Below are 115343 nucleotides of genomic sequence, written 5' to 3' on the forward strand. Positions count from 1 at the left end.
GCGAGCGCAGCTCGCGATGCGCCGCGCGGGCGGCGCTCGGTCTTACAGGCGAAACCATCATCAAGGCGTGCACCTGTATGCCCTCACTCCCTCTCTCGTAAACCCGTCGGCGACTCGATGCCATCGAGGATCGCCTCGATTACTCCCTCTGCCATTTCAATCGCATGCAGGTTCGCCCAGAACAGGCCTCGGCCCTCTTCGCGCAGGTAATCCAAGGCTTTGTAGCCGGTTTCATAGGCGCCGCGCAGGTACAGGGCTACATGAACCAGGGCGTCTTCGGCAGAGATATTGGGGTTTACGGTGAAGAGGTGGTCATGGCCGGCGTCGCAGCGGCCAAATGCGTGGGTGGAGGTGCAGGGGAGGGGTGGATCGGGGACAATCTTCTTACTCATGGGAATTCACCTGATCAAGGCGGCCGCTCAATCCGTTACCACACGAAAAGGGTGGCAGCTGCACGCGGGGTGGTAAACCGGACGAACCCCAAATCCGGCAGGCCCGAAAGCCTCCCGCGCACAGCCGCCATGGCTGCCATTCAGAATTCGCACATCCGGGTTACCACACCCGATCGCCAAGTTATTCGGCGACAGCTGAAGCCTATGGGTGACGGTTCCCACTGAAAAGGTGATGGCAGGGGACGCGGGTCGTAGGGTATTTCCTAAATGGCTAGCCGGACAGCCATTCTGGTAAGAATCAGAAAACCCTGGCGATCGATCTCACAGGCGAAAACACCATCAAACCGGGCACCTCCGGCATCACCCCGGCCGAACAACTTCCCCGGTCGCCAGATTACGAATCACACTCGGGTTCTTCCGCCCCCCCAACGCACCACCCAGCACCAGGTCCAGCTGGCCGTGGAAATATTGCTCCACCCGCAACCGGGTTTTCGCGGCCGGGCGCCCGCCAGGGTTGCAGGAAGTGGAGATAAAAGGCCCGACCAACGCGCACAATTCACGTACTACCGGGTGGTCGCTGACCCGCAGGGCAACGGTGTCGTGCTGGCCCGTCACCCACTCGGGTAGCAGGTCCTGATGGGGCACCAGCCAGGTGTTGGGCCCAGGCCAGGTACTGGCCATTCGGTCAATCCAGTCTTCAGGAAAGTCTTCGAACAGAAAATCGAACTGGCGGATGTTGTCGGCGATCAGGATCAGCCCTTTATCCACAGGCCGTGACTTGAGCGCCAGCAGGCGATACACCGCGTGCTCGTTCCACGGGTCGCAGCCCAGGCCCCAGACCGCCTCCGTCGGGTAGGCGATCACTGCGCCCGCCCGGATCTCACGTGCGGCTTGTTGCACACGAAAACTGCTCACCATTGATGTTTCTCCACCTAGGAACCTTGCTTGCGAGCAGTGTACTTAGCCCACGCGGGCAAACCAACGCCCGGCTTGATTGCTGACCCGTCCCTGCAGCTCCAGTTCGGTAAGCTGCGCCAGCACATCGGCCAGGGCCTGCTCGCTGCAATGGGCCAAGCTTTCGGTGGTTTGCGGGGCGGCGTGCAGCAATGCCAGCAGCGGGTGGTCGAATGCGTCCGTCACTGCCGGTGGCAGGTTCTGCCAGCCTTTGAGGCTGTCCATGATCTGCTCCACGTTCTCCACCAACAGCGCGCCGTCGCGAATCAGCTGATGGCAGCCCTTGGCACCGGGGTGGTGAATCGACCCCGGTATGGCGTACACCTCCCGCCCCTGTTCCGCGGCAAGGCGGGCGGTGATCAGCGAGCCGCTGGCCAGGCTGGCCTCCACCACCAGTACCCCCAACGACAAACCGCTGATGATGCGGTTGTGGCGGGGAAAGTTGCCGGGCTGTGGCCCGGCGTCCAGGGGGTACTCAGAAACCAGTGCACTGCCGCCCTCAATCATCGCCTGTGCCAACTGTACGTGCCGCTGTGGATAAAGTTTTTGCAAGCCCGTGCCCAGTACCCCGATAGTGGCGCCCCCGGCCTGCAACGCAGCCCGATGAGCGGCACCGTCGATGCCAACGGCCAACCCGCTGGTAATCACAAAACCTGCCTGCGCCAGGTACCTGGAAAAGGCCCCCGCCGTATCCACAGCAGGGGGCGTGGCACGGCGGCTGCCCACAATCGCCAGCTGTGGGCGGCTGAGCAAACATGGGTTTCCAGCGACAAAAAGCAGCGGCGGGGCATCGTCGATTTCGGCTAGCAGCGGCGGATAACCATCGCCATCCCACATCAGCAAATGCTGCCCAGGCCGCTCCAGCCACGCCATTGCGGCATGTGCGCCCTCGCGCACTTCGGCACTGCGCCTGGCGTCGATGCTGGCTTGGGGGATGCCCAGTGAACGCCAGGCAGAGCCCGGCGCACTCAAGGCGCAGGAGGCACTGCCGAATGCGTCGAGCAGGGTTTTGAAGCGGCGCAGCCCTGTATCGGGCAAGCGATGCAGGCGCAACCGCGCCTCGAGCTCGGCGGGTGGGCAGAGCGGAGAATGGCAAACTGGCATAGGGATCGTCCTTGATCTGAATCAGGTTATCTACCCACCACAACCTGTGGATAACTCTGTGGGTAATACTTTGAAAAGCTGTCCATTGGCTGGGGGCTATCGAGCCAATAGTCACCCTAGTCGAGCTTGCCAGGTGCCGAAATCCGCGTTTCCCTTTATTATGTGTGCTCAGTTTTCAACCAAACGCACAGTGACTGCCTGACCTTATGGCCATTCTGAACATTCTCGAATTTCCGGACCCGCGCCTGCGCACCATCGCCAAACCGGTGACGGCGTTCGACGACGCCCTGCGCCAGCTGATCGATGACATGTTTGAAACCATGTACGAAGCCCCTGGCATCGGCCTGGCTGCCACCCAAGTCAACGTGCACCAGCAGGTGGTGGTGATGGACCTCAGCGAAGACCGCAGCGAACCGCGCGTCTTCATCAACCCGTCGGTCGAGGAACTGACCCACGACATGGGCCAGTACCAGGAAGGCTGCCTGTCGGTCCCGGGCTTCTACGAGAACGTCGACCGCCCGCTGCGGGTGCGCATCAAGGCGCAGGACCGGGACGGCAAACCGTTCGAGCTGGAGTGCGAAGGCCTGCTGGCGGTCTGCGTACAGCATGAATTCGATCACCTCAACGGCAAGCTGTTCGTTGACTACCTGTCGCAGCTCAAGCGCGACCGGATCAAGAAAAAGCTCGAAAAACAGCACCGCCAGCAGGCCTGACCCCCACCTTGCAGAAGGCTTGCTCCGGCAAGCCTTTTTCTTTTTGAAGCGAGAACTCCATGCGCATCGTCTTTGCAGGCACTCCCGAGTTTGCTGCCGAACACCTCAAGGCCCTGCTCGACAGCCCGTACGAGATCGTGGCCGTCTACACCCAACCTGACCGCCCTGCAGGCCGTGGGCAGAAACTGATGCCCAGCGCGGTGAAGGCGCTGGCCGTGGCCCATGACATCCCGGTGTTCCAGCCGCCGACGCTGCGCAATGCCGAGGCCCAGGCCGAGCTGGCAGCACTGAAGCCCGACCTGATGGTAGTGGTTGCCTATGGCCTGATCCTGCCGCAGGCCGTGCTCGATATTCCGCGCCTGGGCTGCATCAACAGCCACGCCTCGCTGCTGCCACGTTGGCGCGGTGCAGCGCCAATCCAGCGCGCCGTGGAAGCCGGCGATGCCGAAAGCGGCGTGACCGTGATGCGCATGGAGGCCGGCCTGGACACCGGGCCAATGCTGCTTAAGGTCGCCACCCCGATCAGCCCTGAAGACACCGGCGGCAGCTTGCATGACCGCCTGGCCGAGATGGGCCCGCCTGCCGTGATTCAGGCCATTGCCGGGCTGGCCGACGGTTCGCTGCAGGGTGAAGTGCAGAACGATGCACAGGCCACCTACGCGCACAAGCTGAACAAGGACGAAGCGCGTATCGACTGGCACCGCCCAGCCGTCGAGCTGGAGCGCCTGGTGCGCGCTTTCAACCCTTGGCCGGTGTGCCACAGCACCCTGGATGGTGAAAGCCTCAAGGTGCTGGCCGCCAATTTATCCACAGGCCAGGGCAACCCGGGCGAGATCCTGTCCGCCAGCAAGGATGGCCTCGTCGTTGCGTGCGGTGACCAGGCCCTGAGCCTGACCCGCGTACAGCTGCCGGGTGGCAAGGCCTTGAAATTCAGCGACCTGTTCAACAGCCGCCGCGAGAAGTTCGCCGCCGGCAAGGTGCTGGGCCAATGAACCCTCGCCTCGCCGCCGCCCGTGCGCTGGCCGCTGTACTCAGCGGCAAGGCTTCGCTCAACAGCTCACTGCCGGCCCAGCTGGACAAGGTGGATGAGCGCGACCGCGGGTTGACTCAGGACCTGGCATTCGGCACCGCACGCTGGCAGCCCAGGCTGGAACTGCTGGCCGCCCAGTTGCTGCAAAAGCCCTTCAAGGCCGCCGATGCCGATGTGCAGGCCCTGTTGCTGGTGGGCCTGTATCAGCTGTTCCATACCCGTATTCCCGCCCACGCAGCCATTGGCGAAACCGTTGGCTGCGCCGACAAGCTGAAAAAGCCTTGGGCCAAGGCACTGCTCAATGCCGTGCTGCGCCGGGCACAGCGCGAAGGTGAAGCACTGCTGGCTGACATGCAGCGCGACCCGGTGGTACGTACCGCGCACCCGCGCTGGTTGCAAAAGGCCCTGAAGGCCTTCTGGCCTGAGCAATGGGAAGCCATCTGCGCCGCCAACAACGCCCACCCGCCGATGATCCTGCGGGTCAACCGCCGCCACCACAGCCGCGACGCGTACCTGGCATTGCTGGGTGAAGCTGGCATCAGCGCCAGCCCTTGCGTGTACAGCCGTGACGGTATCGTGCTGGCCGAAGCGTGCGACGTGCTCAGCCTGCCAGGCTTCGCCGAGGGCTGGGTGAGCGTACAGGACGAAGCCGCACAGCTGGCCGCCGACCTGCTGGAACTGGCCCCTGGCCAGCGCGTGCTCGATGCCTGCTGCGCTCCGGGCGGCAAGACGTGCCACCTGCTGGAAGCCGAGGCCGGGCTGGGCCACGTGGTAGCCGTCGATCTGGAAGCCAAGCGCCTGACGCGCGTGCGCGAAAACCTCGAGCGCCTGCAACTGCAGGCCGAGCTGATCGCCTGCGATGCCCGCGACACGGCTAGTTGGTGGGACGGCAAGCCGTTCCAGCGCATCTTGCTGGATGCACCGTGCTCGGCCACCGGCGTGATCCGCCGCCACCCGGACATCAAGCTCACCCGCCAGGCCGATGACATTTCGGCGCTGGCCGCCTTGCAAGGCGAGCTGCTCGACGCCTTGTGGCCCACCCTGGAAGTGGGGGGCATGCTGTTGTACGCCACCTGCTCCAGCTTGCCGACCGAGAACACCGAGGTAATCGACGCCTTCCTGGCGCGTACCCCGGGTGCCCGCGAGCTGGACCTGGCCACCGAAGCCGGCCTGCGCCAGCCACACGGCCGCCAGTTGCTGGCCCAGGAAGGCGGCCACGATGGCTTCTACTATGCCAAGCTGATCAAGATCGCCGCCGCGCGCGGTTAAGCCCAACGGGTAGGGAGTAGCGGATGAAGATCATCATCCTCGGCGCTGGCCAGGTAGGCGGTACCCTGGCCGAGCACCTGGCCAGCGAGGCCAACGACATCACCGTGGTGGACACCGACGGTGACCGCCTGCGCGACCTGGGCGACCGCCTGGACATCCGCACCGTACAGGGCCGCGGCTCGCTGCCCACGGTGCTGCGCCAGGCTGGCGCCGACGATGCCGACATGCTGGTGGCGGTCACCAACAGCGACGAAACCAACATGGTGGCGTGCCAGGTGGCCTACTCGCTGTTCCACACCCCCACCAAGATCGCCCGGGTGCGTGAAACGGCTTACCTCACCCGCGAAGAGTTGTTCGACAACGACCACATCCCGGTGGATGTGCTGATCAGCCCCGAACAGGTGGTTACCAACTACATCAAGCGCCTGATCGAGCACCCAGGCTCCCTGCAGGTGATCGACTTCGCCGAAGGCAAAGCGCAGTTAGTCGCAGTGAAGGCCTACTACGGCGGGCCGCTGGTAGGCCAGCAACTGCGCCAGATTCGCGCCCACATGCCCAGCGTCGACACCCGGGTGGCGGCCATCTTCCGCCGCGACCGGCCGATCACACCGCGAGGCGATACGGTGATCGAGGCCGACGACGAGGTGTTCTTCATTGCCGCGAAAAAAGACATTCGCGCCGTGATGGGCGAGCTGCGTCGTATCGATGAAACCAACAAGCGCGTGGTCATTGCGGGCGGCGGGCAGATTGGCGAGCGCCTGGCCGAGGCCATCGAAAGCCGTTACCAGGTGAAGATCATCGAGATGAACCCGGCCCGCTGCCGGTACCTGTCCGACAACCTGGAAAGCACCGTGGTACTGCAGGGCAGCGCCTCTGACAAAGACCTGATGCTGGAAGAAAACATCGCCGATGCGGATATTTTCCTGGCCCTGACCAACGACGACGAAGCCAACATCATGTCGTCGCTGCTGGCCAAGCGCCTGGGCGCGCGCAAGGTGATGACCATCATCAACAACCCGGCCTACGTCGACCTGGTGCAGGGCGGTGAAATCGACATCGCCATCAGCCCGCAGCTGGCCACCATCGGCACCTTGCTGGCCCATGTGCGCCGGGGCGACATCGTCAGCGTACACTCCCTGCGCCGTGGCGCTGCCGAGGCCATCGAGGCGGTGGCCCATGGTGATTCCAAATCGAGCAAGGTGGTTGGCAAGGCCATCGAAGCCATCGATCTGCCGCCCGGTACCACCATTGGCGCCATCATCCGTGACGAAGGCGTGCTCATTGCCCATGACGCGACGGTGATCGAGTCCGGGGACCATGTGATCCTGTTCGTTGTGGATAAAAAGCATATTCGCGATGTGGAGAAGCTGTTCCACGTCGGCTTGAGTTTCTTCTAGGAGCAGGGCGCATGCGTGAGTCACTGGAAAAGATGCTGGCCAAGGGTGTGGATAACCCGCTGCTGAGGTTTGGCCTGGGCAAAGCCTGGCTGGATGAAGGCAACGGCGCAGAGGCGGCCGTGCACCTGGCGCGGTGTGTGCAGCAGGACCCGAAGTACTCCGCAGCCTGGAAGCTGCTGGGCAAGGCGTACCAGTTGCAGGGCGACCTGCCGGCGGCGCGCAAGGCCTGGGAGGACGGGATGGTGGCGGCACAGGCCCATGGGGACAAGCAGGCCGAGAAAGAGATGACGGTGTTCCTGAAGAAACTCGATAAAGCAGCGGGTTAACGCGGCCCCAGTGGGAGCGGGTTCACCCGCGAATGCGTCGGTGAAGCCAACATTGCATTCGCGGGTAAACCCGCTCCCACTGGGTATCGGCTACAGCAGGCTGGCTCAATACCAGCGCGGTTCGCCTTCCGGGCGCTTCTTGAAGCGCTTCATGCTCCACATGTACTGGCTGGGGTACTCGCGCACATAACGCTCCACCACCTTGCTCATCGCCGCCGCCGACACGTTCACATCGGTGCTGTACATGTCCTGCGGGGCTGCCTCCAGGAACACCTTGAAGCCCGAGCCGTCAGGCAGGCGCAGCGCATGCAGGAACACCCCCACCGCCTTGCCGCCGGCCAGCATGTTCGGCACAAACTTGCTGGTCAGCGCCTGGGTGCCGAGAAACGGCACGAACACACCTGCCGATTCCGCAGGCTCCGGGTCGGCCGGGATGCCTACCTGGCCGCCACGGCGCACTTCCTTGATCACGCTCAGGATGCCTTCCTTGGTTGACGGCGCCACGCGGTTGCCCATCTGCACCCGTTGCTCGCGCAGCAGGTCGTCCACCGCCTTGAGCTTGGGCGGCCGATAGAAAATGATCGGTTTGCACTGGTTGCAATAGAAGTGGTTGAGCACCTCCCAGTTGCCCAGGTGGCTGGTGATGCCAACCACCCCTTTGCCCGAAGCCAGGGCCTGCTGCAGTACTTCCAGGCCATGCACCTCTTTCACCAGGTCCAGGGAGCGCTGCGGTGGCCAGATCCATGCACAGGCGCTTTCGACGAAGGACTTGCCGATGTCACGCAGTGCCTGGCCAACCAGTTGCTCACGGGCAACCGGGTCCATTTCCGGGAAGCATTTGGCCAGGTTGATGCGCACCACGTTGCGCGAACCGTTGGGCACTTTCCACATCAGCCAGCCGATACCAGCGCCCACGCGCTGCACGGCGCCCCAGGGCAGCTTGGCGAACAGGCGCAGCACCCCGACCATCAGGGCGCCCTTGAACTTTTCCACAGGCTAATTCCTTATTTCAGCAAGGCGCGCATTGTAACCCTTCAGCGGCACAAGGCGGGGTAGCGATCACAGTCGGTGGTGTGGTCCATGACCATGCCAGTGGCCTGCATGAAGGCGTAACAGATGGTGGGCCCGACAAACGTGAAGCCGGCTTTCTGCAGCGCCTTGCTCATCGCTTTTGCCTCCTCGGTCACGGCAGGTATGTCGCTGCGCCCGGTGAAATGGTTGATTCTCGGTTCACCGCCCACGAACGACCATAGCCATTGGCCGGGGTTATCCACAGCCAGCCAGGCCTGAGCGTTGCGCCGGGCGGCCTTGAGCTTGAGGCGGTTACGAATGATGCCGGCGTCCTGCATCAGTACTTCGATGCGGTCGTCGTCCATGGCCGCCAGTTTCACCGGGTCGAAGCCATACAGCACCTCGCGGTAACGCTCGCGCTTGCGCAGCACGGTGATCCACGAAAGGCCAGCCTGGAACCCTTCGAGCAAAAGCATCTCGAAGAGCAACGCCGGGTCACGCTGGGGTGTCCCCCATTCCTGGTCGTGGTAGGCCTGGTACAACGGGTCGTCGGTACACCAAAAGCAGCGTGGCATAAGGCTCCAATGAGTAGAGGGCGAGGCGAATCAGGTTATACTCCCGCTCTTTACATCCGCATCCCCAGATACAGGTGAATTTCGTGAGCCAGCCTACGCCAGCCGTGCGTACCTTCCAAGACCTGATCCTCGCCCTGCAGAACTACTGGGCCGAGCAAGGTTGTGTGGTGCTTCAGCCCTACGATATGGAAGTAGGCGCCGGCACTTTCCACACCGCCACGTTCCTGCGCGCCATCGGCCCAGAAACCTGGAACGCCGCCTACGTGCAGCCTAGCCGTCGCCCTGCCGACGGGCGGTATGGCGAGAACCCCAACCGCCTGCAGCACTACTACCAGTTCCAGGTAGTGCTCAAGCCAAACCCGGCCAACTTCCAGGAGCTGTACCTCGGCTCGCTGAAAGCCATCGGCCTGGACCCGCTGGTGCACGACATCCGCTTCGTCGAGGACAACTGGGAATCGCCAACCCTCGGCGCCTGGGGCCTGGGCTGGGAAATCTGGCTCAACGGCATGGAAGTCACCCAGTTCACCTACTTCCAGCAGGTAGGCGGCATAGAGTGCTACCCGGTTACCGGTGAAATCACCTACGGCCTCGAGCGCCTGGCCATGTACATCCAGGGTGTGGATTCGGTGTACGACCTGGTCTGGGCCGACGGCCCGTTCGGCAAGGTCAGCTACGGCGACGTGTTCCACCAGAACGAAGTGGAGCAGTCCACCTACAACTTCGAACACGCCAATGTGGAAAAACTGTTCGAGCTGTTCGACTTCTACGAAAGCGAAGCCAACCGCCTGATCAAGCTGGAGCTGCCGCTGCCGACCTACGAAATGGTGCTGAAGGCTTCTCACACCTTCAACCTGCTGGACGCCCGCCGCGCCATCTCGGTGACCGAGCGCCAGCGCTACATCCTGCGTGTGCGTACCCTGGCCCGGGACGTGGCGCAAAGCTATCTGCAAGCCCGCGCACGCCTGGGCTTCCCGATGGCCACCCCTGAACTGCGTGACGAAGTGTTGGCTAAGCTGGAGGCTGCACAATGAGTGCTCAAGATTTCCTGGTAGAACTGGGCACCGAAGAGCTGCCACCCAAGGCCCTCGCCAGCCTGGGCGAGGCGTTTCTGGCAGGCATCGAAAAGGGCCTGCAGGCCGCCGGCCTGAACTACACCGGCAAGTCCATGTACGCCGCGCCGCGCCGCCTGGCCGTGCTGATTCGCCAGCTGGACGTGCAGCAGCCCGACCGCAGCATCAACATCGACGGCCCGCCCCTGCAGGCAGCGTTCAACGCCGAAGGCGAACCTACCCAGGCCGCCCTGGGCTTTGCCAAGAAGTGCGGCGTGGAGCTGGCCGATATCGACCAGAGCGGCCCGAAACTGCGCTTCTCCCAGCACATCCCGGGCAAGGCGACCGCAGGCCTGCTGCCGACCATCGTCGAAGATTCGCTCAACGACCTGCCCATTCCCAAGCGCATGCGCTGGGCGGCAAGCCGTGAAGAGTTCGTGCGCCCAACCCAGTGGCTGGTGATGCTGCTGGGCGATCAGGTGGTCGACTGCACCATCCTGTCGCAAAAAGCTGGCCGTGATTCCCGTGGCCACCGCTTCCATCACCCGGAAAACGTCGCCATCACTGCCCCGGCCAACTACGTCGAAGACCTGCGCAAGGCCCATGTGCTGGCAGACTTCGCCGAGCGTCGCGACCTGATCGCCAAGCGCACCGCCGAATTGGCCATGCAGCAGGAAGGCACTGCCATCGTGCCGCCGGCACTGCTGGACGAAGTGACCGCGCTGGTCGAGTGGCCTGTGCCACTGGTGTGCTCGTTCGAGGAACGCTTCCTCGAAGTGCCCCAGGAAGCACTGATTACCACCATGCAGGACAACCAGAAGTATTTCTGCCTGCTGGACAGCGAAGGCAAGTTGCTGCCGCGCTTCATCACCGTGGCCAACGTCGAGAGCCGTGACCCCAAGCAGATCGTGCAGGGTAACGAAAAAGTGGTCCGCCCACGCCTGACCGACGCTGAGTTCTTCTTCAAGCAGGACAAGAAGCAGCCGCTGGAAACCTTCAACGAACGCCTCAAGAACGTGGTATTCCAGGCCCAGCTGGGTACGGTCTACGACAAGGCCGAGCGCGTTTCCAAACTGGCAGCCTTCATTGCCCCGCTGATCGGTGGCGATGCCCAGCGCGCTGGCCGTGCCGGGCTGCTGTCCAAGTGCGACCTGGCCACCGAAATGGTCGGCGAGTTCCCCGAGATGCAGGGCGTTGCCGGCTACTACTACGCACTCAACGACGGTGAGCCACAAGACGTCGCCTTGGCACTGAACGAGCAGTACATGCCCCGCGGCGCGGGTGCCGAGCTGCCGCAGACTCTCACCGGTGCTGCCGTGGCCATCGCCGACAAGCTCGACACGCTGGTGGGTATCTTCGGTATCGGCATGCTGCCCACCGGCAGCAAAGACCCGTACGCCCTGCGCCGTGCAGCGCTGGGTGTGCTGCGTATTCTGATCGAAAAACAGCTGGACCTGGACCTGACCGGTGCAGTGCAGTTCGCGGTCAAGCAGTACGGCGCCAAGGTCAAAACTGCCGGGCTGGCCGAACAGGTACTGGAATTCATCTTCGACCGCCTGCGTGCGCGCTACGAAGATGAAGGCATCGATGTTGCCACTTACCTCTCGGTACGCGCCCTGCAGCCAGGTTCGGCCTTGGACTTCGACCAGCGCGTCCAAGCCGTGCAGGCGTTCCGCAAGTTGCCCGAAGCCGAAGCACTGGCTGCCGTCAACAAGCGTGTGTCGAACCTGCTGAGCAAGGCCGAAGGCGCCATCGCCGAACAGGTCGAGCCCAAGTACTTCGACAACGCCAACGAGTTCTCCCTGTACTCGGCCATCCAGCAGGCCGACCAGGCCGTGCAACCGATGGCTGCAGCGCGCCAGTACAGCGAGTCGCTGGCCCGCCTGGCGGCCCTGCGTGATCCGGTCGACGCCTTCTTCGAGGCGGTCATGGTGAATGCCGAAGATGCCAAGGTGCGTGCCAACCGATATGCCCTGCTCAGCCGCCTGCGCGGTCTGTTCCTGGGCGTGGCTGATATTTCGCTGCTGGGGTAAGCCGTGAAGCTGCTGATACTCGATCGTGACGGGGTGATCAACCATGACTCCGACGCCTACATCAAGACGCTGGACGAGTGGGTACCCATCCCAGGCTCGATCGAGGCGATCGCGCAGCTGAGCAAGGCGGGCTGGACGGTGGCCGTGGCCACCAACCAGTCCGGTATCGCCCGTGGCTATTACACCGTCGCCACCCTCGAGGCCATGCACGCGCGCCTGCGCGCGCTGGTGGCCGAGCAGGGTGGCGGGGTGGGCCACATTGTTTATTGCCCGCACGGGCCCGACGAGGGTTGCGACTGCCGCAAACCCAGGCCGGGCATGCTGCGGGCCATCGCCAGCCACTACAAGGCCGACCTTCAGGGCGTGTGGTTCGTTGGCGACAGCACCGGTGACCTTCAGGCCGCGCTGGCCGTGGGTGCCCAACCTGTGCTGGTGAAAACCGGCAAAGGTGAACGAACCCTGGCGAAGGGCGTTCCAGAATCCACCTTGATTTTCGACGACCTGGCGGCTATCGCCAGAGAACTAATCTAAACAGTGCGCCGCCAGGCGCATTTTCATGCAGCGGGCAGGCCCCGCAATGGTACAAACCACTATGTCGATCCTGCAGGCGATCAGAGTCTTTCTTTTTTACCTGCTGCTGGGCACCAGTTCGTTGCTGTGGTGCTCGCTGAGCTTCTTCATCGCGCCGTTTCTGTCGTTCCCCAAGCGCTACCGGTTCATCAACGTGTATTGGTGCCGCTGCGCGGTGTTCCTCGCCCGCGTGATGGTTGGTATCGATTACAAGATCACAGGCGCCGAGAACGTGCCGGCTGTGCCCTGCGTGATCCTGTCGAACCACCAGAGCACCTGGGAGACGTTTTTCCTGTCCCAGTATTTTTCGCCCCTGAGCCAGGTGCTCAAGCGCGAGCTGTTGTACGTGCCGTTCTTTGGCTGGGCCATGGCCATGCTTAGGCCCATCGCAATCAACCGCGACAACCCCAAGGAAGCGTTGCGGCAGGTCGCCAGCAAAGGCGATGAATTGCTCAAGCAGAAAACCTGGGTGCTGATTTTCCCGGAGGGTACGCGTGTGCCGTTTGGCACCGTCGGCAAATTCTCCCGGGGAGGTACAGCCTTGGCAGTCAATGCTGGGTTGCCGGTACTGCCGATTGCCCACAACGCAGGTAAATACTGGCCCAAGACAGGCTGGGGCAAACGTGCTGGCACCATCGAGGTGGTGATTGGCGAGCCCATGTATGCCAACGGCACGGGCCCGCGAGCCATTGCGGAGCTGAACGACCGCGCCGCTGCCTGGAACGAAGCGACGCAACGTGCGCTGGGATCGCTGCCGCCTGTTGAGGAAAACGCTCAGGTAAACAGTGCCTCCTGATCTGTGGATAACGTGTGTGCAATTTATGGATCAATTGCAAGAAATCAAACCTAACTAACTGAATTAATTACATATTTCCTTGTATGGTTTTTTCGCGAAAATCGTGCATAAGTTTTTTTAGGGCATAAAAAAACTGGCCGTTAGGTCCTGGGCCAGTTTGAGGTGACAGGGGCTGCGCTGCAGCCCCCACTTAGTGTGGTCGGCTTCACACCTTGTCGATATCTACATCCTTGGTCTCTTTCAGGCAGAAGATCCCCACCACCAGGCTGATGCCAGTAATCAGCACTGGGTACCACAGCCCATAGAAGATATCGCCGGTATACACCACCAACGCAAACGAAACCGTCGGCAGAAACCCGCCGAACCAGCCGTTGCCAATGTGGTAGGGCAGCGACATCGAGGTGTAGCGGATGCGGGTGGGGAACAGTTCCACCATCACGGCGGCCAGCGGGCCATAGGTCATGGTAGCGATCAGGATCATGGCTACGATCAACACCACCACCATCACCTGGTTCACCTGAGCAGGGTCAGCCTTGGCAGGGTAACCCGCTTGTTCAACGGCGGCGCGCATGGCCGTTTCATCATAGCCATTGATGGTCTTGTCACCGATGTTCACCACCACGTCACTACCGGCCACTGCCACAGAGCTGTAGGGCAGGCCCTGTTTCACCAGAAATGTCTTGACCTTGTCGCAGGGGCTGTCGAAGCGTGCCTTGCCCACAGGGTCGAACTGGAAGGTACAGCCTTTAGGGTCTGCGGTCACAACGATCGGCGCCTGTCGGCTGGCGTTGTCGATCTGGGGGTTGGCGTAAAAGCTCAAGGCTTTGAACAGCGGGAAGTACAGCACCGTGGCCAGCAGCAACCCAAGCATCAGGATGGGTTTACGGCCGATTCTGTCCGACAGCCAGCCGAAGAACACGAAGAAGGGCGCGCCAATCACCACGCTGATGATCAGCAGGGTATTGGCCTGGGCAGCGTCCATCTTCAGCATCTGGGTCATGAAGAACAGCACGTAGAACTGCGCTGTATAGAACGTAACCGCCTGCCCGGCGTTGATGCTGAACAGCGCCGTGAGTACCACTTTAAGGTTGGGCCAGGACGTGAACGATTCACGAATAGGCGACTTGCTGACCTTGCCCTGGGCCTTCATTTTCACGAACGCAGGCGACTCGTGCATGCTCATGCGGATCCAGGTAGAAATGCCCAGCAGCACGATCGACAGCAGGAACGGCAAGCGCCAGCCCCAGGTTTCGAACTGGTCGCCACTGATGTACCGGCTACCCAGCACCACCAGCAATGACAGCAACAGGCCGAGGGTGGCCGTGGACTGAATGAACCCGGTATGGAAACCGCGCTTGCCGGGCGGTGCATGCTCGGCTACATAAGTGGCCGCGCCCCCGTACTCACCACCCAGGGCCAGCCCCTGAAGCATGCGCAACACCACCAAAATGATGGGCGCGGCGATACCGATACTGGCGTAGGTGGGCAACAGCCCCACGGCGAAGGTGGACAGCCCCATCAGCACGATGGTGATCAGGAAGGTGTACTTGCGGCCGATCATGTCACCTAGCCGGCCAAACACCAGTGCCCCGAAGGGCCGCACAAGGAAGCCTGCAGCAAATGCCATGAGGGCAAAGATGAAGGCGGTGGTGTCGTTGACGCCGGCGAAAAACTGCTTGCTGATGACGGCTGCCAGCGCGCCATAGAGAAAAAAGTCATACCACTCGAAAACCGTCCCGAGGGATGACGCGAAAATGATCTTGCGTTCTTCACGACGGCTGGGGCTGCTGGCCGGCGCGTCCTGCTCTTGAATGTAGTCCGACATCGTTGCTGTCCTCGGCCCGCAGGGCCACAGTGATTATTCTTGTTGTTCCACTGTCGGCAGCTTTCGACCGCAAGCTACCGGTGTTGCACGCACCCTGGTCAGGGCGTCGGTAGTGCGTTTTCGCTCACGTAGGTTGGGGTATTGGCTCCTTTGAGAATCATCTGCGCCGCTTTCTCGGCGATCATCAAGGTGGGTGAGCAGGTATTGCCGGAGGTGATCTGCGGCATGATCGAGGCATCCGCCACACGCAGCCCGGGGATGCCATGCACACGCAGCTGGTTATCCACAACGTCCAGCGTGCCACTGCCCATGCGGCAGGTGCCGCTGGGGTGGAAGATGGTGGTGCCGATCTTGCCAGCCGCCTCGAACAAGTCTGCTTCGCTGTGCAGTGCCGCACCTGGCAGGTATTCCTTCGGCGCGAAGGCGGCGAGGGCAGGGGCCTGAACGATACGGCGGGTAAGGCGAATGGCTTCGGCAGCCACGCGCAGGTCCTGCGGGTCGCTGAGGTAATTGGGGTCGATCAGCGGTGCACTGTTCATGTCCGTGTCACGGATATCGATACGGCCACGGCTGGCCGGGCGCAGGTTGCACACCGAAGCGGTAAAAGCGGGGAATGTGTGCAGAGGCTCGCCGAAGCGTTCCAGTGATAAAGGCTGTACATGGTATTGCAGGTTGGCACTGGCCTGCTGCGCGTTCGACCTCACAAACGCCCCCAGCTGGCTGGGGGCCATGGCCAGCGGGCCGCTGCGATCGTAAAGGTAACGCAGGCCCATGCCCATCTTGCCCCACAGGCTGTTGGCCATCTGGTTGAGGGTATGGGTGTTGCCGATCTGATAGATCAGGCGCAGTTGCAGGTGGTCCTGCAGGTTGCCGCCAACGCCAGGCATGGCATGGCGCACACCGATGCCCAGGCGGGTCAGCAACTGGCTCGGGCCCACCCCGGAGCGCTGCAGGATACCGGGTGAACCCACCGCCCCCGCACACAGAATGATTTCACGGCGCGCCGCAAACTCGTGCCAACCACCTTGCCAGAACGCCTTCACCGCCCGCGCGCGGGTATTGTTCAGCAGTACCTGGTCCACCTGCACACCGGTCAGCACCGTCAAGTTCGGCCGGTGCCGGATCGGGCGCAAGAATGCCTTGGCAGCATTCCAGCGCACACCACTGCGCTGGTTCACCTGAAAATATCCACAGCCTTCGTTGTCGCCTGTATTGAAGTCATCCACCTTGCCGATGCCAACCTGCTCAGCGGCATCGCGGAAGGCGTCGAGGATCGGCCAGCTGTAGCGCTGGCGCTCTACCCGCCACTCGCCGCTGGCGCCGTGGAACTCACTGGCGCCAGCGAAGTGGCTTTCACTGGCCTTGAACAGCGGCAGTACATCTTTCCAGGCCCAGCCTGCATTGCCTTGCTCGGCCCAACCGTCATAGTCGGCGGCCTGGCCGCGCATGTAGATCATGCCATTGATGGAGGAACAGCCACCCAGCACCTTGCCCCGAGGGTAACCCAATGCTCGGCCAGCCAGCCCTGGCTGGGCTTCGGTCTTGAAGCACCAGTCGGTGCGCGGGTTGCCGATGCAGTAAAGGTAGCCGACGGGAATATGAATCCAGGGGTAGTTGTCACGGCCCCCGGCCTCCAACAGCAGAACACGGCTGGAAGGGTCGGCAGACAGCCGGTTGGCAAGCAGGCAACCCGCAGGGCCAGCGCCCACGACCACGTAGTCAAAGGCAGAATCGGTTGATGGCATTGGCGACCTCTAAACCGTTTTTATTCTTGTCGTGATCCAGCTTAGTGAGTAATTTCGTGGAATAAAGACGAGATTTCGCGCAGCCGCTGTGCGTTTTAGCACAACGGTAACCATGGCAACGCCCAGGCTGAGTGGGCGTTCGAACGTACAGGGATCGGCATGTTCGACTGGAACGATTTGCGGTTTTTCCTGGAGTTGCAGCGCAGTGGCCGCCTGCTGACGGCAGCCAAGCGGCTTAACACCACCCACAGCACCGTCGCCAGGCACATCGAGAGCATCGAGCAGAGCCTGGGCACCGCGTTGTTTGTCCAGCATGCCCAAGGCTATGAACTGACCCCGTCGGGGCATGCGCTGCTCAAGCATGCCGAGGCCATGGAAAACGTCGCACTGCTGGCGCAGGAAGAAATCACCCAGGCCATTGCCCCCCTTGGCAAGATTCGTCTGGGGGTAACCGAGGGCATCGGCATCATGTTCTTCACGCCACGCATGAACGCCCTGTTCGAACGCTACCCAGGCCTTGAGGTTGAGTTGGTGGCGGTACCGCGCTTTGTGAGCATCTTGAACCGCGAGGCCGAAATCAGTATTCACCTGGAGCGGCCCAGCGCCGATCTGCTGATTACCCGCAAACTCACCGACTACCGCCTGGCACTGTACGCAAGCCAGGCCTACCTGGACCGCTCGGCGCCGTTGAGCACCCGCGAAGACCTGGCCCGGCATAGCTGGATCGGGTATGTGGACGATCTGTTGTTCAGCCAGGAACTGCTGTTTCTCAACAGCTTTTGCCGTTCACCTAACGTGGTGTTTCGCAGCACCAGCGTGATCGCCCAGCAGGTGGCGGCGCGGGCCGGGCTGGGCATCGCCGTACTGCCCAACTACATGGCCCGCCATGATCCAACCCTGGTGCGCGTACTGCCGGGCGAAACCATCCAGCGCAGCTACTGGATTTGTACACGCCGCGAACTGCACAAGTCGGTGCGCTTGCGGGTGGTCTGGGACTACCTGCTGGCATTGTGCGCTGCAGAGCAGGACGAACTGCTAGCCCAGTAACGCCTTGCCCATCAGCATCAACGCTGCGGCCCAACCGGCTAGCGCAAACAGTTGCTGCAAGCGCGGCCCCGCCAGCCTTGCTGCCAGGGGCCGCGCCATTAACAACCCGATCACTGCCCCCAAGGCAAACGGTGCGCCCACCTGCCAGTGCATCACACCTGCCAGGGTGGCGCTGATAACGCTGCCAGCCGATACCAGCGCGATCACCGCCAGCGATGTTGAAACGATGCTGGCCATGCGCAGGTTGGTATAGCGGTTCAGGGCAGGGATGATGACAAAACCACCGCCCACACCCAGCAGCCCTGAAAGCAGACCAGACAACGCCCCCGTGCCGGCGAGCGCCCGTGCGCAGGGCAGCGTCCAGCGCAGCCGGCCCTGCAGCGGGTTGAGCACACAGGGCTCGATCAGCCGGTGTGCACCCGCGGTTTCACCCTTCAGCTCGCGGGCAGCCTTGCGCCAGATCCGCAGGCAGGCGTAGACCAGCACGCCGCCGAACAGCAACTGCAGTGGGGTGTTGGGTAAGTGATGGGCCAGCATGAGCCCCAATGGTGCGAACAGCACGCCCACCGCTGCGATGAGCAATGCCGCACGGTAGCGCACTACCCCTTGGCGCAAGCCAATAATGGCCCCCACAGCTGCTGCCAACCCAACCGCCAGCAGGCCGATGGGGGCAGCTTCAACCATTGTCAGCCCCAGGCCGAACACCAGCAGAGGCACAGCAAGAATACCGCCCCCGGCACCGGTCAGTGCCAGCACCGCACCAATGATCGCGCCCAGGCCTGCGCCCAGCAGCTGATGCTCGATCACTGCGCGCCCTCGGTGGCCAGTGGTGCCGGCCGGGCTAACCATTCGCGCCCTTTGAGCATGCCTTGCCAATACAACGGTGGCAGTACACGGGCCTTGAGCAACCAGGCCAGGCGGGTCGGCTGCCGGCCGTCGAGTAGCCAGGTGGGGAAGCTGGGCGCCAGCTTGCCGCCGTAGGTGAATTCAGCCAGCACAATCTTCCCGCGCTCGACGGTGAGCGGGCATGAGCCATAACCATCATACCTGGCCAGGCCCGTGCGCCTGCCCAACGCTACCAGCACATTGTTGGCGACCACCGGTGCCTGCTTGCGGGCGGCGGCAGCAGTCTTGGCATTGGTGGTGTTGGCGACGTCGCCCAGGGCATGCACATTGGCGTAAGCGCGATGGCGCAGGCTATGGGGGTCTACATCCACCCAACCGTTGCTGTCAGCCAGGGGGCTGTTGCGAATGAAGTCCGGGGCCACTTGTGGCGGCACCACATGCAGCATGTCGAAAGGTTCGGTGTGGCGCTCGCTGCTGCCATCAGGCAGTGTTCGCACGAATGTGGCGCGTTTGTTCGGGCCATCCACAGCTACCAGACGCTGGGAGAAATGCAGGTCGACGTCGTATTTCTCAATGTACTTCATGAGCGCAGGCACATAGTCAGGCACACCGAACAGTACGCCGCCGGCGTTGTAGAAACTCGCCTTGATCGCGCCCAACCGGCCGTGACGCAGCCAGTGGTCGCACGACAGGTACAACGCCTTTTGCGGCGCGCCGGCACACTTGATCGGCATGGGCGGTTGGCAGAACAGCGCGCGGCCCTGCTTGAGGTTTTGTACCAGCTCCCACGTGTAAGGTGCCAGGTCGTAGCGGTAGTTGGAGGTGACGCCATTGCGGCCAAGGGTGTCTTCAAGGCCATCGATGGCGGCCCAGTCCAGCTTGAGCCCGGGGCACACCACCAGTTGCTCGTAGCTGATGGTCCGCTCGCCCTCCAGCACCACGTGCCGGCTAACCGGGTCGAAGCCCGTGACCCGGGCTTGCAGCCAGCGCACGCCGCGAGGGATGGTGGACGCCATGGTGTGGGCAGTACTGGGTGCATCGAATACACCGGCACCGACCATGGTCCAGCCTGGCTGGTAGTAATGCACCTCGGCAGGGTCGATCAACGCCACATCCAGCGACGGGTCGCGGCTGATAAGGCTCGAGGCAGTGGCGATGCCGGCGGCACCGGCGCCGACAATCAGCACCTGATGGTGTGTGCAGGTGGCAGGGGACAACAAGGCAGGCATGGCAATCAATCCTGAATTCTGGTTATGGGGCAAAGCGGTTACAGGGCGTTGATCGGGATTTTCAGGTACCGCACGCCGTTGTCTTCCGGCGCGGGTAACTGGCCGCTGCGCATGTTCACCTGCACCGACGGCAAGATCAGCACAGGCATATCCAGGGTTTTGTCTCGCGCTTCGCGCATGGCAACGAAGCTGTCTTCGTCGATACCCTGGTGAATATGGATGTTGTGGGCCCGCTGTTCGGCTACGGTGGTGACATACCGCAGAGCCCGGCCCTCAGGCAGGTAGTCGTGGCACATGAACAAACGGGTGGTGTCGGGGAAGGCCAGCAGGCGGCGAATCGAGCGATACAGCGTGCGTGCATCGGCGCCAGGGAAATCGCAACGGGCGGTGCCGTAGTCCGGCATGAACAGGGTGTCCCCCACAAACAGTACTGTCTCGCCGGCATCCTCGATCATGAAGCTCATGCAGGCGGGTGTATGACCCGGTGTGTGCAGGGCCCGGGCATGCAGGTTGCCAATGCGAAACCCTTCTTCATCCTCCAGCAGGGCATCGAACTGGCTACCGTCCCGGGCAAAGCCGGGCTCCGCGTTGAACAGGGCACCAAACACTTTCTGCACCTGGGTGATGTGCGCGCCGATGGCCGTACAACCACCCAACTTGCTTTTCAGGTAGGCCGCTGCCGAAAGGTGGTCTGCATGCACATGGGTTTCAAGCACCCACTGCACCTTGGCATCGAGTGCTTCGACCCGCGCGATCAACTGGTCCGCAGAAGCAGTGCTGGTGCGGCCAGCCTTGGGGTCGTAGTCCAGCACGCTGTCGATCAGTGCGCACTGGCGCGTCTCGCGGTCCATCACCAGATAACTGATGGTCGAGGTTGCCTTGTCAAAGAAGGCTTCCACTTGAAGGTTGTTACCGATGATCATCACGTTCTCCAATTGTCCACCGGGCTCGTACGGACACGGGTGGTAGGGGAAGGGTTATCAAGATGCATGCCAGGCGCCTTTAAGCGAATACTGGCTGCTTCAGGGCAGGTGTCATTGGCCTCGTCACCCTTTGGCAGCCGAAATGGCAGGCTGGCTGTCAGCCGATGGCAGTGTTTGGCAGTCCTTGTTACCCTCGACCGGGTTATCAGACCGGTGCCGTCATGCCTGAACCACATCCGCTTATTCTGGCCTTGGTGTCTTACCTGGAACACGATGCGCTGCCCACCATCGTCCTGGACACCGACTACAACATCCTGGCCGCCAATGCTGCCTACCGCCGTCAGTTTGGCCGCGACGACCAGGCGCCGCTGGGCGAGAAATGTCACAAGGTATCTCACCACTATGCAGTGCCCTGCGATCAAGCCGGTGAGCACTGCCCCCTGCGCAAAGCCTGGGGGAGCAAGCAGCCTGAGCGCGTCCTGCACATTCACCACACGCCACGGGGCCCGGAGCATGTGGATGTAGAGCTGCGGCCGATTCTCGACGAGCAGGGCAGGGTGGTAGCGTTTGTCGAGCGTCTCACCAGCATAGCCCTCGCCTCGGCGCAGCCCCAGGAGCAGGGGCTTGTCGGCCGGGCGCCGGCCTTCAAGGCTGCCCTTGCCAGCCTGCAACGTGCAGCGCCAGCGCAGATCCCGGTCTTGCTGCAGGGCGAGTCGGGCACCGGCAAGGAGCTTTTTGCCCGCGCCGTGCATATGGGCAGCCCGAGAGCTAACGGCCCGTTGGTAGTAGTCGACTGCACGGGCCTGACCGATTCACTGTTCGAGAGTGAGTTGTTCGGCTACGAGAAGGGCGCATTCACCGGGGCAAATCAGCGCAAGATTGGCCTGGCCGAAGCGGCCCATGGCGGCACGCTATTCCTGGACGAAATCGGGGAAGTACCGTTGCCGATGCAGGTGAAGCTGTTGCGGCTGATCGAGACAGGCAGCTTTCGCCCGGTGGGCAGCCTGCGTACGGTGCACTCTGATTTCCGCCTGGTGTCGGCCACGCACAAACCGCTCAAGCAGATGGTGGCTGACGGCACATTCAGGGAAGACCTGTACTACCGCATCAGCGGCTTCCCCATTCGCCTGCCGGCACTGAGGGAGCGGGTAGAGGATCTGCCCCTGCTGACCGAGAGCTTGTTAAAACGCATGGCAGGTACATCCACTGCCAGCGTGGATGAGGCGGCATTGCAGCAACTGGCGCTGCATCCATTCCCCGGCAATATCCGTGAGCTGCGCAATATTCTGGAGCGGGCGAGGTTGTTTGCTGATGACGGCGTGATCAAGCCTGAGCATTTACCGGAAGACGTTGGCGCGAACATCGGCACCGGAACTCGGGATGGGAGTGGGGCTGGCCAGTTGGGAAATTTGGCACAGGCGCTGGCGCACTTCAACGGCTCGCGCAGCGAACTGGCACGGCACCTTGGCGTGAGCGAACGCACGCTGTATCGACGGTTGAAGGCGCAGGGGGTTAACCCCGCGACGTGACCTGTTATCTGTCTTTTATTCAAATAGCAAAAAGCCCGCCGAAGCGGGCTTTTTGCTGCGGGGCAATTTACAACCCGATCAGAAATCCAGGTTGGAAACCGACAGCGCGTTGCTCTCGATGAAGTCACGGCGTGGCTCGACCGCATCACCCATCAGGGTGTTGAAGATCTGGTCAGCCGCAATGGCATCTTCGATGGTGACCTTCAGCATCCGGCGCACCGTTGGGTCCATTGTGGTTTCCCACAGTTGGTCCGGGTTCATCTCGCCCAGGCCTTTGTATCGCTGAATGGTATGGCGCTTGGTGGTCTCGTTCATCAGCCAGTCCAGGCCTTCCTTGAACTCGACGATGGCTTTGCGGCGTTCGCCACGCTGCACGTAGGCGCCTTCACCCAGCAAGCTGGACAACTTGCTACCCACGTTGACCACCGTGCGGTAGTCATTGCTACCGAAGAAGTCACGGTTGAAGGTGATATAGCTGGCCAGGCCGTGGGAGATGATTTCCACTTCCGGCAGCCACACGTTACGTTCCTTGTCTTCGCGCAGGCTGGCTTTGTAGGCAAGGCCAGACTTCTGCGTGTTATCCAGACGCGCCTGGAACTGGGCCAGCCAGGCTTGCATGACGGCGTGATCACCCAGCTGTTCCAGGGTGACTTCCGGCAGGTAGATGAAGTGCTCGGTCAGCTCTTCCGGGTACAGGCGCGACAGGCGCTTGAGCGTCTTCATGACACTGCGGAACTCATTGACCAGTGCCTCAAGCTGCACACCCGATACCGCAGGCGCGGACTCGTCCAGGTGCAGGCTGGCGTCTTCAAGGGCAGACTGGGTCATGTATTCTTCCATGGCCTCGTCGTCCTTGATGTACTGCTCTTGCTTGCCACGCTTAACTTTATACAGCGGTGGTTGAGCGATGTAGATGTAGCCACGCTCTACCAACTCTGGCAATTGGCGGAAGAAGAAAGTCAGCAGCAGCGTACGGATGTGCGAACCGTCGACGTCAGCATCGGTCATGATGATGATGTTGTGGTAACGCAGCTTCTCGATGTTGTACTCATCGCGGCCGATACCGCAGCCCAGCGCGGTGATCAGCGTACCCACTTCCTGGGACGAGATCATCTTGTCGAACCGCGCCTTCTCGACGTTCAGGATCTTGCCCTTCAGCGGCAGAATGGCTTGAGTACGACGGTTACGGCCTTGCTTGGCCGAGCCACCTGCGGAGTCACCCTCCACCAGGTACAGTTCGGAGAGGGCAGGGTCCTTCTCCTGGCAGTCAGCCAGTTTGCCCGGCAAGCCGGCAATGTCCAGCGCACCTTTGCGGCGGGTCATCTCGCGCGCTTTGCGGGCAGCTTCACGGGCACGGGCGGCATCGATCATCTTGCCGACGACGGCCTTGGCCTCGTTGGGGTTTTCCAGCAGGAAGTCGGAGAAGTACTTGTTCATCTCCTGCTCCACGGCGGTTTTCACCTCCGAGGACACCAACTTGTCTTTGGTCTGCGAGCTGAACTTGGGGTCCGGAACCTTGACCGAAATGATTGCGGTCAGGCCTTCACGGGCGTCGTCGCCAGTAGTAGAGACCTTGTTCTTCTTGGCCAGGCCTTCCTGCTCGATGTAGCTGTTCAGGCTACGGGTGAGGGAAGAACGGAAGCCAACCAGGTGTGTGCCACCGTCGCGCTGCGGAATGTTGTTGGTGAAGCACAGCAGGTTTTCGTTGAAGCTGTCGTTCCACTGCAGGGCGACTTCAACACCCACACCGTCCTCGCGCTGCACGCTGAAGTGGAATACCTGGCTGTTCACCGGGGTTTTGTTGGTGTTCAGGTACTCAACAAATGCACGAAGGCCGCCTTCGTATTTGAAGAATTCTTCCTTACCGCTGCGCTCATCTTTCAGCAGGATACCAACGCCCGAGTTGAGGAACGACAACTCACGGATACGTTTGGCCAGGATGTCCCAGCTGAAGTGGATATTCTTGAACGTGTCGGCAGACGGCTTGAAGTGGATATGCGTACCGGTGGTTTCGCTGTCACCGACGATTTCCATTGGCGCTTGGGGTACGCCATGCACGTAGGTCTGTTCCCAGATTTTCCCGCTACGGCGAACGGTCAGCACCAGCTTCTCGGAAAGCGCATTCACTACCGATACCCCTACACCGTGCAGACCGCCGGATACCTTGTAGGAGTTGTCATCGAACTTACCGCCAGCGTGCAGCACGGTCATGATGACCTCAGCAGCGGACACGCCTTCCTCTTTGTGTACATCTACCGGAATACCGCGACCGTTGTCGCGGACACTGATGGACTCGTCCGGGTGGATGATGACGGTGATGTCGTCGCAGTGACCTGCGAGGGCTTCGTCGATGGAGTTGTCGACCACCTCGAAGACCATGTGGTGCAGGCCGCTACCATCATCGGTGTCGCCAATGTACATGCCGGGGCGCTTGCGCACGGCATCCAAACCTTTCAGCACCTTGATGCTGGAGGAGTCGTACGTTTGATTTTCGCTCATGCCTTCACTCCCGATGGTCGTGGGTCTGGGTGATACGGCCTTGTTCCACGTGGAACAAAGCAACTGGCGTTTCCGTCTGCCAGCCTTCCCTCAGTAATTCTTGATCTACACAGGTGATGAATACCTGGCAGCGTAATTCTTCAAGCAAGCGGCACAACGCGCGGCGATGCTGGTCGTCCAGTTCGGATGGCAAGTCATCCACGAGATAGATGCAGGTACCCCGCCGCGCCTGGCTGACCAAGTGGCCTTGGGCAATGCGCAATGCGCATACCACCAGCTTTTGCTGACCACGCGACAGGATATCGGCTGCGTTATTGGCAGCCAGGCGAAGACGCAGATCAGCACGTTGTGGGCCGGCCTGGGTATGGCCCATCTGCTGATCGCGAAGGAGAGAGGAGGCGAGTACTTCTTGGAGTTCCCGGTCCTTGTCCCAGCCTCGATAGTAGCTAAGGGTCAACCCGTCCAACTCAACCAGCTCGCTCAGGGTGTGCTCGAAGACGGGCTTCAAGGCCTTGATATAGTTGCGACGGTATTCATCTATCTCCGCGCTGGCCAGGCATAATTCCCGGTCCCAGGCGGCTTGCGAAGCAGCGTCAAGTGTACCATGCCGCAACCATGAGTTCCGCTGCCGTAGCGCCTTCTGCAGACGCTGCCACGCAGGCATGAACCTAGGTTCCACGTGGAACACTCCCCAATCCAGAAACTGTCTACGGATTTTCGGAGCGCCTTCCAGTAAACGGAAACTGTCGGGGTTGATCAGCTGAAGGGGCAACAACTCCGCGAGTTGAGCAGCACTCCGCGCGTTTTGCCCATCAATTCGTATGGTGAAGTCCCCTTGCCGCTCACGGGATACCCCAAGGTTGCAAGCCCCACCTTCGGCTAGCTCCACCTCACCGAACACGGTACAGGCGGCCTGCTCATACTGGATAACCGGGTTCAAGCGGGTGCTGCGGAACGACCGAGCGAGCCCAAGCAGATGCACGGCTTCCAGCACGCTGGTCTTGCCGCTGCCATTGTCGCCATACAGGATATTGATGCGGGGGGAGGGGGAGAGTGTCACCGGGTGCAAATTGCGCACCGCGGTGACCATGATACGTCGAAGGGACATGTCGCCTGCTACAGGTTACAAACGCATCGGCATGACAACATACGAAGAGTCGTCGTTGCCTGCCTCCTGCAGCAGCGCGCTGCTGTTGGAGTCCGACAAGATCAGGCGAACCTGTTCAGTGGTCATAACCCCCAGCACATCCAGCAGGTAGCTGACGTTGAAGCCAATCTCCAAGGAGCTGCCTTCGTAGTCCACGCTGATCTCTTCCTCGGCTTCTTCCTGCTCAGGGTTGTTGGCCTGAATTTTCAGCTGCCCGGCAGCCAACTGCAGACGGATGCCACGGTACTTTTCGTTGGACAAAATCGCGGTACGGCTAAAGGCCTCGCGCAGGGCTTGACGGTCGCCCACTACCAACTTGTCACCGCCCTTGGGCAGCACGCGCTCGTAGTCTGGGAATTTACCGTCCACCAATTTGGAGGTGAATGTGAATTCACCGGTAGTGGCGCGGATGTGATGCTGACCCAAAACGATGCTGACCATGCCCTCAGGGTCGGTCAGCAGGCGGGCCAGTTCCAGAATACCTTTGCGTGGCACGATCACCTGGTGGCGGTCGTCCTGCTCGATAGGTGCACTCATGGCGCAAAGGGCCAGGCGGTGACCATCGGTGGAAACAGCCCGCAGCGTGTTGCGCGAGACTTCGAGCAACATACCGTTCAGGTAGTAGCGCACATCCTGCTGAGCCATGGCAAAGCTGGTGCGCTCGATCAAGCGGCGCAGCTTGCTCTGTTCCAGGTTGCAGGTCAGCGAACCCGGGCCTTCTTCCACAGTGGGGAAATCATTGGCTGGCAGCGTTGACAGGGTAAAGCGGCTACGGCCAGCTTTGACCAGCAGTTTCTGCTCGTCCACCTTGATGTCGATAAGCACATCGCTGGGCAGGCTCTTGCAGATGTCCATCAGCTTACGCGCCGGGACGGTGATTTCGCCAGGTTCGGCTGGCTCTTCGAGTTGCACGCGCCCTACCAGTTCAACCTCCAGGTCGGTACCGGTCAACGACAATTGCTGGCCCTGTACGACCAGCAATACGTTGGACAGCACCGGCAAGGTCTGGCGGCGCTCGACGACACCGGCGACCAGTTGCAGGGGTTTCAACAGGGCTTCGCGTTGAATGGTGAAATGCATGGTCTAGTCCCTTGCCTTCAATTAGCTAGCTGCGCCAACGGCCATCAGGTCGTCAGCGTACGCAGCAGGTTCTTGTAGTCCTCGCGGATGTCCGCGTCGGATTCCTTAAGTTCGTTGATCTTGCGGCAGGCATGCAGCACGGTCGTATGGTCTCGGCCACCGAACATGTCGCCGATCTCTGGCAAGCTGTGGTTGGTCAGCTCCTTGGACAGGGCCATGGCCACCTGCCGCGGGCGCGCCACCGAGCGCGAACGCCGCTTGGACAACAGATCGGAGATCTTGATCTTGTAGTACTCAGCCACCGTGCGCTGGATGTTATCCACACTCACCAGCTTGTCCTGGAGGGCCAGCAGGTCTTTGAGCGACTCACGGATCAGCTCGATGGTGATATCGCGCCCCATGAAGTGGGAGTGGGCGATCACCCGTTTCAGCGCACCTTCCAGCTCACGAACGTTGGAGCGTATGCGTTGGGCGATGAAGAACGCGGCATCATGCGGCAGCTCGACCTTGGCCTGGTCGGCCTTCTTCATCAGGATCGCGACACGGGTTTCCAGTTCTGGCGGCTCGACTGCCACGGTCAGGCCCCAACCGAAGCGCGACTTCAGTCGCTCTTCAAGGCCTTCGATTTCCTTGGGATATCGGTCGGACGTCAGGATGACTTGCTGGCCACCTTCGAGCAGGGCGTTGAAGGTGTGGAAGAATTCTTCCTGGGAGCGCTCCTTGCGGGCGAAGAACTGAATATCGTCGATCAGCAATGCATCCACAGACCGGTAGAAACGCTTGAACTCGTTGATGGCGTTCAGCTGAAGCGCCTTGACCATGTCCGCGACAAAGCGCTCCGAATGCAGGTAGACCACCTTGGCATTCGGGTTCTTCTTCAGCAGGTGGTTACCCACAGCATGCATCAGGTGAGTCTTGCCCAGGCCCACGCCACCATAAAGGAACAGCGGGTTGTACCCGTGCTTGGGGTTGTCGGCCACCTGCCATGCCGCTGCCCTGGCCAGCTGGTTGGACTTGCCCTCTACAAAGGTATCGAACGTGAACGTGCGGTTCAGGTAGCTGGTGTGCTTGAGCGCGCCCTCTACCTGCACGGTGCGTTGCTCGGCCCGGCCATTGACGACGGGGGCCGAGGGAGGTTCGGCCATGGCGTCGAAGCTGTCCCTTGAAGACTGCTGAGCGGATTGTTCAACAGTGGAAGCTTCGGCCGGGGCCGCAGCAGCAAGCTCGGCGGCCACAGCAGCAGGCACGGCTTTTTGCGCCTGGGTCTGGGCCTGCGAGGCAGCGATGGCTGCACTCACCGGGGCGTTGGGTGCAGCACGGGGTGCTGAGCTGCGACGGCTGCCAATCAGCAACGAAAGAGCAGGCGCAATGCCACTGCCATTTTCCCCCAACAGTTCCAGCAAACGCCCCAGGTACTTTTCATTGACCCAATCAAGGACGAAACGGTTGGGCGCGTAGACGCGCAACTCGTCGCCTTCGGCTTCGACCTGTAACGGACGGATCCAGGTGTTGAATTGTTGGGCAGGCAGTTCGTCGCGCAGAAGCTCTACGCACTGCTGCCAAAGTTCCACTGACACGGATATCCCCTGAGTTTGAAAGCCGGACAAGGCCGAAACAAACCGCCATTGTACCGGTCGAGCGTTAACTTATCCACATGTGGACACCACGGCAGCCATGGCAAAACAGCCATTTACCGACTAAAACGACCTGACGAAGCTGTGAATAAACCCTGTGGATAACGCAACCTGAGGGCTATGCACAACCCTGGGTCGAAGTCTGTTGATAACTCTACTGTGGATAACAGCCTATTTTATCCACACGTTCTCTCCAGGCCCGAAACAGGCGCAGCACCGGTTTGAAACAGACTTTTGAATCGCTGAAAAGCCCGTTTTACAAGGCCTTCGGTGGGTTATCCACAGAAGGTTATCCACCTAAGAGTTATAAGTTCTTCAGAAAAGCTTTTTATATGTCTCTTCTTTTTTTTCATGTTGAACGTAATCTGACTGCTCAATCAAGCCGACGCTGGCCCACCGCGGGCTGCCACTCATCCCGCCGTACATAAGGAAAGGCTGGTTGGAAATTGACCTACGGGCTTGCTTTCTCTAGAATCGCCGGTCTCTTAAAAGGGGGCCATCCCGGCCCGTCGTCGACAAACCCAGGTAACACGCCATGAAACGTACTTTCCAACCAAGCACCATCAAGCGCGCGCGCACTCACGGTTTCCGTGCTCGTATGGCTACCAAGAACGGCCGCGCCGTACTGTCGCGTCGTCGTGCCAAAGGCCGTAAGCGTCTGGCCATTTGATTTTTCGGCACAGGTGGTGAGTCAGGACTTCAGTCGGGAAAAGCGACTGCTTACACCCCGGCATTTCAAAGCGGTCTTCGACTCCCCAACCGGCAAGGTTCCAGGGAAAAACCTGCTGATCCTTGCTCGCGAGAACGGGCTGGATCACCCGCGCCTTGGCCTGGTGATCGGCAAGAAGAGCGTCAAGCTCGCCGTTCAACGCAACCGCCTCAAGCGCTTGATGCGCGATTCCTTTCGTCTGAACCAGCAAATGCTTGCCGGCCTGGACATCGTGATCGTCGCGCGCAAGGGATTGGGTGAAGTGGAAAACCCGGAATTGCACCAACACTTTGGCAAGCTCTGGAAACGCCTGGCGCGCAGCCGACCGGCACCAGCAGCCACCGCCAATTCCGTAGGGGTAGACAGCCAAGATGCGTAAACTGGCACTCGTTCCGATCCAGTTTTACCGTTATGCCATTAGTCCTCTGATGGCCAGCCACTGTCGTTTCTTCCCCAGCTGCTCCTGTTATGCCTATGAAGCCATCGAAAACCACGGCCTCTGGCGTGGTGGGTGGCTAGCCGTTCGTCGCCTGGGGCGTTGTCATCCGTGGAACGACGGCGGTTTCGATCCCGTTCCTCCCGCTCCTTCCTCCCGAACTTCTTCGATAGCCGAGTAATCATGGATATTAAACGCACGATCCTGATCGTCGCCCTGGCAATCGTGTCCTACGTCATGGTCCTCAAGTGGAACCAGGACTACGGCCAGGCTGCCCTGCCGACTCAGAATACTGCTGCCAGCACTGCCAACCCGGGCTTGCCTGACGGTGTACCGGCGGGTAATGCCGGCGCCAGCGCCGATGTGCCTAGCGCCAACGCCGAGACCAGCCAGGCCGAGCTCGCACCGGTCGCTGTCAGCAAGGACCTGATCCGGGTCAAGACCGACGTCCTGAACCTGGCTATCGATCCGGTCGGTGGTGACATTGTCCAGCTGAACCTGCCTCAGTACCCGCGGCGTCAGGATCACCCGGACATTCCGTTCCAGCTGTTCGACAACGGTGGCGAACGCGTCTACCTGGCACAAAGCGGCCTGACAGGCGCCAACGGCCCTGATGCACGTTCGGCCGGTCGCCCACTCTATGCGGCCGAGCAGAAGAGCTATCAGCTGGCCGACGGCCAGGAGCAACTGGTTGTCGACCTGAAGTTCAGCGATAACGGCGTCAACTACATCAAGCGCTTCAGCTTCAAGCGCGGTGAATACGACCTCACTGTCAGCTACCTGATCGACAACCAGAGCAGCCAGGCCTGGAGCGGCAACATGTTTGCCCAGCTCAAGCGGGATGCTAGCTCCGATCCTTCGTCGAGCACCGCTACCGGTACCGCCACCTACCTGGGCGCAGCCCTGTGGACACCTTCCGAGCCCTACAAAAAGGTCTCGATGAAGGACATCGACAAAGGTAGTTTGAAAGAAAATGTGTCTGGAGGCTGGGTCGCCTGGCTGCAGCACTACTTCGTAACCGCGTGGATCCCTGCCAAGTCGGACAACAACGTCGTCCAGACCCGCAAGGACAGCCAGGGCAACTACATCATCGGCTACACTGGCCCGGCACTCAGCGTGCCTGCGGGCGGTAAGGCCGAAACCAGTGCCATGCTGTATGCCGGTCCGAAGATCCAGTCCAAGCTCAAGGAGTTGTCCCCAGGCCTGGAACTGACGGTGGACTACGGCTTCCTGTGGTTCATTGCCCAGCCGATTTTCTGGTTGCTGCAACATATCCACAGCCTGCTGGGCAACTGGGGCTGGTCGATCATCGTGCTGACCATGCTGATCAAAGGCCTGTTCTTCCCGTTGTCGGCTGCCAGCTACCGTTCCATGGCGCGCATGCGTGCCGTTTCGCCCAAGCTGGCCGCGCTGAAAGAACGCTTCGGTGACGATCGCCAGAAGATGTCCCAGGCGATGATGGAGCTGTACAAGAAAGAGAAGATCAACCCGCTGGGCGGCTGCTTGCCGATCCTGGTACAGATGCCGGTATTCCTGGCTCTGTACTGGGTGCTGCTGGAAAGCGTCGAGATGCGCCAGGCCCCCTGGATGCTGTGGATTACCGACCTGTCGATCAAGGATCCGTTCTTCATCCTGCCGATCATCATGGGCGCCACCATGTTCATCCAGCAGCGTCTGAACCCGACCCCGCCGGACCCGATGCAGGCCAAGGTGATGAAGATGATGCCGATCATCTTCACCTTCTTCTTCCTGTGGTTCCCGGCTGGCCTGGTGCTGTACTGGGTTGTGAACAACTGCCTGTCCATCACTCAGCAGTGGTACATCACCCGCAGCATCGAAGCAGCCAGCAAAAAAGCTGCTGCCTGACGGGCTATTGCGCTAGCCTGTGAATAAAAACGCCCCCCAGTGGGGCGTTTTTGCTATCTGTCGTTTTTGTCGTAGAGGCTTTCGAGCATGAATACTGTGCGTGAAACCATCGTCGCCATTGCCACCGCCCAAGGGCGCGGTGGGGTGGGCATCGTCAGGCTGTCAGGGCCTCTGGCAGGCAGGGCCGGCGAATGGATCACCGGCCGTCACCTGACCCCGCGCCACGCCCATTACGGCGCGTTTCGAGGTGAGGATGGGCTGGTGCTGGACGAGGGCATTGCCTTGTTCTTTCCGGGCCCTAACTCGTTCACCGGCGAGGACGTGCTGGAGCTGCAGGGCCACGGTGGCCCGGTGGTGCTGGATATGTTGCTGCAGCGTTGCGTACAACTGGGTTGCCGTCTGGCCCGGCCAGGGGAATTCAGCGAACGCGCATTTCTCAATGACAAACTGGACCTGGCGCAGGCAGAGGCGATCGCCGACCTGATCGAGGCCAGTTCCAGCCAGGCCGCGCGCAACGCCCTGCGGTCGCTTCAAGGGGAATTCTCGAAACGTGTCCACAGCCTGACCGAAGCCCTGATTGCATTGCGCATCTACGTGGAGGCTGCAATCGACTTCCCTGAGGAAGAGATTGATTTCCTTGCCGATGGCCACGTGCTGTCGATGCTGGATGCTGTGCGAGCAACGTTATCCACAGTCCAGCGCGAGGCCGGGCAGGGCGCCTTGCTACGCGATGGCATGACGGTGGTTATTGCGGGTCGGCCCAACGCCGGCAAATCGAGCTTGCTAAACCAGCTGGCGGGGCGTGAAGCGGCAATCGTCACTGATATCGCCGGCACCACCCGGGACATCCTGCGTGAACATATCCACATCGACGGGATGCCCCTGCACGTTGTGGATACCGCAGGGTTGCGCGCAACCGAAGACCAGGTAGAAAAAATTGGCGTTGAACGTGCGCTCAAGGCCATTGGCGAAGCGGACCGTGTGCTGTTGGTGGTGGACTCCACCGCACCTGAAGCCAGTGACCCCTTCGCCCTATGGCCGGAGTTTCTCGACCAGCGGCCTGACCCGTCCAAGGTCACACTCATCCGCAACAAGGCAGACCTGAGTGGTGAGCGTATTGCGCTTGAGCAGAGTACGGATGGCCACGTCACCCTCACCCTCAGTGCCAAAGGCAACGATGGCGGCCTGCAGTTGCTGCGTGATCACCTCAAGGCCTGCATGGGGTACGAACAAACCGCCGAAAGCGGCTTTAGCGCCCGCCGTCGACACCTTGATGCATTGCGCCAGGCCAGTGAGCACCTGGAGCATGGGCGGGCACAACTGACACTGGCGGGTGCCGGTGAGTTGTTGGCCGAAGACCTGCGCCAGGCGCAGCAAGCGTTGGGCGAGATCACAGGCGCCTTCAGTTCTGACGACCTGTTGGGCCGAATTTTCTCGAGCTTTTGCATCGGCAAGTAGTTCACCGCAGCCTCGGGCACAGCCGCTCCACATGGAGCGGCTTTTTTTTGCGCTTTTTTTGGCCGGCTCGGGCTTTCTTGGGTATCAGGAGCCCTGTGGAAAACCCTCAATGAGCTCAGTTGATAAGCAGGCGTTTTTGTTGAGGGTAAACTGCCCTGTGGGTAAACAGACCGTTTATGCACAGGCTAAAACCGCTTATCCATAGCCCTCATGGGTACTAGGCCACAGGGTTTAATTTCTCTGTACATGGCTATTTGAAAGGCGTGCAGAACCTTATCCACAGATAAGGCTGTGCATAAGAATAAACATAAAAACAAAGCTTTTATAAATTTCTCTTCTTTGATTTCTGTTGTCTGCCATTCATCCACAGACTGGTCAAAATTTGCTCAGGCGGTTCCTTTAAGGGGGGTGAAGTCCCTATACTTGTCGGCTTACCTTCTCTATTCGCAAAAACAGGCACGAGGTGCGTGGTGGATTTCCCTTCCCGTTTTGAAGTGATCGTCATCGGCGGCGGCCATGCCGGTACCGAGGCTGCGCTTGCGTCTGCACGCATGGGTGTAAAAACCCTGCTGCTGACCCACAACGTGGAAACCCTCGGTCACATGAGCTGCAACCCCGCTATTGGCGGTATTGGCAAGAGCCATCTGGTCAAAGAGATCGATGCCCTGGGCGGCGCCATGGCCCTGGCTACCGACAAGAGCGGTATCCAGTTCCGAGTGCTGAACAACCGCAAAGGCCCAGCCGTTCGGGCAACCCGGGCACAGGCAGACCGCGCCATCTACAAGGCAGTGGTCCGCGAGATCCTGGAAAACCAGCCGAACCTGTGGATATTCCAGCAGTCCTGCGATGACCTGATCGTCGAGCAGGACGAGGTCAAGGGTGTCGTCACCCAAATGGGCCTGCGTTTCTTCGCCGATGCCGTGGTACTGACCACTGGCACATTCCTCGGCGGGCTGATCCATATCGGCATGCAAAACCATTCCGGCGGTCGCGCCGGTGACCCACCCTCGATCGCCCTGGCACACCGCATGCGTGAACTCCCGCTGCGGGTCGGTCGCCTGAAAACCGGTACCCCGCCGCGTATCGATGGCCGCTCCGTGGACTTCTCGGTGATGACCGAGCAGCCCGGCGATACCCCGATTCCGGTGATGTCGTTCATGGGCAATGCGGGCATGCACCCGCGCCAGGTCAGTTGCTGGATCACCCACACCAATGCGCGGACCCACGACATCATCGCTTCCAACCTCGACCGCTCGCCCATGTATTCAGGGGTTATCGAGGGGGTTGGGCCGCGCTACTGCCCGTCGATCGAAGACAAGATCCACCGCTTCGCCGACAAGGAAAGCCATCAGGTATTCATCGAGCCGGAAGGCCTGAACACCCATGAGCTTTACCCAAACGGCATCTCCACTTCGCTGCCGTTTGACGTGCAGCTGGAGCTGGTACGGTCGATTCGGGGTATGGAAAATGCCCACATCGTTCGCCCCGGTTACGCCATCGAGTACGACTACTTCGACCCACGCGATCTGAAGTACAGCCTTGAAACCAAGGTTATCGGCGGTTTGTTCTTCGCCGGCCAGATCAACGGCACCACGGGTTACGAGGAAGCCGGCGCCCAGGGCCTGCTGGCCGGGACCAACGCCGCACTGCGTGCCCAGGGCCGCGACAGCTGGTGCCCGCGGCGCGACGAGGCGTACATCGGTGTGCTGGTCGACGACCTGATTACCCTGGGTACCCAGGAGCCGTACCGCATGTTCACCTCCCGTGCCGAGTACCGCCTGATTCTGCGCGAAGACAACGCCGACCTGCGGCTTACCGAAAAAGGCCGCGAACTGGGCCTGATCGATGACCAGCGCTGGGCAGCGTTCTGCACCAAGCGCGACGGTATCGAGCGTGAAGAGCAGCGCCTGAAAACCACCTGGGTGCGGCCGAATACTGAACAAGGCCAGGCCATTGTGGATAAGTTCGGCACGCCGCTCAGCCATGAATACAGCCTGCTCAACCTGCTGGCGCGCCCTGAAATCGACTACGCCGGGCTGATTGAGGCCACCAACGGTGAGCCGATTGACCCGCAGGTTGCCGAACAGGTGGAAATCCGCACCAAGTACGCCGGGTACATCGACCGCCAGCAGGACGAGATCGCTCGCCTGCGGGCCAGCGAGGACACGCGCCTGCCTGTGGATATCGACTATTCGAGCATTTCTGGCTTGTCCAAGGAGATTCAGGGCAAGCTGGGCCAGACGCGCCCCGAAACCCTGGGCCAGGCTTCGCGCATCCCCGGTGTTACACCGGCCGCGATCTCCCTGTTGCTCATTCACCTGAAAAAACGCGGCGCCGGCCGCGAGTTGGAGCAAAGCGCTTGAGTGCCCTGGTCACCCCGCAACATGCCGAAGAGTTGTCCACAGGTGCCCGCGAACTGGGGGTGCCACTGAGCCCGGAGCAACACGACAAGCTGCTTGGCTACCTTGCTCTGTTGATCAAATGGAACAAAGCCTACAACCTCACCGCTGTGCGCGACCCCGACGAGATGGTTTCGCGCCACTTGCTCGACAGCCTCAGCGTGATGCCGTTTATCCACAGCGAACGCCATGAATGGCTGGACGTGGGCAGCGGCGGTGGCATGCCTGGGGTGCCATTGGCTATTCTGCATCCGCACAAGCGTGTGACGGTGCTGGATGCCAATGGCAAGAAAACGCGCTTTCTGACCCAGGTGAAAATGGAGCTCAAGCTGGACAACCTCACGGTTATCCACAGCCGCGTGGAGGCGTTCGAGCCTGCACGTCCGTTCGATGGCATCGTCTCCCGTGCGTTCAGCAGCATGGAGAACTTCACCAACTGGACCCGCCACCTGGGCGACACCGGGACGCAATGGCTTGCAATGAAGGGGCTGCATCCTGCCGATGAACTGGTAGCATTGCCCGCAGACTTCACAGTGGAAAGCGAGCAGGCCCTGACCGTTCCGGGTTGCCAGGGCCAGCGCCATCTGCTGATACTGCGCCGCAAGGCTTGACTGGGAACACACGCAACAATGGCTAAGGTATTCGCAATCGCGAACCAGAAAGGTGGTGTAGGCAAGACCACCACCTGTATCAATCTCGCGGCCTCGCTGGCTGCGACCAAGCGCCGTGTGCTGCTGATCGACCTCGATCCGCAGGGCAACGCCACCATGGGCAGCGGGGTGGACAAGCACGAGCTCGAGCACTCGGTGTACGACCTGCTGATCGGCGAATGTGACCTGGCCCAGGCCATGCACTATTCCGAGCATGGTGGTTTCCAGTTGCTGCCGGCCAACCGTGACCTGACCGCAGCCGAAGTGGTGCTGCTGGAGATGCAGGTCAAGGAGAGCCGCCTGCGCAATGCACTGGCGCCCATCCGCGACAATTACGATTTCATTCTGATCGACTGCCCGCCGTCGCTGTCGATGCTCACGCTCAACGCCCTGGTTGCGTCCGATGGCGTGATCATCCCCATGCAGTGCGAGTACTACGCGCTGGAAGGCCTGAGCGACCTTGTGGATAACATCAAGCGCATCGCTGCACGGCTGAACCCCGAGCTCAAGATCGAGGGCCTGTTGCGGACCATGTACGACCCGCGCCTCAGCCTGAACAACGATGTTTCTGCGCAGCTGAAGGAGCACTTTGGCCAGCAGCTGTACGACACCGTGATCCCACGCAATATCCGCCTGGCCGAAGCGCCCAGTTTCGGCATGCCGGCGCTGGCCTACGACAAGCAATCGCGTGGCGCGCTGGCCTACCTGGCCCTGGCTGGCGAACTGGTTCGCCGTCAGCGTCGTCAAACCCGCACTGCACAAACAACTTAAGGAATCCGCATGGCCGTCAAGAAACGAGGTCTCGGACGTGGGTTGGATGCGCTGCTCAGCGGTCCTTCCGTCAGCGCGCTCGAAGAGCAGGCTGTAAAGATCGACCAGAAGGAACTGCAACACCTGCCCGTGGAGTTGATTCAGCGCGGCAAGTACCAGCCGCGACGCGACATGGATCCACAGGCGCTCGAAGAACTCGCCCATTCGATCCGCAGCCACGGGGTGATGCAGCCCATTGTGGTGCGTCCGATCGGCGACAACCGCTACGAGATCATTGCCGGTGAGCGCCGCTGGCGCGCCACCCAGCAGGCCGGCCTGGACACCATCCCTGCCATGGTCCGCGAGGTGCCCGACGAAACCGCCATCGCCATGGCGCTGATCGAAAACATCCAGCGCGAGGACCTTAACCCGCTGGAGGAGGCGCTCGCCTTGCAGCGCCTGCAGCAGGAGTTCGAGCTGACCCAGCAACAGGTGGCCGACGCCGTGGGCAAGTCGCGGGTGACGGTGGCCAACCTGCTGCGCCTGATTACCTTGCCCGATGCGATCAAGACCATGCTCGCGCACGGTGACCTGGAAATGGGCCACGCCCGTGCCCTGCTCGGCCTGGAAGAGCATCGCCAGGAGGAGGGGGCGCGTCATGTTGTCGCACGTGGACTTACCGTGCGCCAAACCGAGGCGCTGGTGCGTCAGTGGTTGAGTGACAAACCTGATCCGGTAGAACCGGGCAAACCTGATCCGGACATCGCACGCCTTGAACAACGGCTGGCAGAGCGGCTGGGCTCTGCGGTGCAGATTCGCCATGGCAACAAGGGCAAGGGGCAGCTGGTCATTCGTTATAACTCGCTGGACGAGTTGCAGGGCGTGCTTGCTCACATCCGCTGAAACAATTCCCGTTGTAGCGTGCGGCCGTAAATCACTACGAAGAGTTGAATAGGGGTTAATCCACCCCTATACTCTGCGCGCATTTTGTCGGCACAAATTATGCCAAGTCATAGCTGACGGGTTGGTCGACTTTCGGGGAGCAGTTGTGATGGAAATACGCACGCCAAACCGCTTGCCTTTCCATCGCTGGGCGGTTTTTCCAGTACTGCTGGCTCAATTTGTTGTACTGCTGCTGGCAGCGTTGGTGTTGTGGCAGTGGGGAGGGGCGGTCAGCGGTTATTCGGGCCTTTGTGGAGGCCTGATCGCGTGGCTACCCAATGTGTATTTCGCCTGGAAGGCTTTTCGCTTCAGCGGGGCACGGGCGGCACAAGCCATCGTCAAGTCGTTTTACGCGGGCGAGGCAGGCAAGATGATTTTAACGGCAGTGCTGTTTGCACTGACCTTTGCAGGAGTGAAGCCATTGGCGCCGTTAGCAGTATTCGGCGTCTTCGTGCTGACCCTTTTGGTCAGCTGGTTCGCGCCCCTGCTGATGAATAAAAGACTTTCGAGACCTTAGGGCGTTTGAGGCAACCATGGCAGCAGAAACCGCTTCGGGCTATATCCAGCACCACTTGCAGAACCTGACCTACGGTCAACTACCAGACGGCAGCTGGGGCTTCGCCCATTCGGCTGCAGAAGCCAAGGCAATGGGCTTCTGGGCGTTCCACCTGGACACCCTGGGTTGGTCCGTCGCGCTGGGTCTGATCTTCCTGTTCATCTTCCGCATGGCGGCCAAGAAGGCGACTTCCGGCCAACCCGGCGGCCTGCAGAACTTCGTGGAAGTGATGGTGGACTTCGTCAACGGCAGCGTGAAGGACTCCTTCCATGGCCGTAGCCCGGTGATCGCCCCGCTGGCGCTGACCATCTTCGTCTGGGTGTTCCTGATGAACGCTGTCGACCTGGTACCGGTCGACTGGATTCCTCAGCTGGCCATCCTGATTTCCGGTGACCCGCACATTCCGTTCCGTGCCGTGTCCACCACCGACCCGAACGCGACCCTGGCCATGGCCTTCTGCGTGTTCGCCCTGATCATCTTCTACAGCATCAAGGTCAAGGGCCTGGGCGGCTTCATTGGTGAGCTGACCCTGCACCCGTTCGGCAGCAAGAACATCTTCGTGCAGATCTTGCTGATCCCGGTGAACTTCCTGCTGGAATTCGTCACCCTGATCGCCAAGCCAATTTCCCTGGCCCTGCGACTGTTCGGCAACATGTACGCCGGCGAACTGGTGTTCATCCTGATCGCGGTCATGTTCGGCTCGGGCCTGCTGTGGCTCAGCGGCCTCGGCATCGTGCTGCAATGGGCGTGGGCTGTGTTCCACATCCTGATCATCACCCTGCAAGCCTTCATCTTCATGATGCTCACCATCGTCTACCTGTCGATGGCGCACGAAGATAACCATTAAGACCGCCTGGCGTGTCTGATAGCCTTCCCCGCTCGTTTGGGGGGAGGGCTTAAAAAGTCCGCAAGGGCATGCTGTACCAAACGATTTGTTTTACCGCTTCAAACTAAAAACCTAACCAATACGACGTAAAAGTCGGGAGGAAAGATGGAAACTGTAGTTGGTCTGACCGCTATCGCTGTTGCTCTGCTGATCGGCCTGGGTGCTCTGGGTACCGCCATTGGTTTCGGCCTGCTGGGCGGCAAGTTCCTGGAAGGCGCTGCTCGTCAGCCTGAAATGGTTCCGATGCTGCAGGTCAAAATGTTCATCGTTGCCGGTCTGCTCGACGCCGTCACCATGATCGGTGTGGGTATCGCTCTGTTCTTCACCTTCGCGAATCCGTTCGTTGGTCAGATCGCCGGCTAATCACTCGTCTTCACGAGTTGATGGCTGTATGAATTAAGACCGAGCGAGGTGTTGGCGTGAACATTAATGCAACCCTGATTGGCCAATCCGTTGCTTTTCTGATTTTTGTACTCTTCTGCATGAAGTACGTATGGCCTCCGGTCATCACTGCCCTGCAAGAGCGCCAAAAGAAGATTGCCGACGGCTTGGACGCTGCCAACCGCGCAGCTCGTGACCTGGAGCTGGCCCAAGAAAAAGCGGGTCAGCAACTGCGCGAAGCTAAAGCACAGGCAGCCGAAATCATTGAGCAAAGCAAGAAACGCGCTGCTCAGCTTGTCGAGGAAGCCCGTGATCAGGCCCGCGTCGAAGCTGACCGTGTGAAGGCTCAGGCTCTGGCCGAGATCGAACAGGAACTGAACAGCGCTAAAGACGCCCTGCGTGCCCAAGTGGGTGCCCTGGCCGTTGGCGGTGCTGAAAAGATCCTTGGCGCCACAATCGATCAAAACGCGCATGCGGAGCTGGTTAACAAACTGGCCGCTGAAATTTAAGCGAGGGCGATCATGGCAGAACTGACCACGTTGGCCCGACCTTACGCTAAGGCTGCCTTTGAGCATGCCCAGGCCCATCAGCAACTGGCCAATTGGTCAGCCATGCTCGGCCTGGCTGCTGCGGTGTCGCAAGACGACACCATGCAGCGCCTGCTCAAGGCCCCGCGACTGACGAGCGCAGAAAAGGCCGCCACGTTCATTGACGTGTGCGGTGACAAGTTCAATGCACAGGCACAGAATTTCATTCATGTTGCCGCGGAAAACGACCGTCTCCTGCTTCTGCCGGAGATTGCCGCTCTGTTCGACCTGTACAAGGCCGAGCAAGAGAAATCCGTGGACGTGGAAGTCACCAGTGCCTTCGCGTTGAACCAAGAACAGCAAGACAAACTCGCCAAGGTTCTCAGTGCACGGTTAGGCCAGGAAGTGCGCCTGCACGCGTCGGAGGATGCCAGCCTGATTGGCGGCGTCGTCATCCGCGCCGGTGACCTGGTAATCGATGGCTCTGTTCGCGGCAAAATCGCGAAACTGGCCGAAGCATTGAAATCTTGAGTTTGAAGGGGCAGCAGAGCAATGCAGCAACTCAATCCTTCCGAAATTAGTGAAATCATCAAGGGCCGCATCGACAACCTCGATGTGAGCTCCCAAGCCCGTAACGAAGGTACCGTCGTTTCGGTTTCCGACGGTATCGTGCGGATCCACGGTCTGGCCGACGTCATGTACGGCGAAATGATCGAGTTCCCTGGCGGCGTCTACGGTATGGCACTGAACCTGGAGCAAGACTCCGTAGGTGCAGTGATCCTGGGTGCCTATGACACCCTCGCCGAAGGCATGAGCGCCAAGTGCACCGGCCGCATCCTGGAAGTTCCGGTTGGTAAGGAACTGCTGGGCCGCGTCGTCGACGCACTGGGTAACCCGATCGACGGCAAAGGCCCGCTGGGCAACACCGAGACCGATGCGGTCGAGAAAGTTGCTCCAGGCGTGATCTGGCGTAAGTCGGTAGACCAGCCTGTACAGACTGGCTACAAGTCCGTCGACGCCATGATCCCTGTCGGCCGTGGTCAGCGTGAGCTGATCATCGGTGACCGTCAGATCGGCAAGACCGCCATGGCCATCGACGCCATCATCAACCAGAAAGACTCCGGTATTTTCTGTGTTTATGTGGCTGTCGGCCAGAAGCGTTCGACCGTTGCCAACATCGTTCGCAAGCTGGAAGAAAACGACGCGCTGAAAAACACCATCGTGGTGGTTGCCAGCGCCTCGGAATCCGCCGCACTGCAATTCCTGGCGCCTTACGCCGGTTGCACCATGGGCGAATTCTTCCGTGACCGCGGCGAAGACGCACTGATCGTTTACGATGACCTGTCCAAGCAAGCCGTTGCTTACCGTCAGATCTCCCTGCTGCTGCGCCGTCCACCAGGACGTGAAGCGTACCCAGGCGACGTGTTCTATCTCCACTCCCGTCTGCTGGAGCGTGCATCGCGCGTTTCGGAAGAGTACGTAGAGAAGTTCACCAATGGCGCAGTGACTGGCAAAACCGGTTCCCTGACCGCGCTGCCGATCATCGAAACCCAGGCTGGCGACGTTTCCGCGTTCGTTCCGACCAACGTGATTTCCATCACCGACGGTCAGATCTTCCTGGAGTCGGCCATGTTCAACTCGGGCATCCGCCCTGCAGTGAACGCCGGTGTTTCGGTATCCCGCGTAGGTGGTGCCGCTCAGACCAAGATCATCAAGAAACTGTCCGGTGGTATCCGTACCGCTCTGGCTCAGTACCGTGAGCTGGCTGCATTCGCCCAGTTCGCTTCCGATCTGGACGAAGCGACCCGCAAGCAGCTGGAGCATGGTCAGCGCGTAACCGAGCTGATGAAGCAGAAGCAGTACGCACCGATGTCCATCGCGGACATGGCGCTGTCGCTGTACGCCGCTGAGCGTGGTTTCCTGACTGACGTAGAAGTCTCCAAGGTCGGCAGCTTCGAGCAAGCGCTGATCGCCTTCTTCAACCGTGATCACGCTGAACTGATGGCGAAGATCAACGTGAAGGGTGACTTCAACGACGAAATCGACGCAGGCCTGAAAGCCGGTATCGAGAAGTTCAAGGCCACCCAGACCTGGTAAGCCGCAGCGGGGGCTCAGGCCCCCGCTTGCTAACCTGATAGGTGATACATGGCAGGCGCAAAAGAGATTCGCAGTAAGATTGCGAGCATCAAAAGCACGCAAAAAATTACCAGCGCCATGGAGAAAGTGGCGGTCAGCAAAATGCGCAAGGCACAAATGCGCATGGCTGCTAGCCGTCCTTACGCGGAGCGTATCCGCCAGGTGATCGGTCATCTGGCCAACGCCAACCCGGAATACCGCCACCCGTTCATGATCGAGCGCCCTGTAAAGCGCGTTGGTTATATCGTGGTGAGCAGTGACCGTGGTTTGTGCGGTGGCTTGAATACCAACCTGTTCAAGGCCTTGGTCAAGGACATGAACGTAAACCGCGAACAGGGCGTGGAAATCGACCTGTGCGTGATCGGCAGCAAGGGTGCGACTTTCTTCCGCATCTTTGGCGGCAACGTTGTAGCCGCGATCAGCCACCTGGGCGAAGAGCCATCGATCAATGACCTGATCGGCTCCGTCAAAGTGATGCTGGACGCCTACCTGGACGGCCGTATCGATCGCCTTTCGGTGGTTTCGAACAAGTTCATCAACACCATGACCCAGAAGCCAACGGTCGAGCAATTGGTACCGTTGGTGGCAACCCCGGATCAGGATCTCAAGCACCACTGGGATTACCTGTACGAACCCGACGCAAAAGAGCTGCTGGACGGCTTGATGGTGCGTTATGTGGAGTCGCAGGTGTACCAGGCGGTGGTCGAGAACAACGCTGCTGAACAAGCGGCCCGGATGATCGCCATGAAAAACGCCACAGACAACGCCGGTGATTTGATCAAAGAGCTTCAGTTGATCTACAACAAGGCGCGTCAGGCTGCGATCACCCAGGAGATCTCGGAAATCGTCGGCGGCGCTGCCGCGGTTTAACGGTTCACATATTCAGAGGATCCAGCTATGAGTAGCGGACGTATCGTTCAAATCATCGGCGCCGTCATCGACGTGGAATTCCCACGTGACGTCGTGCCGAGTGTTTACAACGCGCTGAAAGTACAAGGCGCGGAAACCACCCTGGAAGTTCAGCAGCAGCTGGGCGACGGCGTGGTTCGTACCATTGCGATGGGCTCGACCGAAGGTCTGAAGCGCGGTCTGGGCGTTGTCGATACCGGCGCGGCCATTTCGGTTCCAGTCGGCAAGGCCACCCTGGGCCGTATCATGGACGTCCTGGGTAACCCAATCGACGAAGCCGGCCCGATCGGCGAAGAAGAGCGTCGCGGTATCCACCAGCCAGCGCCTTCGTTCGCTGACCAGGCGGGCGGCAACGACCTGCTGGAAACCGGCATCAAGGTTATCGACCTGGTTTGCCCGTTCGCCAAGGGTGGTAAGGTTGGTCTGTTCGGTGGTGCCGGTGTCGGCAAGACCGTAAACATGATGGAACTGATCCGTAACATCGCCATGGAACACAGCGGTTATTCCGTGTTCGCTGGTGTGGGTGAGCGTACTCGTGAGGGTAACGACTTCTACCACGAGATGAAGGACTCCAACGTTCTCGACAAAGTAGCCTTGGTCTACGGTCAGATGAACGAGCCACCAGGAAACCGTCTGCGCGTAGCGCTGACCGGCCTGACCATGGCTGAGAAGTTCCGTGACGAGGGTAACGACGTTCTGCTGTTCGTCGACAACATCTACCGTTACACCCTGGCCGGTACCGAAGTATCCGCACTGCTGGGCCGTATGCCTTCGGCAGTAGGTTACCAGCCGACCCTGGCTGAAGAGATGGGCGTTCTGCAAGAGCGCATCACCTCCACCAAGGAAGGTTCGATTACCTCCGTTCAGGCCGTATACGTACCTGCGGACGACTTGACCGACCCATCGCCGGCGACCACCTTCGCCCACTTGGACGCCACCGTCGTTCTGTCCCGTGACATCGCCTCCCTGGGTATCTACCCAGCGGTCGACCCACTGGACTCGACTTCGCGCCAGCTGGACCCGAACGTGATCGGCAACGAGCACTACGACACCGCGCGTGGCGTTCAGTATGTTCTGCAGCGCTACAAAGAGCTGAAGGACATCATCGCGATCCTGGGTATGGACGAGCTGTCCGAGACCGACAAGCAACTGGTAGCCCGCGCTCGTAAGATCCAGCGCTTCCTGTCGCAGCCGTTCTTCGTAGCCGAAGTCTTCACCGGTTCGCCAGGCAAGTACGTTTCCCTGAAAGACACCATCGCTGGCTTCAGCGGCATCCTCAAAGGTGACTACGACCACCTGCCAGAACAAGCGTTCTACATGGTCGGCAGCATCGACGAAGCGATCGAGAAAGCCAAGAAACTGTAATTCCTGCGCCCCGCAAGGGGCGCTATCAGGTTGAGGCAAGCAGATGGCTATGACAGTCCATTGCGATATCGTCAGCGCGGAAGGAGAGATCTTCTCCGGTCTGGTCGAGATGGTGGTTGCGCACGGTAACCTGGGTGATCTTGGTATCGCTCCAGGCCACGCGCCGCTGATCACCAATCTGAAGCCAGGTCCGATCACGCTGACCAGGCAGGGTGGCGCCCAAGAGGTGTTCTACATCTCTGGTGGTTTCCTCGAGGTTCAGCCGAACATGGTCAAGGTGCTTGCCGATACCGTGCAACGTGCTGCAGACCTGGATGAAGCGCAGGCTCAGGAAGCCCTCAAGGCTGCCGAGAACGCCCTGAATCTGAAAGGCGCGGACTTCGACTACGGTGCCGCCGCCGCACGTCTGGCCGAGGCCGCAGCGCAGCTGCGTACCGTCCAGCAAATGCGCAGAGGCAAGTAATCGGCCCACGCTGATCACTGCTGTTGCGATTGAGTAAAAGGGTAGCCTCGGCTACCCTTTTTCTTTTTCCGAATTCCCCTCCGGTCATTTCACTGACCGCCCAGGATTGGTAGCCAGTCAATGTCACTCGATATCGTTATTCTCGCCGCCGGCCAAGGCACCCGCATGCGCTCGGCGCTGCCCAAGGTGTTGCACCCGGTAGCCGGCAATTCCATGCTCGGCCATGTTATCCACAGCGCCCGGCAGTTGCAGCCACAGGGCATTCATGTGGTGGTTGGCCACGGCGCCGAGTTGGTGCAGCAACGGCTGGCGAGTGACGACCTGAACTTCGTCATGCAGGACAAGCAGCTGGGCACTGGCCATGCACTGGCGCAGGCGCTGCCGGCTCTTACTGCCGATACGGTGCTGGTGCTTTACGGTGATGTGCCACTGATCGAAGTGCAGACCCTGCAACGGCTGCTGGCCAAGGCCAGCGAGCAGCGCCTGGGGCTGCTCACCGTCACGCTGCAGGACCCCACCGGCTATGGCCGGATCGTGCGCAACACTGACGGCAAGGTTACGGCCATCGTGGAGCACAAGGATGCCAGCGACGCGCAGAAGGCCATCAACGAGGGCAACACCGGCATTCTGGCCCTGCCTGCCGCACGTTTGGCCGACTGGATGGGCCGGTTGTCCAACAACAACGCCCAAGGCGAGTACTACCTCACCGATGTGATCGCCATGGCCGTAGCCGATGGCCTGGAGGTGACCACCGAGCAGCCGCACGACCCCATGGAAGTGCAGGGCGCCAACGACCGCCGCCAGCTGGCAGAGCTTGAGCGTCACTACCAGTTGCGAGAAGGCCGTCGGCTCATGGCCCAAGGGGTCACGCTGCGTGATCCGGCGCGCTTTGATGTGCGCGGCGATGTGACCGTGGGCCGGGATGTGCTGATCGACATCAACGTCGTTCTTGAAGGCAAGGTGGTCATCGAGGATGACGTGCAGATTGGCCCGAACTGCGTGATCAAGGACAGCACCTTGCGCAAGGGCGTGATCATCAAGGCCAACAGCCACCTGGACGGCGCGGTGATGGGCGAGGGCAGCGACGCTGGCCCGTTCGCCCGTCTGCGCCCAGGCAGCGTGCTGGAGGCCAAGGCCCATGTGGGTAACTTCGTCGAGCTGAAGAACGCCCACCTGGGTGAAGGCGCCAAGGCGGGCCACCTGACCTACCTGGGCGATGCCGAGGTTGGCGCGCGTACCAACATCGGCGCCGGCACCATCACCTGCAACTACGACGGTGCCAACAAGTTCAAGACCGTGATGGGCGAGGACGTGTTCATCGGCTCCAACAATTCGCTGGTGGCACCGGTGGAAATCAAAGCCGGCGCAACCACTGCGGCAGGTTCCACCATCAATCAGGCCGTCGAGGCGGGTGAATTGGCCGTGGCACGTGCCCGACAGCGTAATATCAGCGGCTGGAAGCGGCCGGAGAAAATCAAGAAGCGCTGAGTTATCCACAGCCTTCTACGCCAAAGCCGATTTATGTGAATAAGTCGGCTTTTTTATTTCTGGGGTGCTGCATTACTTTTGGTCAGGAAATTTTATCCACACCTTGACGATCGCGCTGGCTTAGGTTTTGATTGCAACCATTATCTTTCGAAACGAAACTTAACAGCCCAATGTCGAAACGAAACACACCTCAGCGTCGGCACAACATCCTGGCTCTGCTCAGCGAGCACGGCGAGGTGACGGTCGATGCCCTCGCCAAGCGTTTCGATACCTCCGAAGTGACCATCCGCAAAGACTTGGCCGCGCTGGAGAGCAACGGGCTGTTGCTGCGTCGCTATGGTGGTGCCGTACCGGTACCGCAGGAGCTGCTGGTCGAACCGGCCCAGCCGGTGTCTGCCTACAAGCGGGCAATTGCCCGTGCTGCGGTTGGCCTTATTCGCGAGCATGCTCGCATCATCATCGACAGTGGCAGCACCACCGCGGCCATGATCCCTGAACTGGGGCGCCAGCCTGGGCTGGTGGTGATGACCAACTCGCTCAACGTGGCCCGCGCCATCAGCGAAATCGAGCACGAGCCGGTGTTGTTGATGACCGGTGGCACCTGGGACCCCCACTCGGAATCGTTCCAGGGCCAGGTGGCCGAGCAGGTGTTGCGGTCCTACGACTTCGACCAGTTGTTCATCGGTGCCGACGGCATCGACCTGAGCCGTGGCACCACCACGTTCAATGAACTGCTGGGTTTGAGCCGGGTGATGGCCGAAGTCGCCCGTGAAGTGATCGTGATGGTCGAGTCCGACAAGGTCGGGCGCAAGATCCCCAACCTCGAACTGCCCTGGAGCAGGGTGCACACCCTGATCACAGACGAACGCCTGCCCAGTGAGGCACGCCAACAAATTCAAGCCCGCGGCGTCAACCTGATCTGCGCCGCGATCAGCCAGGAGTAAATAGACATGTGTGGAATCGTGGGTGCAGTCGCCGAGCGCAACATCACCGCCATCCTGATCGAGGGCCTGAAGCGCCTGGAATACCGAGGGTACGACAGTGCAGGCCTGGCCGTGCTGACACAGGACGGCGAGCTGCAGCGTCGCCGCCGTATTGGCAAGGTCAGCGAGCTGAAAGCCGCTGTGGTGGCCGAGCCGGTTGCCGGGCGCCTGGGCATTGCCCATACCCGTTGGGCTACCCACGGCGCACCTACCGAAGGCAATGCACACCCCCATTTCTCTGGCCATGAAGTGGCTGTGGTGCACAACGGCATCATCGAGAACCACGAAGCGCTGCGCGAAGAGCTCAAGGGGCTGGGCTATGTGTTCGCATCGCAGACCGACACCGAAGTCATCGTCCACCTTATCCACCACACCCTCAAAAGCCTCCCGGACCTGGCCGACGCCCTGAAGGCAGCGGTCAAGCGCCTGCATGGCGCCTATGGCCTGGCGCTGATCAGCACCCACCAACCCGACCGCCTGGTGGCCGCGCGCAGCGGCAGCCCGCTGGTCATCGGCTTGGGCCTGGGTGAGAACTTCCTGGCGTCCGACCAACTGGCCCTGCGCCAGGTCACCGACCGCTTCATGTACCTTGAAGAAGGGGACATCGCCGAAATCCGCCGTGACCAGGTGCGCATCTGGGACCAGGGTGGCCGTGAGGTTCAGCGCGAAACCGTGCAGTACCACGAAGGGGCAGAAGCCGCTGACAAAGGCCAGTATCGCCACTTCATGCTCAAGGAAATCCACGAGCAACCGCGCGTGGTACAGCGCACCCTCGAAGGCCGCCTGGGCACTGACCACGTGCTGGTCCAGGCCTTCGGGCCACAGGCGGCCGAGCTGTTCGCCAAGGTGCGCAACGTGCAGATCGTGGCCTGCGGCACCAGCTACCACGCAGGCATGGTTGCCCGTTACTGGCTGGAAAGCCTGGCGGGGATCCCTTGCCAGGTAGAGGTCGCCAGCGAGTTCCGCTACCGCAAGGTGGTGGTGCAGCCCGACACGCTGTTCGTGTCCATCTCCCAGTCCGGTGAAACCGCCGACACCCTCGCGGCCCTGCGCAACGCCAAAGAGCTGGGCTTCCTCGGCAGCCTGGCCATCTGTAACGTCGGCATCAGCTCGCTGGTGCGTGAGTCGGACCTGACCCTGCTGACCCTGGCCGGCCCGGAAATCGGCGTGGCCTCCACCAAGGCCTTCACCACCCAGCTGGTGTCGCTGATGTTGCTGACCCTGGCCCTGGGCCAGGTGCGCGGTACTCTGGCGGCCGGCATGGAAGCCGAACTGGTCGAAGAACTGCGTCGCCTGCCGGCACGCCTGGGTGAAGCCCTGGCCATGGACGCTACCGTCGAAAAAATCGCCGAGCTGTTCGCTGACAAGCACCACACGCTGTTCTTGGGCCGTGGTGCCCAGTACCCCGTTGCCATGGAAGGGGCACTGAAGCTGAAGGAAATCTCGTACATCCACGCCGAAGCCTACCCGGCCGGCGAGCTGAAACACGGCCCGCTGGCGCTGGTGGACAACGACATGCCGGTGGTTACCGTTGCGCCGAACAACGAACTGCTGGAAAAGCTCAAGTCCAACCTGCAGGAAGTGCGGGCCCGCGGTGGTGAGCTGGTGGTGTTTGCCGACGAGCAGGCCGGGCTGAGCAATGGTGAAGGTACCCATGTGGTTCAGGTACCGCACATCGCCGATGCCCTGGCGCCGATCCTGTACACCATACCGCTGCAGTTGCTGTCGTATTACGTGGCTGTGCTCAAGGGTACTGATGTGGATCAGCCGCGGAACTTGGCGAAGTCGGTGACGGTGGAGTGATGGGGGGGTTGTTGGGATAAAACGTGGTGTTGCTTCATAAAAAAGGGTGTGACAAAAAAAATTAAGTAGGTAACAAGCGAAATTAAGTAGGTAACAAGCCCCTCGGAGGCGTAAAATCGGGCCTCAAGCGGCCGTCTAGCGGCCGCATCGTCGATTTGAAGCGATCTTGCGCTCCGAGGCTGGCACCGCTATGAACCCCTTCCAGCCTAACCCGACACCTCCTGCGGCCTTCAATCCGCGTCGGGGCCAGCTAGTGAGCAGGGATTACCTCGAGAAGCTGATCAAAAAAGGCGTGGGCAGCGGTGAACGCGAGTCCTACCGGCCTTGGCTAAAAATCCGCTCGGTTCCTTCCAGGGGAACGTCCAGAGTTGTTCCTGGGGTCCGGGTCGCTCGCGGACATCACTGCTTGTCCAACGGCGAATTCATGTTCTTGGTCTTAATGGAGTTCAATCAAGACATCACGGACATCCGTGAGCAGTTCCCTCTGATTGACTACGACGAGACCTACGCCATTGCGCTGCAGAAAAATATTAAGCCCGCCCGGTATATTGGTACGGATGTGCCGTTCGTTTTTACCGCAGATTTCATGCTGAGCTATGCTCGGCCCGGGTCTGATTCAAGGCTTGTCGCCGTTTCACTTAAATATCGAAGTGAAATTGCTAACGCAACAGTCGAGAAAAGAAAGCGCATCTTCGAAAAGCAGGAGATCGAGAAGGAGTATTGGGCGCGGCGTGGAGTTGCCTCTAAGCTCTGTTTCTTTGAAGACCTTCCGCATATGAAGATCAAGAATCTTGTTATCCTTAGAAGTTATGCGAATTTACCCCTATCTGTTGCATCTGATAACAACGTGCAGAAAATCCTGCTATTTTTAAGTGCTGCTGACTCCGCGGAAATCGAAAGTATCTCTTTGCGACGATTGTTGAGGCTTATCAGTCAGCACGTTTACATCGAATACGCAGTGGTTAAGGAGCTGATTTTCTATCTCATCTGGCACAAAAGAATTATAGTCAATCTAGATGATTATGAACTCGGAATTTCTAAGCCGCTTATTGGGCTAAGGGTGCCCTTCGCAACGGTATCTATGGGCGAGGTCATACTGTGAAATTATCGATTAACTATGTCTTGGTGCCTGTACTCGAATCCGCTTTGATAAAGTCGGTATCAAGGATTTTAGACGTCGACCATAGCACCGGGCTGGCGCTGATCATAGGACTTGAGTACCCCTTGAAGAAACCAGTGGTGGTGGGCATCGAGGAGATCTCATTTGAGATGGGGCAGGGGATTTTACGGGTCGAACAGGACGTCCCAGCAGCTTATATGTTTAAGGATGAGAGCGAGCTCAGTGATAAAGAAAAGCTGTCGCGTGAAAAATCTTGGGAGCTGATTAAAGACCTCGTAGAAAGTAAAAACGCGGGTGATATATTTGTTGATGGTGAGTTCGGCAAACGCGTAGCTGACCATGCGGCTAGGCTAAATATTTCGCGAGCAATGATCTACAGGTTACTTTATAGATATTGGGCGCATGGGCAGTCAAAAAACGTATTCCTTTGGCAATCTACCAATTGGGGAGGCCCAGGAAAACGGAAGGTCTACAAGGAGGGTGCTCAACCAGGAAGACCACCGCTCTACCGTGGAATCGTCAAGCAAGATCGAGCGATCCGTATCAATGACTTTGATCTAACGTGCATTGAGACCTCCTTTCTAAGGTATGTCAACAAGCAGGAGTCATCTGTTAAGAAGTCTTTCGATTGGATGATTCAAAACTATTATCGAGAGATTCATTCTGATGGTGCCGTCGGAGATGTGAAACGCGGAAAACATCCCACAATAAGCCAGTTTAGACGCTACTCGGGTCAATACTTTGATCGTTTGTCTATACTGAAATCTCACGCCGGTGAGATTCGCTGGCTTAAAGACCATCGGGCTATTAAAGGGTCTGCTGTGGATGGCGTCTCCGGCCCGGCACATCGATACGAAATTGACGCCACTATTGCAGACATTTATCTCGTTCATCGTGTGAATAGAAACTGGATAATAGGCAGGCCGGTACTTTATATTGTCGTGGATGCCTATTCGCGCATGATCGTGGGTGTGCACGTCGGACTTGAGGGTCCAAGCTGGGAGGGTGCTCGCCATGCTTTGTACAACGCTTTTACAAGCAAAGTGGACTATTGCAAGCGCTACGGCATAACAATTGAAGAGAGTCAATGGCCCTGCCATCACATTCCGGCTGAGGTTTCAGCGGACCGGGCTGAACTGCTGAGTCATGCAGGCGAGGAGTTCTCCAACACCCTGGATGTGATTTTGAAAATTGCCCCACCTTATAGACCCGATTGGAAATCAATCGTAGAGAGTCGCTTCAAGCTCATTAATCAAGGGCTTAGTCTTAAGTTCATGCCGGGTGGCGTCGACGCTCGAAGAATGGAGCGTGGTGACCGCGATTACCAGCTGGATGCTCAATATGATTTAGATCAATTCACAGCCATCATTATTAATGAAGTTCTTTACCACAACGCAACCTTGCATTTACCACATCTCGCCACAAATGATATGGTCCGAGATGAAATAGATCTCTATCCGTTAGATATTTGGAAGTGGGGGATGGAAAATAATCTCCTGAGGCTAAAAACTCGCACGGATACTGAGATCAAGATTGGTCTGTTACCCTCCGCGCTAGCGACCATACGCCGAGCGGGGATTTACTTCAAAGGTGTCTATTACACATGCGATCTAGCTCAGCGCGAAGAATGGTTTGCCAAAGCACATAACTTCGGCGTGCAAAGGCTCAAAGTTTGGTACGACCCCAATAGCGTAGATAATGTTTGGATTCGTGATGGAACGGGCTTCGTTCGCTTAGAAGTAGTTGAATACCTGAAGGAAAAATACAGTGGATTCCGGCTAGAGGAGATCGAAGACCGAATTGCTGTTCTGAAGCAAGTATCACCTGAAAAAGAGTACGACCGGCTTAATAAAGCAGCTCGGACAAGAGATGCTAACGATGAAATATCTCTGCAAGCGAAAAAAATGAAGCAGGATTCGCCTGCTCCGACTTCCAAAGCTGCGGCAAAGGCCAATAAGACGGCTAATCGCCGATCTGAGGTAGGGGTACTTCGGGCAGCAGACAGTGCAGACCTCTCCCGATTGTCGACTGACGATTTGTCACCTTCATCGACCCCCTCAGCTGAGCCCTCGGATCAAGACGCCCCGACGCGCGAGCCTACAGCGCGCAAGAAGGTCGTTTTGAATTTGATCTCCTCCAAGCTCAAGAGGCCTGAATGATGATCCGCTCATCTCCTGCTACTTACACCCCGACGGGGCTCGCGCACTATGACGGCAATCCGCTGATTGAGGCGCTTCCCCCGATCCATGAAGATGAGGTCATAGGCGAACTGCTCTGTAATTTTCCCGAATTTCCTAACGCGGCTGAAATGGCGTTGAGCGCGAAGCTCAGAGCACACTGTGTTAGTCGCATTAGTGACATTGTCGTTCCTATGGAGCTGCATCTTCAATTCGAAGCCTCTCTCAGTCAGCTAATCCGGGCCGGCTATACCGCACGAAACCCGTTGGATAGGGACGCCGTAGCCATGCTTCACGCCGCTGATGACGACCAGCTGCGTCATTGTGGCTTCAAATCCTCTGCATCCTCGCTTGCTATCTTCGGGCTGAGCGGCATGGGGAAGACTACGTTGCTAAACAGCCTGGTCAAGACCTACCCTCAGGTGATTGTCCACAAGCGGTATGCCGGTATGGCCTTGAAAAGGACGCAGGTTGTCTGGTTAAAAGTTGATTGCCCTCACGATGGGTCGCCACGTGGTTTGTGTGCTTCTTTTTTTTCCGCCCTCGATGCAGCAATCGGCACTGATTACACCGATAGGTACATGAAGCCAAGAGCGAGTGTCAGTATGCTGCTTCAGCATGTTAGTCAGCTCAGCCGCAGTTTCAATGTTGGTGTTTTGATTATTGATGAGTTACAGAATTTAAATCTGCTAACTGATGCTGATGCGAAACAACGCATTCTCAACTTTTTCCTGACTTTATCTAATGACTCAGGTATCCCGCTAGTTTACTCGGGGACGAACTCTACCTTCAAACTCTTCTCGAAGGTTGTTCGAAATGCTAGGCGTGCCCTTGGCATGAGCGACTATTATTTTGATCGATTCCGAATACAGGATGACGAATGGAGCGCTTTGGTTCAAACCTTCCTTGCCTACAATTGGACGCAGGAGCCAGTCGAATTAACGTCCGAGCTTAACGAAACTTTGTATGACCTGAGCCAGGGTAATACTGACTTCCTCGCAAAATTGATGATGCTTACCCAGTGGTACGCACTATCGAACGACGAGAAAATTACTCCTGCGCTTTACCGAAAAGTATACGAACGGCAGATGATCATCCTGCATAAGCCCATCGAGGCTTTGCGCAGTAATGACCCACTGCAAATCGACGATTTCGAGGACATGATGCCGGCCCGTGAGCAGGTGGCCCAGATGCTCGCCGCAGCTCGCATGCGCCAGGCACGGCGAACGGGATTGCTTATTCACCGTACCCCTTTGGCCGACCCTCTGTCGAATGGCCCAGAGGAGAAACCCGCGGGCCGCAGACGCGGCCACTTGGCTGCAGTGGCTGATCCTTCGGTGGTTAGCGACGCGCAGCAGGTGGCAGAATCCGATGATTGGGAAGCGACTGCTGCCGAGAAGGGCTTTACTGGCTTGGACGGTGATATAGATCTCTGGTGATAGGTAGGGAGCGGGATGATATGGCTTCTGTGCTGAACTTCCCTACGCCCCTTCCTGATGAGACCATCACTAGCTTGGTAACCCGATACCATCAGATTTCAGGAGGTCTTGGGGTACGGCGGACGCTGACTGATCTGTTTGGGAGCGTCACTCGCAGCTACGCATCTGATCTGCCGTGTAGCCTGGGCCATCTTGAAGCTGCGTCAGGCTTTGGCCGCCTGGCGGACAACCATACGCTCCTTCCGTACTTCGAGCCTTTTCTCTCCCCTGGGAAAGCCAAGCGGGCCAGGAAGCTGATGCAGTCAGCCCAGCCTGTAGGCCTCAAGATGACATTAGGGATCACAGCAGCCGGATTTGAGCGATTTTGCGTCCGGCAGTACTGCCCCCGATGTGTCGCAGTGGACGTTTCGGTTCATGGGGTCTCTTATTGGCATGTCGGACACCAAGCCCCTGGTGTTCATGTCTGCCCGGCCCATCATTGCCTCCTACAGCGTGTTCCATCCGACCCTGGCTTCGGCTATTTCAACCAATTCTTTCTTCCCTCAGACGTGATTCCGCTTCGTGAAATTGGTGAGATTGAATATGCCTCTGATGCGTACTTCTGCCGGCTTGCGAATTTTGCTGACATCGTGGAATGGGGGCGGTTGCATCCCCGAGCTATCACCAGTCTTGTTCAGGCCCGCTATCTTTTTTTTGTCTTAGACAGAGCTGGGTATATTTCGCGGGGAAGGGTGCGTGCTGGCATGCTTGTAGCGCATTTTCTCGAAGCTATCGAGCTATACCCGCCACGAGATGAATTTCGCAGGCTGTTCGAGCTCCACGGTGACAAAGTGGTTTGGCCATTTAATTTGCTACGGTCACGTGCCTCAAGCCATCACCCCATTTTTTTCTATACTTTCCTCAATTCATTTGGTGTAGACATCCAATGCCTAATTCAAGACTATGCCGAAGGTGTGAAATTTTGCCCTACCCCGTTACGCAAAACCGTGTGTCGAGCGTCGCCCGTAGACCACTCTGAGCTTGTCGCTAGGCGAAAATCCTTCGCTACAGACTACGCTATATGTCCAGCTAAAAAGGCGCGAAATTATACTTGGCTGTATCGTCACGATAAGGCCTGGCTACGGAACCATATTTCTTGTCATGCCAAGGGTTGGGCGGTGCGCGATCTCATTGACTGGGATCGGAGGGACTGTGAGTTAGTCGCAAGGTTGTCACGCGCTCTAAAGGATCTGTACGCGTTGCCAGGTAGGCCAATTCTTATTTCACTAGCGGCTTTGTGTCGCGCCTTATCTGTACCTCCTGATGCGTTTCGACAGCGGCGGAAGCTACCTAAGTCTTTGGCATTCATCAAAGCGAGTTTGGAAAGCCGGCATGATCATCAGCTCAGAAAGCTGCACTGGGCCGCTCGCTTCCTAGCTGCGGGAAATTTAGCCATTACTAAGTCCAGCTTATTCAGGCAGGCTGGCATTAGAGTGTCGCAGGTTTCCGACGATGAAATTGTGTCACTTATTGATGTATGCGGGAGGCACTCATAGCAGTCACGAAGTTTTGCAGGTTACCGTATAGGAGATAAGCGACCCGTGTGAATAACTGCATTGGTGTGCGAGCCAGATTCTTGTTATCGGCGTCAGCCTGCACATAGACGTGTTTGCCAGTCCCTGTTGTATGATCCTGATCTATGCAAAACTGAAAATAGCTCTTAATTGATGGTTTTTCATAGCCTAGGATTTCTAGGGAGCGATTAATTGTTGTAGTTGATAGACGGCGATATTTTTCCGGGTTATGTAGATTGAGCACGTCATAAACGAATTGGGAATAATCTTGTGCAGTTGGGCCCTGTATAACGTACGCCTTGCCATAGCGCTCTTGGGTCAGGCATGAGCCTAGCATCGTGATTTTGTGCCGCTGGAAATCTACTTGGCACGTAGGGCACCTCTCCAGTAAACGCGATGCATGCCGATGGCAGACCTCAACACCCAGCGGTCCTGGAGCTACATGGGTTCGGTGTATGTAGGCGGTGCCTAGGCGCTGCATGTCTTCAATGACACATTCAACGCATACCCTCATAGCCCCTCTGGGCAGGAACGATACATTTTGGAATCGGACCCTGTCGAACAGCACGCCAATCGGATAAAGGGTGTGCCTGTACATGACATCATGATCGAAAATCCCGCGAAAAACTCTGAGGTCTCCTCGCTTCAGTTCATTCAGCTCGAAATCGGTGATCTCGAGATACCGAGACTCGTTTTTTACTATCCCGCACAGCTCATTGTTTCTTAGTATGGTCGAGGCAAAGTATTCCTCATCGAAAGGCTCTGTGACCGGTGAGTTTTTCGGTAGCAAGTAACGCACTCTTGAGAAATGTGAACGGGGGATAGTACATCAGTGACTTCCGAAACGGTTTGGGAGCACCTCATCAGGGCCTCTGCATCCGCTTCGACGGATCTGCAGGCTCGCGCCCCGCTTGGATTCGAGAATAGCCTGCTCCCCGCGGAGCCTTCGACATCTTTCGGGGGCCGCAGGACTCGTTCCTCGGACACCTGAGAACGAACTCACTGACGTTCGTGGAGGCGAGTTACCTGTGGTGACACCGAGTTGATGTCGCCAAGCTCCTTCACCATGTAGACCGCAGACGTCGGGCAGAGGCTGTTGAACTCCTCCGAATTGGAAATTGCCTTTGGGGCTTGGGATCGGTCTCTGTGCTCATATCCCCGAGCCTCGAAGAAGTCGGGTGCTGTAGTGGTCAGCAGATGAAGGCTCTGGGCTCCGTCAGCTTCCGCTATTCGCTCAAGTGCTCTGAGCAGCAGGGTACCGATCCCTGACTTTCGCTGGGCCGGTACGACAACCAGTGAGCGAATCAGACGAGTCCGGCCACTTCCTTCAATGCCCCCGTATCCCAGCTCCGTTTCTCCCCGGTGAAAGGAATAGAACATTCGGTCGGGCTGCAAAAGGTCTTGGGTCGGCAAGCCCGCTGCAGTCAGATGCGCAGCCAGGCCTTGGATTTGATCGGTACCAAGCAATCGGACAGAGATATCAGACTGGTTCATTGGGGACTCTGGGGATGGTATCGAAGGCCAGTATAGGGCCCAGAGCGCGGGCTTTTTCCAGTTTTATGACGTCCCGTAAGGCGAGGCGATTGTAAATATCTGCTTTACCGCATATTCGAATCGACATATATTCGGATTTCCAGATATTGGCCGTACACGCATTCCTCAGGAGGTCACATGCGGGAAACACTGACTCCCCCCATCGTTTTCAAATGCCTGGCTGATGACACTCGGGCCCGGATGACCCTGCTGATCGCCCGTGAAGGCGAACTCTGTGTCTGCGAACTTACCCACGCGCTGGAGCTGAGCCAGCCGAAGATCTCCCGGCATCTTGCCCAGTTGCGCGAGGCTGGAATCCTGATGGATCGACGCAAGGGTCAATGGGTGTACTACCGACTGCACCCCGAACTGCCACAGTGGGTGGACGCGATGCTGAAGGGAGTGGTCGATGCCAACCAGGAATGGTTGAGCTCTGATGCATTGCGCCTTGCCGAAATGGGCGAGCGGCCGCAGAGCCCTGTTGCTTGTGCTTGAGACTTCCCTTCGCTGATTGAGTTGTAGTCATGCTGATCGCATTTTTGATTTTCCTGGTGACGATCGTTCTCGTCATCTGGCAGCCCAAAGGCTTGGGTGTGGGCTGGAGCGCCGCACTGGGGGCCGTCGTGGCGCTGCTGGCGGGCGTCGTGAGCCTGTCCGATATCCCAGTGGTCTGGCAGATCGTCTGGAACGCTACCGCCACTTTCATCGCCGTCATCATCATCAGCCTGCTGCTGGATGAGGCGGGGTTCTTCGAGTGGGCGGCATTGCACGTGGCCCGCTGGGGTAATGGCAGCAGCCGCAAGCTGTTCGCCTTCATCATCCTGCTGGGCGCCGCTGTCTCGGCGCTGTTCGCTAACGACGGTGCGGCACTGATCCTGACCCCGATCGTCATCGCCATGCTGCTGGCCCTGCGCTTCTCCCCGGCGGCGACGCTGGCATTCGTCATGGCGGCGGGCTTCATCGCCGATACCGCGAGCTTGCCGCTGGTGGTGTCCAACCTGGTGAACATCGTTTCCGCCGACTACTTTGGCATTGGCTTCAGCGAGTACGCCTCGGTCATGGTGCCGGTGAACCTGGTCAGCATCGCCGCCACTCTGGGAATGCTGCTGTGGTTCTTCCGCAAGGACCTGCCGCGTACCTATGAACTCGACCAACTGAAGGCTCCCGAAGCCGCTATCCGCGACAAGGCGACGTTCGTTGCCGGCTGGTGGGTGCTTGCGCTGTTGCTGGTCGGCTTCTTCGCCATCGAGCCGCTGGGCGTTCCGATCAGCGCCATCGCTGCTGCCTGTGCGCTGATCCTCTACCTGATCGCCGCGCGTGGGCACGTGATTTCAACCCGCAAGGTGCTCAAGGACGCGCCTTGGCAGGTCGTGGTGTTCTCGCTTGGCATGTACCTCGTGGTCTATGGCCTGCGTAACGCCGGCCTCACCGACTACCTGACGCAGATCCTCAATGTCTTCGCCGGCTACGGGATCTGGGGCGCATCCCTCGGGACGGGGCTGCTCGCCGCTGGCCTGTCGTCGGTCATGAACAACATGCCCACTGTGTTGGTAGGGGCCTTGTCGATCCATTCCGCCGAGGCCACCGGCATCGTGCGCGAGGCCATGATCTACGCCAACGTCATCGGCTGTGACCTCGGTCCGAAAATCACCCCCATCGGGAGCCTGGCCACCTTGCTGTGGCTACACGTGCTGGCCCGCAAAAACATCGTCATTACCTGGGGTTACTACTTCCGCACCGGCATCGTCCTGACGTTGCCGATCCTGCTTGCCACCTTGGCCGCATTGGCCATCCGGCTGAGCTTTTGAACCGGAGATACCTGATGAAAGTCTTGTTCATGTGCACCCACAACAGCTGCCGCAGCATCCTGTCCGAGGCGCTGTTCAATCACCTGGCCCCCGAGGGTATGGAAGCTGTGAGCTCGGGCAGCTTCCCAAGCGGCAAGGTCAATGAACGGGCACTGAATACCCTGGAAGCCGCCGGTATCCCCACCGCAGGTCTTTCAAGCAAGGCCTCGGATGCCTTCGAGAGCGCTCCTCCCGACATCGTTGTCACCGTGTGCGACCGCGCTGCTGGCGAAGCCTGCCCGATCTTCTTCGGTCCATCGCTCAAAGCCCACTGGGGCCTGGCCGACCCTTCGGCGGTTACCGGAAGTGAGGCAGAAATCGAAGAAGCCTTCCAGACAACACTTGCGAAGATCGATGAGCGCGTGCGCGCCTTCATTGCGCTGCCTTTCTCGCAACTGAGCCAGGACGAACTGAAAGCCGAACTTGCCCGCATCGGCGCGCTGTAGGCCCTGGATCAATGGAGACCGAAATGAACGACCACCTGCCAAATGTCCAACCAGAACTGATTGATCTGCCGTCGCTGGAGCGGCTGGAGCCGAAGGATCCTTCCACACACAAACCGCGCATCCTGCTGCTGTACGGATCGACCCGCGAGCGCTCATTCAGCCGCTTGATGGTCCAGGAGGCTGCGCGCCTGCTGGAAGAGTTCGGCGCCGAAACCCGTATTTTCGACCCTTCCGGACTGCCGCTGCCGGATGACGCTCCGGACTCCCACGAGAAGGTGCTGGAACTCCGCGAGCTGATGCAATGGTCCGAAGGCCAGGTGTGGTGCTCGCCCGAGCGTCACGGCTCAATGAGTGCTGTCTTCAAGGCGCAGATCGATTGGGTACCGCTGGCCATGGGCGCCGTTCGCCCAACCCAGGGCAAGACCCTCGCCGTGATGCAGGTTTGTGGAGGCTCGCAGTCTTTTAACGTGGTGAACCAACTGCGCGTGCTTGGCCGCTGGATGCGTATGTTTACCATCCCGAACCAGTCGTCGGTGCCGAAAGCCTTCCTGGAGTTCGATGAAGCCGGGCGCATGAAGCCGTCTTCTTTCTACGATCGACTGGTCGACGTAATGGAGGAACTGACCAAGTTCACGCTCCTGCTGCGTGATCGCCAGGATTATTTAGTAGACCGCTACTCCGAGCGCAAAGAGTCGGCGGAAGAACTATCCAAGAGAGTCAATATTCGGTCCATTTGAGGTCATGAGCATGTCGCATCCTTACTCATTGGAATCGTTGCCCCATATTCCGGGTGCGCTGATTTTTACGCCTTGTCCGGGCACACAGACCAGCGCTCTCGCTGAAAGCCTGGAGACGCTGAAGCAGGCTGGTGCCGTGGCGCTGGTTACCCTGATGTCGGATACAGAGCTTCAGGAAAACGGAGTTGGGGAGCTTGGCGTCGCGGCCAAACAGCATGGGTTGGAGTGGTACCAGCTGCCGATCGAGGATGATCAGGCCCCGGATGAAAACTTCGAGGCCGGGCTGGGAGAGATCCGCCACCAGTTGGACGCTCTGCTCGCATCCAACAAGGCCCTGGCCATCCACTGCAAGGGCGGCTCCGGCCGCACCGGGCTGTTCGCTGCCCGTCTGCTGATCGAATCCGGAATGCCGCGCCGTGAGGCGATCGCATGGGTGCAGGAGCTTCGCCCAAGGGCGATTCAGAAGCCTGCGCACATCAACTACATCAACCAGTTCGGCGAAGACTGAGCGCTTCAGCCTGACAGGAGAAACCATGGCCACCGAAGGCGAACTACTCGATGTCATCGTAATTGGCGGCGGGCAGTCCGCGCTGACGGTGGCTTATTTTCTCAAACGGGCCAAGCTGTCATTCCTGCTGCTCGACGCCGAAGAGGCAGCGGGCGGGGCCTGGCGCCATGGCTGGGACTCGCTGACGCTGTTCTCGCCCTCCGCTTGGAGCTCGATCGCGGGCTGGCCGATGCCGCCAGTCACCGAAGGTAATCCCGATAGGGATCACGTGGTCAGCTATCTGGAGCAGTACGAGGCACGCTATGGGTTTCCTATCGTTCGCCCCGTCAGCGTCACGGCGGTGGAGCGAACCGGGCGTGCCCTTCGTGTTCGCTCGACGAACCGCGACTGGGAGGCTCGTGCCGTCATAAGCGCAACGGGGACCTGGAGCAATCCCTATGTTCCGGCCTATCCGGGGATAGAGCTGTTCCAGGGACAGCAGATTCACTCCGCCCATTACCAGTCACCAGAGGCTTTCCAAGGAAAGCGCGTGCTGGTCGTTGGTGGTGGCAACTCGGGGGCGCAAGTTTATGCTGAGCTGTCCGAGGTCGCCGACGCAACGTGGGTAACCACGGAGGAGCCGGCGTTTCTGCCTGATGACGTCGATGGCCGGGTGCTGTTCGAACGGGCTACCGAGCGCCTCAAGGCTCAACAGGAGGGCCGTGTTATCGACGCACCGGTCGGCGGGCTTGGCGATATCGTCATGGTGTCCCCGGTGGTTCGGGCCCGCGAGCGAGGAGCCCTGCGGTCTGTAAGGCCTTTTGTCTCATTCACGCCTGACGGGGTCGTCTGGCCCAATGGTGAGAAAACCCAGGTCGATGCGGTGATCTGGTGTACCGGTTTCCGGCCGGCTCTGGATCACTTGCGGGACTTGGACGTGCTGGATGACAGCGGTAAGGTCGAGGTTGACGGGTCGCGCTCTATTCGCGAGCCGGGCCTCTGGCTGGTGGGATATGGTGACTGGACCGGCCTGGCCTCGGCGACGCTGATCGGCGTCACCCGTACCGCGCGCAGCACCGTAAACGAAGTAGTGGAATACCTGAACAGCTTGGAGCAGCCGGATGCATAGCGGAATCGAGATTCGTGTCGCCAGACCAGAGGATGCAGAAGAGATCCAGATCATCTACGCGCCCATCGTGCTCAACACGGCCATCTCATTCGAAGAGGCGGTGCTGAGCGTGGAGCAGATGCGTGAGCGGATTGCCACGACGCTGCAAACCTACCCCTATCTGGTAGCGGTGCAGGAGGGGCGGGTAGTCGGCTACGCCTACGCCAGTCAGCACCGGGCGCGTGCGGCGTACCGCTGGGCGGTGGATGTGACGGTCTATGTCGCCGAGGATCTGCGCCGCAGCGGGGTTGGTCGGCAGCTCTATGACGTGCTGCTGCCAGTTCTAAAGCGTCTGGGATATCGCTCGGCGTATGCCGGCATTGCGCTGCCCAATGAAGGAAGTGTTGGGCTGCACGAGCGACTGGGTTTCCAGCATATCGGGACATTTCCCCAGGTCGGGTTCAAGCTCGATGCCTGGCATGACGTGGGCTACTGGAGGTTTGATCTGGGTAGCGACGGCCTTCGTCCAGAAGATCCCGCGCGCTTTCAAGCAATCCGCTGAAAAAGTAGATCGTGGTTGCGGTGCGAAACGCTGGTACTGACGTGGGCTGCTGGCGCTCGGGGACACATGTGAGCCTTGGGGCGTTAGATCACAAGGGGGCACGGAATGTAGGTAACCCGAGTTAGGGCGTGGTATTACTCGATTGCTCCGAGCTGTATCAGTTTGACTTCCTTCTCAGCCCGGCGGATCCCACCCAACTTGCTCCACAGGACTGTTGGAGATTGGCCGAAGACCAGCGACATGCCTTTCAGCGTACTTGTTTTCTCCCCTCCAGGATCGGCCCCCTCCCAGTGGCTGCTTTTCTAGTTTCGTGCTTATCTTGGTGGCCATCAAGGTAGTGGCTAGGTCGAGTTGTTTCGGGTGCTCAGAGCTGACGGTCATGATCGACCGTGGCAGGGAGGCTAAGCATCAGCGCAGCACAGATGGCCGGCCCTGCTTCTATAGGTGAGGTTCAAGGAGACGTTGGTCAGTGAAGATTCGAAGACTGAGTATCAAGAGCTTTCGAGGTATCAGCCAGCTGGAGTGGAATCTACCGATGGGGCATACCTTCTGCCTGATCGGCAAAGGTGATTCGGCTAAGTCGACGATTCTGGATGCGATACGCTATGTGTTCTACCCCCAGTGGAACCTTTCGCTCAACGACTCTGACTTCCATAGGGGCAACATCGAGGAGCCCATCGTCATCGAGGCGACAATTGGCGACCTGGTCGATGATTTCTGCTCGTTCAAGAAGTACGGCCAGTACCTAAGAGGGTGGGACAAAGATACGCTCACGATCATCGATGAGCCTGACGATCACCTGGAAAGCGTCCTCACCGTCAGGCTCACCGTTGGGAAGGACCTTGAGCCTCAATGGGTCGTGACCTGCGATCGAACCCCGGAAGGTGTTCAGTTCAAGCAGGCTGACCGTAACAAGGTCAGTGTGGGCTTGATCGGAGCTTTCAGCGAGCGGCAACTTTCCTGGGCCACCGGTACAGCCTTGTCGAAGTTGACTGAAACACAGAGCCTGAACGAACTGTTGGCAGATGCTTCCAGAAATGCTCGATCGTCACTGGATGCTAACCGGACAGAGATGTTGACGAATTTCGATGCTGCAGCATTGAAGTCGCAACAGATTGCCAAGCTCCTAGGGGTACCGGTCACCGACGCATACAAGGCGCACCTGGATCTGAACTCCATCAATCTGAGGGTGGGCGGGCTAGTTTTGCATGACGGCGATATTCCGCTGCGGCAGTTGGGGCTTGGATCTAGGCGCATGCTGTTGTGCGGGATCCAGAAAGTCGGGCTTGAGGAAGGCCACATCACTCTTTTCGACGAAGTGGAGTTTGGTTTGGAGCCTCACAGGATCACTCGGCTGATCAAACACATCAGAGAGGATGACCAAGGCCAGTATTTCCTGACGACCCACTCACCTACAGTGCTCCGCGAGTTGACCGTGGAGGAGCTTTACGTTGTTCATCGTGCAGATGGGGTGGTACAGGTCACCCCCGTAGCGGGTAAAGGTCTTGAAGAGCATGGGTTGCAAGGGAAGGTGCGCTCAAGCTCCGATGCGTTCCTGGCTAAAAAGGTGGTCGTATGTGAAGGCGCGACAGAGGTCGGCTTCCTCCGAGGGTTTGATGACTATCAGGTCGACAGCTCAAAGGATCCGCTGTCCTTCCATGGTGTGGCGTTGCTGGACGTAGGCGGAGGTTCAAAAGTGAAGGCATTTGCCAAGGCCTTCAACGCACTTCACTACCACGTCGCCGCATTTGCCGATGCTGACGCTGACGACCAGTTTTCCCAGGCTGATGCAGATGAACTTACTGCGTTGGAAATTCCGGTTTTCATGTGGAGCGACAAGCTCTCGCTAGAACAACGGGCCTTCCGCGATTTGCCGTGGGGTGATGTTGTTGTGAGCGTTCAGCTTGCGCGAGACAGCTTCGGTTACTCCGTTCGTGACCAGGTCGTGTCCAAATTTGGCAGTGCGCTCGACAGCGATCTCGGCACCTGGAAAGACAGCCCTGAATTGAGGAGGGCGATTGGCGATACGGCCAAGAAATCTAACTGGTTCAAAGACATCACCCGCGGTGATCTCTGGTTCAAGGCCATCAGGCCTGCGTTCAAGGATGAGGCATTCGCGAAGACGAACCTTGCCATCCAGCTCAATCAACTGTGGGCGTGGATCGAGCATGTCTGAAGAGTTGGCCATCAAGCTGAACGGTTGTGTTGGCAAAGGGTATGTCATCGCCCCTGCTGGCTACGGGAAGACGCAGCTCATTGCGTTGGCAGTGCGTGCATCTACCGGTAGACAACTCGTCTTGACTCACACCTTTGCAGGCGTGAACTCGATCAAAACGAAAATGACTGCGTTGGGCGTGCCGTCTTCTATGTACCAGGTGGACACGATCGCGAGCTGGTCACTGCGTTTGTGCTTGGCGTACCCGAAGACCTCGGGGTGGGTTACAGATAACCCGACTGATGAGCAATGGAATCAGCTATACGTGAGCTGCTCTGCCCTGGTGGGTAAGTCGTTCATTCGCCGTACCGTCGCCAGCACCTACGCAGGTGTTTATGTCGACGAGTACCAGGATTGCTCAGACCTGCAGCACTCACTTGTTTGCGCCTTGGCTGAATTTCTGCCCTGCCGAGTGCTCGGGGATCCGATGCAGGCCATTTTTGATTTCGACGGCTCCAAGCCCGTGGACTGGGAGGCGAGTATTTACCCCACCTTCGAATGTTTGGGTGAGCTGAACATCCCTTGGCGCTGGGCTGACAATCCGCAGCTTGGCGATTGGCTCAAAGACGTACGCAACAGGATCCAGGGCGGACAAAAGATTGATTTGCTAGGCAATCGGCCACCTTGTGTAGTCCGACATCGGACCGATCCCGAATTCTTGGAGGCCAAGCAATTCTCATCGCTCTATGGATTGCTGTGTCACAACGAAAGCGTTATCGCGTTGCACGGTGGGGACCAGCAATCGAAGAACAAGACACACGCACTGGCTCGGCGGATGGCTGGAAAATTTTCTTCAATAGAAGAAATCGAGGGTAAAGGTCTTCACTCGTTTCTCAAGCAGCTGCATGGGGCGAAAACCACCCAGAAAGGCTTTCTCTTGGCAGTTGAGTTTGCGAAGAAGTGTTTCACTGGAGTAGGTAATGTGCTGACGGCCGGCACAAAACGTGGCGAGGTTACAGGCTTGCGGAAAACCACTAAGCATCCAGCCCTCTTAGCGGCAGCGAATGCTTACCTGGAAGATTCCACCAGCTCGCATCTGATGAGTTTTTTCCTGGAGCTGAAGGCCAATCCTGACACAGGAGCCTACCGGCGCGATCTTTTAAACCGGCTGCTTCAAATTCTGAAGCTGCATGGTGAAAGCCAAGGGATGACGCTTATTGAGGCGGGGAAGATCTATCAACGTGACATGCGGCATTCGGGTCGTCCTGTGCGGCACAAAAAACTTATCGGAACCACCCTGCTGGTTAAGGGGCTGGAGTTCGACCATGCGGTCATCCTGGACGCGGATTCTCTTGATGCGAAAGACCTGTACGTCGCAATGACGCGGGGTACCAAGTCCCTCACGATAATCGGGTCCAGTAGACATGTGCCCGTGAGATAGCTAAGTCCGCTGTTACGCTGAGCGGACTATCTCGCCACGAAGCTGTTTGCGGCAGCGACTTTCGCCTTGCTTGGCTTGCTTGGCTTGCCGTTTGAGCGGTCAGGATTGAACGCTGGCCATCTATCCCCCAGTCCACGAACAAGATACCGATTGGTTCGGTCCATCTGGTTTCCCAGGTCGTAGTAATCGGCCTGCTTATAGGAAATAAGGTCAAGGTGGTATAGGCGGTTCAGCGAGCTCGGTATTTGATGGATCGGCACGCCTGCAAGCCTTGAGATGGTCGAGTAATTGATCGTGGCGATGTTGGAATTTTTGCTGCTTCTGAAGGCGCAGATCACGAGGAACACCTTCAGCGCATACAAGCTCAGCGCACTGTATTCAAACTGGTGTAGCACCAATAACTGAGTTTTGCTGCCGTCGTAGAGGCTGGATTTAGGTAGCTTGCCGTGGAAGCTATCTTCCCACCCTGCCAGTTGAAGAAGGCTGCCTTCCCGTATGGGTTTGTCGACCTTCTCCAGCAGCCCTTCCTCCACCAACCGCTTGAGAGATCGGGCCACGATCGGCCTCGACATTCCAGACAGGGCGATCAGCTTCGGGTACGTCGTCCTGACTTGCCCAGTGTGGTAGTTCGCAAGCATGCACAGACTGATGAACAGCCTGAGCGCAGTAATGCTCGAGTTTTGTTGGGTGCGGCTCCTTGCCTCCTCTCCGACACGATTGTCGAACGCGGCGACACCACCACCTTGAATCCACTTAATCGGAAGCCGAGCAAAATCGGCCGTCTCATTTGTGCTCATGGTCAACTCCGCCTCCAGGCAATGAGAACAATCGCAAACGCAAGAGCCATCACAGCACAGAGCGCGAGATTCAGTGGGTCCGCAGAGAGAGCTGCAGCGAAAATGGTGGCAAAAATTTCCATGTTTGTGTGCTCCGAAAATCGTTACGGAGCCAGTCTTCATTTCTCTCGCCACTGAATCTAGATAATCGATGATTCAAAAATTATACTCAAGCCCTTACAGATCAGGGGCTAGGGGCAAAATTAATTAGTTAATTCCAGAGCCTCTTACAGCACATCAAATTTGTTAAAATGATTCACTATCGTATTTTTGATAGAGGTGAAAATGCTGGGTTTTGTAGAGAGTAATTTGAGGGATCGGTTGAGAGCTCCAGGAGCCGTTCCGTATGCTCGCCGGAAACGCAGTGGACACTATATTTTGGAGATTGCCTCAGACGAAGGCATTTACATCCTGCAACGCCAGCGGGGCGGAGCAAGAGAGTTCAAGACGTTCGAGGCGCTGTTGAGTCTGCTGGCTGCTGAACACGTTGTAGAGTTCGCGGTGCTCATGGATGACGCAGAGGTCACTTCCGCGGGGGCGGCCCCTCCGTGGAGCCGGCCGTCACCGAAAGGGATCGTGTCCCAAGCTGTCTGGCGGCACGACTTCGACATCCCCTTCTAGGCTGCTCGACGTCCCTAGCCGTGAGAACCAGGCCCTTGGATGGTCGGTACATTGGGGCGACACCTTCCTTTATGCTCCAAAAACAAGAAGGCCCGAGCGTAATGCAGGACTGGGCCTGCACCAGAGATTTGGGAGCGATTAGAGCGACTATCTCAACCGCTTTCTCTGACAGCCAGTATGGTTAAGCCCGGTTGGACCATTGAAGTTGATCTATGTGCTTGTGAGTCTCGTAAAGCGAGATCAAATCCCCTTGCGCCATCACCTCCAAGGGTGAACGCCCTTCGAAAAATGCGTTGGTATTCTTGAAGCTGGGGAAGCCACGAACGTTGTCCGCGTTCTCGAAGATATTTCGTAACGAGGCATGAATGTTAAGCACCAAGCTGACTCGCTGCTGTTGATCCTTGTCGAGTCGTATGGCGGCGCCTGAGTTTTTCAAGACACGCTGATGGGAAGCAACGGATATACGTAGGATGCTGCACACCTGGCTGTTGGTTGCACCCCAGCCGTCGAGGACCCGCAAGGCCGCTCTCAATCCTACCGCTTGCTGATCTTGGGTGAGCTCCACACTCGCAGTACCCATAAGCACTCCAACATCATCGCACTCACCCAGCAGCATGCACTGCTGACTAGGTGGCGCATCACGAAAGACAAATTTCTTCAGGGGGCAGCGAACCTGAAGCTGGCGTCTAAGATTGTAAGCCCATGCCAAGGTCGCTGATAGGTGCCGACGTTGAGTTCCTCGCGCAACCGAAGGTCTCTCTCGCTGACTGGTCAGGTCCGTTCATATTCTAGGTCCACACAAATGGTTAAACGCTGATGACTGGTTGCCCGACGTGGACGTGTTGTCACCTGCTTTTTTAGGAAAACTTTTTTCAGGAGATGCGGTCGCTTCCGGAAATTGTCACCTACTTATTTTCACCAGACCAACGAAGGTCAGAGGATCTAGGTCAATAAACACAGCACTGTCTGTCACCGACTTATTTAGCAAAGAACACGTGGATTCTGAGAATTAAAACTGTCGCTGACGGAGGGAGCCTTAACCGGCTCCCTTCTTCGTTGCGCACCTCCTTTCAGCTGTTGCGCTCACCGCAACCCTGTATCGACGCTCATTCATGCCTCTCCAAATCCAACCCGATGAATCGGTTGCTTGTCTTAGACCTGCATGACGCAATTGTGGATGTCTTGGCCGGCGATGCTGTGGGACGGCCTGCTTTGCATCGGTGCATCCACGCTTGACCGGCACAAGATAGCACCATGCCACCCTAAACACCGGTGCCACGAATGCGTCCTCCAGTGAAGCTATTTCAGGAGACGCAGAGTCATGGAAGGTCTATCTCGCCGTCGTCTGGTCGGCCTGGGCGCGGCGCTGCCGCTGCTCGGGCAAGTGAGCTGGGCGGCGCCGGCAGCCGCTGCTGGCGCCGCGGCGCCGGTGCGCCTGAACTACAACGAAAGCCCGTTCGGCCCCAGCGCGGCGGCCCAGGCGGCGATGCATCAGGGGGTCGCCGGCTGTGGCCGCTACCCGTATCCCCTGCAATATCAGCTGATCGAAGTGTTCGCGCGCCAGCAGGGCGTGGACGAGGATCAGGTGCAGGTGTTCTGCGGTTCGAAGCTGGCGTTGCAAAATGCGGTGCATGCTTTCATTGGCCCACGCAGCCTGGTGGTGCCTGAACCCTCCTACGAAGCCCCGACACAGACCGCCGAAGCGCGTGGCGCGACCGTGCACAGCGTGCCGCTGAATACGCAGCAGGCGCACGATGTCGACGCCATGCTGGCTGCCGACCCGAACCCTGGGCTGATCTACCTGTGCAACCCCAACAACCCCACCGGCAGCGTTACGCCTGCCGCAGACATCGAGCGCCTGTTGCGCAGGGCGCCGGCCGACAGTGTGATAGTGGTCGATGAGGCGTACATCCATTTCAGCGATGTGCCCAGTTGCATCCCGTTGGTCAAAGCCCACGCCAACCTGCTGGTGCTGCGCACGTTCTCCAAGCTGTACGGCATGGCCGGTGCCCGAGTCGGTCTGGCCATCGGCCAGGCGCCTCTGCTGGAGGCGCTGGAGAAGTTCGACGGCTACAACGTGGCCGCTGAGCCAAGTTTGCGTGGCGCGCTGGCCAGCCTTGAGGACGCGACCCTGGTGGCACGGCGCAAGCAGGGTAACCAGCAACTTCGTGACGCCACCGTGGCGCGGCTGACTGGTGCCGGCTGGTGCTGCACGGCGTCGCAGGCCAACTGTTTCATGGTAGATATACGCCGACCCGCCGAGGCAATTGTGGCGGCCCTCAAGGAGCAGAACGTGCTGGTCGGACGGGTGTGGCCGAGCTGGCCGACGTGGATCCGCGTCAGCGTAGGTGATGAGGCGCAGATGCGCCGCTTCGAAGACGCGTTTTTCCACGTGCTCGGCTAAGCGACCATCATCTGCGCTGCCGGGGTCTGCTAGGCAGCGCTGAGCAGCCTCTTCGATGAAGCGCGGGAGTCTTGATCCGGGTGCTCCATCGTTCAGTAGAGCCGTTGCCGCCACTTCGCGTGCGGCAACGGCTTTACCTTCGCGGATACTTCAGTATTTCCAGCTCACGGTCGCCATCAAATTCCGCGGCGCGCCATAGTTCGTAGAGCCTGCCGACTGATACAACGACAACAGGTACTTCCGGTCTGTCACGTTATTCAAGTTCAAACCCAGACTCCAATGCTCATCCACCTCGTAACTCGCCATCAGGTCCACCAGCGCATACGCCGCTTGGTTAACCCTGCTGTTGGTATCCAGCTCGGTTCCACTCTGCCACTGAACTCGCGTGCCCACTTTGGCCTTCGGCAGCGCCGGCAGGCGATAGGTCAGGCTCCCGCGCAGTGAATGGGTAGGAATGTATTTGCGGGCATGTTCGCCTTCGTCGTTCTCGATATCCACATAGGTGTAGCCGCCTGACAAATCCAGACCCGTCAGCACTTCACCCGAAACGCCCAACTCCACCCCGCGGCTCTTGAAGTTGGTGCCACGGTACAGGTACTGACCACCCACGATCTCGCCGGTCAGCTCCGCCACGTTGTCCTGCTCGGTCTTGAAAGCCGCCGCCGTCAACGTCAGGCGATCATCCAATAGCAACCCTTTCAGCCCGATTTCCAGGCTTTTGCCATCGAGTGGCTCGACCACACCGCCGCTAGTGCTGCGCACGTACTGCGGTTTGAAGATTTTGGTCCAGCTGGTGTACAGGCTCCATTGTGGCGTCAGGTCGTAGACCAGGCCGGTATAGGGCGTGACCTTGCCATGCACGCGGGTGTCGTGGGGCGAGCCGTAGCCTGCGCCGTCGCCATCTGCGCTAAGCATGCGTGCGCCGGCTATCCAGTGCAGGTCATCGGCCACGCTGAAGCGTGCGCCGGCGAACAGGCTCTTTTGCCGGTCGGTGAACAGCTGGGTGTTGACGTCGTCGGTGTAGTCGAATGCTGGCTGCACCACGTTTCCGGCCAGGGCATCGGCGAGGCTGGCGGTTATGTAGCCGGCCTGGCTGAAGTAGTGGCCGCGCTCATCATGATGGGTGCGGCCATAGTTGGCGCCGACGGTCAACTCGTGCTCACGCCCTAGAAACGCGAAAGGCCCGGACAGCTTCGCTTCGCCGGTCACCTGATGCTCGGTGCTCGTGGTGCGATTGACATAGGCAAGCACACTGTCCGGCGTGAACGGGATGGCATAGAGCATCTTGGTATCGGAGTCCTGCTTCATCCCGGTCAAGGTCAGCGTGCTGTTCCAACCGTTATCGAAGGCATGGGTTAGCTCGGCGAATGCGCGCTGCGTGTGTACGTCCCAGTAGGTCCAGGGTTGCCCAACGCTGGAGCTGCGGCTGCCGTAATGGATGCGATTGCCCGCGTAGTCCGCGATTGGCAGGGCGCCCCAGGTGCTGCCGTTGGAATAGCTGTTCTGCTGGGTGAAACCCACCGTCAGGGTGTCGGCGTCGGTCAGGTCGATGGCCAGCAGGCCGGCGGCGACGTTGACCTCGTGGCCGTATTGGTCGAGGTAGGAGTTGCCTTTGTCATGGGATGTGACGAAGCGCCCGCGTACATTGCCGCTTTCGGTTAGCGGGCCGGAGAGGTCCAGGGCCAATCGACGGTTGTCCCAGGAACCGATGCTTGAGTCGACACGGGCCTGAAAAGTGTCAGTAGGGCGTTTGCGCACCAAGTTGACCGTAGCCGACGGGTCCCCCGTGCCGCTCATCAGGCCATTGGCGCCGTGTAGCACATCCACCTGTTCGAATTCGGTCATGTCCTGATCGCCGACCAGCACACCGCCGGAGAACGGCAGGCTCATGCCGTCGAACTCGAAGTTCTCAATCTTGAAGCCGCGCGAGGTGAACGCTGTACGGTCAGTCTCGAACTGCTCGACGGTGACCGAGGGCGCGTTACGCAGCGCATCCTTGACGCTGTTGAGCTTGAAGTCGTCGATCTGCTCGCGGGTCACCACCGTGATGGCTTGCGGCGTTTGTTTATCGGTCAGGCCCAGGCGGGTGGTGCTGGAAGCGGCTTCGCCCCGGTAGCTACGCGACGGGCTGATGCTGCCGGCTAGCTGTTGCTGTATTTGTGTAGGGGCCAGCATGACTTGGTTGCCTGCGCTCGAGGCCTGAGTCGGCACCAGGTACAAGGTCACCGCGTCGGTGCGTGAGAAGTTGTAGCCGCTGCCTTGCAGCAACTGGCTCAGGGCTTCTTCGACTGAATACCGGCCCACCACGCGTGGGCTGCGCAGCGTAGCGTCGAGGTTGCCATCGAGCATGATGTTCTGGCCCGACTGCTGGCTGAATTCCAGCAGTGCCTGGCGCAGCGGTTGGGCCGGAATGTCTACTGCCAGCTTTTGCATCGCCGTAGCGGCCGCCGGTGTCTTGGTACCCTGCGCATGCGCCGTACCCACAAGCAGGCTGCATGCCAGTGCCGTGCTCAAAGCGCTGCGCTGCCAGCGGCCATCGGGTCGGAAAAAGGGGGAGTGGTGCAGGGCCATTGCGGGTGTTCCTCGAGTAGGGCGCAGAATGCGAATACCAATCACTCAGGCGAAGACGCATGACCGCGCGCTATTTCTGGAGGCTCGGTGAGTTATTTTTGCGAAGGTGCGATCAGGCCGGGTAGATCAGCGTGACCAGGTCGGTATAACGCTGGGTGCGTATTGCCAGCGCAGTGGTCATGGCGTCAAGCATCTGCTCGGGTTTGTCGAGGTTGAGAATCAGGCTCACCCGCCGCGTTCCCAGTTGCTCATCCATGATGAAGATGCGGCCATGGCGCCAGCGCTGCAATTGCTCGACCACACTGGCCAACGGTTTATCGAAGAACACCAGGCGCCCGCTACGCCAGGCGAGCATCTGTTCCAGCTCAGCGTGCTGGATGGGCCCTGTGTTGTCATCAGTGAAACGCAGCGACAACCCTTCACCAATGTCCGTGCGCTGGTTGGCGGTGACTACACTGGCCGTTTTTCGGCTGACCGCCAGAAGCGCTGACGAGGGGTCGCAGGACAAACAGAACTCGCCGTCAGCGGCCAACACCTGGCCGTAGGGTGTGTTGACCTTGAACTCACCGCTGGCGCTGGGTTGCACGGCAAAATAGGCTTCGCCCTGTAACAGCTCTACCGAGCGCTTGCCGGCGGAGAAATCCAGGTTCAACGCGGTGTTGCCAGCCAACTCCACTGTCGAACCATCGGGCAGCGCGAGGTTACGGCGCTCGCCAATGCCGCTGCGAACGTCGGCAAACAACGAGCCCCCGCCGGTAAACCACCATACCGAAGTCGGCGCTGTGACGGCCACCGCGCTGGCGGCGATGCCCATGCCTACAAAGCGTCGCCGTGACAGCGTCGCAGCTGGCTTGGGCACCGGTGGCACGGGTGGCTGGAGTTGCGCGGTCGCTGCCCATAGCTGTTCGAGCTGAACGTAGGCGATGCGGTGCCGGGGGTCGGCATCAAGCCAGGCGCCCAGGCGCTCGCGCTCGGTGTCGGTGGGCTCGCCGCCGTGTATCAGAGCGAACCAACGGCTTGCCTCGTGACTGATGTCATCGGCATGCAGCGGTGGAGCCTGGGGTGGTTCGGCGCTCATAGGGATGGCAATGGGCTGCGGTAGGCACGGGCGGCAGAGTGTAATGCAACGCGGCGATGCGCGCCTGCAGCTTGGGAGGGCGAGATGCTCATTCGGTCATTCCGCTTTTCAGCAGGTCCAGCGCACGCACCATGCGGCTGTAGGCGGTTTGCGCAGGAATGCCCAGGCGCTGGCTGATTTCGGCGTAGGTCAAGCCCTCTACGCGTACCAGCAGAAACACTTCGCGGCACGGGGCTGGCATGTTGGCAATTACCGCGCTCAGCGCGGCCAGTTGCTGGTGGGCAATTGCAGCCTGCTCAAGGGTTGGGGTGGCAGGCTCGGAGGTCGCCGCTGCCTGCTCGTCCAACGGCTTGGCGTTACGGTGTGACTGGCGCCGCGTGTGATCGATGAACAGGTTGCGTGCAGCGGAAAACAGGTAGGCCCGGAAGTTGCCGATGGGGGTACGGGTCATCTGCTCGGACAAGCGGATGAAGGTGTCCTGGGTCAGATCGGCGGCGGTTTCCTTACAGCGCAAGCGGCGGTCCAGGTAGTCCTGGATTTCGCCGCGATGGGCGAGGTACAACGCTTTGAGATCTGAACCGGACATGAAAGCGGCCTTGTTACGCGGGGAGCAGACGCAGGAAAATAGCACAAAAGAGAATCATTTACGCTTATGTGGCAGGGCCCAGCCGCCCCCTTCCGATAGTTGGCGAATCCCTTAATAACGGCGGTTGCTCATCAACTCGCCAAGTACCTGGTTAGGAATGCGAAACGGCACCGAGGTATGGTCTTCACCGGCTTCGACCCGAAAACCTGTGCGCAGCCCTGTGGCGGATAACGCCTGCAATCGGTAGGACAAGGCTTGAGCGTGGTCGATCATCTGCACGGAGTCACGCTCGCCCATGACGATGCTCAGGCTGGTTTGGGTCAGCAGGAGTTGCCCTGCCAATGCACGTTGGGTGAAGGCCCGCTCGGGCGCCAGCAAGTGCTGGTCGCGCCACCAGAGGCTTGGGCTCACCGCGACCACGTGCTGGAACAGCGTGGGCCGGGTGAAAAGCGCGTAGATACCGAGCATGCCGCCGAACGAGTGCCCGACCAGGCTGCGTTGGTCGGGGTCGACCTTGAAGCGTTCGGCCACCTTGGGCATGAGCCGTTGCTCGATGAAATCAAGAAAAAGGTCCTGCCCACCCTGGGGCGGGTTATTGCGTTCTGGCGGCGCGGGGGGCGTCAGGTCGAAGGCTCTGCGCGTAAAGTCCAGCGGCGTATCGCTCGGATAGCCGATGGCAACCAGGATAGCGCCGCGTAAGTTTGCTTGCGCCCGTTTGGCAGCATGAAAGGTGGGAAAGTAGGCATTGCCGTCGAGCAGGTAGATCACCGGGTAGCCCCCGGTGTAGGGCACATTGCCTTCGGGCAGGCTGATCATGATGCGATACGTACGGCCAGTGGCGCTTTGCATCTGCCATTGTTCGGTACCGTCCAGTGTGACGGGGTCGGCGTGGCCGAGCGAGGCGGTAGCGAACAGGTAAAGCACCAGCAGAGTGAAGAGGCGTCGAGACATGGCTTCGGGCGCGATTCCGAGTATGGGGGGAAGTGCTCGTTTGCCCCTGCCTACAAGGTGTGGACTGAAGGGGTACTAGTAAGACGGCTCAGGTGCCAGATTTTCTGAAGCTAAGGCACGTTGCGTCAGGCGATGGGTTGAAAGGCTGTTTTCGTGGTTGTGCCATCATGCAAACCTTTCCATCAATCATGCTCAAGCTGCACATACTCCAGCATCTTCTGGCTCCCATCCAGAATATCCGCACAGATCGCCTCCCGGGCGGCAGCCCCGTCCTTGTTCTTTAGCGCCGCAAGCACTTCCCAGTGATGGTCGATGGCCATGCGTTCATTGAAGCTGCCATACGCCCGCGCAATCAACGGCCCTGTGCGCATCCACAGGCCATCCAGCAGGCTGGACAGCATCGGCATGTCGGCTATTTCGGTGAGCGCATAGTGGAATTCATGGTTGTGGGTAAGTGCGGCCGCCAGGTGGTTGGCCTGGATCGCAGCCAGGTTGTCCTCGATACAGCTTTCGAGCCGTTCGAGCTGTGGCGTTGTCACGTGCGCGGCTGCTGTTTCGGCCGCCAGGCCTTCGAGGGAAAGGCGGATACGGCGGATTTCCAGAAACTGCTTGGAGGTCAGCATCGGGACGCGGATGTCCCTGGGCGTTTTGAGAACCAGCGCCTGCTCCTTGGCCAGTTGCAGAATCGCATCCCGTACCGGCGTAACGCTGGTGCCCAGTTGCTCGGCCAGGTCGCGAATACGCAGCCTGTCGTTGGGCTGGAAGCGACCGGTAATCAACGCCTCGCGTAACAGGCCATAGATGCCGCTGCCCAAGTAGGAGTGTTTCAGGTTCTCGATGGGGTAGTTCATTGCTTACTCGTGTACGGCACAGGACCGGCGGCGGAGGGGAACCTTCCACGGCAGATTATCGAATAACTCAAACATGTTGCCCACCATTCACATGTATTTCTGCACCGTTCACGTAAGACGCCCCGTGGGTACACAGGAAATGCACCAGCGCTGCCACTTCCTCCGGTTTACCCATGCGCTTCATCGGGATCGAACGCTCAACGATCAGCTCGGTGCCTGCAGACAGGATCGACGTGTCGATTTCACCGGGTGCGATGGCGTTGACCCTTACGCCGTGCTGGCCGAAATCATGGGCCATTTCACGGGTGAGTGCAGACAGCGCCGCCTTGGAACAGGCATAGGCAACGCCTGCAAAGGGGTGTACCCGGGAGCCTGCGATGGAGGTGACGTTGATGACCGAGCCCTTTGCAGCCTTCAGTTCTTCGAACAGCCCGCGGGCTAGCAGGGCGGTGGAGAACAGGTTGACGTTGAACACGTTCAGCCAGGTGGTGTAGTCGGACTCCAGCACACCCAGGCGCTCGCCGTGCTCGCCCTTGGGTGAAATGCCGGCGTTGTTCACCAACGCGTCCAGGCGGCCGCCCAGTTTTTCACGGATCTCCGGCAGCCTGGCCTGGACGTCCTCGATGTTGCCCAGGTCGAGGTGAATGTGGTTTGCGAGGCCTTCAGCCCATGGGCAGCCTTCGCCAAGGTCCTGGCGAGAGGCGGTGAAGACTCGCCAGCCAGCCGCGTTGAAGTGCTTAACCGTCGCGTGGCCGATGCCGCGGCTGGCGCCGGTGAGTAACAAGGTGCGGGGTTCGGTCATGGTGGCGTCCTTTCGGTGATGAGTGGGAAGAGCATAGCGTAAAAATATGATGCATCATATTTTGATTGTGGTTAAATGACTCGCCCTCCACTGGGAGGCGCACTGCCTGATCTGTTTGCTGCCACTACAAAAAAACTGCCATCCCTTGAAGCTGCCCACGACCTCGTAGCTCACCTGGAGAGACGCATGAACAAGAAAATCGCAGCGGTACTGATACTTGGAACACTCGCAGGCCCCCTCAGCGCCGCTGAGAGGCTAACCGTGGTGTCCTTTGGCGGGAATAACCGCCAGGCCCAGGAAAAGGCCTTCTACCAACCCTTCACCGCACAGTACGCCACCCCCATTACGGCAGATGACTACAACGGCGAAATGGCCAAGATCAAAGTCATGGCCGATACCGGCAAAACCAGCTGGGATGTGGTGGAAGTGGAGTCGCCCGAGCTGATTCGCGGGTGCAGTGAAGGCCTGTTCGAGCCTTTGGATTGGGGGCGGATAGGCAAGAAAGAAGACTTCATCCCCGCTGCGGTAAGCGATTGTGGGGTCGGTATTTTCATCTGGTCGACTGTCCTCACATTCGACCCCAAAAAAGTCGCCTCGGCGCCCCAAGGCTGGGCCGACTTCTGGGATGTGAAGAAGTACCCGGGCAAGCGGGGCCTGCGCCGGGGTGCCAAGTTCACCCTGGAATTTGCCCTGATTGCCGATGGGGTCCCCCTGAAGGACCTGTACCAGGAGCTGGGAACGGAAGCCGGTGTGCAGCGCGCGTTCAAGAAGCTGGACCAGATTAAGCCCAATATCCAGTGGTGGGATTCCGGTGCACAGCCTCTGCAATGGTTGGTATCCGGTGATGTGGTAATGACCTCGGCCTACAACGGCCGGGTGACGTCGGCCCAGGACGAGGGCCAGTCATTTGCCATGCAGTGGAACGGCAGCCTGTACGACCTGGACCACTGGGCAATTGTGAAAGGCAGCCCGAAAAAAGCCCTGGCAGAAACGTTCATTGCCTTTGCAAGCGAACCTGTGCAACAGAAGCATTTCGTCGAAGCCATTCCCTACGGGCCCAGCAATAGGCATGCGGTAGAGCTGGTAGACAGAAAAGTCGGCGACAAATTGCCAACCGCGCCAGACAACCTCAAGAACGCCCGGGCTACGGATGCCGAGTTCTGGATCGACCATGGCGAAGACCTGGAAGAGCGCTTCAACGCCTGGGTCAACAAGTAATGCATGATGGCGCCTGCGGGGCGGGCGCCGGTTTCGCGCCAGATAAGGGGTAGGGTTATGCCGCTCGAAAATTTCGCAATCGATGACAGCTTGCTGGAAGTCGCCCCGGCGCACGTCAGTGATGCCCAGGCGGGCGAGGTGCTGCATCGGCACTTCGGCTTAAGCGGCACGCTCGAAAAACTTGGCGGTGAAAGAGACCTGAATTTTCGGGTGCTACTGCCTGACGGGGCATCCCGCTTGCTGAAGCTTTCCCATCCGCTGGAAAACCCTGACGTTGTCGATTTTCATAATCAGGCAATGCGCTGCATCGCCTTGCGTAACCCTGCCTTGCCTGTGCAGCGCGTACACACCTCACTGGCCGGGGAGCACTTCGTGCGCGTCGAAGCCAACGGTCAACGCATGCTGGCCCGGCTTCTGTCATTCGTCGACGGTATGCAACTGCACCGGGTAGGCCGCACTACCCAAACGTTTCGTCGGTCGTTGGGGGCGTCTCTCGCCCGCCTGGATGTTGCGCTGGAAGGTTTCGATCACCCGGCTGCCCGCCACACGTTGCTCTGGGACATGCAACATGCGGCGCACCTTCGGCCCCTGCTTGCCCATCTCGAACCGGGGCAAGGTCGCGCGCTGGTGGAGCAGAGCCTGGATCAGTTCGAAGCACGGGTGGTGCCGACGATGGCTGGGCTGCGCAGGCAAGTTATCCACAACGACATGAACCCCCACAACATCATCGTGGATGCTGACAACCCGGATATATTGCGCAACATCCTCGACTTCGGAGACATGGTCCACGCGCCCCTGATCAATGAAGTGGCTGTGGCGGCTTCGTACCATCTTGGCCACGATGGCGACGCCCTGGCGCCGGCGCTGGATGTCATTGCCGCGTATCATCAGCACAACCCGCTTGCCCGCGAAGAGCTGCAACTGCTGCCTGAGCTGCTGCGCACCCGGCTGGCATCGGCCCTGTGCATAAATTCATGGCGTGCGCAGCTGCACCCGGAAAACCGCGCCTATATCCACCGTAACTCCCAGCGTGCTTGGGCGAACCTTGCATCGATCGCGGCCCTGCCGCGGGCGGAGATCGAAAACCGAATACTGGCGGCCTGCAGCCGGGAGGGCAGGGCATGAGCATGGTCAATGGCTTCACCCCAGACGATGCGGCGCGGCTCACGGAGCAGGAGCGGCGCCTTGTAGAACGTCGTGAACGCTTGCTGGGCCCTGCCTACAGGTTGTTCTACGAACGGCCGCTGCACACGGTGCGAGGCGAGGGCGTGTGGCTGTTCGATGAACAGGGCCGTCGCTACCTGGATGCCTACAACAACGTTGCATCAATTGGGCACTGCCACCCGCGCGTGGTGGAGGCAATGCATCGCCAGGCCCAGCAGCTCAACACCCATACACGCTATTTGCAGGAGGGCATTCTCGACTACGCCGAACAGCTGCTGGGGACCTTCCCGAGTGACTTGGACCGCGTAATGTTCACCTGTACCGGCAGTGAAGCGAACGACCTGGCGCTGCGCATGGCCAGGCACTATACCGGCGGTACCGGCATCATCATCACCCAGTTTGCCTATCACGGTGTCACCGGCGATGTGGCCGAGCTGTCGCCCTCGCTGGGTCGCGGCATGGTGTTGCCCAGCCATGTGCGCACCGTCAGGGCGCCGGATGCCTACCGACTGGGTGCCGACAACGTTTCCGCGTTGTTTGAAGCCGACATAAAGGCAGCCATCCAGGACATGCAAGCACACGGCATACGCCCTGCCGCCATCGTGATGGATGGCATTTTCTCCAGTGACGGTGTACTGGTTGGGCCCGCGGGCTTCATGGCCGCGGGCATTGCAGCGGCCCAGGCCGAAGGCTTGCTGTATATCGCCGACGAAGTTCAGCCAGGCTTCGCTCGCACCGGGTTGAACATGTGGGGCTTCATGCGCCATGGCGTGCAGCCGGATATGGTCACGTTGGGCAAGCCAATGGGCAACGGGCAACCCATTGCTGGCCTGGTGGGGCGCAGTGAGGTGGTCGATTGCTTTGGCAGGCACATGCGCTATTTCAACACCTTTGGGGGCAACCCGGTGTCGTGCGCGGCGGGCAAGGCGGTGCTGGATGTTATTCAGGAGCAGAACCTGCAGCAGCAGTCGCACGTTATTGGCGGCTACCTGCTTGAGGGGTTGTCCCGGCTTGCGCAGCGGCACGCGTGCATGGGCGACGTGCGCGGCGCGGGGATGTTCCTGGGTGTCGAGTTGGTGACCGACCGCGTTACCCGGCAGCCGGCAGCCGAGCAGGCTCGTAAGGTGGTTAACAGCATGCGGGAAAAGGGTGTGCTGATCAGTGCCTCAGGGCCACTGGAAAACGTGCTCAAGATCAGACCGCTGCTGACCTATACCCAAGAACATGCAGACATGTTGATTGAGGCGGTGGACACGGCCATGGCGGATATCGGCTGACGTTAGCTGCTTTGAACTGATGAAGAGAGCATTCTGGGAGCCCCTTACGGGGCGCATGTGCTCGGCCAATATCAGGCTCATTACAGTCATTATTAGTTATGATATAACGTTTGCCGCTAAAGCAGGCCCAGACCTGCGCCGCCCGCACTTTCATCTTTGCAGCCCAGGAGCTCCCATGCGATTCACCCCGGCCTCCCTCGCCATGTTCACGGTGATGTTCTCCCCTGAACTGTTCGCCGACCAGATCGGCAACTCGACCATCACCCTTGGCGAGGTGAACATCACCCAAAATGCGGGGGTGGCGCTGAGCACCGAACATGTACTCACCTCGGTGGATGTGCTGGGTGGCGACCAGGTGCAGGAAAAGAACGTCATGAACAGCTGGCAGTTGCTGGGCCAGATGCCCGGTATTCAGCTCACGGAAACGGGGCAGGGCGCCGAGTCTGGCAAGGTCACGTTCCGTGCATTCAATGGCGAGGGCTACATCAACGGCATCAAGACCCTCATCGACGGCATTCCCAGCAACGTGAACAGCGGCAACCAGCGCTTCATCGACATGATCTTCCCGCTGGATATCGACTACATCGAAGTGGTGCGCGGTACCAACGACCCGCGTTACGGCCTGCACAACATTGCCGGCAACATCAACTTCGCCACCCGCCAGGGTGGCAACTACGTTGATAGCCGGGTTACCTACGGCAGCTTCGACACCCGCGAAATACAGCTGGCGGTCGGGCACGAAGAAGGCAACGTTGCCCAGAACTACATCCTCGCCAAGCAGGACAGCGACGGTTACCGTGACCATAGCCAGTCCAACAAGTACGCACTGGGCGGTAAATGGTTCGTCAGCAATGATGAACAGAACTTCCGCATTGGGCTGATTGCACGGCTGTACCATCACCAGGCTGAAGAGCCGGGTTTTCTGACCCGCGAACAGATGCACGCCAGCCGTACCCAGTCGCCCGAAAAAAATGCCAACGATGGCGATGACCGGGACATGAAGCACCTCAGCCTGCACGCCGACTGGCAGATCAACGACGACCTCAACCTGAGCAGCAAGCTGTACTTCAACAGCTACAACGACGACCGCACCATCACCTTTACAGACTATCGGCCAGGCAATGCGCCGCGACAGCGCCGGCAGTGGGACGAACAGCAAACCGGGGTGCTCAACAACCTCACCTGGCGCATCAACGACCTGCTCACCCTCGATGGCGGCATCAATTACGAAGAGCAGGACAACACTTACAGGCGCCTGCGCTACAGCTTCGGTATCCCTACCGATTTCGATGTAAAGCCGGCCCGGGTGCAGAATGACGACAGCTATACCCTGCGCAATATCGGCGGCTATGTGCAGGCTGTGATCCAGCCAACCGAGTCACTGAAGATCATCCCGGCCATGCGCGTGGACAAGTTCTCTGGCAACACCGAGCTGCTCGGGGGCGCAAAAGCGCCCTTGCAGGACTACGGCTGGATCCGCCAACCCAAGCTCAGCGTGATCTACAGCCTTACCCCCGATATCGACCTGTACGCCAACTGGGGGCGCACCTTCCAGATTCTGACGGGCTCTACCCCGCCCGCTTATATGACGCCAGGCCAGGCTTCTTACGACCCTTCGATCAACACCGGCAAGGAAGTCGGTATCAAGTTCCGCCCCTTCGAGGGCGCCCAGGCCCGGGTTGCACTTTGGCAACAGGATGCCACCGACGAAGTGGCCAACATGCCGAGTACGGGCACTACCGTAGGGTTGGGTGAAACGCGCCGGCGGGGGGTAGACATGCAGATCACCGCGCAACTGGATGAACAGTGGACGGTCTGGGCTTCTCACGCCATTCAGGAGGCAAAGGTGGTGAAGGCCTACTCTGCGTCCGGCCAGTCGCTGTCTGGCAAGGAAGTATTCTCTACCCCCCGTTACATCAGCAATGTGGGCGTGGACTACCGCTATAACGATGACTGGAAGTTCGGCGTGCAAGGGCGGGCCCAGGGCAGCTACTACATCGATGAGCTGAACGAGCAGGGCAAATACGGTGGCTTCGTGGTTGCAGATGCCAGCGTCAGCTATCGCATAACGCCTGCCACCAGCGTCGACCTGCAGGTGAAAAACCTGTTTGACCGCCAGTACGAGTATGTCTGGTACGACAATTTCTTCTGGGGCGGTGATGACCAGGCCATGTTCTCCCCTGCACCGGGCCGCTCTGCATTCGTGTCGCTCAACATGAAGCTTTAGGCGCCAGTGCTCACCTACGCCCTTCGTTTAACAGAAACTTCCTGCCAATGAACTACGCTATGCCGGTGGCTTTCGAAATGACATGGGTCTTCCCCTGCACAGGGGACGGGAGGGTGCTTCATGTTTGCTCAACTTCCACCGGCATTGCAGCATCTGCATCTGCCATTGCGCCTCAAGCTGTGGGACGGCAACTACTTTGACCTTGGGCCCAGCCCTCAGGTGACTATCCTGGTCAAGGAGCCACAGCTGATTACCCAGCTGACGCATCCGAGCATGAACGAGCTGGGTACTGCTTTCGTCGAGGGCAAGCTCGAACTGGAAGGCGACATTGCCGAAGCCATCCGGGTGTGTGACGAGCTCAGTGAAGCCTTGCTGGGTGGTGAGGATGAGCATATTCCCCAGCGGCTGGCCCACGACAAGGATACCGACGCCGAGGCGATCTCCTACCACTACGATGTTTCCAACGCGTTCTACGCGCTGTGGCTGGACCCGGACATGGTGTATTCCTGCGCCTATTTCCGTGAGCCGGACAACACGTTGCAGCAGGCCCAGCAGGACAAGTTCGACCATATCTGCCGCAAGCTGCGCCTGGGTGCAGGTGAATATCTGTTGGATGTCGGCTGCGGCTGGGGTGGCCTGGCCCGCTTCGCGGCGCGTGAGTACGGCGCCAAGGTGTTCGGCATAACCTTGAGCAAAGAGCAGCTCAAACTTGGGCGGCAGCGCGTGGAGGACGAGGGCCTGGGCGACCAGGTCGACCTGCAGATTCTGGATTACCGGGATTTACCCCAGGACGGTCGCTTCGACAAGGTCGTGAGTGTGGGCATGTTCGAGCACGTGGGGCACGCCAACTTGCCGTTGTATTCCCAGACGCTATTCAATGCGGTACGTGAAGGCGGCCTGGTCATGAACCATGGCATCACGGCCAAGCATGTGGATGGTCGGCCTGTAGGACGGGGGGCGGGTGAGTTCATCGACCGCTACGTATTCCCCCATGGGGAGCTGCCGCACTTGTCGATGATTACGGCCAGCGTGTGCGAAGCGGGGCTTGAGGTGGTGGATGTCGAGAGCTTGCGCATGCACTACGCCAAGACCTTGCACCACTGGAGCGAGAACCTGGAAAACCAGCTGCACAATGCCGCTGCGTTGGTCCCGGAAAAAACCCTGCGTATCTGGCGGCTGTACCTGGCAGGTTGTGCCTATGCCTTCGAAAAGGGTTGGATCAACCTGCACCAGATACTGGCAGTGAAGCCCTACGCAGATGGGCACCACGACCTGCCCTGGACCCGCGAACACCTGTATCGCTGACTACAGTCCAAACCGGGCGACCCCGACCGAAATGGCAGGGTCGCCCTGGTTGTGTATGGCGCTTACAGAACGGGTGAAATCAGGCGCGCAATGCGCATGCCCAATTGCTGCACCCGGTGAGTGGTCCGGCTGTCTTCGGCGGTGATCTCCCGTGCTTGTGCAAAGTCGTCATTGAGCATCTGCTCGACCTTGTCGGCGAAGTCACGGTCCACGGTCAGCAAGGTAATTTCAAAATTAAGGCGGAACGAACGGTTGTCCAGGTTGGCGCTACCTATCGCGCTGATCTCGTCATCCACCAGCACCACTTTCTGATGCAGAAACCCCGGCTGATAACGGAACATGCGCACACCCGCGCGCACGGCTTCGAACGCGAACAGGCTGGAGGCCGCGTAGACCACACGGTGGTCCGGGCGTGACGGGATCAGTACCCGCACGTCCACACCCCGCAACACCGCCAGGCGCAGTGCGGCGAATACCGCCTCGTCGGGTACGAAGTAGGGGCTGGTGATCCAGACCCGCCGGGTGGCGGAGTGGATCGCTTCCAGGAAGAACAGCGCGCAGGTCTCCTGCGAGTCGGCCGGGCCGCTGGCAAGGGCCTGGCAGAGCACGCCGTTATCCGGGTAGGTATCCAGCAGAATCAACGGCGGTAGCTGGCGGGTGGCCCAGTACCAGTCTTCGGCAAAGGATTCCTGCAGGCAGGCCAGCACGGGCCCGCTGATGCGTACGTGCGTATCCCGCCAGGGTGACAGCTTGGGGTCGGCCCCCAGGTATTCGTCACCGACGTTGTGCCCGCCGATGAAGCCCACCACGCCGTCCACCACGACGATCTTGCGATGGTTGCGGAAGTTGACCTGCAAGCGGTTGAACCAGCCTCGACGTGTGGCAAAGGCATGGATCTGTACACCACCTTCGCGCAACCGCTGGCTGTAACTCGCCGGCAAAGCGTGGCTGCCTACCCGGTCGTACAGCACGAACACCTTCACGCCATCGGCTGCCTTGCGCAGCAACAGCGCTTGCAACGCTTTACCCAAGGCGTCGTTGTGGATGATGAAGAACTGTACCAGTACGACTTCCTTGGCGTTCTCGATGGCTTCGAAGATCGCATCGAAGGTTTGCTTGCCATCAATCAGCAACTCCACCTGGTTATTGGCCAGGCATGGCATGCGGCTGAGCTTGGGCATCGCCCTTAGCGCGGCATAGCTGGCCGAGGCGCGGGCAGCTAGCGCTTCTTCAACCCACGGTCGCCAGTTCAGGCTGGCCATTGCCACATGCATCTCCTGATTGGCCTGGCGCCTGGCCTTGATGTAGGCGTAGAACGAGCGGGCACCGAATATCAGGTAAGGGATCAACGTGAAGTACGGGATGAAAAACAGCGGCATCGCCCAGGCGATCGCACCTTGGGCAGTGCGCACGGTAAACAGCGCGTGCAGCGCGGCGACGATCCCCAACACGTGAACAACACCCAAGAGGTAACCGAAGAAGTAGGGGCTGTGGTAATCCATATGCATCCTGCTTATTGAATACACCTTAGGTAACAGAACACGTTCCAGGTTCGCCTGCAACAACCGCTTATTTTTAGCGTCTAAGCGGGATATTGCCCGGGTCGTCCGGCTTTTTCAGGAGCGTTTGTCCATGAAGATTCGTCTGCCGCTGTTGGCGTTGGCCCTTGGTTTGAGCAGTGCCGGTGCGCAGGCCCAGATGCTGCAACCGGGTTTGTGGGAGTTGACCACCAGCAACATGCAGGTGGACGGTAAACCGCTACCCGATATGGAATTCATGCTCAGCCAGTTGAAAAACCTGCCACCCGAGCAACGGGCAATGATGGAAGGTGTGTTGGCCAAACAGGGCGTTACCGTGGGCGGTAAAGGGGTGCGCTCTTGCCTGACCCCGCAGCAAGTGGCAACCAACGACATCCCCTTGCAGGACCCCAAGTCCGGCTGCACGCAGAAAATCACCGACCGCTCGGGCAACGTCTGGAAATTTCAGTTCAGCTGCCCCAAAGCCCAAGGCAGCGGTCAGGCCACCTTCCTCAGTGACAGGGAATTCACCACGCAGGTGAACGGTACCTTTAATGCCTCAGGGGTGCAGCAGCAGGGCAGCATGAATACCCGCGCTGTATGGCTGGGCAACGATTGCGGCGCGGTCAAGCCTCGCACCTGACCTCCCAGCCCCACTGGCTTGTCGCCACAGCGTCGTGGGCATGCAGGCTTTCTGCATGCTCCACGCGTACCTTGAACGCGCTGCTCCACGGCGCCTGCTTCAATGTTTCATGCAGCCTTCGTGCGGCGTCTTCGCAGAACATCAGGTTTTGGCCATTGGCCAATGCGAACGCTTGCTCATCAGCACGCTTTACCGCTGTTTGCACGGCAGTACCCAGGCTGGTCTCCACTTGATCGATCAGCTCGGTGATGGGTAACGTCGCCTGGTTACTCCGCAGCCTGACTTGAATCTTGGCCAGGCTTCTTTGGCTATGGGGGGTTGCAACGATGCCCTCTGCCGTGCCCAGCCACCTCAGTACCGCTTCCCGGTCCACGTGCTCAGCCGTGAATGTGGCTTGGAACTGCTGCTGGATGAGTTGTCTGGCCAACGCCGCCGAGCATGGGCAGGTGGACGAGTAGGGGACTGACACGGATAGTTCCACGTGGAACATTTCGTTTTCGATACGCGCATTCACCTCTACTTCGTAGCTCTTCCAGCCAGCCAGCGGGCTAACCAGTGCAGATCTTTTCAGCAAATGCTCGAAGCGTAGGCGGATGTAACTCGCGGATGAAAGCCCCTCATGGCTCGTGAGGAAGTCGGCCATCAAACGTCGTAGGGCGACGGGCGTCAACGGCACCTGCTCCAGAGATTCCAGCGCCAGGTAAAGCCGCGACATGTGAATGCCTCTGGAGCTGCCATCCACCAGGCTTACTCCCGCGTCGATCTTTGCAGCCGCCGTACGCCCCTCGAAGGCGATGGGCAAAGCGATGCCGCACATGCCTACCCAATCCAACGGCTGGGAGTGGTCCAGGTTCTGTGCGGCGATATCGGGTAGCTTCAGCTGAGTCATTGGGTATTCCAGAAAGTAGTGTTTTCAGCGGCATCCGCCGATCAGGCTGCAGTGCAGGTTGAAACGCTGGCCGCTTGAACTGGATACCCTGTTCAACGTGGTCCAGCCCACCCTGCGGCTGTATCCAACCCACGCTTCCCCATTGCTTGCCAGGCCTGTGAAGAAAGTCAGGCTGCCGTAACGGCTATTGGTCTGTGCCCATAGGCGCCTGCTCTGCACGTCGTAGCCACGTAAATAAAACGTGCTGCCCTCCGTTCGCACGCTGTAGTAGCCGCCGGCGCGGTCCTGGCAGGCCAGCAGCGTGGCACTGCGTGTGCAAAGGGCGAGTGTAGGGCTGGGAGGTATCGCCAACGCACTGCAGGGCAAGGCGAGCATCAGCAGCATGAGGATGCGTTGCACGGTCATCTGGGGCACTGGCGAGCTCTCGTTTGTCAGGAACAGCTTGGCGAAATTGTATTGTTACTTTATAACATTGTGCAATGCATCGTTTCGAATGCTTCTGCCTGTAGAGGTTTGCCATGTCCGATCGCCTTCCCGTCACCGTGCTCTCCGGCTTTCTGGGGGCCGGCAAAAGCACGTTGCTCAACCATGTACTGCGTAACCGCGACAACCTTCGGGTGGCGGTCATCGTCAACGACATGAGTGAAATCAACATTGATGCCAGCGAGGTGCAGCGCAACGTCAGCTTGAACCGTGCCGAAGAAAAGCTGGTGGAAATGAGCAACGGTTGTATCTGCTGCACCTTGCGCGAAGACCTGCTGGAGGAGGTTGCGCGGCTGGCTGAAGAAGGCCGCTTCGATTACCTGCTTATCGAGTCGACGGGTATTTCAGAGCCGCTACCCGTTGCAGAAACCTTCACCTTCCGGGACGAGCAGGGGCGCAGCCTGTCAGACTTGGCGCGGCTGGATACCATGGTCACCGTTGTCGATGGCCTGAATTTCATGGGTGATTATCAAGCTGCCGATAGCCTGGCCAGCCGTGGCGAAACATTAGGCGAGGAAGACGAGCGCTCGATTACCGACCTGCTCATCGAGCAGGTGGAGTTTGCCGACGTATTGTTGCTGAGCAAGATCGACCTGATCAGCCAGGCAGAACGGGAAGAACTCATCGCGATTCTGCGTAGCCTCAACGCCCGGGCGCAGATTGTGCCTATGGTCATGGGCCAAGTCCCATTGGCCTGGATTCTCGACACCGGCCTGTTCGATTTTGACGAGGCAGCGCAGGCGCCGGGCTGGCTGCAGGAACTGCGCGGCGAGCACGTGCCTGAAACCGAGGAATACGGTATCGCCGCCAGCACATGGCAGGCACGGCGCCCGCTTCATCCACAGCGCTTCTTCGACTTTATCCACACCCCTTGGACCAATGGGCGCCTACTGCGCTCGAAAGGCTTCTTCTGGCTGGCCAGTAAATATCAGGAGGCCGGCAGCTGGTCCCAGGCGGGCGGCATGATGCGCCATGGCTTGGCAGGGCGATGGTGGCGATTCGTACCGAAGGATCAGTGGCCAGAGGATGTGGATAACACCGCTGCCATTCTCAAGCACTGGACGCCTGACACCGGCGACTGCCGGCAAGAGCTGGTGTTTATAGGGCAAAACATCGATTTCGATGAATTATCCACAGCGCTGGATGCTTGCTTGCTCACCGATGAGGAGATGGAACTCGGCCCGATGGGCTGGCTGCGGCTGGATGACCCGTTTGGGCCATGGCTAGAGCAGGCCGCCGCATGAATCAGGCCCTTCAGCTTGTGGATATCCGCCAGGCATTCGGCGATTCTCCTCAGATACTGGCGGATGTGCTGCAGGACGGTGTGAACATGTCTGTGTGGCGCAGGCATCTGCCGCCGCAGTTGGAGGACTTCGCCGCAGTCGTGGTGGGCCTTGGCCCATCACTGGCAGACCAGCGCGTGATCGAGGTGGATGAGCACAGGGCGCCGGTACTTGGCGACCTGTTGGCGGAGGCCGCCGACGTGGAGGGTTACGGGGCCTTCGTCGCTGACGTGACATGGTTGGTCGAGGCCTTCACCTGCCTGCTGGGCGCTCGCCGGGTAGGGCTGCGCATTCGCGTGCTTGAAGGGCCGATGTGCCCACGCTTCCATGTGGATAACGTGCCTGTGAGGCTGCTGTGTACCTACTCAGGGCCGGGGAGTGAATGGCTGGATAGTGACACCAACACACGAGAAGACTTATCCACAGCTGCGGTTGATCTGCACAGCATCAAGCGGTTGCATGCGGGTGAGGTGGCATTGCTCAAAGGTGAGAAGTGGCAGGGCAATGAGGGGGCGGGGCTTGTGCACCGATCACCTGCCGGGCCACAGCGCCGCCTGCTGCTCAGCCTTGACTGGCTGGCGTGACGGCGCATAGTGGGCTACCCCAGCCAGCCATAGATCAGCCATGCTCCACGATATCCCCACCCATGTGATTGCAGGCCCCCTGGGGGCCGGCAAGACCACCCTGATCCGCCACTTGCTGGCACAACGGCCTGCGAGCGAGCGCTGGGCAGTGCTGGTGAACGAATTCGGCTTGGTGGGCCTGGACGCCGCTTTGCTGGCCCGCGACGAGGATGGCGTTGCGATAGGCGAAGTGGCTGGCGGTTGTGTGTGTTGCGTGAGTGGTGTGCCTTTCCAGGTTGGTTTGGGTCGTCTTCTGCGTAAGGCCAAGCCCGACAGGCTGTTCATCGAGCCTTCCGGGTTGGGGCACCCGTTGCAGTTGCTCGATCAGCTGAAAAACGAACCTTGGCAGAATGTGTTGACGGTGCAGCCTTTGATCATGGTGGTCGATGCTCGCTATCTGCTGGTGGATGATCTACTTTCGGATGCACAAAGGCGTGCTCTGGCAGCTTGCGAGCTACTGGTAATCAACAAGTCAGACACTGTGGATGAAGATACTAAGCTGTTGATAAATAACGAATTATCAACAGTTAAGCTTGCTTGGGTGGAGCAGGGACGCCTGCCTCTGGCAAACCTTCCACTGCTCAGTAGCGGCGTTATCCAACAGTCACCTGTGGATAACCAGATTGTCGACAATCTGCACGGCAGGCCCCTGGTCGTCTGGGCGGATCCTACACTGCCACTGTCCATGACGCAGCAGGGGGAAGGCGGCTGGAGCATTGGCTGGCGTTGGCACCCGAGCCAGCAGTTTTATCCACAAGCCATCGCAGCCGCGCTGGAGCGCCTGCCGTGGCGGCGAGCGAAGGGGGTTATCCACACTGCGGCTGGTTGGCAGTCTTTTAATGGGCTGGATGGCAGTGTCCCAGCCTGGCAACCCAGCGATTGGCGCACCGATAGCCGTATCGAGTTGATTTTCGATGAACCGCAACCCGAGGCGTCGCTTCAGGCCGTGTTCGCTGCGTGCCGGGTCAGCTGATCAGTTATGCCAGCGGTTATGCTGCTGGCGCCACTGCTGCATTTCGATGACGTTATCGGTGCGCGGCGGCGTCTTGATTTCGAACGGGTAGGGCGCCAGCTCAATTTGCACGCTGTGCGCGCCGAACTGGGTCACGGTCCCTGGGTGGCGCTGCTCGCCGGTCACGGTGAATTCGAACCCATAGATGCGCGCCAGCCGTTTGCGGCCCTTGGCATCGCGCACGAAGGCGATGCGCTTGAGGGCGACCGCATCGTCCAGCAACTCCAGGTCCAGCTTGGCGCAATGCTGCTTGACCCGTTCCAGGGCTTTTTCGCGCAAGCCGTGGTTGTGCCACAGCCAGGCGCCTGCCGTGGCCACCAGCATCAGCAGGAAGAGGTTCTCCAGGGTCAACATTTGCGTATGCTCCAAACAGGTAGATCCAGCTTAACTGCGTCCCTGGCCTGTCGTACAGGTGGCAATCGAGTTCATACTGCGCAGTCTTGAAACCGCTTTGGAACCCCTGCATGAAACGTACTCCGCACCTGCTCGCCATTCAGTCCCATGTGGTGTTCGGCCACGCCGGCAACAGCGCTGCGGTGTTTCCCATGCAGCGTATCGGGGTCAATGTCTGGCCGCTCAATACCGTGCAGTTCTCCAACCACACTCAGTATGGCCAGTGGGCCGGCGAAGTGCTCGCCCCTGCGCAAATTCCTGCGTTGGTGGAAGGCATTTCCAATATCGGTGAGTTGGGCCACTGTGACGCGGTATTGTCCGGTTACCTGGGTAGTGCCGAACAGGGCAGGGCGATTCTGGCCGGTGTGGCGCGCATCAAGGCGGTAAACCCCAAAGCACTGTATGTGTGCGACCCGGTGATGGGGCACCCGGAGAAGGGCTGCAGCGTGCCGCAGGAAGTCAGCCAATTCCTGCTGCAAGAAGCCGTTGGCAAGGCAGATATCCTGTGCCCCAACCAGTTGGAGCTGGACAGCTTCTGCGGGCGCCGCGCGCAGTCCCTGCAGGATTGCGTTGGCATGGCACGCAGCCTGTTGCAACGTGGGCCCAAGGTAGTGCTGGTCAAGCACCTGGCCTACCCGGGGCGTGGCGAAGACCACTTCGAAATGCTGCTGGTAACCGCCGAGCACAGCTGGCACCTGCGCAGGCCTTTGCTGGCGTTCCCGCGTCAGCCGGTCGGGGTTGGCGACCTCACCTCTGGCCTTTTTCTGGCCCGGGTGCTGCTGGGCGACAGTTGGGAGCAGGCCTTCGAATTCGCCGCAGCGGCCGTGCACGAGGTGCTGCTGGAAACCCAGGCATGCGCCAGCTACGAACTGCAGCTGGTGCGTGCCCAGGATCGCATCGCTCACCCTCGGGTACGCTTCGAGGCGCAGCCGCTGGCGTTCTAGGTCGCGTCGGTTTTCAGGTTCTGGTAGCGCTTTTCCAGTTCCTGGCGAATCTCACGGCGCTGCTGGCCTTGCAGGAAGCGGCGCTTTTCTTCGCTGGTTTGCGGCTGGCGCGGCGGGACCGACACCGGCCTGCGGTTGTCATCCACGGCCACCATGGTGAAGAAGCAGCTGTTGGAATGGCGTACCGAGCGCTCGCGGATGTTCTCGGTCACCACCTTGATGCCTACTTCCATGGACGTGTTACCGGTGTAGTTCACCGACGCCAGGAAGGTCACCAGCTCGCCCACGTGCACGGGCTCGCGGAAGATCACCTGGTCGACCGACAGGGTCACCACATAGGAGCCGGCATAGCGGCTGGCGCATGCATAGGCCACCTCGTCGAGGTACTTGAGCAGGGTGCCGCCATGTACGTTGCCAGAAAAGTTGGCCATGTCCGGGGTCATCAGGACAGTCATGCTCAGCTGGGCGTTTCCAGGTTCCATAGTGTGCTCACGGTGTGGTTGCGCTGAATCGGGCAAATGGGGGGCGTTATCTTCAGGCATCGCAGTTCCCCTCTCGTTGAGTTGCCAGGCCAATACGGGACGTCGGTGGGCGCGCGGGCGTCACGCCGATACTGCCATCGGCGGCGGTTTCCCGGCCGATCTGTTTCATCATATTGCACTGGCATTTTGCGCCTAGGTGCAATGTTAACCTGAGTACATCCGTGAACCACGGGCCTTCCAGTGTTCAATACAGTCTGTACTGCTTGCTTGGCTTGCCTCGGCGCAGGCGCGGTCTGCCTGGGTTTTCACCAAATGACGAGAAAAGGAGTATCGCGCCATGCATGCCATCAGCTTCATCCAGGACCTGGCGGTCATCATGCTGGTCGCGGGCGTGGTCACCATCCTTTTTCATCGCCTCAAGCAGCCCGTGGTACTGGGCTATATCGTTGCCGGTTTCATCATCGGCCCGCATACCCCGCCTTTCGGTCTTATCCACGATGAAGACACCATCAAGACCCTGGCCGAACTGGGGGTGATCTTCCTCATGTTCTGCCTGGGGCTCGAATTCAGCTTGCGCAAGTTGTTCAAGGTTGGCGCTACCGCGTTCATCGCAGCCTTCCTGGAAATCGTGCTGATGATATGGATCGGCTTCGAAATTGGCCGCTGGTTTGGCTGGAACACCATGGATTCGCTGTTCCTGGGCGCCATCCTGGCCATTTCTTCAACCACCATCATCGTCAAGGCGCTCAACGACCTGAAGATGAAAAACGAGCGTTTTGCCCAGCTGATCTTCGGCGTGCTGATTGTCGAGGACATTCTGGGCATCGGCATCATTGCGCTGCTTTCGGGTATTGCCGTCAGTGGCACGGTCAGCTCCGGTGAGGTGTTCTCCACCGTTGGCAAGTTGTCGCTGTTCATGATCGTTGCCCTGGTTATCGGCATTTTGCTGGTACCGCGCCTGCTGGCTTATGTGGCCAAGTTCGAAAGCAACGAGATGCTGCTCATCACCGTGCTGGGCCTGTGTTTCGGCTTCTGCCTGCTGGTGGTGAAGCTGGAATACAGCATGGTGCTGGGGGCGTTCCTGATTGGCGCGATCATGGCCGAATCGCGGCAGTTGCTGAAAATCGAGCGCCTGATCGAACCGGTGCGTGACATGTTCAGCGCCATCTTTTTCGTCGCCATCGGCCTGATGATCGACCCGCAGGTACTGATCGATTACGCCTGGCCCATCGTGGTGATCACCTTGGCGGTGGTGCTGGGCAAGATGCTGTCGTGCGGTATGGGGGCCTTCATTGCCGGTAATGATGGGCGCACTTCGCTACGGGTTGGCATGGGCCTTTCCCAGATTGGCGAATTTTCATTCATCATCGCCGCGTTGGGTATGACCCTGCAGGTCACCAGTGACTTTTTGTACCCGGTAGCCGTTGCCGTCTCGGCCATCACCACACTGCTTACTCCCTACCTGATTCGTGCCGCTGACCCGTTGTCGATCAAGCTGGGCAAGGTGGTGCCTGGTCGTCTGGCCAGGGTGCTGTCGTTATATGGCGAGTGGTTGCGCAGCATCCAGCCCCAGGGTGAGGGTGCCATGGTGGCAGCGATGATACGGCGCATCCTCATGCAGGTCGGGGTAAACCTGGCCCTGGTGATCGCCATCTTCTTCAGTGGCGGTTACTTTGCAGGGCGTATCGGTGCCTGGCTCACGCAATGGGTGGGCGATATCAGCCAGCAAAAGGCGATGATCTGGGGGGCGGCGCTGTTGTTGTCGCTGCCCTTCCTGATTGCGGCCTATCGCAAGCTCAAGGCGCTGTCGATGCTGTTGGCCGAGATGGGTGTGAAGCCAGAAATGGCCGGGCGCCATACCCAACGTGTACGGCGTGTGATCGCAGAGGTGATACCGCTGTTGTCGCTGCTGGTGATCTTCCTGCTGCTCTCGGCACTGTCGGCGAGCATTCTGCCTACCAACGAGCTGTTGCTGATTATCGCGGTGGTTGCGGCGGTAGTGGTGGCGTTGCTGTGGCGCTGGTTCATCCGCGTCCATACACGCATGCAGATCGCCTTGCTGGAAACCTTGGAGAACAGCCGGGAGAACACCCACTAACACCGCATGTAGGAGCGAGCAAAGCTCGCGATGCGCCGCCAGAGCGGCGCCCGCCCCATCCCGCCGCCAAGCCCACTCTTACAGGCCAATCACCCGGCCATTGGCTCAGCTTTCCAGCCAGACATCCCGCGCCCAGTGCCACACCGACTCCCAGCTCTCTTCACCGACCAGCTCCTCGTCGGCATCCCACAACACCACCGTGCCGTCCTCTTCAACGCAGTAGTAGTTCTCGCCATCCTGGCACAGCGGGATCAACTCACGCGGTACGCCGGCGTCCCATGCATTGGCAGCGACTTCAGGCAGGTAGGTGTGCGATTGCGGGTCAGTGACCGTAACAGGCTCCAGTGAGCCGTATACAACGTCACTTACGTTCAACAAGAACTCTTTGAACACAAACGGAATGTTGATGAACAGTTGTTCTTCGATCTCGACCAACAATTCCTCATCCGGAAGCTCGAGGGGCACCGGCACTGGCTCGTTGGCTTCACGGAGTTGTTCGATCACTTCTTCCACGGTTCACTTCCTCAGACCTAGATGACAACGCTGCGGGTTATACCCTAGTAGGCCGCTATGACAAAAGCAAAAACCCCGGGGATGGCCCCGGGGTTTTTGGGTGCAGCGTGCGCGGTTAGCCGTTTTGGCGGATACCGGCAACCAGCCATGGCTGGTTATCGCCTTGGGCGCGAACCATGTGCCAGCTTTCGCAGAATGCCTCACCTTGGTCGAAGCGCGAGTTTTTCGACACGCCGCGGAAGGTCAGGGTAGCGTCGGTGCGGTCGGCGCGATCATCAACACCGTCCAGCTGCACTTCGAGGTTGTCGATATAGGTCGACTGGAAGCCATCACCCAGTTCGGCACGCTCGCGCTTGAGGAACTCGAGCATCTGCGGGGTAACGAACTCGCCGATCTTGTCCATTTCGTTGGCATCCCAGTGCTGCTGCAGCGACTGGAAGTGGTTGCGGGCAGCGGCCAGGAAGCTCTGCTCGTTGAACCAGGCTGGCGCGTTGATCACCGGGGCCGCTGCCGCAGCAGGTGCCGCCGAGCCGCCGAAGATGGAGGGCTGCGCAGGCTGGCCGTACACCTCACGCTGCATCGGCGCATGGCCAGGCGCGGCCATTTGTGGCTGCTGCTGGCGACGTCGTGCGGCAATGAAGCGGAACACCAGGAAGGCAATGAGCGCGACGATCAGGAAGTCCATGATCTGGAAGCCCTCGAAGCCGTCGCCCATGAACATGGACGCCAGCAGGCCACCGGCGGCCAGGCCTGCCAGTGGGCCCAGCCAGCGCGAAGCACCGCTGGCAGCTGCCGGTGCACGGCCAGGCGCGGTCGGCGTGGCAGCGGGCGTGGTTGGCGTAGCTTGACGGGTCTGGTGGATAGGCGCGGAGCCCGAGCTCTTGCCACCGCCAAAGCGTTTGGCGTTGGCGTCCAGGCTCAGCGTCAGGCCGACGCAAAGCGCCAGTGCGATGCTAAGAAAACGTTGCATAAGTGGGATATCCCCTGTTGTGGATTGCACGCGCGTCATGGTGCACAGGTTCCTGGGCACATGACCAGCGACATAATGTTTCGAGCTTTTGCCTAAATGTTGCAGGGCCGCACCCGCAAGGGACGGCCCAGGGTTCAGATCGCTTCCAGCTTGGCATACGCCAGCATCAACCACTTGCTGCCTTCGTCGAAATTCACCTGAACCCGCGCCTGGGCGCCTGAACCTTCGAAATTCAGGATCACGCCTTCGCCGAATACCGCGTGCTGCACGCGCTGGCCGAGGTTGAACGAGGTCTGCGGGATGTTGGCGTTGGCGAACAGGTTGCTGCCGGCAGCTGTTTTGGCCCCGCCGAACGGGCGGCTGACGCTGTTGGACAAGCGCACTTCCTGAACCAGGCCTGCCGGAATTTCACGTACGAACCGTGAAACCTTGTTGTAGGTTTCGCTACCGTAAAGCCGACGCGTCTCGGCATAGCTCATGACCAGCTGCCGCATGGCGCGGGTGATGCCCACATAGGCCAGGCGACGTTCCTCTTCCAGGCGCCCGGGTTCCTCCAGGCTCATCTTGTGCGGGAACAGGCCTTCTTCCATGCCCACCAGGAACACGTAAGGGAATTCCAGGCCTTTGGCGCTGTGCAAGGTCATCAGCTGGACGCTGTCTTCATGCTCGTCAGCCTGCGCATCGCCCGCTTCGAGCGAGGCATGGCCGAGGAAGGCGGACAGCGGCGAAAGGTCTGCGTCTTCTTCGGTCGATTCGAAGTTACGCGCCGCGCTCACCAGTTCCTCAAGGTTTTCTACCCGTGCCTGGCCCTTCTCACCCTTTTCTTCCTGGTGATAGATAATCAGGCCCGACTGCTCGATGGTGGTCTGGGTCATGGTGTGCAGCGGCATGTCCGCTACTTTGGCAGCCAACCCTTCGATCAGCTCGATGAACGCGCCAAGTGCACTGGCGGCGCGGCCTTTCAGCGCTTTGGCGGCAATCAGCTGGCACATGGCCTGCCACATTGAAGCCTGGCTGTGACGCGCATGCTCGCGGATGGCCTCGACGGTTTTCTCGCCGATTCCGCGAGGTGGAACGTTGATTACCCGCTCCAGAGCGGCATCGTTGCCCCGGCCCTCGATCAGGCGCAGGTAGGCCATGGCATTCTTGATTTCGGCACGCTCGAAGAAGCGCTGGCCGCCATAGATACGGTAAGGAATACGCTCGCGCAGCAGGGCTTCTTCCAATACCCGCGACTGGGCGTTGGAGCGGTACAGAATGGCGATGTCGCTGCGGGTATTGCCCTGCTTGATCAGGCTTTCGATGGTTTCCACCACGTAGCGCGCTTCATCATGCTCGTTGTAGGCGGCGTACAAGGTGAGCGGTTCGCCTTCACCCATGTCGGTCCACAACTCTTTGCCCAAGCGCCCGCTGTTGTTGGCGATCAAGGCGTTGGCAGCCTTGAGGATGCCGCCTGTGGAGCGGTAGTTCTGCTCCAGGCGGATCAGCTCGGCGTCAGGGAAATCGGCCGTGTACTGGTGGATGTTCTCGATCTTGGCGCCGCGCCAGCCGTAGATCGACTGGTCGTCGTCGCCCACCGCCATCAGGCTGTCGCCGCCGCGCGCCAGCAGGCGCAGCCAGGCGTACTGCACGGCGTTGGTGTCCTGGAACTCGTCGACCAGCACATGGCGGAAGCGCCGTTGGTAGTGCTCCAGCAAACCGGGGTGGTCCCGCCACAAGTCCAGCGCGCGCAGCAGTAGCTCGGAGAAATCGATGACCCCGGCCCGCTCGCACGCCTGCTCGTAGGCGCTGTACACGTCGCGCATGGTGGACAGGAACAGGTCGCCCCCAGGCTGGATATGCTGCGGCCGCAGGCCCTCGTCCTTCTGCCCGTTGATGAACCACTGTGCCTGGCGTGCCGGCCACTTCTGCTCGTCCAGGCCCAGCTCGCGCATTACCCGCTTGACCAGCCGCTGCTGGTCGTCACTGTCGAGAATCTGGAAGTTCTGCACCAGGCCTGCTTCCTGCCAGTGGGCCCGGAGCAAGCGATGGGCCAGCCCGTGGAACGTGCCCACCCACATGCCCGCCGGGTTGATGCCCAGCAGTTGCTCGATCCGGTGGCGCATTTCTGCCGCCGCCTTGTTGGTGAACGTCACCGACAGGATCGAATGCGGCGAGGCCTGCTCTACCTGGATGAGCCAGGCAATGCGATGAACCAGCACGCGGGTTTTACCGGAACCGGCGCCGGCAAGCACCAGTTGACGCCCGACCGAGGCGGCTACGGCCTGGCGTTGGGCATCGTTGAGGGAGTTCAGCAGGAGGGAGAGGTCGTCTGTGTGCATCCCGCCATTCTAGGGGGAGGCTGACCCGGGGGCAAACGCCTACTGTATGAATATTCACCCCGGCCGACGGCCAGCGGTGGGAAGCCAGGCGGCAGCCGTATGCCACCTGGCTGGCCGTATCAATCGCAGGCCTGGGTCGCCTCGATCTCAACCTTCAACGAGCCGTCGGAATGGATGATTTCCACGATGCTCCATGGGCAAGCGCCCTCGCGAACGTACTCGACGGTTTTTTCCGTCATGACGGCCAAACTGGTTTCCCCGGTATCGACCAGTTGCAGGTGCAAAACTTCCCAGCCCCCGTAGTGGCGAATTTCAGGTACGACGAGTACGGGTTCAAACGCTGGGCTGGGTACGGTGACTGTGCCACTTACACGGAAGCTTTGTTTGCCCCCTGCGGTCTGGTTGTAGGCGACGAAGTCGGTGCATTTAGTCATGGGGTAGCTCCTGGATGGATTGAAAGTAGCGCCTGAGCGCGTCGCTACTTTCCCCCAGTCATGGTGAAGCTTGGATTTGGCAATGCTTCACCCGTGCCAGGTTCTGCCATGACGGGCCAGCAGGCTGTTGGCCTGCTCCGGCCCGTTGTTGCCGGCCGCATAGTGGCGGGGCGCCTGGAAGTGCTCTTCCCAGCCCGCGATGATCGGGTCCACCCACGCCCAGGCGGCTTCCACTTCATCACGGCGCATGAACAGCGTCGAGTCCCCCTCCAGCACATCCAGCAGCAGCCGCTCGTAGGCTTCCCAGCGGCGGGTCTGGCTGAACACCTGGGCCAGGTTCAGGTTCAGGTCTACCGGCTCCAGCCGCATGCCCTTCCCAGGGGTCTTGGTCATCATGCGCAGGCTGATGCGCTCGTCCGGTTGCAACTGGATCAGCAACTGGTTGACCTGGCCACCGTTGAACAGCTCATGGGGTACCGGCTTGAACTGGATGACGATCTGCGAAGAGCGCCGCGCCATGCGCTTGCCTGTGCGCAGGTAGAACGGCACGCCAGCCCAACGCCAGTTGTCGATGTGCGCCTCGATCGCGACAAAGGTTTCCGTGTCGCTATCGTTATCCACATCCTTTTCGAAGTAATAGGCCATCACTTCCTGGCCGCCGATATGCCCGGCACCGTACTGGCCGCGTACGGTCTTGTCCTGCACATCCTGCCCGGTGATCGGTTTCAGAGCGCGCAGAATCTTCACCTTTTCGTCACGCACCGCTTCTGCCTCGAACTGCGCCGGGGGCTCCATGGCCACCAGGCATAGCAGCTGCAACAGGTGGTTCTGCAGCATGTCGCGCGTCGCCCCCGCGCGGTCGTAGTAGCCGCCGCGGTTTTCTACCCCCAGGGTTTCTCCCACGCTGATCTGCACGTGGTCGACCTGGCTGTTGCGCCATACCGGCTCCAGCAGGGCGTTGGCAAAGCGCAGGGCCATGAGGTTCTGCACGGTTTCTTTGCCCAGGTAATGGTCGATGCGAAACACCTGGCGCTCTTCGAACACTGCACCGATCGACTCGTTGATGGCTGTGGCCGATGCCAGCGAATGGCCGATGGGTTTTTCCAGCACGATGCGCGCTTCACTGTCAGCCAGCCCGGCGATGCGCAGGTGCGTGGCGATAGGCACGAACAGCGAGGGCGCCGTGGCCAGGTAGAAGATACGTGTCAGCCCCCCGGGCTCACCCAGGTAGCGTGCCAGGCGGCCGAAGTCTGCACTTTGCGAGGCATCCATGGCGAAGTAGTCCAGGCGTGCGCAAAAGCGCCGCCAGATTTCATCGTCGAATTCGCTACGGGCAATTTGCGCGCGGCAGTGGCGCTCGGCGAGCTTGAGGTAGTCGTTGCGTGGCAGTTGTCGCCTGGCCAGGGCGATGACCCTGACGGCCGGGTCCAGGCGAGCCTCGCGAAACAGGTGGTAGAGCGCCGGGAGCAATTTGTGCAGGGCCAGATCGCCAGTGCCGCCGAAGACCAGAATGTCGCAAGGAATAGTCAAACCACCACGCTCCACGTTCGTTTAACTGGGCGGGTTGGCGTCCATGTAGTATAACTACAAGAAAGCTACAACCCGGCCAGCCGATCATAACCGAGTCCAGCCCGTGAATCTGTTGCAACATATCGCCCAATCGCGCCACCTGCTGCGCAAATCGGAACTGAAAGTGGCCGACCACGTGCTGCTCGACCCGGCTGCCGTGATGCACAGCTCCATGGCCGACCTGGCGCACAGCGTCGGTATCAGCGAACCGACCATCGTACGTTTCTGCAGGGCCATTGGGTGTACGGGTTTTCAGGACCTCAAGCTCAAGCTGGCGCAGAGCCTGGCCGCTGGGGCCAGTTTTGGGCAGTTTGCCATTCACGAAGACGATTCCGTCGCTGACTACAGCCTCAAGATCTTCGACACCACCCTGCATACCCTGATGGAGGTGCGCGAGCACCTCGACCCGCACGCGCTGCAGCAGGCGGTAAGTGCCATGGCCCAGGCACAGCGTGTGGAGTTTTACGGCTTTGGTGCGTCCGGTGCGGTAGCGGCGGATGCTCAGCACAAGTTCTTTCGCTTGCTGCTAAGCGCGGCGGCGTACTCCGACCCGCACATGCAGGCGATGTCGGCCGTCACGCTCAAGCCAGGTGACGTGGCAGTGTGCATTTCCCAGTCGGGCCGCTCCAAAGACCTGTTGATCACTGCCAACCTGGTACGCGAGAGCGGTGCCAACCTGATCACCCTGTGCCCCAGCCAGACCCCGCTGGCCGAGCTGTCCACGGTCAATTTGGCCATCGACGTGCACGAAGACACCGAAATCTACACCCCGCTCACCTCACGTATCGCCCACCTGGTGGTCATCGACGTGCTGGCCATGGGCGTTGCCATGGCGCGAGGGCCCAGCCTGGTCAACCACCTCAAGAGCGTGAAACGCAGTTTGCGCAGCCTGCGCCTGTCGCCCAAATCGATCAAGGCGACCGACGACTGAGCAGCACCCTGCGCGCCTGTTCAGCCAGGCAGCGCTGTGCCGGACGGCACTGCCCTGAGGGGTAAAAATTCACGATTCTGTCACCATTCCGGCGCAAAACCGTAAACCCGCTGGGCCAGTCTGAAACTCCCGCATCCTACCAGGGAGACAGGCAATGGCTCGTGACCACGACGGTATCTACCAACCCAACGCCAAAGCTCGCAAGCAGCAGGAAAAGGACCAGCGCCGCATGGAATACCGCCGCGCGATCGAAAGCTACTGCGATCAGCGTCAGCTGCTGCGCGACCTGGTGGATTACCCCGAACTGCAAGAACTCACGGTGTGGCAGGCGTCGGCGGCAAGCGCCCCGAAAAACGCTCAACCAGGCCGCTGATCAGCGTTCGTTCACTGCGGATGAATGCCTGGAAGGCAAGCGCCACTGGGGATTGCCGCTTGGCCTTGGACTGCACCACGCACCAGCTGCGGTACAACGGCAGTTCTTCTACCGGCAGTTCCGCGAGCGCCCCGGTAGCCAGTTCAAGGTTGACTGCATGCCGGGTCAGCAGGGCGATGCCCAGGCCGGCGATCACGCACTCGCGCTGGGCGTCGGCTGATGCCACCTCCAGGGTCTGGGTGAAGTGCACGCGCTTTTCCTTGAAGTATTCTTCGCAAGCCCTGCGGGTTCCCGACCCCTGCTCGCGGATCAGCAGCGTATGAGGCTCCAGGTCTTGCAGGCGCAACTGCGCCAGCTTGCACAGCGGGTGATCGGGCGGGGCCACGGCAATGATCGGGTTATTGAGGAAAGGCAGGAACTCAAGGCCCATGTCCTGCGGCACCATGGACATGATGATCAGGTCGTCGCGGTTGTCGGAAAGGCGCCGGATGGCCTGGGCACGGTTGACCACCGTCAAGGTCAGGTTCACCTCCGGGTGACGCTGCTTGAAAGCGGCGAACAAGTGTGGAACGAAGTACTTGGCACTGGACTCGATGGCCAGTTTCAACTGCCCCTGCAATGACCCCTGCATGTCCGACAGTTGCATGTCCAGGCTCTCCAGCCGCCCGAAAATGTCATGGCTGGCGCGCTGCAAGGCTTCGGCGGCCTCGGTCAGGTACAACTTCTTGCCCACGTATTCGAACAAGGGCTGCCCGATGAGCTCTTCCAGCTGGCGTATCTGTAGACTTACGGCGGGTTGCGTCAACGCCATTTCTTCTGCGGCGCGGCTGTAAGACCGCAGGTCGCACACCTCATTGAAGATCTGTAATTGACGCAATGTCATACGCATCAAGGACTTACGCATTTTATTAGGCTCTTGGGCAATACCTTGTTACTTCACTATAAGCTTTTGCTAATACTGCCTCTAACAAATATTGATTTTTGTTTATCAACCTACAGCGCTAGGGTGAAAGTGCGACTGGCCAGCAACGCCTGGCCACGCGCCGACCGGTAGAACCGGCTCGACTGTTCCTACGGCTTTGGGAAGACTCCAGTGATAAAAAAAATCCTGATCGCCAACCGGGGTGAAATTGCGGTTCGGATCGTGCGCGCCTGCGCCGAGATGGGCATCCGCTCGGTAGCGATCTTTTCCGACGCCGACCGGCACGCCCTGCATGTGAAGCGCGCCGACGAAGCCCACAGCATTGGTGCTGAGCCGCTGGCCGGCTACCTGAACCCGCGCAAGCTGGTGAACCTGGCGGTGGAAACCGGCTGTGATGCGCTGCACCCGGGTTATGGTTTTCTGTCGGAAAACGCCGAACTGGCGGAAATCTGTGCAGAGCGTGGCATCAAGTTCATCGGCCCGGCCGCCGACGTGATTCGCCGCATGGGCGACAAGACCGAAGCGCGTCGCACCATGATCGCGGCGGGGGTACCGGTAACCCCGGGTACCGAAGGCAACGTGGCCGACATCCACGAAGCCCTCAGCGAGGGTGAGCGCATCGGTTACCCGGTGATGCTCAAGGCGACCTCCGGTGGCGGCGGGCGTGGCATCCGCCGCTGCAACAGCCGCGAAGAGCTGGAACAGAACTTCCCGCGGGTCATCTCCGAGGCCACCAAGGCATTCGGTTCGGCCGAAGTGTTTCTGGAGAAGTGCATCGTCAACCCCAAGCACATCGAGGCGCAGATCCTCGGTGACAGCTTCGGCAACGTGGTGCACCTGTTCGAGCGTGACTGCTCCATTCAGCGCCGCAACCAGAAGCTCATTGAAATCGCACCCAGCCCACAGCTCACGCCTGAGCAGCGCGCCTACATCGGCGACCTGGCCGTGCGCGCAGCCAAGGCAGTGGATTACGAGAACGCCGGTACCGTCGAGTTCTTGCTGGCCGATGGCGAAGTGTATTTCATGGAAATGAACACGCGGGTGCAGGTAGAGCACACCATCACTGAAGAAATCACCGGCATCGATATTGTTCGCGAGCAGATCCGCATCGCCTCCGGCCTGCCTTTGTCGGTGAAACAGGAAGACATCCAGCACCGCGGCTACGCGTTGCAGTTCCGGATCAACGCCGAGGACCCGAAAAACAACTTCCTGCCCAGCTTCGGCAAGATCACGCGTTATTACGCCCCCGGTGGCCCTGGCGTGCGTACCGACACGGCCATTTACACGGGCTACACCATTCCGCCGTTCTACGATTCCATGTGCCTGAAACTGGTGGTGTGGGCGTTGACCTGGGAAGAAGCCATGGACCGCGGCCTGCGGGCCCTGGACGACATGCGCGTGCAAGGCGTGAAGACCACCGCCGCGTACTACCAGGAAATCCTGCGCAACCCGGAATTCCGTAGCGGCCAGTTCAACACCAGCTTTGTCGAAAGCCACCCTGAACTGACCAACTACTCGATCAAGCGCAAACCCGAAGAGCTGGCCCTGGCCATCGCCGCCGCCATCGCCGCCCACGCCGGCATCTGAATGCAGGGGCAAGCTGCGAGCGGCACGCTGCAAGTAGAAGCGAATCAGCTTTTCTTGCGGCTTACCGCTACGAGCTTGCCGCTAAAAGGAGATAACAATGTCCAAGAAAATCCACGTAACCGATACGATCCTGCGCGACGCCCACCAGTCTTTGCTGGCGACCCGCATGCGTACCGAAGACATGCTGCCGATCTGCGACAAGCTCGACAAGGTTGGCTACTGGTCGCTGGAAGTCTGGGGTGGTGCCACCTTCGACGCCTGTGTGCGCTTCCTCAAGGAAGACCCCTGGGAGCGCCTGCGCAAGCTACGCGCCGCCCTGCCCAACACGCGTTTACAGATGCTGCTGCGCGGCCAGAACCTGCTGGGTTACCGCCACTACAGCGATGACGTGGTCAAGGCGTTCGTGGCCAAGGCTGCTGTAAACGGCATCGATGTATTCCGCATTTTCGACGCCATGAACGACGTGCGTAACCTGCGCGTGGCCATCGAAGCGGTCAAGGCGGCGGGCAAGCATGCCCAGGGCACCATCGCCTACACCACCAGCCCTGTGCACACCATCGAAGCCTTCGTGAACCAAGCCAAGCAGATGGAAGCCATGGGCTGCGACTCGGTGGCAATCAAGGACATGGCAGGCCTGCTGACACCGTTCGCCACGGGCGAACTGGTCAAGGCATTGAAAGCCGAACAGTCGTTGCCGGTGTTCATTCATTCCCACGACACTGCAGGCCTGGCTGCCATGTGCCAGCTCAAGGCTGTGGAAAACGGCGCCGACCATATCGACACGGCCATCTCCAGCTTTGCCTGGGGCACCAGCCACCCGGGTACTGAATCGATGGTCGCCGCGCTCAAGGGCAGCGAGTTCGACACTGGCCTAGACCTTGAGCTGCTGCAGGAGATCGGCCTGTATTTCTACGCCGTGCGCAAGAAGTACCACCAGTTCGAAAGCGAATTCACCGCCGTGGACACCCGCGTGCAGGTCAACCAGGTGCCGGGTGGCATGATTTCCAACCTGGCCAACCAGTTGAAGGAGCAGGGCGCCCTCAACCGCATGAGCGAAGTGCTCGCCGAGATCCCGCGTGTGCGTGAAGACCTGGGCTTCCCGCCGCTGGTCACGCCAACCTCGCAAATCGTCGGCACCCAGGCGTTCTTCAACGTGCTGGCCGGCGAGCGCTACAAAACCATCACCAACGAGGTGAAGCTTTACCTGCAAGGCGGTTACGGCAAGGCACCTGGCGTGGTGAACGAGCAACTGCGCCGCCAGGCCATCGGCAGCGAAGACGTGATCGACGTGCGCCCGGCCGACCTGTTGAAGCCGGAAATGGCCAAGCTGCGCACCGAGATCGGTGCCTTGGCCCGCAGCGAAGAGGACGTGCTGACCTTCGCCATGTTCCCGGACATCGGGCGCAAGTTCCTTGAAGAGCGCGAGGCCGGCACGCTCACCCCAGAAGCGTTGCTGCCCATTCCTGTGGCTGGCGCCGTCGCTGCCCCGGGTGGCGAGGGTGTGCCCACCGAGTTCGTCATCGACGTGCACGGTGAAACCTACCGGGTGGATATCACCGGGGTCGGCGTCAAGGCCGAAGGCAAGCGCCACTTCTACCTGTCGATTGATGGCATGCCCGAAGAGGTGGTGTTCGAGCCTTTGAACGAGTTCGTCGGTGGTGGCGGCAGCAAGCGCAAGCAAGCCAGCGCACCCGGCCACGTCAGCACCACCATGCCTGGCAACATCGTCGATGTGCTGGTGAAGGAGGGTGACACGGTCAAGGCTGGCCAGGCTGTATTGATCACCGAAGCCATGAAGATGGAAACCGAAGTGCAGGCGGCCATCGCCGGCAAGGTCGTGGCTATTCACGTGGCCAAGGGCGACCGCGTCACGCCCGGCGAGATCCTGATCGAAATCGAGGGCTGATACACGCCCGGGGCTGTAATGGTTTACCTCTGGGGAGCGCATGCTCCCCTTTTTTTCGGTCGCACGGCCTACCCCGAAGCGTGCAGGGCAGTGAAACCAACCCTCAGCCTCTACGGCACACTTCGAGCGTTTCAACCTGGCCTTGCGGTTGTTGGTTTGCATCCCCCAACCATCGCTCGAACCCTGCAGCCACCGCCGGCCATTCATCGTCGGTAATCGAGTACCACGCCGTATCGCGGTTGTGGTCTTTCACCACCAGATGCTTGCGGAACACCCCTTCGAAGGTGAAGCCGAAGCGCTCGGCCGCGCGCTTGGAGCGGGCGTTGGCGTTGTTGCACTTCCACTCCAGGCGCCGGTTGCCCAGTGCGAAACCCAGCTTGCCCAGCAGGTAAACCGCCTCGGTGCCTTTGGGGGTGCGCTGCATGGCCGCGCCGAAGGCGATGTGGCCTATTTCGATGCGGCCATGATCGGGCACGATCGACATCAGGCTGAGGATGCCCTGTGCCTGCCCGTTGCGGCGGTCGATGACGGTATAGAACAACGGGTCGGTACCGGCCGCATTGGCTTGCAGCCAGCGGTCAAAGGCACCGCGCTCGGTGAAGGGGCCGTAGGGCAGGTAATCCCAGAGGGAGGGGTCTGCCCCGGGGCCTTGCAGCACCTGCCACAGGTCATCGCCATGGCGCGCTGGGGCGAGCTTTTCCAGGCGCACGAAGCGGCCTTCGAGGGTGTCGGCCTTGGGTATCGCGGCCGGTTTCCAGTTCAAGGCATCAGTCATGGTTGCCCTCCAGCCCTTTGCGAAATTGGATGAAGCCAGAGCGTTCGGCCACCTGCTGGTACAGGCTGATGGCCGTGGCATTGGTTTCGTGGGTGAGCCAGTGCACCTTGATGCAGTTATCGGCCTTGGCCGCCGCATACACATGCTCGATCAAGCGGCGGCCGATACCCAGGCCGCGCTGGGCGCTGTCGACGTAGAGGTCCTGCAGGTAGCAGGCGTTCTCGATGCTCCAGTTGGAGCGGTGATAGATCCAGTTGACCATGCCGACAGCCTTGCCATCGGCCCAGGCCAAGGCCGAGTGGGTGGGCTCGTTGGGGTCGAGCAGGCGCTGCCAGGTGCTGAGGCTGACCGGGTCTGCCACCTCGGACTCGTAGAAGCACAGGTAGGCCTGCCACAGTTCAAGCCAGGCTGCATGGTCTTGGGCGGTTACAGGGCGCAGGGTAACGCTGGTCATGGGCGATGCCTTCCTTAGAGGTGGCGCATGTGCGCCGCCAGTTGGTTGTCGAGAGGGTCGGGGCTGGCGCTCAGTGCCTCACGCACGCCAGCAATGTCCTGCGGCGGGCGGTTCTGGCTGAGCTTGCGAGCACCTTGCATGCGGCTGATGGGCAGGCGCACGCCGACGATGGCCTTGAGCATGCTGGCCAGGTAATCAGCCGGTGCGTCGCTGACGCGCCAAGGCATGCTGGCGCCTTGTTCATGCAGGTCGGTGAGCCGGCTGACGATCGCCAGCAGCGGCTCGGGCTTGTGGATAACTTCGGCGGTGCCGTAGGCATGCACAGCCAGGTAATTCCAGGTAGGGACGACCTTGGGGTTGGCCTGCTTGCTGGGATAGAAACCGGGGCTAACGTAGGCATCGGCACCCGGGAACACCAGCAGCGCCTCGCTTGCCTGGGCCAAATCCTGCCATTGGGGGTTGGCCCGTGCCAGGTGGGCATACACGGTACCCAATTCACCTTCTGCCGTTTCGATCAGCACAGGCAGGTGGGTAGCCAGCAAGCCATGTGGGCCATGGGTGACCAGAATGGCCAGGCGTGTAGCCAGCATCGCTGTGTGCAACTGTGCAACATCGTGCTCTTGATGAGGCTTGCTGGAGTACATGCTCGGTTTCCTTATGCAATGGTGCCATCCTAGGCAGATGATTGGCTCCGGGTAAGAGCCATTACCTGCAAATTTCAAAGGTCCAATGCATGAGTGAAATTCGCCGCCCTCCGTTACCGTTCGACCCCACGGGCATCACCCTGGACCGTAGCCGTGGGCTGAGCCGGCAGTTGTACCAGGCGCTGCGGATTCGCGTGCTCGATGGCCGCCTTGGCAGTGGCACACGCCTGCCGGCCACTCGTGAACTCGCCGCCATGCTGGCCCTGTCGCGTAACAGCGTGGTGCGTGCCTATGATCAACTGTATGCAGAAGGCTACATCGAGAGCCGGGTTGGGGACGGTACCTACGTCAGCCAGCTGCCAAAACTGTCCACACAGTTGTCCACAGGGTTATCCCAGTGCTTATCAACAGGTTTATCCACAAAATCAACGTCTGACACTGATGATTTATCCAGTTCAGGCACCAGTAATGGGCCTTTGCAGCGGCTGAAAAATCATCACTTGGTGCCACCCCCGGAGGGCGCACCCAAGGCATTTCGTTTGGGCCTGCCTGCCTTCGACCTTTTCCCGTTCGGCGTCTGGGCCAAGCTGCAGGCGGGTTTCTGGCGTAACCCCGACCCTGCAAAGCTGGGCTACGGCAACCCTGCAGGTGAGCGTGAGCTGCGTGAGTTGATCGCGGCCTACCTGCGCAGTTCAAGGGGCCTTGTGTGCACTGCTGAACAAATTGTGATCACCAGTGGTGCGCAGCAAGCCATCAGCCTTTGTGCACAGCTGCTGTTGCAGCCGGGTGAGGCCGTGGCTGTGGAAAACCCGGGCTATCGCGCAGCGGGGCATGCCTTTGCGTTGGCGGGTGCGCGTTTGTACGGCGTGGCGGTGGATGAGGAAGGGGTCGCCTGCGATCAGCTTGAGCAATGGCCGGCGTGCCGCCTTGCCTATGTAACCCCGGCGCATCAGTACCCCACCGGCGTCACCATGAGCCTGGCCCGACGCCTGCAGTTGCTTGCCTGGGCGGAGCGCAATCAGGGCTGGATCATCGAAGACGATTATGATGGGGAATACCGCTACAGCGGTGCCCCCTTGGCTCCGCTTGCCGCCTTGGACACACAGGGGCGGGTGCTGTACGTCGGCACTTTTGGCAAGATTGCCTTCCCGGCGTTGCGCATGGGCTACCTGGTATTGCCCCCACCGCTGGCACAAGCGTTCGGGCAGGCCAAGGCGTTGGCTGTGCGCCATTCAGAAGTGAGTTCGCAATGTGTGATGGCGCAGTTCATGGCCCAAGGGCACTTCCAGCGGCACGTTCGCCGCATGCGCAAGGCCGCGCTCAGCCGGCGCAACATGCTCAAGGCCGGTTGGCCTGTGGATATTCCCGGTTTGGCAGCAATGCCCGACGTGTCGGCAGGGTTACACGTAAAGGTGGATGTGGATAACTTCGCCCGTGAGCAGGCTCTGGTTGCCAAAGCCCGTTCAGCCGGGGTCGAGGTGACGCCGCTCAGCAACTTCTGGTTGGGCGACAGCACGGTGCCTGTTGATAAGCGGGCAGGGCTGGTGCTGGGGTTCGCAGCAGTACCGGAAGGGGAGATCGCCGATGCGCTGATGCGCCTGCGCAGAGCGTGGCGAGCCTGAGACTCGCCACGGTTTCCCGCTCCCAAAGGCCCGCGCCGTCAGGTGCCGGACTTGATCCGCGTCCAGGCCCGTGTCCGCGCACGTTCAGCATCGCGAGCGAGCGGGGTGAGCGTATACAGCTTGGCCATGGCCTCTGCAGTCGGGTACAGGTTGGGGTTGTTGCGGATGGCAGGGTCCACTTTGTCGGTCGCATCCTTGTTCGGGTTGGGGTACCCGACAAAGTCGCTGATCGGCGCAATCACCTCAGGGCGCAGCAGGTAGTTGATGAACGTGTAGGCATCCTCGGGGTTGGCCGCGTTCTTCGGAATCGCCAGCATGTCGAACCAGATCGGCGCGCCTTCCTTCGGCAGGCGCATGTCCACGACCACGCCGTTCTTGGCCTCGCGTGCGCGGTTGGCGGCCTGGGAGAAGCTGCCGCTGTACCCGACCGCCACGCAGATATCGCCATTGGCGATGTCAGCCATGTACTTGGAAGAGTGGAAGTAGGTGATGTACGGGCGGATCTTCAGCAGCAGCGCCTGAGCCTTCGCGTAGTCCGCAGGTTTGTCGCTGTTGGGCGGCAGGCCCAGGTACTGCAGGGCCAACGGCAGGATTTCCGACGGTGAGTCGAGCAGTGCCACGCCACATTGCTTGAGCTTGGCGATGTTCTCTTCCTTGAAGATCAGGTCCCAGCTGTCTACCGGCGCGTTGTCACCCAGCGCCGCCTTGACCTTGGCCGGGTTGAAACCGATGAGTACGGTGCCGTACATGTAGGGCACTGCAAACTGGTTACCAGGGTCGTTGGCCTCGATCAGTTTCATCAGGGCCGGGTCAAGGTGTTGCCAGTTGGGCAACTTGCTGCGGTCCAGTGGCTGAAACACCCCGGCCTCAATCTGCTTGGCCAGAAACACGTTCGAGGGCACCACCACGTCATAGCCGGAATTACCGGTCAGCAGCTTGGCCTCAAGGGCTTCATTGGTATCGAAGATGTCATAGATCAGTTTCACGCCGCTGTCCTGCTGGAAGCCGGTCAGGGTCTGAGGCGTGATGTAGTCGAACCAGTTGTACACCCGCAGGGTGCGCTGTTCGGCCTGCGCGTGCAGTGCGCCGGCGAATAGCGATGCAGCGACCAACGGGGCGAGCAGGTGCTTTAGACGGATCATGGCCGGGCTCCAGGCTGGGCGCGCTGGAAGCCTTCCAGCACATTGACTGCGTTGATGCCGATTTCCTCGACGGCATAGCCACCTTCCATCACGAACAAGGTGGGCTTGCCCAGCTGGGCAATACGCTTGCCCATCTCCAGGTAGTCGGGGCTGTCGAGCTTGAATTGCGAAATGGGGTCATCCTTGAAGGTGTCCACACCCAGCGAGACCACCAGCACCTCGGCGTCGTAGCCGGCGATGCGCTGGCAGGCGTCTTCCAGGGCGGTGCTCCAGGCAGCCCAGTCACTGCCGGCAGGCAGGGGGTAGTTGACGTTGCAGCCTTCGCCTGCGCCCTCGCCGGTTTCATCGGCATAGCCCAGAAAATAGGGGAATTCGTCCTGCGGGTCGCCGTGGATCGATGCGAAGAACACGTCGCTACGGTGGTAGAAGATGTCCTGGGTGCCGTTGCCATGGTGGTAGTCCACGTCCAGGATGGCGACCTTGCGCCGGCCCTGGTCAAGAAACGCCTGGGCGGCGATAGCGGCGTTGTTGAGGTAGCAGTAGCCGCCCATGACCTCACCGGCCGCGTGGTGCCCTGGCGGGCGGCACAGCGCAAAGGCTGCGTGCGCGCCTTGCTGAATCGCCGCCTGGGCAGTCAGGGCAACCTGCGCAGCGCTGTAGGCGGCCTGCCAGGTGCCGGCGGTAATTGGGGCGCCGGCGTCGAAGCTGTAGTAGCCCAGTTCGCCGTGCAGGCCTGTGGGCTTTACTTGGCGCAGGGTACGGGCGGGCCAGGTAAACGGCAGCAGGTCGCCTTCCTGCCCCAGCGCGGCCCAGCGTGCCCAGGCGCCCTCGAAGAAGGCCAGGTATTCGGCACTGTGAACCCTCAGCAGAGGCGCCCGCCCATGGTCGGTGGGCGGCTGAATGGCGCCGAGGTTGCGCTTTTTGACCTGCTCCAGCACATGGTCGGCCCGCGATGGCATTTCGAAACAGGGCATCAGCTTGCCATCGATCAGCTCGCAGCGGCCATGGTGCAGGCGGTGGTCATCGGAATAGATCGTCAGCATTGTTGTTCTCCGGTAAGGACTGGCGTGGGCCAATTGTCACGGGCTGCCCAGTGCGCGAGAACGACCCAAATGGCCAAAAGGGGATCGATGTGGCCAAGTGCTGTGGCCTGTTAGGGCCTGCTACGCACACGTCAGCCGCGAAACTGGCTGGGTGCTACACCACTCCAGCGCTGGAACGCATGCCGGAAGCTGGCGGTTTCACTGAAGCCAAGGGCTTCGGCAATCCGGTAGATGGGCATTTGCTCGTCGGCCAGCAACTGCTTGGCCCGCTCGAAGCGCAACTCGTCGAGCAACTGTTGATAACTGCTACCCAGCGCCTGCAAATGGCGGCGCAGGGTGCGTGACGAGCAGTTCATTTGCCGGGCCAGCCCTTCCAGGCCGGGTGCTGCGGCCAGTTGTTGCGCCAGCAGGTGGCGGATCCGCCCAAGCCAGGCCTGCCGGCCGGTGAATTCCAGGTTCAGGCGCCGGCAACGCTCGCTCATGGCCTTGTGGGTAATGGGGTCGGCCAGCGGCAGCGGTGTATCCAGCCAGCGTTTGTCGAAGCCAAAGGCATTGCCTGCTGCGGCGAAGATGACGGGGCACTGGAAGGCATCGGTGTACAGGGCGTGATAAGCGGGCCGAGGATGTTCGAAGCGGGTGCCGACCAGTGGCAGGGTACGGCCCAGCAGGTCGTCGCAGATGACCTTCAGCGATACCAGGCAGAACTCTGCGTTGAACGCGCTCAGCGCCGGGCTATCGTGATAATCGCTGGCGATGAGCCAGATGCGCTGGCCGTCTTCCTGCAAGCGCAACTTGAAAACTGTTCCCAGCAGTGCCGGATATTGCAGGGCCAGGCGCAAGGCGTCACCCAAAGTGGCACTGGAGAGCAGGGCGTAACCCAGCATCCCGTAGCTGGACACATGCATGCGCCGGCCCAGTTCAAGGCCGATGTCCTGCCGCCTGGCCACGGCATTGGCACACACCTGCAGCTCTTGCTGGGTGGTGATACGGGCATCGGCATGCCCCAGGTCTGCCGGGCCGATGCCGCTGCCGGCCAGCAGCGCAGAGGCCTCGCAACCGTCTGCCTGGAAGACGTTGAGGATCAGCGAAACCGCATTCAGGGTGGTCAGGTGGCTGTGCAGCATGCTGGGCGATCCCGTCGGGCTGGAGCGCATTCCAGAGCAAGTTGCGTGCCGGTTCAGGCAAAAAAAAACCCAGGGCAAGCGCCCCGGGCTAGGTAAAGGTTGAGAGGTGTCTAGTCCCTCGACCTGGTGAGACTGTTTACAGCCGCGGTTACGCTTTCAGCGGAACCAGGCGGGGGGCGATCATGTTTTCCGGGCGCAGGATGTCGTCGAGCATCGCGTCGTCCAGCAGCTTCTCTTCGCGCACCAGTTCCAGCACGCCGCGGCCTGTTTCCAGGGCAACACGGGCGATACGGGTGGCGTTTTCGTAACCGATGTACGGGTTCAGTGCAGTGACCAGGCCAATGGAGTGCTCGACCAGTTCACGGCAGCGCTGTTCGTTGGCGGTGATGCCGACGATGCAGTGCTCGCGCAGCATGTCCATGGCGCGCTGGAGCAGGCGGATCGAGTCGAAGATCTTGTAGGCGATCAGCGGCTCCATCACGTTCAGCTGCAGCTGGCCACCCTCGGCCGCGACGGTCAGTGCCAGGTCGTTGCCCATGATGGCGAAGGCGACTTGGTTGACGGCTTCCGGAATGACCGGGTTGACCTTGCCCGGCATGATCGAGCTGCCTGGCTGGCGAGCCGGCAGGTTGATTTCGTTGATGCCGGTGCGTGGGCCGCTGGACAGCAGGCGCAGGTCGTTGCAGATCTTCGACAGCTTGACCGCGGTACGTTTGAGCATGCCCGAGAACAGTACGAAGGCACCCATGTCGGAGGTGGCCTCGATCAGGTCGGCGGCTGGCACCAGCGGCTGGCCGCTGATGGTTGCCAGGCGCTGCACGGCCAGGGCCTGGTAGCCAGGGTCGGCGTTGATGCCGGTGCCGATGGCGGTACCACCCAGGTTGATTTCGGTGAGCAGTTCCGGTGCCAGCGAGCGCAGACGCTGCAGGTCTTCGGTCATGGTGGTGGCGAAGGCACGGAATTCCTGGCCCAGGGTCATCGGTACAGCGTCCTGCAGCTGGGTACGGCCCATCTTCAGTACGTGGTCGAACTCCTTGCCCTTGGCGGCAAAGGCCTGGATCAGGCTTTCGAGGCTGGCCAGCAGTGCGTCATGACCCAGCAGCAGGCCCAGGCGGATGGCCGTGGGGTAGGCGTCGTTGGTCGACTGCGCCATGTTCACGTCGTTGTTGGGGTGCAGGTACTTGTACTCACCCTTTTGGTGGCCCATGGCCTCCAACGCGATGTTTGCGATGACTTCGTTGGCGTTCATGTTGGTAGAAGTACCAGCACCGCCCTGGATCATGTCCACCACGAACTGCTCGTGGTAGTCGCCCTTGATCAGGCGTGCACAGGCTGCGCTGATGGCAGCGTGCTTGGCATCGCTCAGGTGACCCAGCTCACGGTTGGCGTCGGCAGCTGCCTGCTTGACCATGGCCAGTGCCACGACCAGCTTGGGGTAGTGCGACAGCGGAACACCGGAGAGGTGGAAGTTGTTGGCAGCGCGCAGGGTCTGGATGCCGTAGTAGGCATCGGCTGGCACTTCAAGGGTACCCAACAAATCTTTTTCGACGCGGAACGATGCAGCGGAGGACATGATGTATATCATCTCGAGTTTGACCCGGCACATGCCGGAATGGCGCCAATCCTAGGCCTGAAGGGGTTTTTGCGGCCAATGCTGTTGCACGCTAACCTATGCACAAACGGCATAGGGATTGATGTGACGCCGATTGATATTCGAGCGTGGTCCATTTTGGTGCACGCCGGGAGATATGCTTCATGAACCTTGAAAGCAAATGGCTGGAAGACTTCAGTGCCCTGGCTGCCACGCGCAGTTTTTCCCAGGCGGCGGAACGCCGTTTCGTCACCCAGCCAGCATTCAGCCGGCGTATACGCAGCCTGGAGGCCGCCCTTGGCCTGCAACTGGTCAACCGGTCGCGCACGCCTATTGAACTGACCGAGGCGGGGCAGCTTTTTTTAGTTACCGCACGTACCGTTGTCGACCAGTTGAGCGAAATTCTGCGCCATTTGCATCATCTGGAAGGGGGGCAGGGCGAAGTGGTGCAGGTGGCTGCCGCGCACTCCCTGGCGTCAGGGTTTTTCCCTCGCTGGGTGGCGCAATTGCGCAATGACGGCCTGAATATCGCCACGCGCCTGGTTGCGACCAACGTCGGGGATGCCGTGCATGCCCTGCGTGAAGGGGGGTGTGACCTGATGCTGGCGTTCTACGACCCCGATGCAGCGCTGCAGATGGATGCCGAGATCTTCCCCTCGCTGCACATGGGTACCACCGAGATGTTGCCAGTGTGCGCGGTGGATGCTCAGGGCAAGCCGCTGTTCGACCTTGAAGGTGACGCCAGCGTGCCGCTGCTGGCGTATACCGCCGGGGCGTTTCTGGGGCGCTCGGTGAGTTTGCTGCTGCGTCAGCGCAACCTGCGTTACACCACTGTGTATGAGACGGCCATGGCCGACAGCCTGAAAAGCATGGCGCTCGAAGGCATGGGTATCGCCTGGGTGCCCCGGCTGTCGATGCGTGGCGAGCTGGAGCGTGGCGAACTGGTGATTTGTGGCGGCAGCCAGTGGCACGTGCCGCTGGAAATCCGCCTGTACCGCTGCGCGCTGGTGCGCAAGGCCAATGTCCGCCTGCTGTGGCGCAAACTGGAGGGCGCCACGGTTGACCTGAAAGTCAGCCAAAGCCCCGAAAAATAAGGCCGACAGTTGGTCGCCGGGGTGCCTTAACCGCA

Annotated in this window: 104 protein-coding genes; 63 read left to right on the forward strand and 41 right to left on the reverse strand. The window is 59.9% G+C overall.

Going from position 1 to position 115343, the window contains the following annotated elements; translation table 11 throughout:
* Nucleotides 1-83 precede the first annotated feature (83 nt).
* From IAE33_RS04430 to dprA, 3 genes are all read right to left on the reverse strand, one after another.
* Nucleotides 84-392: a hypothetical protein gene (locus IAE33_RS04430; protein WP_201162476.1), complete on the reverse strand. Its 309-nt coding sequence runs from the start codon at nt 390-392 to the stop codon at nt 84-86.
* A 360-nt stretch (nt 393-752) separates the two neighbouring features.
* On the reverse strand, nt 753-1310 hold the full coding sequence (locus IAE33_RS04435; RefSeq protein ID WP_201162477.1) for an L-threonylcarbamoyladenylate synthase: 558 nt from the start codon (nt 1308-1310) through the stop codon (nt 753-755).
* Nucleotides 1311-1352: 42 nt separating this feature from the next.
* Entirely contained in the window at nt 1353-2450 is a 1098-nt protein-coding gene (dprA, locus tag IAE33_RS04440; RefSeq protein WP_201162479.1) for a DNA-processing protein DprA, read from the reverse strand.
* Nucleotides 2451-2656: 206 nt separating this feature from the next.
* Here dprA and def point away from each other — a divergent pair, with 206 nt between their 5' ends.
* The 5 genes from def to IAE33_RS04465 are packed head-to-tail and all read left to right on the forward strand — an operon-like array spanning nt 2657 to nt 7185.
* Nucleotides 2657-3163, forward strand: a complete 507-nt coding sequence (gene def, locus IAE33_RS04445) for a peptide deformylase (RefSeq protein ID WP_028633176.1) — start codon at nt 2657-2659, stop codon at nt 3161-3163.
* Nucleotides 3164-3222: 59 nt separating this feature from the next.
* Nucleotides 3223-4155 (forward strand): methionyl-tRNA formyltransferase, encoded by a 933-nt coding sequence (gene fmt, locus IAE33_RS04450; RefSeq protein ID WP_201162481.1) that lies wholly within the window; start codon nt 3223-3225, stop codon nt 4153-4155.
* Nucleotides 4152-5462 (forward strand): 16S rRNA (cytosine(967)-C(5))-methyltransferase RsmB, encoded by a 1311-nt coding sequence (gene rsmB, locus IAE33_RS04455; protein ID WP_201162483.1) that lies wholly within the window; start codon nt 4152-4154, stop codon nt 5460-5462. The genes fmt and rsmB overlap by 4 nt, the downstream gene beginning before the upstream one ends.
* A 23-nt stretch (nt 5463-5485) precedes the next feature.
* On the forward strand, nt 5486-6859 hold the full coding sequence (gene trkA / locus IAE33_RS04460) for a Trk system potassium transporter TrkA (RefSeq protein ID WP_060480975.1): 1374 nt from the start codon (nt 5486-5488) through the stop codon (nt 6857-6859).
* 11 nt (nt 6860-6870) lie between these two features.
* A complete protein-coding gene (locus IAE33_RS04465) occupies nt 6871-7185 on the forward strand; it encodes a tetratricopeptide repeat protein (protein WP_201162485.1) in 315 nt (104 codons plus the stop codon).
* Nucleotides 7186-7290: 105 nt separating this feature from the next.
* Here the strand turns inward: IAE33_RS04465 and IAE33_RS04470 are convergent, their stop codons facing one another.
* Together IAE33_RS04470 and IAE33_RS04475 are read right to left on the reverse strand one after the other, a co-directional pair.
* A complete protein-coding gene (locus IAE33_RS04470; protein WP_028633181.1) occupies nt 7291-8178 on the reverse strand; it encodes a lysophospholipid acyltransferase in 888 nt (295 codons plus the stop codon).
* Nucleotides 8179-8219: 41 nt separating this feature from the next.
* A complete protein-coding gene (locus IAE33_RS04475; RefSeq protein WP_201162487.1) occupies nt 8220-8771 on the reverse strand; it encodes a DNA-3-methyladenine glycosylase I in 552 nt (183 codons plus the stop codon).
* An 83-nt stretch (nt 8772-8854) separates the two neighbouring features.
* On the opposite strand from IAE33_RS04475, the gene glyQ reads away from it, so the two are divergent.
* Genes glyQ through IAE33_RS04495 form a run of 4 tightly spaced genes read left to right on the forward strand, consistent with a single transcriptional unit; the run spans nt 8855 to nt 13219 of the window.
* A complete protein-coding gene (gene glyQ, locus IAE33_RS04480; RefSeq protein ID WP_028633183.1) occupies nt 8855-9802 on the forward strand; it encodes a glycine--tRNA ligase subunit alpha in 948 nt (315 codons plus the stop codon).
* On the forward strand, nt 9799-11853 hold the full coding sequence (gene glyS / locus IAE33_RS04485; protein ID WP_201162489.1) for a glycine--tRNA ligase subunit beta: 2055 nt from the start codon (nt 9799-9801) through the stop codon (nt 11851-11853). The genes glyQ and glyS overlap by 4 nt, the downstream gene beginning before the upstream one ends.
* Nucleotides 11854-11856: 3 nt before the next feature.
* On the forward strand, nt 11857-12384 hold the full coding sequence (gmhB, locus tag IAE33_RS04490) for a D-glycero-beta-D-manno-heptose 1,7-bisphosphate 7-phosphatase (protein ID WP_028633185.1): 528 nt from the start codon (nt 11857-11859) through the stop codon (nt 12382-12384).
* A 46-nt stretch (nt 12385-12430) separates the two neighbouring features.
* On the forward strand, nt 12431-13219 hold the full coding sequence (locus tag IAE33_RS04495; RefSeq protein WP_201162491.1) for a lysophospholipid acyltransferase family protein: 789 nt from the start codon (nt 12431-12433) through the stop codon (nt 13217-13219).
* A 205-nt stretch (nt 13220-13424) separates the two neighbouring features.
* Here IAE33_RS04495 and IAE33_RS04500 read toward each other — a convergent pair whose 3' ends face one another.
* A complete protein-coding gene (locus IAE33_RS04500) occupies nt 13425-15044 on the reverse strand; it encodes an MFS transporter (RefSeq protein ID WP_028633187.1) in 1620 nt (539 codons plus the stop codon).
* 98 nt (nt 15045-15142) lie between these two features.
* Entirely contained in the window at nt 15143-16789 is a 1647-nt protein-coding gene (locus IAE33_RS04505) for a GMC family oxidoreductase (protein ID WP_201162493.1), read from the reverse strand.
* A 159-nt stretch (nt 16790-16948) separates the two neighbouring features.
* Here IAE33_RS04505 and IAE33_RS04510 point away from each other — a divergent pair, with 159 nt between their 5' ends.
* Entirely contained in the window at nt 16949-17836 is an 888-nt protein-coding gene (locus IAE33_RS04510; protein WP_060480971.1) for a LysR family transcriptional regulator, read from the forward strand.
* On the opposite strand, the gene IAE33_RS04515 is transcribed toward IAE33_RS04510, so the two are convergent.
* The 3 genes from IAE33_RS04515 to IAE33_RS04525 are packed head-to-tail and all read right to left on the reverse strand — an operon-like array spanning nt 17825 to nt 20834.
* Complete coding sequence (locus IAE33_RS04515) at nt 17825-18643, reverse strand: sulfite exporter TauE/SafE family protein (protein WP_201162495.1); 819 nt, start codon at nt 18641-18643, stop codon at nt 17825-17827. The genes IAE33_RS04510 and IAE33_RS04515 overlap by 12 nt on opposite strands.
* On the reverse strand, nt 18640-19911 hold the full coding sequence (locus IAE33_RS04520) for an NAD(P)/FAD-dependent oxidoreductase (RefSeq protein WP_201162497.1): 1272 nt from the start codon (nt 19909-19911) through the stop codon (nt 18640-18642). The genes IAE33_RS04515 and IAE33_RS04520 overlap by 4 nt, the downstream gene beginning before the upstream one ends.
* A 38-nt stretch (nt 19912-19949) precedes the next feature.
* Nucleotides 19950-20834, reverse strand: a complete 885-nt coding sequence (locus IAE33_RS04525) for an MBL fold metallo-hydrolase (protein WP_201162499.1) — start codon at nt 20832-20834, stop codon at nt 19950-19952.
* A 221-nt stretch (nt 20835-21055) separates the two neighbouring features.
* On the opposite strand from IAE33_RS04525, the gene IAE33_RS04530 reads away from it, so the two are divergent.
* Nucleotides 21056-22363 (forward strand): sigma-54 interaction domain-containing protein, encoded by a 1308-nt coding sequence (locus tag IAE33_RS04530; RefSeq protein ID WP_201162501.1) that lies wholly within the window; start codon nt 21056-21058, stop codon nt 22361-22363.
* Between the two features lie 78 nt (nt 22364-22441).
* Here the strand turns inward: IAE33_RS04530 and gyrB are convergent, their stop codons facing one another.
* The 4 genes from gyrB to dnaA are packed head-to-tail and all read right to left on the reverse strand — an operon-like array spanning nt 22442 to nt 28666.
* The gene (gyrB, locus tag IAE33_RS04535) at nt 22442-24862 is read right to left on the reverse strand and encodes a DNA topoisomerase (ATP-hydrolyzing) subunit B (RefSeq protein ID WP_201162503.1); all 2421 of its coding nucleotides are present in this window, start codon (nt 24860-24862) and stop codon (nt 22442-22444) included.
* A 4-nt stretch (nt 24863-24866) separates the two neighbouring features.
* Nucleotides 24867-25970, reverse strand: a complete 1104-nt coding sequence (gene recF / locus IAE33_RS04540) for a DNA replication/repair protein RecF (RefSeq protein WP_060480966.1) — start codon at nt 25968-25970, stop codon at nt 24867-24869.
* A gap of 15 nt (nt 25971-25985) precedes the next feature.
* Nucleotides 25986-27089 (reverse strand): DNA polymerase III subunit beta, encoded by a 1104-nt coding sequence (gene dnaN / locus IAE33_RS04545; RefSeq protein ID WP_028632793.1) that lies wholly within the window; start codon nt 27087-27089, stop codon nt 25986-25988.
* A gap of 44 nt (nt 27090-27133) precedes the next feature.
* Nucleotides 27134-28666 carry a chromosomal replication initiator protein DnaA gene (gene dnaA, locus IAE33_RS04550; RefSeq protein ID WP_201162505.1) on the reverse strand — a complete coding sequence of 511 codons (1533 nt, stop codon included), beginning with the start codon at nt 28664-28666 and terminating at the stop codon, nt 27134-27136.
* Nucleotides 28667-29258: 592 nt separating this feature from the next.
* Here dnaA and rpmH point away from each other — a divergent pair.
* The 25 genes from rpmH to IAE33_RS24870 all read left to right on the forward strand — a co-directional run bounded on the left by rpmH (nt 29259) and on the right by IAE33_RS24870 (nt 55701).
* Nucleotides 29259-29393, forward strand: a complete 135-nt coding sequence (gene rpmH / locus IAE33_RS04555; protein ID WP_003253163.1) for a 50S ribosomal protein L34 — start codon at nt 29259-29261, stop codon at nt 29391-29393.
* Between the two features lie 13 nt (nt 29394-29406).
* A complete protein-coding gene (gene rnpA, locus IAE33_RS04560) occupies nt 29407-29811 on the forward strand; it encodes a ribonuclease P protein component (RefSeq protein ID WP_201162637.1) in 405 nt (134 codons plus the stop codon).
* Entirely contained in the window at nt 29804-30049 is a 246-nt protein-coding gene (gene yidD / locus IAE33_RS04565; RefSeq protein ID WP_075046823.1) for a membrane protein insertion efficiency factor YidD, read from the forward strand. The genes rnpA and yidD overlap by 8 nt, the downstream gene beginning before the upstream one ends.
* Nucleotides 30050-30051: 2 nt before the next feature.
* On the forward strand, nt 30052-31734 hold the full coding sequence (gene yidC, locus IAE33_RS04570) for a membrane protein insertase YidC (protein WP_028632796.1): 1683 nt from the start codon (nt 30052-30054) through the stop codon (nt 31732-31734).
* Between the two features lie 87 nt (nt 31735-31821).
* A complete protein-coding gene (gene mnmE, locus IAE33_RS04575) occupies nt 31822-33192 on the forward strand; it encodes a tRNA uridine-5-carboxymethylaminomethyl(34) synthesis GTPase MnmE (protein ID WP_201162507.1) in 1371 nt (456 codons plus the stop codon).
* Nucleotides 33193-33662: 470 nt separating this feature from the next.
* Complete coding sequence (mnmG, locus tag IAE33_RS04580) at nt 33663-35555, forward strand: tRNA uridine-5-carboxymethylaminomethyl(34) synthesis enzyme MnmG (RefSeq protein WP_201162510.1); 1893 nt, start codon at nt 33663-33665, stop codon at nt 35553-35555.
* Nucleotides 35552-36202: a 16S rRNA (guanine(527)-N(7))-methyltransferase RsmG gene (rsmG, locus tag IAE33_RS04585; RefSeq protein ID WP_028632799.1), complete on the forward strand. Its 651-nt coding sequence runs from the start codon at nt 35552-35554 to the stop codon at nt 36200-36202. Before mnmG ends, rsmG begins: the two co-directional genes overlap by 4 nt.
* Before the next feature lie 18 nt (nt 36203-36220).
* Nucleotides 36221-37012, forward strand: coding sequence for a ParA family protein (locus tag IAE33_RS04590; RefSeq protein ID WP_028632800.1), 792 nt, complete (start codon nt 36221-36223; stop codon nt 37010-37012).
* Between the two features lie 9 nt (nt 37013-37021).
* Complete coding sequence (locus IAE33_RS04595; RefSeq protein WP_028632801.1) at nt 37022-37894, forward strand: ParB/RepB/Spo0J family partition protein; 873 nt, start codon at nt 37022-37024, stop codon at nt 37892-37894.
* 148 nt (nt 37895-38042) lie between these two features.
* On the forward strand, nt 38043-38450 hold the full coding sequence (locus IAE33_RS04600) for a F0F1 ATP synthase subunit I (RefSeq protein WP_028632802.1): 408 nt from the start codon (nt 38043-38045) through the stop codon (nt 38448-38450).
* 16 nt (nt 38451-38466) lie between these two features.
* Entirely contained in the window at nt 38467-39336 is an 870-nt protein-coding gene (gene atpB / locus IAE33_RS04605; protein ID WP_028632803.1) for a F0F1 ATP synthase subunit A, read from the forward strand.
* 144 nt (nt 39337-39480) lie between these two features.
* A complete protein-coding gene (atpE, locus tag IAE33_RS04610; protein WP_003097235.1) occupies nt 39481-39738 on the forward strand; it encodes a F0F1 ATP synthase subunit C in 258 nt (85 codons plus the stop codon).
* 56 nt (nt 39739-39794) lie between these two features.
* Complete coding sequence (locus tag IAE33_RS04615; RefSeq protein WP_003260032.1) at nt 39795-40265, forward strand: F0F1 ATP synthase subunit B; 471 nt, start codon at nt 39795-39797, stop codon at nt 40263-40265.
* Nucleotides 40266-40277: 12 nt separating this feature from the next.
* On the forward strand, nt 40278-40814 hold the full coding sequence (locus IAE33_RS04620) for a F0F1 ATP synthase subunit delta (RefSeq protein WP_003253191.1): 537 nt from the start codon (nt 40278-40280) through the stop codon (nt 40812-40814).
* 21 nt (nt 40815-40835) lie between these two features.
* Nucleotides 40836-42380: a F0F1 ATP synthase subunit alpha gene (atpA, locus tag IAE33_RS04625; RefSeq protein ID WP_028632805.1), complete on the forward strand. Its 1545-nt coding sequence runs from the start codon at nt 40836-40838 to the stop codon at nt 42378-42380.
* A 48-nt stretch (nt 42381-42428) separates the two neighbouring features.
* The gene (gene atpG, locus IAE33_RS04630; RefSeq protein ID WP_028632806.1) at nt 42429-43289 is read left to right on the forward strand and encodes a F0F1 ATP synthase subunit gamma; all 861 of its coding nucleotides are present in this window, start codon (nt 42429-42431) and stop codon (nt 43287-43289) included.
* 27 nt (nt 43290-43316) lie between these two features.
* On the forward strand, nt 43317-44693 hold the full coding sequence (gene atpD, locus IAE33_RS04635; protein WP_028632807.1) for a F0F1 ATP synthase subunit beta: 1377 nt from the start codon (nt 43317-43319) through the stop codon (nt 44691-44693).
* 43 nt (nt 44694-44736) lie between these two features.
* Complete coding sequence (locus IAE33_RS04640) at nt 44737-45156, forward strand: F0F1 ATP synthase subunit epsilon (protein ID WP_028632808.1); 420 nt, start codon at nt 44737-44739, stop codon at nt 45154-45156.
* 120 nt (nt 45157-45276) lie between these two features.
* The gene (glmU, locus tag IAE33_RS04645; RefSeq protein WP_201162512.1) at nt 45277-46644 is read left to right on the forward strand and encodes a bifunctional UDP-N-acetylglucosamine diphosphorylase/glucosamine-1-phosphate N-acetyltransferase GlmU; all 1368 of its coding nucleotides are present in this window, start codon (nt 45277-45279) and stop codon (nt 46642-46644) included.
* Between the two features lie 170 nt (nt 46645-46814).
* Nucleotides 46815-47588, forward strand: a complete 774-nt coding sequence (locus tag IAE33_RS04650) for a DeoR/GlpR family DNA-binding transcription regulator (RefSeq protein WP_060480963.1) — start codon at nt 46815-46817, stop codon at nt 47586-47588.
* A gap of 6 nt (nt 47589-47594) precedes the next feature.
* Nucleotides 47595-49430 carry a glutamine--fructose-6-phosphate transaminase (isomerizing) gene (gene glmS, locus IAE33_RS04655; protein ID WP_201162514.1) on the forward strand — a complete coding sequence of 612 codons (1836 nt, stop codon included), beginning with the start codon at nt 47595-47597 and terminating at the stop codon, nt 49428-49430.
* 190 nt (nt 49431-49620) lie between these two features.
* Complete coding sequence (locus tag IAE33_RS04660; protein WP_201162516.1) at nt 49621-50532, forward strand: TnsA endonuclease N-terminal domain-containing protein; 912 nt, start codon at nt 49621-49623, stop codon at nt 50530-50532.
* Entirely contained in the window at nt 50529-52709 is a 2181-nt protein-coding gene (locus IAE33_RS04665; RefSeq protein ID WP_201162518.1) for a Mu transposase C-terminal domain-containing protein, read from the forward strand. Before IAE33_RS04660 ends, IAE33_RS04665 begins: the two co-directional genes overlap by 4 nt.
* Nucleotides 52706-54166 (forward strand): ATP-binding protein, encoded by a 1461-nt coding sequence (locus IAE33_RS04670; RefSeq protein WP_201162520.1) that lies wholly within the window; start codon nt 52706-52708, stop codon nt 54164-54166. The genes IAE33_RS04665 and IAE33_RS04670 overlap by 4 nt, the downstream gene beginning before the upstream one ends.
* A 20-nt stretch (nt 54167-54186) precedes the next feature.
* The gene (locus IAE33_RS24870; RefSeq protein ID WP_201162522.1) at nt 54187-55701 is read left to right on the forward strand and encodes a TniQ family protein; all 1515 of its coding nucleotides are present in this window, start codon (nt 54187-54189) and stop codon (nt 55699-55701) included.
* A 1017-nt stretch (nt 55702-56718) separates the two neighbouring features.
* On the opposite strand, the gene arsN2 is transcribed toward IAE33_RS24870, so the two are convergent.
* A complete protein-coding gene (arsN2, locus tag IAE33_RS04680; protein WP_201162524.1) occupies nt 56719-57213 on the reverse strand; it encodes an arsenic resistance N-acetyltransferase ArsN2 in 495 nt (164 codons plus the stop codon).
* Between the two features lie 177 nt (nt 57214-57390).
* Here arsN2 and IAE33_RS04685 point away from each other — a divergent pair, with 177 nt between their 5' ends.
* The 9 genes from IAE33_RS04685 to IAE33_RS04725 all read left to right on the forward strand — a co-directional run bounded on the left by IAE33_RS04685 (nt 57391) and on the right by IAE33_RS04725 (nt 66035).
* A complete protein-coding gene (locus tag IAE33_RS04685) occupies nt 57391-57747 on the forward strand; it encodes a metalloregulator ArsR/SmtB family transcription factor (RefSeq protein WP_105642017.1) in 357 nt (118 codons plus the stop codon).
* 29 nt (nt 57748-57776) lie between these two features.
* Nucleotides 57777-59060: an arsenic transporter gene (locus tag IAE33_RS04690; RefSeq protein ID WP_049695270.1), complete on the forward strand. Its 1284-nt coding sequence runs from the start codon at nt 57777-57779 to the stop codon at nt 59058-59060.
* A 14-nt stretch (nt 59061-59074) separates the two neighbouring features.
* On the forward strand, nt 59075-59545 hold the full coding sequence (locus IAE33_RS04695; RefSeq protein ID WP_201162526.1) for an arsenate reductase ArsC: 471 nt from the start codon (nt 59075-59077) through the stop codon (nt 59543-59545).
* Between the two features lie 23 nt (nt 59546-59568).
* Nucleotides 59569-60282 carry an arsenical resistance protein ArsH gene (gene arsH / locus IAE33_RS04700; RefSeq protein WP_031314388.1) on the forward strand — a complete coding sequence of 238 codons (714 nt, stop codon included), beginning with the start codon at nt 59569-59571 and terminating at the stop codon, nt 60280-60282.
* A gap of 4 nt (nt 60283-60286) precedes the next feature.
* Complete coding sequence (locus IAE33_RS04705; RefSeq protein ID WP_201162528.1) at nt 60287-60790, forward strand: cyclin-dependent kinase inhibitor 3 family protein; 504 nt, start codon at nt 60287-60289, stop codon at nt 60788-60790.
* A 25-nt stretch (nt 60791-60815) separates the two neighbouring features.
* Nucleotides 60816-61898, forward strand: a complete 1083-nt coding sequence (locus tag IAE33_RS04710; RefSeq protein ID WP_201162530.1) for an ArsO family NAD(P)H-dependent flavin-containing monooxygenase — start codon at nt 60816-60818, stop codon at nt 61896-61898.
* Entirely contained in the window at nt 61891-62439 is a 549-nt protein-coding gene (locus IAE33_RS04715; protein WP_201162532.1) for an arsinothricin resistance N-acetyltransferase ArsN1 family B, read from the forward strand. Before IAE33_RS04710 ends, IAE33_RS04715 begins: the two co-directional genes overlap by 8 nt.
* A 469-nt stretch (nt 62440-62908) precedes the next feature.
* On the forward strand, nt 62909-64615 hold the full coding sequence (locus IAE33_RS04720; RefSeq protein WP_054572038.1) for an ATP-dependent nuclease: 1707 nt from the start codon (nt 62909-62911) through the stop codon (nt 64613-64615).
* Entirely contained in the window at nt 64608-66035 is a 1428-nt protein-coding gene (locus IAE33_RS04725) for a UvrD-helicase domain-containing protein (RefSeq protein WP_201162534.1), read from the forward strand. Before IAE33_RS04720 ends, IAE33_RS04725 begins: the two co-directional genes overlap by 8 nt.
* A 26-nt stretch (nt 66036-66061) precedes the next feature.
* On the opposite strand, the gene IAE33_RS04730 is transcribed toward IAE33_RS04725, so the two are convergent.
* Complete coding sequence (locus IAE33_RS04730; protein WP_201162536.1) at nt 66062-66832, reverse strand: hypothetical protein; 771 nt, start codon at nt 66830-66832, stop codon at nt 66062-66064.
* A gap of 841 nt (nt 66833-67673) precedes the next feature.
* Nucleotides 67674-68072: an antitoxin Xre-like helix-turn-helix domain-containing protein gene (locus tag IAE33_RS04735; protein WP_201162538.1), complete on the reverse strand. Its 399-nt coding sequence runs from the start codon at nt 68070-68072 to the stop codon at nt 67674-67676.
* 741 nt (nt 68073-68813) lie between these two features.
* Between IAE33_RS04735 and ptaA the strand changes: the two genes are divergently transcribed.
* On the forward strand, nt 68814-69896 hold the full coding sequence (gene ptaA / locus IAE33_RS04740; protein WP_201162539.1) for a pyoverdine biosynthesis transaminase PtaA: 1083 nt from the start codon (nt 68814-68816) through the stop codon (nt 69894-69896).
* 150 nt (nt 69897-70046) lie between these two features.
* Here the strand turns inward: ptaA and IAE33_RS04745 are convergent, their stop codons facing one another.
* The 6 genes from IAE33_RS04745 to IAE33_RS04770 all read right to left on the reverse strand — a co-directional run bounded on the left by IAE33_RS04745 (nt 70047) and on the right by IAE33_RS04770 (nt 76735).
* Complete coding sequence (locus tag IAE33_RS04745) at nt 70047-72467, reverse strand: TonB-dependent siderophore receptor (protein WP_201162540.1); 2421 nt, start codon at nt 72465-72467, stop codon at nt 70047-70049.
* A gap of 112 nt (nt 72468-72579) precedes the next feature.
* Nucleotides 72580-73545, reverse strand: coding sequence for a FecR family protein (locus IAE33_RS04750; protein WP_201162541.1), 966 nt, complete (start codon nt 73543-73545; stop codon nt 72580-72582).
* 88 nt (nt 73546-73633) lie between these two features.
* Nucleotides 73634-74131 carry an RNA polymerase sigma factor gene (locus IAE33_RS04755; RefSeq protein WP_201162542.1) on the reverse strand — a complete coding sequence of 166 codons (498 nt, stop codon included), beginning with the start codon at nt 74129-74131 and terminating at the stop codon, nt 73634-73636.
* 111 nt (nt 74132-74242) lie between these two features.
* The gene (locus tag IAE33_RS04760) at nt 74243-75082 is read right to left on the reverse strand and encodes an alpha/beta hydrolase (RefSeq protein WP_201162543.1); all 840 of its coding nucleotides are present in this window, start codon (nt 75080-75082) and stop codon (nt 74243-74245) included.
* Between the two features lie 182 nt (nt 75083-75264).
* A complete protein-coding gene (locus IAE33_RS04765; RefSeq protein WP_060480952.1) occupies nt 75265-75933 on the reverse strand; it encodes a GntR family transcriptional regulator in 669 nt (222 codons plus the stop codon).
* Between the two features lie 67 nt (nt 75934-76000).
* The gene (locus IAE33_RS04770) at nt 76001-76735 is read right to left on the reverse strand and encodes an SDR family NAD(P)-dependent oxidoreductase (RefSeq protein ID WP_201162544.1); all 735 of its coding nucleotides are present in this window, start codon (nt 76733-76735) and stop codon (nt 76001-76003) included.
* A 186-nt stretch (nt 76736-76921) separates the two neighbouring features.
* Between IAE33_RS04770 and IAE33_RS04775 the strand changes: the two genes are divergently transcribed.
* From IAE33_RS04775 to cfaB, 5 genes are all read left to right on the forward strand, one after another.
* Nucleotides 76922-77953 carry an ABC transporter substrate-binding protein gene (locus IAE33_RS04775; protein WP_201162546.1) on the forward strand — a complete coding sequence of 344 codons (1032 nt, stop codon included), beginning with the start codon at nt 76922-76924 and terminating at the stop codon, nt 77951-77953.
* 57 nt (nt 77954-78010) lie between these two features.
* Nucleotides 78011-79078, forward strand: coding sequence for a phosphotransferase (locus tag IAE33_RS04780; RefSeq protein ID WP_201162548.1), 1068 nt, complete (start codon nt 78011-78013; stop codon nt 79076-79078).
* Entirely contained in the window at nt 79075-80394 is a 1320-nt protein-coding gene (locus tag IAE33_RS04785) for an aspartate aminotransferase family protein (protein ID WP_201162550.1), read from the forward strand. The genes IAE33_RS04780 and IAE33_RS04785 overlap by 4 nt, the downstream gene beginning before the upstream one ends.
* Before the next feature lie 175 nt (nt 80395-80569).
* A complete protein-coding gene (locus IAE33_RS04790) occupies nt 80570-82621 on the forward strand; it encodes a TonB-dependent receptor (RefSeq protein ID WP_201162551.1) in 2052 nt (683 codons plus the stop codon).
* Nucleotides 82622-82741: 120 nt separating this feature from the next.
* The gene (cfaB, locus tag IAE33_RS04795) at nt 82742-83926 is read left to right on the forward strand and encodes a C17 cyclopropane fatty acid synthase CfaB (RefSeq protein WP_201162553.1); all 1185 of its coding nucleotides are present in this window, start codon (nt 82742-82744) and stop codon (nt 83924-83926) included.
* A 62-nt stretch (nt 83927-83988) separates the two neighbouring features.
* On the opposite strand, the gene cls is transcribed toward cfaB, so the two are convergent.
* Nucleotides 83989-85428 (reverse strand): cardiolipin synthase, encoded by a 1440-nt coding sequence (gene cls, locus IAE33_RS04800; RefSeq protein ID WP_201162555.1) that lies wholly within the window; start codon nt 85426-85428, stop codon nt 83989-83991.
* 130 nt (nt 85429-85558) lie between these two features.
* On the opposite strand from cls, the gene IAE33_RS04805 reads away from it, so the two are divergent.
* Nucleotides 85559-86086, forward strand: a complete 528-nt coding sequence (locus tag IAE33_RS04805) for a DUF3617 domain-containing protein (RefSeq protein WP_201162557.1) — start codon at nt 85559-85561, stop codon at nt 86084-86086.
* Here IAE33_RS04805 and folE2 read toward each other — a convergent pair.
* A complete protein-coding gene (gene folE2, locus IAE33_RS04810) occupies nt 86070-86975 on the reverse strand; it encodes a GTP cyclohydrolase FolE2 (RefSeq protein ID WP_201162558.1) in 906 nt (301 codons plus the stop codon). The two genes, IAE33_RS04805 and folE2, sit on opposite strands and share 17 nt — an antisense overlap.
* 24 nt (nt 86976-86999) lie before the next feature.
* Nucleotides 87000-87380 (reverse strand): glutamine synthetase, encoded by a 381-nt coding sequence (locus IAE33_RS04815; protein ID WP_201162638.1) that lies wholly within the window; start codon nt 87378-87380, stop codon nt 87000-87002.
* 113 nt (nt 87381-87493) lie between these two features.
* Between IAE33_RS04815 and zigA the strand changes: the two genes are divergently transcribed.
* From zigA to IAE33_RS04830, 3 genes are read left to right on the forward strand one after another with little or no spacing between them, the layout of a single operon-like run.
* Nucleotides 87494-88702, forward strand: coding sequence for a zinc metallochaperone GTPase ZigA (gene zigA, locus IAE33_RS04820; RefSeq protein ID WP_201162560.1), 1209 nt, complete (start codon nt 87494-87496; stop codon nt 88700-88702).
* Entirely contained in the window at nt 88699-89325 is a 627-nt protein-coding gene (locus IAE33_RS04825; RefSeq protein WP_201162562.1) for a DUF1826 domain-containing protein, read from the forward strand. The genes zigA and IAE33_RS04825 overlap by 4 nt, the downstream gene beginning before the upstream one ends.
* A gap of 40 nt (nt 89326-89365) precedes the next feature.
* Nucleotides 89366-90337 (forward strand): CobW family GTP-binding protein, encoded by a 972-nt coding sequence (locus IAE33_RS04830; protein WP_201162564.1) that lies wholly within the window; start codon nt 89366-89368, stop codon nt 90335-90337.
* Here the strand turns inward: IAE33_RS04830 and IAE33_RS04835 are convergent, their stop codons facing one another.
* The gene (locus tag IAE33_RS04835) at nt 90338-90730 is read right to left on the reverse strand and encodes a DUF3301 domain-containing protein (RefSeq protein ID WP_028632835.1); all 393 of its coding nucleotides are present in this window, start codon (nt 90728-90730) and stop codon (nt 90338-90340) included. It abuts the gene before it with no gap.
* A 110-nt stretch (nt 90731-90840) separates the two neighbouring features.
* Between IAE33_RS04835 and pdxY the strand changes: the two genes are divergently transcribed.
* Complete coding sequence (pdxY, locus tag IAE33_RS04840) at nt 90841-91713, forward strand: pyridoxal kinase PdxY (protein WP_060480940.1); 873 nt, start codon at nt 90841-90843, stop codon at nt 91711-91713.
* On the opposite strand, the gene IAE33_RS04845 is transcribed toward pdxY, so the two are convergent.
* A complete protein-coding gene (locus IAE33_RS04845; protein WP_060480939.1) occupies nt 91710-92195 on the reverse strand; it encodes an acyl-CoA thioesterase in 486 nt (161 codons plus the stop codon). The genes pdxY and IAE33_RS04845 overlap by 4 nt on opposite strands.
* Nucleotides 92196-92532: 337 nt before the next feature.
* Here IAE33_RS04845 and IAE33_RS04850 point away from each other — a divergent pair, with 337 nt between their 5' ends.
* Nucleotides 92533-94293, forward strand: coding sequence for a cation:proton antiporter (locus IAE33_RS04850; protein ID WP_028632838.1), 1761 nt, complete (start codon nt 92533-92535; stop codon nt 94291-94293).
* Nucleotides 94294-94398: 105 nt separating this feature from the next.
* Here IAE33_RS04850 and IAE33_RS04855 read toward each other — a convergent pair whose 3' ends face one another.
* The 5 genes from IAE33_RS04855 to zwf all read right to left on the reverse strand — a co-directional run bounded on the left by IAE33_RS04855 (nt 94399) and on the right by zwf (nt 100061).
* On the reverse strand, nt 94399-94806 hold the full coding sequence (locus tag IAE33_RS04855) for an SMI1/KNR4 family protein (protein ID WP_028632839.1): 408 nt from the start codon (nt 94804-94806) through the stop codon (nt 94399-94401).
* Nucleotides 94807-94921: 115 nt separating this feature from the next.
* Nucleotides 94922-95776 carry a Tim44 domain-containing protein gene (locus IAE33_RS04860; protein WP_201162566.1) on the reverse strand — a complete coding sequence of 285 codons (855 nt, stop codon included), beginning with the start codon at nt 95774-95776 and terminating at the stop codon, nt 94922-94924.
* Nucleotides 95777-95910: 134 nt separating this feature from the next.
* Nucleotides 95911-98097: a DNA helicase II gene (gene uvrD, locus IAE33_RS04865; RefSeq protein WP_201162568.1), complete on the reverse strand. Its 2187-nt coding sequence runs from the start codon at nt 98095-98097 to the stop codon at nt 95911-95913.
* 119 nt (nt 98098-98216) lie between these two features.
* Nucleotides 98217-98531, reverse strand: coding sequence for a hypothetical protein (locus tag IAE33_RS04870; protein WP_201162571.1), 315 nt, complete (start codon nt 98529-98531; stop codon nt 98217-98219).
* An 87-nt stretch (nt 98532-98618) separates the two neighbouring features.
* On the reverse strand, nt 98619-100061 hold the full coding sequence (gene zwf, locus IAE33_RS04875; RefSeq protein WP_201162573.1) for a glucose-6-phosphate dehydrogenase: 1443 nt from the start codon (nt 100059-100061) through the stop codon (nt 98619-98621).
* 103 nt (nt 100062-100164) lie between these two features.
* On the opposite strand from zwf, the gene hexR reads away from it, so the two are divergent.
* Together hexR and IAE33_RS04885 are read left to right on the forward strand one after the other, a co-directional pair.
* Entirely contained in the window at nt 100165-101031 is an 867-nt protein-coding gene (gene hexR, locus IAE33_RS04880) for a transcriptional regulator HexR (protein ID WP_060480936.1), read from the forward strand.
* 154 nt (nt 101032-101185) lie between these two features.
* Nucleotides 101186-101404, forward strand: coding sequence for a PA3496 family putative envelope integrity protein (locus IAE33_RS04885; RefSeq protein ID WP_028632845.1), 219 nt, complete (start codon nt 101186-101188; stop codon nt 101402-101404).
* Here IAE33_RS04885 and IAE33_RS04890 read toward each other — a convergent pair.
* Nucleotides 101346-102308 carry a LysR family transcriptional regulator gene (locus tag IAE33_RS04890; RefSeq protein WP_028632846.1) on the reverse strand — a complete coding sequence of 321 codons (963 nt, stop codon included), beginning with the start codon at nt 102306-102308 and terminating at the stop codon, nt 101346-101348. The genes IAE33_RS04885 and IAE33_RS04890 overlap by 59 nt on opposite strands.
* 189 nt (nt 102309-102497) lie before the next feature.
* Between IAE33_RS04890 and IAE33_RS04895 the strand changes: the two genes are divergently transcribed.
* Both IAE33_RS04895 and oadA read left to right on the forward strand, forming a co-directional pair.
* Nucleotides 102498-103913 carry an acetyl-CoA carboxylase biotin carboxylase subunit gene (locus IAE33_RS04895; protein WP_028632847.1) on the forward strand — a complete coding sequence of 472 codons (1416 nt, stop codon included), beginning with the start codon at nt 102498-102500 and terminating at the stop codon, nt 103911-103913.
* Nucleotides 103914-104010: 97 nt separating this feature from the next.
* Entirely contained in the window at nt 104011-105819 is a 1809-nt protein-coding gene (gene oadA / locus IAE33_RS04900) for a sodium-extruding oxaloacetate decarboxylase subunit alpha (RefSeq protein ID WP_201162575.1), read from the forward strand.
* A gap of 103 nt (nt 105820-105922) precedes the next feature.
* Here the strand turns inward: oadA and IAE33_RS04905 are convergent, their stop codons facing one another.
* From IAE33_RS04905 to IAE33_RS04915, 3 genes are read right to left on the reverse strand one after another with little or no spacing between them, the layout of a single operon-like run.
* Nucleotides 105923-106594, reverse strand: coding sequence for a GNAT family N-acetyltransferase (locus tag IAE33_RS04905; RefSeq protein WP_201162577.1), 672 nt, complete (start codon nt 106592-106594; stop codon nt 105923-105925).
* Complete coding sequence (locus IAE33_RS04910; protein ID WP_028632850.1) at nt 106587-107048, reverse strand: GNAT family N-acetyltransferase; 462 nt, start codon at nt 107046-107048, stop codon at nt 106587-106589. The genes IAE33_RS04905 and IAE33_RS04910 overlap by 8 nt, the downstream gene beginning before the upstream one ends.
* Before the next feature lie 14 nt (nt 107049-107062).
* Nucleotides 107063-107692 (reverse strand): FMN-binding negative transcriptional regulator, encoded by a 630-nt coding sequence (locus IAE33_RS04915; protein WP_201162579.1) that lies wholly within the window; start codon nt 107690-107692, stop codon nt 107063-107065.
* An 89-nt stretch (nt 107693-107781) separates the two neighbouring features.
* On the opposite strand from IAE33_RS04915, the gene pdxR reads away from it, so the two are divergent.
* Nucleotides 107782-109314: a MocR-like pyridoxine biosynthesis transcription factor PdxR gene (gene pdxR, locus IAE33_RS04920; protein ID WP_201162581.1), complete on the forward strand. Its 1533-nt coding sequence runs from the start codon at nt 107782-107784 to the stop codon at nt 109312-109314.
* A 38-nt stretch (nt 109315-109352) separates the two neighbouring features.
* Here the strand turns inward: pdxR and IAE33_RS04925 are convergent, their stop codons facing one another.
* The 4 genes from IAE33_RS04925 to aspA all read right to left on the reverse strand — a co-directional run bounded on the left by IAE33_RS04925 (nt 109353) and on the right by aspA (nt 114196).
* Entirely contained in the window at nt 109353-110456 is a 1104-nt protein-coding gene (locus IAE33_RS04925) for an extracellular solute-binding protein (protein ID WP_201162583.1), read from the reverse strand.
* Nucleotides 110453-111499 (reverse strand): histone deacetylase family protein, encoded by a 1047-nt coding sequence (locus tag IAE33_RS04930; protein ID WP_201162585.1) that lies wholly within the window; start codon nt 111497-111499, stop codon nt 110453-110455. The genes IAE33_RS04925 and IAE33_RS04930 overlap by 4 nt, the downstream gene beginning before the upstream one ends.
* Before the next feature lie 131 nt (nt 111500-111630).
* On the reverse strand, nt 111631-112623 hold the full coding sequence (locus IAE33_RS04935; RefSeq protein WP_201162587.1) for an AraC family transcriptional regulator: 993 nt from the start codon (nt 112621-112623) through the stop codon (nt 111631-111633).
* 148 nt (nt 112624-112771) lie between these two features.
* The gene (gene aspA / locus IAE33_RS04940; protein ID WP_028632856.1) at nt 112772-114196 is read right to left on the reverse strand and encodes an aspartate ammonia-lyase; all 1425 of its coding nucleotides are present in this window, start codon (nt 114194-114196) and stop codon (nt 112772-112774) included.
* A 182-nt stretch (nt 114197-114378) separates the two neighbouring features.
* Here aspA and IAE33_RS04945 point away from each other — a divergent pair, with 182 nt between their 5' ends.
* A complete protein-coding gene (locus IAE33_RS04945) occupies nt 114379-115308 on the forward strand; it encodes a LysR substrate-binding domain-containing protein (protein WP_028632857.1) in 930 nt (309 codons plus the stop codon).
* The last annotated feature ends 35 nt before the right edge of the window (nt 115309-115343 follow it).

This window comes from Pseudomonas sp. S60 (assembly GCF_016647865.1).
GTDB classification, from domain to species: Bacteria; Pseudomonadota; Gammaproteobacteria; order Pseudomonadales; family Pseudomonadaceae; genus Aquipseudomonas; species Aquipseudomonas parafulva.

Bases quoted from the DNA above. Each gene is read 5' to 3' on its own strand.
- IAE33_RS04935 (WP_201162587.1), bottom strand. From the start codon at position 112,623: ATGCTGCACAGCCACCTGACCACCCTGAATGCGGTTTCGCTGATCCTC.
- IAE33_RS04830 (WP_201162564.1), top strand. From the start codon at position 89,366: ATGCTCCACGATATCCCCACCCATGTGATTGCAGGCCCCCTGGGGGCC.
- IAE33_RS04805 (WP_201162557.1), top strand. From the start codon at position 85,559: ATGAAGATTCGTCTGCCGCTGTTGGCGTTGGCCCTTGGTTTGAGCAGT.
- IAE33_RS04735 (WP_201162538.1), bottom strand. From the start codon at position 68,072: ATGGGTACTGCGAGTGTGGAGCTCACCCAAGATCAGCAAGCGGTAGGA.
- IAE33_RS04725 (WP_201162534.1), top strand. From the start codon at position 64,608: ATGTCTGAAGAGTTGGCCATCAAGCTGAACGGTTGTGTTGGCAAAGGG.
- IAE33_RS04845 (WP_060480939.1), bottom strand. From the start codon at position 92,195: ATGGAACCTGGAAACGCCCAGCTGAGCATGACTGTCCTGATGACCCCG.
- IAE33_RS04590 (WP_028632800.1), top strand. From the start codon at position 36,221: ATGGCTAAGGTATTCGCAATCGCGAACCAGAAAGGTGGTGTAGGCAAG.
- def (WP_028633176.1), top strand. From the start codon at position 2,657: ATGGCCATTCTGAACATTCTCGAATTTCCGGACCCGCGCCTGCGCACC.
- IAE33_RS04780 (WP_201162548.1), top strand. From the start codon at position 78,011: ATGCCGCTCGAAAATTTCGCAATCGATGACAGCTTGCTGGAAGTCGCC.
- IAE33_RS04475 (WP_201162487.1), bottom strand. From the start codon at position 8,771: ATGCCACGCTGCTTTTGGTGTACCGACGACCCGTTGTACCAGGCCTAC.
- folE2 (WP_201162558.1), bottom strand. From the start codon at position 86,975: ATGACTCAGCTGAAGCTACCCGATATCGCCGCACAGAACCTGGACCAC.
- zigA (WP_201162560.1), top strand. From the start codon at position 87,494: ATGTCCGATCGCCTTCCCGTCACCGTGCTCTCCGGCTTTCTGGGGGCC.
- atpB (WP_028632803.1), top strand. From the start codon at position 38,467: ATGGCAGCAGAAACCGCTTCGGGCTATATCCAGCACCACTTGCAGAAC.
- dnaN (WP_028632793.1), bottom strand. From the start codon at position 27,089: ATGCATTTCACCATTCAACGCGAAGCCCTGTTGAAACCCCTGCAACTG.
- gyrB (WP_201162503.1), bottom strand. From the start codon at position 24,862: ATGAGCGAAAATCAAACGTACGACTCCTCCAGCATCAAGGTGCTGAAA.
- IAE33_RS04770 (WP_201162544.1), bottom strand. From the start codon at position 76,735: ATGACCGAACCCCGCACCTTGTTACTCACCGGCGCCAGCCGCGGCATC.
- IAE33_RS04690 (WP_049695270.1), top strand. From the start codon at position 57,777: ATGCTGATCGCATTTTTGATTTTCCTGGTGACGATCGTTCTCGTCATC.
- IAE33_RS04640 (WP_028632808.1), top strand. From the start codon at position 44,737: ATGGCTATGACAGTCCATTGCGATATCGTCAGCGCGGAAGGAGAGATC.
- atpG (WP_028632806.1), top strand. From the start codon at position 42,429: ATGGCAGGCGCAAAAGAGATTCGCAGTAAGATTGCGAGCATCAAAAGC.
- atpD (WP_028632807.1), top strand. From the start codon at position 43,317: ATGAGTAGCGGACGTATCGTTCAAATCATCGGCGCCGTCATCGACGTG.
- IAE33_RS04765 (WP_060480952.1), bottom strand. From the start codon at position 75,933: ATGAACTACCCCATCGAGAACCTGAAACACTCCTACTTGGGCAGCGGC.
- IAE33_RS04775 (WP_201162546.1), top strand. From the start codon at position 76,922: ATGAACAAGAAAATCGCAGCGGTACTGATACTTGGAACACTCGCAGGC.
- rpmH (WP_003253163.1), top strand. From the start codon at position 29,259: ATGAAACGTACTTTCCAACCAAGCACCATCAAGCGCGCGCGCACTCAC.
- ptaA (WP_201162539.1), top strand. From the start codon at position 68,814: ATGGAAGGTCTATCTCGCCGTCGTCTGGTCGGCCTGGGCGCGGCGCTG.
- IAE33_RS04750 (WP_201162541.1), bottom strand. From the start codon at position 73,545: ATGAGCGCCGAACCACCCCAGGCTCCACCGCTGCATGCCGATGACATC.
- IAE33_RS04525 (WP_201162499.1), bottom strand. From the start codon at position 20,834: ATGATCATCGGTAACAACCTTCAAGTGGAAGCCTTCTTTGACAAGGCA.
- IAE33_RS04925 (WP_201162583.1), bottom strand. From the start codon at position 110,456: ATGATCCGTCTAAAGCACCTGCTCGCCCCGTTGGTCGCTGCATCGCTA.
- IAE33_RS04910 (WP_028632850.1), bottom strand. From the start codon at position 107,048: ATGACCAGCGTTACCCTGCGCCCTGTAACCGCCCAAGACCATGCAGCC.
- IAE33_RS04785 (WP_201162550.1), top strand. From the start codon at position 79,075: ATGAGCATGGTCAATGGCTTCACCCCAGACGATGCGGCGCGGCTCACG.
- IAE33_RS04870 (WP_201162571.1), bottom strand. From the start codon at position 98,531: ATGACTAAATGCACCGACTTCGTCGCCTACAACCAGACCGCAGGGGGC.
- IAE33_RS04435 (WP_201162477.1), bottom strand. From the start codon at position 1,310: ATGGTGAGCAGTTTTCGTGTGCAACAAGCCGCACGTGAGATCCGGGCG.
- mnmE (WP_201162507.1), top strand. From the start codon at position 31,822: ATGAATACTGTGCGTGAAACCATCGTCGCCATTGCCACCGCCCAAGGG.
- dprA (WP_201162479.1), bottom strand. From the start codon at position 2,450: ATGCCAGTTTGCCATTCTCCGCTCTGCCCACCCGCCGAGCTCGAGGCG.
- IAE33_RS04755 (WP_201162542.1), bottom strand. From the start codon at position 74,131: ATGTCCGGTTCAGATCTCAAAGCGTTGTACCTCGCCCATCGCGGCGAA.
- IAE33_RS04465 (WP_201162485.1), top strand. From the start codon at position 6,871: ATGCGTGAGTCACTGGAAAAGATGCTGGCCAAGGGTGTGGATAACCCG.
- IAE33_RS04885 (WP_028632845.1), top strand. From the start codon at position 101,186: ATGGCTCGTGACCACGACGGTATCTACCAACCCAACGCCAAAGCTCGC.
- IAE33_RS04670 (WP_201162520.1), top strand. From the start codon at position 52,706: ATGATGATCCGCTCATCTCCTGCTACTTACACCCCGACGGGGCTCGCG.
- trkA (WP_060480975.1), top strand. From the start codon at position 5,486: ATGAAGATCATCATCCTCGGCGCTGGCCAGGTAGGCGGTACCCTGGCC.
- atpE (WP_003097235.1), top strand. From the start codon at position 39,481: ATGGAAACTGTAGTTGGTCTGACCGCTATCGCTGTTGCTCTGCTGATC.
- glmS (WP_201162514.1), top strand. From the start codon at position 47,595: ATGTGTGGAATCGTGGGTGCAGTCGCCGAGCGCAACATCACCGCCATC.
- glmU (WP_201162512.1), top strand. From the start codon at position 45,277: ATGTCACTCGATATCGTTATTCTCGCCGCCGGCCAAGGCACCCGCATG.
- IAE33_RS04715 (WP_201162532.1), top strand. From the start codon at position 61,891: ATGCATAGCGGAATCGAGATTCGTGTCGCCAGACCAGAGGATGCAGAA.
- IAE33_RS04850 (WP_028632838.1), top strand. From the start codon at position 92,533: ATGCATGCCATCAGCTTCATCCAGGACCTGGCGGTCATCATGCTGGTC.
- IAE33_RS04660 (WP_201162516.1), top strand. From the start codon at position 49,621: ATGAACCCCTTCCAGCCTAACCCGACACCTCCTGCGGCCTTCAATCCG.
- IAE33_RS04835 (WP_028632835.1), bottom strand. From the start codon at position 90,730: ATGTTGACCCTGGAGAACCTCTTCCTGCTGATGCTGGTGGCCACGGCA.
- IAE33_RS24870 (WP_201162522.1), top strand. From the start codon at position 54,187: ATGGCTTCTGTGCTGAACTTCCCTACGCCCCTTCCTGATGAGACCATC.
- IAE33_RS04620 (WP_003253191.1), top strand. From the start codon at position 40,278: ATGGCAGAACTGACCACGTTGGCCCGACCTTACGCTAAGGCTGCCTTT.
- IAE33_RS04650 (WP_060480963.1), top strand. From the start codon at position 46,815: ATGTCGAAACGAAACACACCTCAGCGTCGGCACAACATCCTGGCTCTG.
- IAE33_RS04705 (WP_201162528.1), top strand. From the start codon at position 60,287: ATGAGCATGTCGCATCCTTACTCATTGGAATCGTTGCCCCATATTCCG.
- recF (WP_060480966.1), bottom strand. From the start codon at position 25,970: ATGTCCCTTCGACGTATCATGGTCACCGCGGTGCGCAATTTGCACCCG.
- IAE33_RS04790 (WP_201162551.1), top strand. From the start codon at position 80,570: ATGCGATTCACCCCGGCCTCCCTCGCCATGTTCACGGTGATGTTCTCC.
- IAE33_RS04905 (WP_201162577.1), bottom strand. From the start codon at position 106,594: ATGACTGATGCCTTGAACTGGAAACCGGCCGCGATACCCAAGGCCGAC.
- IAE33_RS04600 (WP_028632802.1), top strand. From the start codon at position 38,043: ATGGAAATACGCACGCCAAACCGCTTGCCTTTCCATCGCTGGGCGGTT.
- IAE33_RS04825 (WP_201162562.1), top strand. From the start codon at position 88,699: ATGAATCAGGCCCTTCAGCTTGTGGATATCCGCCAGGCATTCGGCGAT.
- cls (WP_201162555.1), bottom strand. From the start codon at position 85,428: ATGGATTACCACAGCCCCTACTTCTTCGGTTACCTCTTGGGTGTTGTT.
- IAE33_RS04430 (WP_201162476.1), bottom strand. From the start codon at position 392: ATGAGTAAGAAGATTGTCCCCGATCCACCCCTCCCCTGCACCTCCACC.
- cfaB (WP_201162553.1), top strand. From the start codon at position 82,742: ATGTTTGCTCAACTTCCACCGGCATTGCAGCATCTGCATCTGCCATTG.
- IAE33_RS04595 (WP_028632801.1), top strand. From the start codon at position 37,022: ATGGCCGTCAAGAAACGAGGTCTCGGACGTGGGTTGGATGCGCTGCTC.
- IAE33_RS04530 (WP_201162501.1), top strand. From the start codon at position 21,056: ATGCCTGAACCACATCCGCTTATTCTGGCCTTGGTGTCTTACCTGGAA.
- IAE33_RS04520 (WP_201162497.1), bottom strand. From the start codon at position 19,911: ATGCCTGCCTTGTTGTCCCCTGCCACCTGCACACACCATCAGGTGCTG.
- IAE33_RS04500 (WP_028633187.1), bottom strand. From the start codon at position 15,044: ATGTCGGACTACATTCAAGAGCAGGACGCGCCGGCCAGCAGCCCCAGC.
- uvrD (WP_201162568.1), bottom strand. From the start codon at position 98,097: ATGCACACAGACGACCTCTCCCTCCTGCTGAACTCCCTCAACGATGCC.
- IAE33_RS04930 (WP_201162585.1), bottom strand. From the start codon at position 111,499: ATGCTGACGATCTATTCCGATGACCACCGCCTGCACCATGGCCGCTGC.
- aspA (WP_028632856.1), bottom strand. From the start codon at position 114,196: ATGTCCTCCGCTGCATCGTTCCGCGTCGAAAAAGATTTGTTGGGTACC.
- pdxR (WP_201162581.1), top strand. From the start codon at position 107,782: ATGAGTGAAATTCGCCGCCCTCCGTTACCGTTCGACCCCACGGGCATC.
- IAE33_RS04495 (WP_201162491.1), top strand. From the start codon at position 12,431: ATGGTACAAACCACTATGTCGATCCTGCAGGCGATCAGAGTCTTTCTT.
- IAE33_RS04860 (WP_201162566.1), bottom strand. From the start codon at position 95,776: ATGCAACGTTTTCTTAGCATCGCACTGGCGCTTTGCGTCGGCCTGACG.
- fmt (WP_201162481.1), top strand. From the start codon at position 3,223: ATGCGCATCGTCTTTGCAGGCACTCCCGAGTTTGCTGCCGAACACCTC.
- IAE33_RS04760 (WP_201162543.1), bottom strand. From the start codon at position 75,082: ATGTCTCGACGCCTCTTCACTCTGCTGGTGCTTTACCTGTTCGCTACC.
- IAE33_RS04745 (WP_201162540.1), bottom strand. From the start codon at position 72,467: ATGGCCCTGCACCACTCCCCCTTTTTCCGACCCGATGGCCGCTGGCAG.
- atpA (WP_028632805.1), top strand. From the start codon at position 40,836: ATGCAGCAACTCAATCCTTCCGAAATTAGTGAAATCATCAAGGGCCGC.
- IAE33_RS04945 (WP_028632857.1), top strand. From the start codon at position 114,379: ATGAACCTTGAAAGCAAATGGCTGGAAGACTTCAGTGCCCTGGCTGCC.
- glyS (WP_201162489.1), top strand. From the start codon at position 9,799: ATGAGTGCTCAAGATTTCCTGGTAGAACTGGGCACCGAAGAGCTGCCA.
- IAE33_RS04510 (WP_060480971.1), top strand. From the start codon at position 16,949: ATGTTCGACTGGAACGATTTGCGGTTTTTCCTGGAGTTGCAGCGCAGT.
- IAE33_RS04915 (WP_201162579.1), bottom strand. From the start codon at position 107,692: ATGTACTCCAGCAAGCCTCATCAAGAGCACGATGTTGCACAGTTGCAC.
- pdxY (WP_060480940.1), top strand. From the start codon at position 90,841: ATGAAACGTACTCCGCACCTGCTCGCCATTCAGTCCCATGTGGTGTTC.
- oadA (WP_201162575.1), top strand. From the start codon at position 104,011: ATGTCCAAGAAAATCCACGTAACCGATACGATCCTGCGCGACGCCCAC.
- yidD (WP_075046823.1), top strand. From the start codon at position 29,804: ATGCGTAAACTGGCACTCGTTCCGATCCAGTTTTACCGTTATGCCATT.
- IAE33_RS04710 (WP_201162530.1), top strand. From the start codon at position 60,816: ATGGCCACCGAAGGCGAACTACTCGATGTCATCGTAATTGGCGGCGGG.
- IAE33_RS04685 (WP_105642017.1), top strand. From the start codon at position 57,391: ATGCGGGAAACACTGACTCCCCCCATCGTTTTCAAATGCCTGGCTGAT.
- arsH (WP_031314388.1), top strand. From the start codon at position 59,569: ATGAACGACCACCTGCCAAATGTCCAACCAGAACTGATTGATCTGCCG.
- IAE33_RS04730 (WP_201162536.1), bottom strand. From the start codon at position 66,832: ATGAGCACAAATGAGACGGCCGATTTTGCTCGGCTTCCGATTAAGTGG.
- IAE33_RS04890 (WP_028632846.1), bottom strand. From the start codon at position 102,308: ATGCGTAAGTCCTTGATGCGTATGACATTGCGTCAATTACAGATCTTC.
- arsN2 (WP_201162524.1), bottom strand. From the start codon at position 57,213: ATGAACCAGTCTGATATCTCTGTCCGATTGCTTGGTACCGATCAAATC.
- IAE33_RS04505 (WP_201162493.1), bottom strand. From the start codon at position 16,789: ATGCCATCAACCGATTCTGCCTTTGACTACGTGGTCGTGGGCGCTGGC.
- IAE33_RS04695 (WP_201162526.1), top strand. From the start codon at position 59,075: ATGAAAGTCTTGTTCATGTGCACCCACAACAGCTGCCGCAGCATCCTG.
- yidC (WP_028632796.1), top strand. From the start codon at position 30,052: ATGGATATTAAACGCACGATCCTGATCGTCGCCCTGGCAATCGTGTCC.
- IAE33_RS04815 (WP_201162638.1), bottom strand. From the start codon at position 87,380: ATGACCGTGCAACGCATCCTCATGCTGCTGATGCTCGCCTTGCCCTGC.
- rsmB (WP_201162483.1), top strand. From the start codon at position 4,152: ATGAACCCTCGCCTCGCCGCCGCCCGTGCGCTGGCCGCTGTACTCAGC.